The organism is Erythrobacter sp. EC-HK427 (assembly GCF_902498745.1).
In the GTDB taxonomy this organism is placed as follows: Bacteria; Pseudomonadota; Alphaproteobacteria; order Sphingomonadales; family Sphingomonadaceae; genus Alteraurantiacibacter.
The window spans coordinates 2,927,847-3,042,314 of the sequence record NZ_LR701479.1 but is presented as its reverse complement, the minus strand read 5'-3'; the positions used below and the strand labels follow the sequence as shown (position 1 = coordinate 3,042,314).

General features: G+C 63.7%; 107 protein-coding genes and 1 other RNA gene (2 of these 108 running past the window's edge). 46 read left to right on the top strand and 62 right to left on the bottom strand.

The window, feature by feature from the left end:
- On the bottom strand, positions 1 to 1,470 hold the 5' portion of the coding sequence (locus GC121_RS14840; RefSeq protein WP_370513756.1) for an MFS transporter. Its footprint begins 75 nt before the window's first position; 1,470 of the gene's 1,545 nt are visible here — the first part of the coding sequence; it begins with the start codon at positions 1,468 to 1,470; the stop codon falls past the left edge of the window.
- A 128-nt stretch (positions 1,471 to 1,598) separates the two neighbouring features.
- Entirely contained in the window at positions 1,599 to 2,684 is a 1,086-nt protein-coding gene (locus GC121_RS14835; protein WP_151975454.1) for a LacI family DNA-binding transcriptional regulator, read from the bottom strand.
- Between the two features lie 345 nt (positions 2,685 to 3,029).
- On the opposite strand from GC121_RS14835, the gene GC121_RS14830 reads away from it, so the two are divergent.
- The 7 genes from GC121_RS14830 to GC121_RS14800 all read left to right on the top strand — a co-directional run bounded on the left by GC121_RS14830 (position 3,030) and on the right by GC121_RS14800 (position 15,307).
- Positions 3,030 to 5,762, top strand: a complete 2,733-nt coding sequence (locus tag GC121_RS14830; protein WP_151975453.1) for a TonB-dependent receptor — start codon at positions 3,030 to 3,032, stop codon at positions 5,760 to 5,762.
- A gap of 112 nt (positions 5,763 to 5,874) precedes the next feature.
- Positions 5,875 to 7,383 carry a tryptophan halogenase family protein gene (locus tag GC121_RS14825; RefSeq protein WP_151975452.1) on the top strand — a complete coding sequence of 503 codons (1,509 nt, stop codon included), beginning with the start codon at positions 5,875 to 5,877 and terminating at the stop codon, positions 7,381 to 7,383.
- Complete coding sequence (locus tag GC121_RS14820) at positions 7,380 to 9,260, top strand: alpha-amylase family glycosyl hydrolase (protein WP_151975451.1); 1,881 nt, start codon at positions 7,380 to 7,382, stop codon at positions 9,258 to 9,260. Before GC121_RS14825 ends, GC121_RS14820 begins: the two co-directional genes overlap by 4 nt.
- Positions 9,257 to 10,879 carry an alpha-amylase family glycosyl hydrolase gene (locus tag GC121_RS14815; RefSeq protein WP_151975450.1) on the top strand — a complete coding sequence of 541 codons (1,623 nt, stop codon included), beginning with the start codon at positions 9,257 to 9,259 and terminating at the stop codon, positions 10,877 to 10,879. Before GC121_RS14820 ends, GC121_RS14815 begins: the two co-directional genes overlap by 4 nt.
- The gene (locus tag GC121_RS14810) at positions 10,876 to 12,909 is read left to right on the top strand and encodes a glycoside hydrolase family 97 protein (RefSeq protein WP_151975449.1); all 2,034 of its coding nucleotides are present in this window, start codon (positions 10,876 to 10,878) and stop codon (positions 12,907 to 12,909) included. The genes GC121_RS14815 and GC121_RS14810 overlap by 4 nt, the downstream gene beginning before the upstream one ends.
- Positions 12,906 to 13,820, top strand: a complete 915-nt coding sequence (locus tag GC121_RS14805; RefSeq protein ID WP_151975448.1) for an alpha/beta hydrolase — start codon at positions 12,906 to 12,908, stop codon at positions 13,818 to 13,820. The genes GC121_RS14810 and GC121_RS14805 overlap by 4 nt, the downstream gene beginning before the upstream one ends.
- Positions 13,817 to 15,307 (top strand): tryptophan halogenase family protein, encoded by a 1,491-nt coding sequence (locus tag GC121_RS14800; RefSeq protein WP_151975447.1) that lies wholly within the window; start codon positions 13,817 to 13,819, stop codon positions 15,305 to 15,307. The genes GC121_RS14805 and GC121_RS14800 overlap by 4 nt, the downstream gene beginning before the upstream one ends.
- A 155-nt stretch (positions 15,308 to 15,462) precedes the next feature.
- Here GC121_RS14800 and GC121_RS14795 read toward each other — a convergent pair whose 3' ends face one another.
- The 7 genes from GC121_RS14795 to GC121_RS14770 all read right to left on the bottom strand — a co-directional run bounded on the left by GC121_RS14795 (position 15,463) and on the right by GC121_RS14770 (position 22,714).
- Positions 15,463 to 16,476 carry an aromatic ring-hydroxylating dioxygenase subunit alpha gene (locus GC121_RS14795; protein ID WP_151975446.1) on the bottom strand — a complete coding sequence of 338 codons (1,014 nt, stop codon included), beginning with the start codon at positions 16,474 to 16,476 and terminating at the stop codon, positions 15,463 to 15,465.
- Positions 16,473 to 17,633 (bottom strand): ATP-grasp domain-containing protein, encoded by a 1,161-nt coding sequence (locus GC121_RS14790; RefSeq protein ID WP_199857895.1) that lies wholly within the window; start codon positions 17,631 to 17,633, stop codon positions 16,473 to 16,475. Before GC121_RS14790 ends, GC121_RS14795 begins: the two co-directional genes overlap by 4 nt.
- The gene (locus tag GC121_RS15560) at positions 17,626 to 18,864 is read right to left on the bottom strand and encodes a hypothetical protein (RefSeq protein ID WP_199857894.1); all 1,239 of its coding nucleotides are present in this window, start codon (positions 18,862 to 18,864) and stop codon (positions 17,626 to 17,628) included. Before GC121_RS15560 ends, GC121_RS14790 begins: the two co-directional genes overlap by 8 nt.
- Complete coding sequence (locus GC121_RS14785) at positions 18,854 to 19,702, bottom strand: MBL fold metallo-hydrolase (RefSeq protein ID WP_151975444.1); 849 nt, start codon at positions 19,700 to 19,702, stop codon at positions 18,854 to 18,856. Before GC121_RS14785 ends, GC121_RS15560 begins: the two co-directional genes overlap by 11 nt.
- Positions 19,699 to 20,676, bottom strand: coding sequence for an NAD-dependent epimerase/dehydratase family protein (locus GC121_RS14780; protein WP_199857893.1), 978 nt, complete (start codon positions 20,674 to 20,676; stop codon positions 19,699 to 19,701). Before GC121_RS14780 ends, GC121_RS14785 begins: the two co-directional genes overlap by 4 nt.
- The gene (locus GC121_RS14775) at positions 20,673 to 21,611 is read right to left on the bottom strand and encodes a 3-oxoacyl-[acyl-carrier-protein] synthase III C-terminal domain-containing protein (RefSeq protein ID WP_199857892.1); all 939 of its coding nucleotides are present in this window, start codon (positions 21,609 to 21,611) and stop codon (positions 20,673 to 20,675) included. The genes GC121_RS14780 and GC121_RS14775 overlap by 4 nt, the downstream gene beginning before the upstream one ends.
- 254 nt (positions 21,612 to 21,865) lie before the next feature.
- On the bottom strand, positions 21,866 to 22,714 hold the full coding sequence (locus GC121_RS14770) for an SUMF1/EgtB/PvdO family nonheme iron enzyme (RefSeq protein WP_199857891.1): 849 nt from the start codon (positions 22,712 to 22,714) through the stop codon (positions 21,866 to 21,868).
- Between the two features lie 238 nt (positions 22,715 to 22,952).
- Between GC121_RS14770 and GC121_RS14765 the strand changes: the two genes are divergently transcribed.
- From GC121_RS14765 to GC121_RS14745, 5 genes are all read left to right on the top strand, one after another.
- The gene (locus tag GC121_RS14765; protein ID WP_151975441.1) at positions 22,953 to 26,177 is read left to right on the top strand and encodes an amidohydrolase family protein; all 3,225 of its coding nucleotides are present in this window, start codon (positions 22,953 to 22,955) and stop codon (positions 26,175 to 26,177) included.
- 30 nt (positions 26,178 to 26,207) lie between these two features.
- Positions 26,208 to 27,257: a nucleotidyltransferase family protein gene (locus GC121_RS14760; protein WP_151975440.1), complete on the top strand. Its 1,050-nt coding sequence runs from the start codon at positions 26,208 to 26,210 to the stop codon at positions 27,255 to 27,257.
- 20 nt (positions 27,258 to 27,277) lie between these two features.
- Positions 27,278 to 27,715 carry a lasso peptide biosynthesis B2 protein gene (locus GC121_RS14755; protein ID WP_199857890.1) on the top strand — a complete coding sequence of 146 codons (438 nt, stop codon included), beginning with the start codon at positions 27,278 to 27,280 and terminating at the stop codon, positions 27,713 to 27,715.
- A complete protein-coding gene (locus tag GC121_RS14750) occupies positions 27,702 to 29,477 on the top strand; it encodes an ABC transporter ATP-binding protein (protein ID WP_151975438.1) in 1,776 nt (591 codons plus the stop codon). The genes GC121_RS14755 and GC121_RS14750 overlap by 14 nt, the downstream gene beginning before the upstream one ends.
- A 102-nt stretch (positions 29,478 to 29,579) precedes the next feature.
- Positions 29,580 to 30,200 (top strand): helix-turn-helix transcriptional regulator, encoded by a 621-nt coding sequence (locus GC121_RS14745; RefSeq protein WP_234421287.1) that lies wholly within the window; start codon positions 29,580 to 29,582, stop codon positions 30,198 to 30,200.
- 170 nt (positions 30,201 to 30,370) lie between these two features.
- Here GC121_RS14745 and GC121_RS14740 read toward each other — a convergent pair whose 3' ends face one another.
- The 6 genes from GC121_RS14740 to GC121_RS14715 are packed head-to-tail and all read right to left on the bottom strand — an operon-like array spanning position 30,371 to position 34,493.
- On the bottom strand, positions 30,371 to 31,216 hold the full coding sequence (locus GC121_RS14740; RefSeq protein WP_151975437.1) for a kinase: 846 nt from the start codon (positions 31,214 to 31,216) through the stop codon (positions 30,371 to 30,373).
- 6 nt (positions 31,217 to 31,222) lie between these two features.
- Complete coding sequence (locus GC121_RS14735; RefSeq protein WP_151975436.1) at positions 31,223 to 31,765, bottom strand: NUDIX hydrolase; 543 nt, start codon at positions 31,763 to 31,765, stop codon at positions 31,223 to 31,225.
- A gap of 22 nt (positions 31,766 to 31,787) precedes the next feature.
- Positions 31,788 to 32,462: a TPM domain-containing protein gene (locus GC121_RS14730; RefSeq protein ID WP_151975435.1), complete on the bottom strand. Its 675-nt coding sequence runs from the start codon at positions 32,460 to 32,462 to the stop codon at positions 31,788 to 31,790.
- Positions 32,462 to 33,319: a YgcG family protein gene (locus tag GC121_RS14725; RefSeq protein ID WP_151975434.1), complete on the bottom strand. Its 858-nt coding sequence runs from the start codon at positions 33,317 to 33,319 to the stop codon at positions 32,462 to 32,464. The genes GC121_RS14730 and GC121_RS14725 overlap by 1 nt, the downstream gene beginning before the upstream one ends.
- Entirely contained in the window at positions 33,316 to 33,855 is a 540-nt protein-coding gene (locus tag GC121_RS14720) for a YgcG family protein (RefSeq protein ID WP_151975433.1), read from the bottom strand. Before GC121_RS14720 ends, GC121_RS14725 begins: the two co-directional genes overlap by 4 nt.
- A gap of 26 nt (positions 33,856 to 33,881) precedes the next feature.
- A complete protein-coding gene (locus GC121_RS14715) occupies positions 33,882 to 34,493 on the bottom strand; it encodes a LemA family protein (RefSeq protein ID WP_151975432.1) in 612 nt (203 codons plus the stop codon).
- A gap of 146 nt (positions 34,494 to 34,639) precedes the next feature.
- On the opposite strand from GC121_RS14715, the gene mscL reads away from it, so the two are divergent.
- Positions 34,640 to 35,068, top strand: a complete 429-nt coding sequence (gene mscL / locus GC121_RS14710; RefSeq protein WP_151975431.1) for a large conductance mechanosensitive channel protein MscL — start codon at positions 34,640 to 34,642, stop codon at positions 35,066 to 35,068.
- Between the two features lie 98 nt (positions 35,069 to 35,166).
- Positions 35,167 to 35,511, top strand: a transfer-messenger RNA (tmRNA) gene (gene ssrA, locus GC121_RS14705).
- 428 nt (positions 35,512 to 35,939) lie between these two features.
- Here the strand turns inward: ssrA and GC121_RS14700 are convergent.
- The 4 genes from GC121_RS14700 to GC121_RS14685 form a co-directional block, all read right to left on the bottom strand.
- Positions 35,940 to 36,179, bottom strand: coding sequence for a hypothetical protein (locus GC121_RS14700; protein ID WP_151975430.1), 240 nt, complete (start codon positions 36,177 to 36,179; stop codon positions 35,940 to 35,942).
- 116 nt (positions 36,180 to 36,295) lie between these two features.
- Positions 36,296 to 37,546 (bottom strand): N-succinylarginine dihydrolase, encoded by a 1,251-nt coding sequence (locus GC121_RS14695; protein ID WP_151975429.1) that lies wholly within the window; start codon positions 37,544 to 37,546, stop codon positions 36,296 to 36,298.
- Complete coding sequence (locus tag GC121_RS14690; protein WP_151975428.1) at positions 37,543 to 38,556, bottom strand: arginine N-succinyltransferase; 1,014 nt, start codon at positions 38,554 to 38,556, stop codon at positions 37,543 to 37,545. Before GC121_RS14690 ends, GC121_RS14695 begins: the two co-directional genes overlap by 4 nt.
- Complete coding sequence (locus GC121_RS14685) at positions 38,553 to 39,764, bottom strand: hydrolase (RefSeq protein WP_151975427.1); 1,212 nt, start codon at positions 39,762 to 39,764, stop codon at positions 38,553 to 38,555. The genes GC121_RS14690 and GC121_RS14685 overlap by 4 nt, the downstream gene beginning before the upstream one ends.
- A 198-nt stretch (positions 39,765 to 39,962) precedes the next feature.
- Between GC121_RS14685 and GC121_RS14680 the strand changes: the two genes are divergently transcribed.
- On the top strand, positions 39,963 to 40,328 hold the full coding sequence (locus tag GC121_RS14680; protein ID WP_234421286.1) for a hypothetical protein: 366 nt from the start codon (positions 39,963 to 39,965) through the stop codon (positions 40,326 to 40,328).
- Here GC121_RS14680 and rsmA read toward each other — a convergent pair.
- The 4 genes from rsmA to GC121_RS14660 all read right to left on the bottom strand — a co-directional run bounded on the left by rsmA (position 40,313) and on the right by GC121_RS14660 (position 45,957).
- The gene (gene rsmA, locus GC121_RS14675) at positions 40,313 to 41,149 is read right to left on the bottom strand and encodes a 16S rRNA (adenine(1518)-N(6)/adenine(1519)-N(6))-dimethyltransferase RsmA (protein ID WP_151975425.1); all 837 of its coding nucleotides are present in this window, start codon (positions 41,147 to 41,149) and stop codon (positions 40,313 to 40,315) included. The two genes, GC121_RS14680 and rsmA, sit on opposite strands and share 16 nt — an antisense overlap.
- A gap of 91 nt (positions 41,150 to 41,240) precedes the next feature.
- Complete coding sequence (gene pdxA / locus GC121_RS14670) at positions 41,241 to 42,143, bottom strand: 4-hydroxythreonine-4-phosphate dehydrogenase PdxA (protein WP_151975424.1); 903 nt, start codon at positions 42,141 to 42,143, stop codon at positions 41,241 to 41,243.
- A gap of 4 nt (positions 42,144 to 42,147) precedes the next feature.
- The gene (locus GC121_RS14665; protein WP_151975423.1) at positions 42,148 to 43,512 is read right to left on the bottom strand and encodes a peptidylprolyl isomerase; all 1,365 of its coding nucleotides are present in this window, start codon (positions 43,510 to 43,512) and stop codon (positions 42,148 to 42,150) included.
- 135 nt (positions 43,513 to 43,647) lie between these two features.
- Complete coding sequence (locus GC121_RS14660; RefSeq protein WP_151975422.1) at positions 43,648 to 45,957, bottom strand: LPS-assembly protein LptD; 2,310 nt, start codon at positions 45,955 to 45,957, stop codon at positions 43,648 to 43,650.
- Between the two features lie 100 nt (positions 45,958 to 46,057).
- Here GC121_RS14660 and GC121_RS14655 point away from each other — a divergent pair, with 100 nt between their 5' ends.
- The 6 genes from GC121_RS14655 to ndk all read left to right on the top strand — a co-directional run bounded on the left by GC121_RS14655 (position 46,058) and on the right by ndk (position 49,660).
- A complete protein-coding gene (locus GC121_RS14655) occupies positions 46,058 to 47,518 on the top strand; it encodes a leucyl aminopeptidase (RefSeq protein ID WP_151975421.1) in 1,461 nt (486 codons plus the stop codon).
- A 14-nt stretch (positions 47,519 to 47,532) separates the two neighbouring features.
- Positions 47,533 to 47,679 (top strand): DUF2256 domain-containing protein, encoded by a 147-nt coding sequence (locus GC121_RS14650; protein WP_199857887.1) that lies wholly within the window; start codon positions 47,533 to 47,535, stop codon positions 47,677 to 47,679.
- Positions 47,680 to 47,681: 2 nt separating this feature from the next.
- On the top strand, positions 47,682 to 48,113 hold the full coding sequence (locus GC121_RS14645) for a DNA polymerase III subunit chi (protein ID WP_339390198.1): 432 nt from the start codon (positions 47,682 to 47,684) through the stop codon (positions 48,111 to 48,113).
- Between the two features lie 46 nt (positions 48,114 to 48,159).
- On the top strand, positions 48,160 to 48,567 hold the full coding sequence (locus GC121_RS14640) for a hypothetical protein (protein WP_151975418.1): 408 nt from the start codon (positions 48,160 to 48,162) through the stop codon (positions 48,565 to 48,567).
- A gap of 90 nt (positions 48,568 to 48,657) precedes the next feature.
- Positions 48,658 to 49,146, top strand: coding sequence for a hypothetical protein (locus GC121_RS14635; RefSeq protein ID WP_151975417.1), 489 nt, complete (start codon positions 48,658 to 48,660; stop codon positions 49,144 to 49,146).
- A 91-nt stretch (positions 49,147 to 49,237) separates the two neighbouring features.
- Positions 49,238 to 49,660 (top strand): nucleoside-diphosphate kinase, encoded by a 423-nt coding sequence (gene ndk / locus GC121_RS14630; RefSeq protein WP_151975416.1) that lies wholly within the window; start codon positions 49,238 to 49,240, stop codon positions 49,658 to 49,660.
- Positions 49,661 to 49,756: 96 nt separating this feature from the next.
- Here the strand turns inward: ndk and GC121_RS14625 are convergent, their stop codons facing one another.
- Genes GC121_RS14625 through purM form a run of 3 tightly spaced genes read right to left on the bottom strand, consistent with a single transcriptional unit; the run spans position 49,757 to position 53,031 of the window.
- Positions 49,757 to 50,926: a sulfotransferase gene (locus tag GC121_RS14625; RefSeq protein ID WP_199857886.1), complete on the bottom strand. Its 1,170-nt coding sequence runs from the start codon at positions 50,924 to 50,926 to the stop codon at positions 49,757 to 49,759.
- Between the two features lie 40 nt (positions 50,927 to 50,966).
- Positions 50,967 to 51,941, bottom strand: a complete 975-nt coding sequence (gene purN / locus GC121_RS14620; protein WP_151975414.1) for a phosphoribosylglycinamide formyltransferase — start codon at positions 51,939 to 51,941, stop codon at positions 50,967 to 50,969.
- Complete coding sequence (gene purM, locus GC121_RS14615) at positions 51,934 to 53,031, bottom strand: phosphoribosylformylglycinamidine cyclo-ligase (protein ID WP_151975413.1); 1,098 nt, start codon at positions 53,029 to 53,031, stop codon at positions 51,934 to 51,936. The genes purN and purM overlap by 8 nt, the downstream gene beginning before the upstream one ends.
- Positions 53,032 to 53,100: 69 nt before the next feature.
- On the opposite strand from purM, the gene GC121_RS14610 reads away from it, so the two are divergent.
- Genes GC121_RS14610 through GC121_RS14595 form a run of 4 tightly spaced genes read left to right on the top strand, consistent with a single transcriptional unit; the run spans position 53,101 to position 56,118 of the window.
- Entirely contained in the window at positions 53,101 to 54,384 is a 1,284-nt protein-coding gene (locus GC121_RS14610) for a heavy-metal-associated domain-containing protein (protein ID WP_151975412.1), read from the top strand.
- A gap of 13 nt (positions 54,385 to 54,397) precedes the next feature.
- Entirely contained in the window at positions 54,398 to 55,003 is a 606-nt protein-coding gene (locus GC121_RS14605) for an ATPase (protein WP_151975411.1), read from the top strand.
- A 30-nt stretch (positions 55,004 to 55,033) separates the two neighbouring features.
- Positions 55,034 to 55,759 carry a serine O-acetyltransferase EpsC gene (epsC, locus tag GC121_RS14600; RefSeq protein ID WP_151975410.1) on the top strand — a complete coding sequence of 242 codons (726 nt, stop codon included), beginning with the start codon at positions 55,034 to 55,036 and terminating at the stop codon, positions 55,757 to 55,759.
- The gene (locus GC121_RS14595; protein WP_151975409.1) at positions 55,759 to 56,118 is read left to right on the top strand and encodes a DUF2794 domain-containing protein; all 360 of its coding nucleotides are present in this window, start codon (positions 55,759 to 55,761) and stop codon (positions 56,116 to 56,118) included. The genes epsC and GC121_RS14595 overlap by 1 nt, the downstream gene beginning before the upstream one ends.
- Here the strand turns inward: GC121_RS14595 and GC121_RS14590 are convergent.
- From GC121_RS14590 to GC121_RS14580, 3 genes are all read right to left on the bottom strand, one after another.
- Positions 56,115 to 57,281, bottom strand: a complete 1,167-nt coding sequence (locus GC121_RS14590) for a hypothetical protein (protein WP_151975408.1) — start codon at positions 57,279 to 57,281, stop codon at positions 56,115 to 56,117. The genes GC121_RS14595 and GC121_RS14590 overlap by 4 nt on opposite strands.
- An 82-nt stretch (positions 57,282 to 57,363) precedes the next feature.
- A complete protein-coding gene (locus GC121_RS14585) occupies positions 57,364 to 57,981 on the bottom strand; it encodes a DUF4328 domain-containing protein (protein WP_234421285.1) in 618 nt (205 codons plus the stop codon).
- A 127-nt stretch (positions 57,982 to 58,108) separates the two neighbouring features.
- Entirely contained in the window at positions 58,109 to 58,783 is a 675-nt protein-coding gene (locus GC121_RS14580; RefSeq protein ID WP_151975406.1) for an HAD-IA family hydrolase, read from the bottom strand.
- A gap of 61 nt (positions 58,784 to 58,844) precedes the next feature.
- Between GC121_RS14580 and glmU the strand changes: the two genes are divergently transcribed.
- From glmU to GC121_RS14550, 6 genes are all read left to right on the top strand, one after another.
- Positions 58,845 to 60,203, top strand: coding sequence for a bifunctional UDP-N-acetylglucosamine diphosphorylase/glucosamine-1-phosphate N-acetyltransferase GlmU (glmU, locus tag GC121_RS14575; RefSeq protein ID WP_151975405.1), 1,359 nt, complete (start codon positions 58,845 to 58,847; stop codon positions 60,201 to 60,203).
- Positions 60,200 to 60,511 carry a hypothetical protein gene (locus GC121_RS14570; protein WP_151975404.1) on the top strand — a complete coding sequence of 104 codons (312 nt, stop codon included), beginning with the start codon at positions 60,200 to 60,202 and terminating at the stop codon, positions 60,509 to 60,511. Before glmU ends, GC121_RS14570 begins: the two co-directional genes overlap by 4 nt.
- 40 nt (positions 60,512 to 60,551) lie before the next feature.
- Entirely contained in the window at positions 60,552 to 60,926 is a 375-nt protein-coding gene (locus GC121_RS14565; protein ID WP_151975403.1) for a ribbon-helix-helix domain-containing protein, read from the top strand.
- Complete coding sequence (locus GC121_RS14560) at positions 60,923 to 61,303, top strand: PIN domain-containing protein (RefSeq protein ID WP_151975402.1); 381 nt, start codon at positions 60,923 to 60,925, stop codon at positions 61,301 to 61,303. The genes GC121_RS14565 and GC121_RS14560 overlap by 4 nt, the downstream gene beginning before the upstream one ends.
- A 16-nt stretch (positions 61,304 to 61,319) precedes the next feature.
- Entirely contained in the window at positions 61,320 to 63,143 is a 1,824-nt protein-coding gene (gene glmS / locus GC121_RS14555) for a glutamine--fructose-6-phosphate transaminase (isomerizing) (RefSeq protein ID WP_151975401.1), read from the top strand.
- A gap of 73 nt (positions 63,144 to 63,216) precedes the next feature.
- A complete protein-coding gene (locus GC121_RS14550) occupies positions 63,217 to 65,565 on the top strand; it encodes a bifunctional diguanylate cyclase/phosphodiesterase (protein WP_199857885.1) in 2,349 nt (782 codons plus the stop codon).
- 248 nt (positions 65,566 to 65,813) lie between these two features.
- On the opposite strand, the gene purQ is transcribed toward GC121_RS14550, so the two are convergent.
- A complete protein-coding gene (purQ, locus tag GC121_RS14545) occupies positions 65,814 to 66,485 on the bottom strand; it encodes a phosphoribosylformylglycinamidine synthase subunit PurQ (RefSeq protein WP_151975400.1) in 672 nt (223 codons plus the stop codon).
- Complete coding sequence (purS, locus tag GC121_RS14540) at positions 66,485 to 66,718, bottom strand: phosphoribosylformylglycinamidine synthase subunit PurS (RefSeq protein WP_151975399.1); 234 nt, start codon at positions 66,716 to 66,718, stop codon at positions 66,485 to 66,487. Before purS ends, purQ begins: the two co-directional genes overlap by 1 nt.
- Before the next feature lie 272 nt (positions 66,719 to 66,990).
- On the opposite strand from purS, the gene GC121_RS14535 reads away from it, so the two are divergent.
- Positions 66,991 to 68,205: an alpha/beta fold hydrolase gene (locus tag GC121_RS14535; RefSeq protein WP_151975398.1), complete on the top strand. Its 1,215-nt coding sequence runs from the start codon at positions 66,991 to 66,993 to the stop codon at positions 68,203 to 68,205.
- Positions 68,206 to 68,328: 123 nt separating this feature from the next.
- Here GC121_RS14535 and GC121_RS14530 read toward each other — a convergent pair whose 3' ends face one another.
- Positions 68,329 to 71,178: a pitrilysin family protein gene (locus GC121_RS14530; protein ID WP_151975397.1), complete on the bottom strand. Its 2,850-nt coding sequence runs from the start codon at positions 71,176 to 71,178 to the stop codon at positions 68,329 to 68,331.
- 211 nt (positions 71,179 to 71,389) lie between these two features.
- On the opposite strand from GC121_RS14530, the gene GC121_RS14525 reads away from it, so the two are divergent.
- Positions 71,390 to 72,385: a hypothetical protein gene (locus GC121_RS14525; RefSeq protein WP_151975396.1), complete on the top strand. Its 996-nt coding sequence runs from the start codon at positions 71,390 to 71,392 to the stop codon at positions 72,383 to 72,385.
- 2 nt (positions 72,386 to 72,387) lie between these two features.
- On the opposite strand, the gene purC is transcribed toward GC121_RS14525, so the two are convergent.
- The 7 genes from purC to GC121_RS14490 form a co-directional block, all read right to left on the bottom strand.
- Positions 72,388 to 73,197 carry a phosphoribosylaminoimidazolesuccinocarboxamide synthase gene (purC, locus tag GC121_RS14520; RefSeq protein ID WP_151975395.1) on the bottom strand — a complete coding sequence of 270 codons (810 nt, stop codon included), beginning with the start codon at positions 73,195 to 73,197 and terminating at the stop codon, positions 72,388 to 72,390.
- A 147-nt stretch (positions 73,198 to 73,344) separates the two neighbouring features.
- Entirely contained in the window at positions 73,345 to 73,992 is a 648-nt protein-coding gene (locus GC121_RS14515; protein ID WP_151975394.1) for a hypothetical protein, read from the bottom strand.
- Between the two features lie 128 nt (positions 73,993 to 74,120).
- Positions 74,121 to 74,642, bottom strand: coding sequence for a hypothetical protein (locus GC121_RS14510; protein WP_151975393.1), 522 nt, complete (start codon positions 74,640 to 74,642; stop codon positions 74,121 to 74,123).
- A 124-nt stretch (positions 74,643 to 74,766) separates the two neighbouring features.
- Positions 74,767 to 77,385 (bottom strand): DEAD/DEAH box helicase family protein, encoded by a 2,619-nt coding sequence (locus tag GC121_RS14505; RefSeq protein ID WP_151975392.1) that lies wholly within the window; start codon positions 77,383 to 77,385, stop codon positions 74,767 to 74,769.
- A gap of 25 nt (positions 77,386 to 77,410) precedes the next feature.
- Positions 77,411 to 78,613 (bottom strand): NAD(P)/FAD-dependent oxidoreductase, encoded by a 1,203-nt coding sequence (locus GC121_RS14500; protein ID WP_151975391.1) that lies wholly within the window; start codon positions 78,611 to 78,613, stop codon positions 77,411 to 77,413.
- Positions 78,614 to 78,654: 41 nt separating this feature from the next.
- A complete protein-coding gene (locus tag GC121_RS14495) occupies positions 78,655 to 79,788 on the bottom strand; it encodes a diguanylate cyclase (RefSeq protein ID WP_151975390.1) in 1,134 nt (377 codons plus the stop codon).
- Positions 79,789 to 79,837: 49 nt separating this feature from the next.
- Entirely contained in the window at positions 79,838 to 81,154 is a 1,317-nt protein-coding gene (locus tag GC121_RS14490) for an APC family permease (protein WP_151975389.1), read from the bottom strand.
- Between the two features lie 77 nt (positions 81,155 to 81,231).
- Between GC121_RS14490 and uvrC the strand changes: the two genes are divergently transcribed.
- Positions 81,232 to 83,217 (top strand): excinuclease ABC subunit UvrC, encoded by a 1,986-nt coding sequence (gene uvrC, locus GC121_RS14485; protein ID WP_151975388.1) that lies wholly within the window; start codon positions 81,232 to 81,234, stop codon positions 83,215 to 83,217.
- Entirely contained in the window at positions 83,192 to 83,698 is a 507-nt protein-coding gene (locus GC121_RS14480) for an energy transducer TonB (protein ID WP_151975387.1), read from the top strand. Before uvrC ends, GC121_RS14480 begins: the two co-directional genes overlap by 26 nt.
- 11 nt (positions 83,699 to 83,709) lie before the next feature.
- Here the strand turns inward: GC121_RS14480 and GC121_RS14475 are convergent, their stop codons facing one another.
- The 8 genes from GC121_RS14475 to hisG form a co-directional block, all read right to left on the bottom strand.
- Positions 83,710 to 84,606: an acyl-CoA thioesterase II gene (locus GC121_RS14475; protein WP_151975386.1), complete on the bottom strand. Its 897-nt coding sequence runs from the start codon at positions 84,604 to 84,606 to the stop codon at positions 83,710 to 83,712.
- Positions 84,607 to 84,639: 33 nt separating this feature from the next.
- Positions 84,640 to 85,524: a cupin-like domain-containing protein gene (locus GC121_RS14470; RefSeq protein ID WP_151975385.1), complete on the bottom strand. Its 885-nt coding sequence runs from the start codon at positions 85,522 to 85,524 to the stop codon at positions 84,640 to 84,642.
- Positions 85,521 to 86,741 (bottom strand): GNAT family N-acetyltransferase, encoded by a 1,221-nt coding sequence (locus GC121_RS14465; protein WP_234421284.1) that lies wholly within the window; start codon positions 86,739 to 86,741, stop codon positions 85,521 to 85,523. Before GC121_RS14465 ends, GC121_RS14470 begins: the two co-directional genes overlap by 4 nt.
- Positions 86,742 to 86,870: 129 nt before the next feature.
- Entirely contained in the window at positions 86,871 to 88,994 is a 2,124-nt protein-coding gene (locus tag GC121_RS14460; protein ID WP_151975384.1) for a sodium-translocating pyrophosphatase, read from the bottom strand.
- 142 nt (positions 88,995 to 89,136) lie between these two features.
- Positions 89,137 to 90,012: a thiamine-phosphate kinase gene (gene thiL / locus GC121_RS14455; protein WP_151975383.1), complete on the bottom strand. Its 876-nt coding sequence runs from the start codon at positions 90,010 to 90,012 to the stop codon at positions 89,137 to 89,139.
- A 139-nt stretch (positions 90,013 to 90,151) separates the two neighbouring features.
- Positions 90,152 to 90,607, bottom strand: coding sequence for a transcription antitermination factor NusB (nusB, locus tag GC121_RS14450; RefSeq protein WP_151975382.1), 456 nt, complete (start codon positions 90,605 to 90,607; stop codon positions 90,152 to 90,154).
- A complete protein-coding gene (gene hisD / locus GC121_RS14445; RefSeq protein ID WP_151975381.1) occupies positions 90,604 to 91,899 on the bottom strand; it encodes a histidinol dehydrogenase in 1,296 nt (431 codons plus the stop codon). The genes nusB and hisD overlap by 4 nt, the downstream gene beginning before the upstream one ends.
- Positions 91,900 to 91,901: 2 nt before the next feature.
- Positions 91,902 to 92,570: an ATP phosphoribosyltransferase gene (gene hisG / locus GC121_RS14440; protein ID WP_151975380.1), complete on the bottom strand. Its 669-nt coding sequence runs from the start codon at positions 92,568 to 92,570 to the stop codon at positions 91,902 to 91,904.
- 60 nt (positions 92,571 to 92,630) lie between these two features.
- Between hisG and GC121_RS14435 the strand changes: the two genes are divergently transcribed.
- A complete protein-coding gene (locus tag GC121_RS14435) occupies positions 92,631 to 93,680 on the top strand; it encodes a DUF2332 domain-containing protein (protein ID WP_234421283.1) in 1,050 nt (349 codons plus the stop codon).
- A gap of 3 nt (positions 93,681 to 93,683) precedes the next feature.
- On the opposite strand, the gene GC121_RS14430 is transcribed toward GC121_RS14435, so the two are convergent.
- The 6 genes from GC121_RS14430 to GC121_RS14405 all read right to left on the bottom strand — a co-directional run bounded on the left by GC121_RS14430 (position 93,684) and on the right by GC121_RS14405 (position 97,380).
- Positions 93,684 to 93,905, bottom strand: a complete 222-nt coding sequence (locus tag GC121_RS14430; RefSeq protein ID WP_234421282.1) for an amphi-Trp domain-containing protein — start codon at positions 93,903 to 93,905, stop codon at positions 93,684 to 93,686.
- Between the two features lie 67 nt (positions 93,906 to 93,972).
- Complete coding sequence (locus GC121_RS14425) at positions 93,973 to 94,872, bottom strand: alpha/beta fold hydrolase (RefSeq protein ID WP_151975377.1); 900 nt, start codon at positions 94,870 to 94,872, stop codon at positions 93,973 to 93,975.
- 2 nt (positions 94,873 to 94,874) lie between these two features.
- Positions 94,875 to 95,375, bottom strand: a complete 501-nt coding sequence (locus GC121_RS14420) for an FKBP-type peptidyl-prolyl cis-trans isomerase (RefSeq protein ID WP_151975376.1) — start codon at positions 95,373 to 95,375, stop codon at positions 94,875 to 94,877.
- A 126-nt stretch (positions 95,376 to 95,501) separates the two neighbouring features.
- Positions 95,502 to 96,401, bottom strand: a complete 900-nt coding sequence (locus GC121_RS14415) for a pirin family protein (protein WP_151975375.1) — start codon at positions 96,399 to 96,401, stop codon at positions 95,502 to 95,504.
- Positions 96,398 to 97,105, bottom strand: a complete 708-nt coding sequence (locus tag GC121_RS14410; protein WP_151975374.1) for a glutathione S-transferase — start codon at positions 97,103 to 97,105, stop codon at positions 96,398 to 96,400. The genes GC121_RS14415 and GC121_RS14410 overlap by 4 nt, the downstream gene beginning before the upstream one ends.
- On the bottom strand, positions 97,102 to 97,380 hold the full coding sequence (locus GC121_RS14405; protein ID WP_151975373.1) for a BolA family transcriptional regulator: 279 nt from the start codon (positions 97,378 to 97,380) through the stop codon (positions 97,102 to 97,104). Before GC121_RS14405 ends, GC121_RS14410 begins: the two co-directional genes overlap by 4 nt.
- A gap of 55 nt (positions 97,381 to 97,435) precedes the next feature.
- Here GC121_RS14405 and GC121_RS14400 point away from each other — a divergent pair, with 55 nt between their 5' ends.
- Positions 97,436 to 98,026 carry a J domain-containing protein gene (locus GC121_RS14400; protein ID WP_151975372.1) on the top strand — a complete coding sequence of 197 codons (591 nt, stop codon included), beginning with the start codon at positions 97,436 to 97,438 and terminating at the stop codon, positions 98,024 to 98,026.
- Here the strand turns inward: GC121_RS14400 and GC121_RS14395 are convergent.
- The 6 genes from GC121_RS14395 to GC121_RS14370 form a co-directional block, all read right to left on the bottom strand.
- On the bottom strand, positions 98,023 to 98,871 hold the full coding sequence (locus GC121_RS14395; protein ID WP_151975371.1) for an oxygenase MpaB family protein: 849 nt from the start codon (positions 98,869 to 98,871) through the stop codon (positions 98,023 to 98,025). The genes GC121_RS14400 and GC121_RS14395 overlap by 4 nt on opposite strands.
- 38 nt (positions 98,872 to 98,909) lie before the next feature.
- The gene (locus GC121_RS14390) at positions 98,910 to 99,515 is read right to left on the bottom strand and encodes a glutathione S-transferase family protein (RefSeq protein ID WP_151975370.1); all 606 of its coding nucleotides are present in this window, start codon (positions 99,513 to 99,515) and stop codon (positions 98,910 to 98,912) included.
- Positions 99,512 to 99,958, bottom strand: a complete 447-nt coding sequence (locus GC121_RS14385) for an SRPBCC domain-containing protein (protein ID WP_151975369.1) — start codon at positions 99,956 to 99,958, stop codon at positions 99,512 to 99,514. The genes GC121_RS14390 and GC121_RS14385 overlap by 4 nt, the downstream gene beginning before the upstream one ends.
- A gap of 1 nt (position 99,959) precedes the next feature.
- Positions 99,960 to 100,442, bottom strand: coding sequence for a VOC family protein (locus GC121_RS14380; protein WP_151975368.1), 483 nt, complete (start codon positions 100,440 to 100,442; stop codon positions 99,960 to 99,962).
- A 1-nt stretch (position 100,443) separates the two neighbouring features.
- Positions 100,444 to 101,235, bottom strand: coding sequence for a VOC family protein (locus tag GC121_RS14375; protein ID WP_151975367.1), 792 nt, complete (start codon positions 101,233 to 101,235; stop codon positions 100,444 to 100,446).
- Between the two features lie 70 nt (positions 101,236 to 101,305).
- Positions 101,306 to 101,659, bottom strand: coding sequence for a DUF1428 domain-containing protein (locus GC121_RS14370; RefSeq protein ID WP_151975366.1), 354 nt, complete (start codon positions 101,657 to 101,659; stop codon positions 101,306 to 101,308).
- 67 nt (positions 101,660 to 101,726) lie between these two features.
- Between GC121_RS14370 and GC121_RS14365 the strand changes: the two genes are divergently transcribed.
- From GC121_RS14365 to GC121_RS14340, 6 genes are all read left to right on the top strand, one after another.
- Positions 101,727 to 102,404 (top strand): helix-turn-helix domain-containing protein, encoded by a 678-nt coding sequence (locus GC121_RS14365; RefSeq protein ID WP_151975365.1) that lies wholly within the window; start codon positions 101,727 to 101,729, stop codon positions 102,402 to 102,404.
- A gap of 66 nt (positions 102,405 to 102,470) precedes the next feature.
- Positions 102,471 to 103,451, top strand: coding sequence for a cobaltochelatase subunit CobS (gene cobS / locus GC121_RS14360; RefSeq protein ID WP_151975364.1), 981 nt, complete (start codon positions 102,471 to 102,473; stop codon positions 103,449 to 103,451).
- A 50-nt stretch (positions 103,452 to 103,501) separates the two neighbouring features.
- The gene (locus GC121_RS14355) at positions 103,502 to 104,350 is read left to right on the top strand and encodes a hypothetical protein (RefSeq protein ID WP_151975363.1); all 849 of its coding nucleotides are present in this window, start codon (positions 103,502 to 103,504) and stop codon (positions 104,348 to 104,350) included.
- Positions 104,351 to 104,445: 95 nt separating this feature from the next.
- A complete protein-coding gene (locus GC121_RS14350) occupies positions 104,446 to 106,101 on the top strand; it encodes a M28 family peptidase (protein ID WP_151975362.1) in 1,656 nt (551 codons plus the stop codon).
- Between the two features lie 193 nt (positions 106,102 to 106,294).
- On the top strand, positions 106,295 to 107,209 hold the full coding sequence (locus tag GC121_RS14345) for a hypothetical protein (RefSeq protein WP_151975361.1): 915 nt from the start codon (positions 106,295 to 106,297) through the stop codon (positions 107,207 to 107,209).
- Positions 107,210 to 107,643: 434 nt separating this feature from the next.
- Positions 107,644 to 109,653 carry a transglycosylase domain-containing protein gene (locus tag GC121_RS14340; RefSeq protein WP_370513770.1) on the top strand — a complete coding sequence of 670 codons (2,010 nt, stop codon included), beginning with the start codon at positions 107,644 to 107,646 and terminating at the stop codon, positions 109,651 to 109,653.
- A gap of 7 nt (positions 109,654 to 109,660) precedes the next feature.
- Here the strand turns inward: GC121_RS14340 and GC121_RS14335 are convergent, their stop codons facing one another.
- From GC121_RS14335 to fmt, 3 genes are all read right to left on the bottom strand, one after another.
- The gene (locus GC121_RS14335; protein ID WP_151975360.1) at positions 109,661 to 110,773 is read right to left on the bottom strand and encodes an alcohol dehydrogenase catalytic domain-containing protein; all 1,113 of its coding nucleotides are present in this window, start codon (positions 110,771 to 110,773) and stop codon (positions 109,661 to 109,663) included.
- 104 nt (positions 110,774 to 110,877) lie between these two features.
- A complete protein-coding gene (gene truA, locus GC121_RS14330; protein ID WP_151975359.1) occupies positions 110,878 to 111,627 on the bottom strand; it encodes a tRNA pseudouridine(38-40) synthase TruA in 750 nt (249 codons plus the stop codon).
- Positions 111,624 to 112,529, bottom strand: a complete 906-nt coding sequence (gene fmt / locus GC121_RS14325; RefSeq protein ID WP_151975358.1) for a methionyl-tRNA formyltransferase — start codon at positions 112,527 to 112,529, stop codon at positions 111,624 to 111,626. The genes truA and fmt overlap by 4 nt, the downstream gene beginning before the upstream one ends.
- 148 nt (positions 112,530 to 112,677) lie before the next feature.
- On the opposite strand from fmt, the gene recR reads away from it, so the two are divergent.
- The 3 genes from recR to rmuC form a co-directional block, all read left to right on the top strand.
- Positions 112,678 to 113,274, top strand: coding sequence for a recombination mediator RecR (recR, locus tag GC121_RS14320; protein WP_151975357.1), 597 nt, complete (start codon positions 112,678 to 112,680; stop codon positions 113,272 to 113,274).
- Between the two features lie 132 nt (positions 113,275 to 113,406).
- On the top strand, positions 113,407 to 113,973 hold the full coding sequence (def, locus tag GC121_RS14315; RefSeq protein ID WP_151975356.1) for a peptide deformylase: 567 nt from the start codon (positions 113,407 to 113,409) through the stop codon (positions 113,971 to 113,973).
- A 150-nt stretch (positions 113,974 to 114,123) separates the two neighbouring features.
- Positions 114,124 to 114,468, top strand: partial view of a DNA recombination protein RmuC gene (gene rmuC, locus GC121_RS14310; protein ID WP_151975355.1) — the 5' end (the start) only. The gene runs 1,140 nt beyond the window's last position; only the first 345 of its 1,485 coding nucleotides appear in the window; its start codon is at positions 114,124 to 114,126; its stop codon lies off the right edge, out of view.

The following is a 114,468-nucleotide window of genomic DNA, read 5'->3' as shown; positions in this document are numbered from 1 at the left end:
CATCGTCCAGACCGGCTCACCGGGGAAGAAGGCGAGCATGACGCTGCCCATAACAGTCGCGACCAGCAGTTGCGGGATCACGATAAAGACGTTGAACAGGCCCATATAAATGCCGAGCTTTTTCTGCGGCAGGCTGCTTGCCAGAATAGCGTAGGGCATGGCGAGAATGCTGGCCCAGGCGATGCCTTTCAGCACTTCGCAAATGATCAGCAGGTTCGGGTCGCGCAGCACGAAATAGCCGAGGAAACCCAGTGCGCCGAGCAGCAGGCAGGTCATATGTGTGCGCGCCTTGCCGATCTTGCGGGCAAGCGCGGGCAGGACAAGCAGCGCGGCGACCGCGGCTACGCCGTTCTGCACGGTGTAGATCAGGTTCCACCAGTTCGCGCCTTCATTATAGGCGGCCGTGGTCGGATCGGCGCTGCCGAAGAAATATTGCGAGACGATGGGGCCGGAATAGATCCACATGATGAAGAGCGCCGACCAGCTGAAAAATTGCACGACGGCGAGCCGCTTCATCGTGTCGGGCATACCCGAAAAGTCGCCCACGATGCTGGCCAGCATATTCGCCGATTTGCCTTGCTTCGCCATCGAAATGCCGATGGCGGAGAGCACGCCATAGGTCGCCAGCAGCCCGCCGAGCAGATAGATTTCCTTCTGCAATCCCAGCGGGTTGACCGACAACGCCACGGCAGCGCCCGCCACAATCCAGATCAGCGGCGTGGTGTAGCTTTTGGCGGCCAGCGCGCTGACCGTTTCGCCCAGTTCGACGTCGCGTTCGGCTTCGAACGCCGCCATCTGTTCGGGCGAATATTCCTTGGTGGTGAACACCGTCCACATGATCGCGCTGAACAAGGCGATGCCGCCAGCCCAGAAGCTCCAGCGCACGGTGTCGGGGATCTGCCCGTCAGGCGCGACATTGCTGACGCCGAACTGGTCGAGCAACCACGGGAAAATCGCTGCTGCCACCGCGCCCGCGCCGATAAAGGCGGTCTGCACCGCATAACCGGTGGCGTGCTGCGATTTGTCGAGCATATCGCCCACGAAAGCGCGAAACGGCTCCATCGAGATATTCAGGCTGGCATCAAGGATCCACAGCAGCGTTGCGGCAAAGATCAGCGGCGCGGCAAAGGTCGGCGCGAGCGGCATCAGAAACAGGGCAATCGCGGCCAGCAGTGCGCCGGTGACGAAATAGGGGCGGCGGCGGCCAAAGCTGTTCCAGGTCTTGTCTGACAGGTGGCCGACTATCGGCTGCACGATCAGCCCGGTCAGCGGCGCGGCCACCCACAAGGCGGGAAGCTCTTCCATGCTCGCGCCCAGCGTTTGGAAGATGCGGCTCATATTGCCGTTTTGCAGCACGAAACCGATCTGGATGCCGAAGAAGCCGAAGCTCATATTGGCGAGGCTGCCCCAGCCCATATGCGGCTTGCGCGCGGACGTTGTTACGGGCGCAGTGCCCCCGACTATTGCCATGAAATGTCCCTCTACCCGTCAATTCTGGTGCGGACAGTCTTTGCGCTGTCTCGCTTAGGGCAACAGGGCTGGCACGTTTATCCGGTGCCGACAACATGCATACGAATACGTCCGGAGCGATTGCGCTCTCAGATAGCGTGCGGCGCGGGCGCGCGGGGTGCGGCGGGGGCTGCGGGCGCGAGGTGTGCGGTGCTGGCGCGCTCGATCAGGCGGGCGGGCAGGCGGTTATCGGGCTTTTCGCGGCCTTCAAGCTGCGCGATCAGCGTTTCAACCAGTCGCTCGCCCGCGCCCTTGATGTCCTGCATCACGGTGGTGAGCGGCGGGTTGGTGAGGCTGGCGGCAGGGATATCGTCAAATCCGATCACCGCCACATCGCCCGGCACGCTGCGCCCGGCTTCGGCCAGCGCGCGCAAGGCGCCGATGGCGATGAGATCGCTGGCGGCAAAAATTGCATCGAAATCCGCGCCGCTATCCATAAGCAGCCGCGCGGCGGCATAGCCTGCCTCTTCGGTGGTGATCGCATCGAATTGCAGATCGGGGTCGGGCTCCAGCCCTGCTTGCAGCATGGCGGCGTAAAGCCCCTGATAACGGCTTTCGAATTCGGGATAATGCTCGTCCGCATGGCCGAGGAAGGCAATCCGCTTGCGGCCCCGCGCAATCAGATGCTCGCCCGCCAGCTTGCCCGCGCCGAAATTGTCCGATCCCACGGTGGTGCCGTTGAGGTCGCTCGAAACCGAGCCCCAGCGGGCGAAATGCGTGCCCTGTTCCTCCAGCTGCTCCAGCCGCTGTTTGTAGAGCGTGAAATCGCCGTATCCGAGCAGGATCAGCCCGTCCGCGCGGTGGCTGTCCTGATATTGCATGTGCCAGTCATCCTCCATCCGCTGGAAGGAAATCAGCAGATCCAGCCCGCGATTGGCGCAGGCGCGGGTGATCGAGCCGAGCATGGCGAGGAAGAACGGATTGATCATGCTTTCGTCGGGTGTCGGGTCTTCGAAGAACAGCAGGGCAATCGTGTTCGACCGTTGCGAGCGTAGCGAGGAGGCGTTCTTGTCGACCGTGTAATTGAGATCGCGGGCAATCGCCTTGATCTTCTCGCGCGTCGCCTCGCTCACCGATTTGTCCCCGCGCAGCGCACGGCTGACGGTCGGCTGCGACACCCCCGCCGCATAGGCGATATCAAAACTGGTCGGACGACCGGTAGGCGGACGGCCCATGGAACCTCCTGCGGGTGACTTCTCCCAATTCACCCCACGCGAGGGCGAGCCTAGGCTGCCTGCGACATATTTGCAAATACGCCCGTAGGGCGGGGCGGGAAAACGCGCAAAAACGGCAGAAATGCTGCGATGCAGCACGGTTTTGCAAAATGTGACAATCGAGCCACTATCCGCCGACCCGCATGGATTGCGTATACGTATGCTATCTTCCGCAAGCGCCCCGCACAACAGATACGGGCATCACAAGCACGGCGGGACTCCGTTTTCGACCGTGCGTGTTTTGGACGAGGACTATGCCGGAAAGGGCCGATTTATCGGTTTGCCGGCGCTTGATCGGGGACTGATATGAATTTCCGCAATACCCTTCGCATTGGTGCAAGCAGCACCGCTTTCGCTATCGCCGCCTTCGCCCTTCCGGGTGTTGCCATGGCGCAGGATGCCGGCGCCCAGGCTGAGGCCGATCCCGAAGATGACGAGATGATCATCGTCACCGGCTTCCGCGCCGCGCTCGATTCGGCTGTCGGCGAAAAGCGCGACACCGATCTGATCGTTGAATCGGTGACCGCCGAAGACATCGGCCGTCTGCCCGACGCTTCGATCGGTGAATCGATTGCCCGCCTGCCGGGTGTCACCTCGCAGCGCCTCAATGGCCGCGCCAACGTGATCTCGATCCGCGGTTTCGGCCCCGACTTCTCGCAGACCACGCTGAATGGCCGCGAGCAGACCTCGACCAGCGACAGCCGCGCGGTGGAATTTGACCAATATCCTTCCGAAGTCGTCAGCCGCGTCAACGTGTTCAAATCGCCTTCGGCGAGCATGATCGGGCAGGGCCTTGTCGGCACGATTGATATCCAGACGATCCGCCCGCTCGAAGTGTCGGAGCAGATCCTCGCTGTCGGCGTTCGCGGTTCGTATGCCGATCTCGGCGCGCTGAATGCCGGTTCGGACGAATTCGGCTACCGCGCCAACGCCACTTATGTTGACCAGTTCGCCGATGACCGTATCGGCCTCGCGCTGGCTGTGGCCTACACCAATGAGCCTTACCAGCTGCAGGAATTCAACGCCTGGGGTTATGCCGGTGGCGGTTCGCCTGCCAGTCCGTTTGTAATCGGCGGCAATAAGAGCTTCGTCACCTCGACCAGCCTTGAGCGTATCGGCTTCAACGGCACATTCCAGGCGGAGCTTTCGCCTGAGCTGATGCTGACGGTCGACGGGTTCTATTCGAACTTCAACGATGAAAGCATCAAGCGCGGCATTGAACTGCCGCTCGGCTTCGGTGCTTTCGGCACCACCTTCAATCCGGCCACGGCGACGATCATTGACACGCCGACAGGCTCGTTCGCTTCGGCCGGCACGTTCAACAATGTTGAAGGTGTGGTGCGCAACGACATCTTCCAGCGCGAAGCTGACCTCTATTCGGGCGGCATCAATCTGGCGTGGGAAGGCAATAATGGCTGGAGCGCGTTTGCAGACTTCGGTTATTCGCGCACCGACCGCAACGAGCTGAGCCTCGAAAGCTATTCGGGCACGGGCTACAATGCCGGTGTCGGCGCGACCGATACTATCGGCTTCGTTTCCAATGAGAACGGCACCAGCTTCTCGCCGACGCTCAACTATGCCGATCCGAACCTGATCGTCCTGACCGACCCGCTGGGTTGGGGTGGCAGCCGCGTTCAGGCCGGTTATTACAACAACCGCATCGTCGAAGACGAGCTGTTCCAGTATCGCGTTGGTATTTCGCGTGAAATCGACGGCTTCTTCTCGGCGATCAATGTTGGTGCCGGTTACACTGACCGCACCAAGACGCTGACGCCGGACGAATTCTTCATCACGCCGCCCACCGGTGTGACCGAAGTTGCGATCCCCACCAGCGCCCTGCTCGAACCGACCGATCTCGGCTATCTCGGCCTTGGCCCGATTGTCAGCTATGACGCGCGCGACCTCATTGCAGATGGCACGCTGATCCTGACGCCCAACACCTCGAACGATATTCCGGCCAAGGCCTACAATATCAGCGAGGAACTGCTGACCGGCTATGTCCAGCTAGATATCGATCAGGATCTGCCCAACGGCGTGCTGACCGGCAACATCGGCGTGCAGGCCATTCGCACCGATCAGAACTCGACCGGTATTGCTTTTGCCGCTGGCCAGCAGGTCAATATCTCGCTGGGTGACGAATATTGGGACGTGCTGCCCAGCATGAACCTCGCTTTCCGTTTCGACAGCGACTGGGTTGTGCGTCTTGCGGCCTCGCGCCAGATCCAGCGTGCGCGGCTTGATGCGCTGCGTTCGGCCATCGGTTACGGCATCAACAACAATGTGCAGGACAGCCCGACCGGCCTCGCGCCGTTCATCAGCGGTGGTGGCGGCAACCCGCTGCTGCGTCCGTATCGTGCCAATGCGATGGACTTCAACATCGAGCGTTACTTCGCCGGTGGTTCGGGCGTGGTTGCGGCGCAGTTCTTCTACAAGGACATCGTCAGCTATATCGACGGTTCGCGCACGGTCTTCGATTACAGCGCCTTCCCGCTGCCTGCGGGCCAGGCCCCGGCAACGCTGATCGGTACGCTCGACTCCGAAGTTAACACCGGTGGTGGGGACTTCTTCGGCGCCGAAGTGTCGCTTACGCTGCCCTTCGACATCTTCACCGAGGCGCTGGACGGCTTCGGCTTCACCGGTGGTGCAGGCTACACCGAAACCCGGATCGAGAACGCCAATGGCGATATCGATGTGATCCCGGGCTATTCGGAATGGGTCGCCAACGGTACGGTGTATTACGATCTCGGCGGCTTCAATGCACGTACGAGCGTGCGCTATCGCAGCGGCTTCCTGGGTGACTTCACCGGCTTCGGTGGTTCGCCGACGCGCCGTCTGGCCCGTTCGGAAACGATTGTGGACGCGCAGATCGGTTACACCTTCGAAGGTGGCTCCCTCGATGGCCTGTCGCTCTTCCTCAACGGATCGAACCTGACCAACGCGCCGTTCGTGGCGCAGGCCAATGCCGAGAACGAGTTCCTCGTGCTCGACTATCAGGAATATGGCCGCCGCTTCCAGGTCGGCGCCACCTTCCGCTTCTAAGGGTCGCACTCCGGCGGGGAGCGTTCTCCCCGCGACCCGCCGGTTCCCTGTCCCCACGCGCTGTGGCACCATAGCGCGTGGGTGACATGAAGCGCGATGACGGGCAGGCGTTATGAACGAAGAGGCTCCATACGATTACGTAATCGCCGGTGGCGGGACTGCCGGATGGATGGCCGCAGCAGGGCTTGCCCGCTTTGCTCCTCCCGGAACACGTATTGCTCTGGTCGAAAGCGACGCCATCGGCACCGTCGGTGTGGGCGAAGCGACGATCCCGCAAATCCACCTCTGGCTAAACGCGCTGGGCCTCGATGAGCGCGAATTCCTCATCAAAACCAAGGCCAGCTTCAAGCTCGGCATCGCCTTTGACGGCTGGCTGCGCGAAGGCCATTCCTATATGCATGCCTTCGGGCAAGTGGGCCGCGCGCATGGTCTGCTGCCCTTCCAGCATTATTGGCTGCGCGCGAAGGCGGCGGGCTTTGCGAAGCCGCTTGCCGCCTATTCGCTGAACGAAGTGGCAGCGCGCAATTTGCGGATGGCGAAGGGCCAGCCGGGGGCCTTGCCCTATGCCTATCATTTCGATGCCGGACTCTACGCGCAGCACCTGCGCGCCTTTGCCGAAATGCGCGGGGTGGTGCGGATTGAGGGCACCATCGGTGATGTGGTTTGCGATGGCGAAAGCGGGGATATTGCCGCGCTTCTGCTCGACGGTGGACGCCGTGTTGCAGGCAAATTCTTCATGGATTGCAGCGGCTTCCGCGCGTTGCTTATCGAAGGCGCGCTGGGTGCGGGGTTTGACGACTGGTCACACTATCTGCCCTGCGATCGCGCGATGGCGGTGGCCTGCGATAGTGGCGGCGAGTTTACCCCTTATACCCGTTCGATTGCCCGCAAGGCGGGGTGGCAGTGGCGCATTCCCTTGCAGCATCGCATTGGCAACGGGATGGTTTTTTCCTCCGCCCATCTGTCCGAGGACGAGGCGGCGGCCACTCTACTCGCCAATCTCGACGGCGCGCCGCAGGGCGATCCGCGCCCTATCCGCTTCACCACGGGCAAGCGCAAAGAACACTGGAAAAACAACTGTCTGGCACTTGGACTTGCCGCCGGTTTTATGGAGCCGCTGGAGTCCACCAGCATCCATCTGGTGCAAAGCGCGGTCAGCCGCTTTCTCTCGGTTCTGCCCGGCACAACGGGCACACAAGCCACACGCAATTGGTTCAACAGCCAAGCCGACTTCGAATGGCAGCGCATCCGTGATTTTCTGGTGCTGCATTACCATGCCAACCAGCGCGAGGGCGAACCGTTCTGGGATGATGTCCGCCACATGGCGCTGCCCGACACGCTTGTCGCCAAGCTCGACCTGTGGCGCGCCACCGGCTTTATCCACCGCGAGCATGAGGAGCTGTTCACCGAGGTCGGCTGGTTCCAGGTGCTCGCGGGGCAGGGGGTCGCGGCAGAAAGTTACAATCCGATGGCGGACAGCCTGTCCGAAGCCGAGCTGCGCCTGATGCTCGACCAGACCGAGGCCGCTATCGCCAACCAAACCCGCCCGATGCAAGGGCATATCCAGTTTCTGCAAAACTATGCGAGCGGGCCAAGTCCCCGCGTGGAGGTACCAGCATGACACACCGTAGACGCCCGCAAACCGCGCTCGCTCTGGCGCTCGCCGCGCTGGCTCTGCCCGCCTGTGCCACCGCGCAGCAGCATGAGGGCATGGATCATACCGCGCACGCCGAGCACGCTGCGGAAACGCCCGACTATCTCGACCGACTGCCTTCCGATGAAGTTATCTACTTCGTCCTGCCCGACCGTTTCGAGAACGGTGATACCAGCAACGATACCGGCGGTTTCGAAGGAACCCGCCTCGATCACGGTTTCGACCCCACCCATCGCGGTTTCTTCCAGGGCGGCGATCTGGCGGGCCTGACCAGCCGCCTCGATTATCTCGAAGGGATGGGCATCACCGCGATCTGGTTCGCGCCGATTTTCCAGAACAAGCCGGTACAGGGGCCGCCGGGTGACGAGAGCGCGGGCTATCACGGCTATTGGGTCACCGATTTCACGCGGCCCGACAGCCATTTCGGCACGCGCGAGGAATTCGCCGCTTTCGTGGACGCGGCCCATGCGCGTGGCATGAAGGTCTACATGGATATCATCACCAACCACACGGCGGACGTGATCCGGTATGAAGAAGGGGACGATACCGACTATACCTATCGCAGCTTGGCAGACTTCCCCTATTCGCGGCGTGGCGGCGTGGATGGCGAGCCGATCAATGAAGGCTTTGCCGGGCACGAGGATTCGAGCGAGGAAAACTTCGCCCGCCTGACCGATCCCAGCTACGCCTACACGCCCTATGTGCCGGAGGCCGAGCGCGAGGTGAAAGTCCCCGCCTGGCTCAACAATCCGATCTATTACCACAATCGCGGCGACACGACCTTTACCGGCGAAAGCAGCCGTCAGGGCGATTTCGTGGGGCTGGACGATCTGTTCACCGAACACCCCTTCGTGCGGCAGGGCATGATCGATATCTATTGCGACTGGGTGGTTAACACCCGCATTGACGGGTTCCGCATCGATACCGCGCGCCATGTCGATCCCGGCTTCTGGCAGGCGTTCGTGCCCGCCGTGGAAGAATGCTCCGAAGCGGCAGGCATCCCCAATTTCCATATGTTCGGCGAAGTCTATTCGGACGATACGACCGCCGGATATATCGCCGAATATACCCGCCGCGACCAATTGCCTGCCGTGCTCGATTTCGCCTTTGCCGCCGCTATGCGCGAAGTGCTGGGCAGCGGAGAGGGCACCTATGTGCTCAACCGCCTGTTCGATGGTGATGCGCTGTATGAAGGCGGGGAGGAAGCCGCGCTCAACCTGCCGACCTTCCTCGGCAATCACGATATGGGCCGTTTCAGCACGCTGATCCGCGAACGCCGGCCCGATATTTCGCCCGAAGAGCTGTTGCAGCGCGTGATGCTCGGCCATGCGATGATGCTGACCCTGCGCGGTTCGCCCACGATCTATTACGGGGACGAGCAGGGCTTTGTGGGCGACGGGAACGACCAGCGCGCGCGCGAACCGATGTTCCCCAGCCTGACGGCGGAATATAACGACAATGATCTGATCGGCACCGATGCCACGACGGCAGAGGCGAATTTCGACACCGCGCATCCGCTGTATCGGCTGATTGCCGACTTTTCTGCCATCCGCCTCGCGCATCCGGCCTTCACCCGGGGCCGCCAGCAGGTGCGCCATTACGAGCAGGAGCCGGGCATTTTCGCCGCCTCGCGCTTTGATCCGGACAGCGGGCAGGAGTATCTCTCGGTCTTCAACACCAGCGGGGAAGCGCGCAGCGTGAATATCTGGGTCAATTACGATGCCACGCGGCTGGAAACGCTGGCGGGCGCTTGCCCCGCCGAAGTGACCGCGCCGGGCACTGCCGCCTTCACCGTTCCGGCCTTTGGCTGGGCCGTGTGCCGCCTGCACGAGGATGCCGAATGATCGCCGAAGCAGCTCTTGATACGCGGCCGGAAACCGTTGCCGCTTTGCCGTGGTGGAAGGGCGCGACGATCTACCAGATCTATCCGCGCAGCTTCATGGATTCCAACGGGGACGGGATCGGCGATTTGCCGGGCATTACCGCGCGGCTCGATCACGTGGCCAGCCTTGGCGTCGATGCGATCTGGATCAGCCCCTTCTTCCGCTCGCCGATGAAGGATTTCGGCTATGACGTGTCGGACTATCGCGATGTCGATCCGATTTTCGGCACGCTTGCGGATTTCGATGCGCTGGTGGCGCGGGCGCACGCGCTGGGGCTGAAAGTCCTGATCGATCAGGTCTATTCGCACAGTTCGGACGAGCACGAATGGTTCGCCGAAAGCCGCGCCAGCCGCGATAATCGGAAGGCCGACTGGTATGTCTGGGCCGATGCCAAGCCCGATGGCTCGCCGCCCTCCAACTGGCAAAGCGTGTTTGGCGGCCCCGCCTGGACGTGGGACGCGCGGCGAGGGCAGTATTACCTGCACAATTTCCTCAGCTCGCAGCCGCAACTCAATATGCACAACCCGCAGGTGCAGGATGCGGCGCTGGGCGTGATGCGCTTCTGGCTGGAGCGGGGAGTGGACGGGTTCCGTATCGATGCGCTCAATTTCGCGATGCACGACCCGGAACTGAAGGACAATCCGCCCGCGCCCGCCACCAACAAGCAGCGCACGCGGCCGTTCGATTTCCAATTGAAGGTCAACAACCAGTCGCACCCCGACATTCCCAAATTCATCGAGCGCATCCGCGCGCTGACCGATGAATTCGATGCGGTGTTCACCGTGGCCGAAGTGGGCGGGGATGATGCCGATGTGGAGATGAAGGCCTTTACGCAAGGCGATGCCCATCTCAATTCGGCCTACGGCTTCGATTTCCTCTATGCCGAGAAACTGACGCCGGGCCTTGTGTGCGGCGCGCTGGCACAGTGGCCCGATGCAGACGGCGTGGGCTGGCCGAGCTGGGCGTTCGAGAACCACGATGCCCCGCGCGCGCTGGGCCGATGGTGCGCTCCCGATGAGCGCGATGCCTTTGCGCGGATGAAGGTGCTGCTGCTGGCGTGTCTGCGCGGTAATATCATCCTGTATCAGGGCGAGGAACTCGGCCTCACTCAGGTGGATATTCCCTTCGAGCAGCTGCACGATCCGGAAGCGATTGCGAACTGGCCGCTGACGCTCAGCCGCGATGGCGCGCGCACGCCGATGCCGTGGGAACACAGCGCGTGCGGCGGGTTCGGTTCGGCCGAGCCGTGGCTGCCGCTGGGGGAGGAGAACCGCGCGCGCGCGGTCGCCTTGCAGGAACGCGACGAAGGCTCGCTTCTGAACCACACCCGCGCCATGCTCGCTCTGCGCAATGCCCACCCTGCGCTGCATCACGGGGCGGTAACGCGCTGCGATGCGGCGGGCGATCTGCTGGTGATGGAACGCCATGCCGATGGCGAAAGCGTGCGTATCTTCGCCAATCTGGGGCGCGGCGAGCAGCCGCTCAGCCCCGCCCAAACCGCCGGAACGCAGCTCGCCGCCGTCAATGGCGCAAACTCCTCCGCCCTTCCTCCCTTTGCAGCTCTTGTGGTGAAATTATGAACCTTGCCCGCTTTGCCCTGACTCTCACCGCCGCTTTGCTGTCGACCAGCGCGCTGGCGCAGGAAGTGACTTCGCCCGATGGCCGGATCGTCGCCACGCTCACCGCCAATGGCGAAGGTGTGCCGATCTATTCGGTCAGCTTTGACGGGCAGCCGGTGATCGAGGAATCGACGATCGGTTTCACTTTCACCGATGCCAATCCGATGCGCCGCGGCTTCGAAGTGGTGAGCGAGGTAGAAAGCTCCAGCGACACCACATGGGAGCAACCCTGGGGCGAGCGGCGCTATGTGGTTGACCGGCACAACGAACTCGCCGTGACTTTCCGCCAGAATGACGTGGAAGCGCGGCAGATGACCGTGCGGATGCGCGTGTTCGACGATGGCGTTGGCTTCCGCATGGAATTTCCCGAACAGGCGAGCCTGCCTGTTGCCAATATCGCCGAGGAGCTGACCGAATTCCGCATCGCCAGCGATGGCGAGGCTTGGTCGATCCCCGCAGGCGACTGGAACCGCTACGAATATCTCTACGAACGCACCCCGATCAGCGCGCTCTCCACTGTGCACACGCCGGTGACGATGATTTTGGAGAACGGCACGCACCTCTCCTTCCACGAGGCGGCTTTGGTCGATTATTCGGGGATGTGGCTGCGGCGGATGGAAGGCACGCGGCTGCGCGCGCAGCTTTCGCCCAGCCCGCGTGGGCCGAAAGTTGTGCGCGAAGGCGCCTTCCACACGCCGTGGCGCACGATCCAGATCGGTGACGGGCCGGATGATCTGTTCAATTCCAGCCTGATCCTCAATCTGAACGAGCCCAATGTGCTGGGCGATGTCAGCTGGTTCGAACCGCACACCTATATCGGCATCTGGTGGGAAATGCATCTCGACGAGAGCAGCTGGGCGAGCGGGCCTAACCACGGCGCGACGACCGAGAACGCCTTTCGCCACATCGATTTCGCCGCCGAACACGGCTTTCGCGGCGTGCTGATCGAAGGCTGGAATGTCGGCTGGGACGGGACATGGTTCGGCAATGGCCGCGAGTTCGATTTTACGCAGGCCTATCCCGATTTCGATATCGAAGCGATCGCCGCCTATGCGCGCGAGCGCGGCGTGCGGATCATCGGCCACCACGAAACCGGCGGCAATATCGACGTGTATGAACGCCAACTCGAAGACGCGATGGCGTTTTACGAGCGGCTGGGCATCGATGCAGTCAAGACCGGCTATGTCGCCGATGCGGGGGGCGTGATTGCCTCTGATGGCGAAGGTGGTGAGACCTTCGTGTGGCATGACGGGCAGGAGCAGGTGAACCACCACTTGCGCGTCGTTCAGGTGGCAGCCGAGCACCGGATCGCGGTGAACCCGCACGAGCCGATCAAGGATACCGGCCTCCGCCGCACCTATCCGAACTGGGTCAGCCGTGAAGGCGCGCGCGGGGCGGAGTATGACGCATGGGGCGTGCCGAAGAACGGGCCCGATCACGTGCCCGAGCTGATCTTTACCCGAATGCTGTCCGGCCCGATGGATTACACGTCAGGCGTCTTCTCATTGGAAGGGCGCGGGGCGACTGCGCCGGATATTCCCTCCACCCTGGCGCGCCAGCTCGCCTTCTACATCGCGATTTACTCGCCGATCCAGATGGTTGCCGATACGCCCGAGAACCTGGAGGCGCACCCCGAGGCGCTCGATTTCGCACGGCGCGTGGGCGTCGATTGGCACGAATCCATGCTGCTCGAAGGCGCGGTTGGCGAGTATGCGGTGATCGCGCGGCAAGTGCGCGAGGGCGAAACGTGGTTCGTAGGCGGCGTCACTGACGACCAGCCGCGCGATGTTACGATCGACCTCGGTTTCCTCTACACCGACACCGAATATGTCGCCACGATCTGGGAAGACGGCGAAGGCGCGGACGGGCTGGGCGATAACCGCCACGCGATGAATGTGCGCACCGTCACCGTGCGGCAGGGCGACACGCTGGACGTGCACATGGCGCGCGCGGGCGGCTTCGCTATCGAAATCGCGCTTTCAGGCGAATGATCGGACGGCTCCTCGCGGCGCTGGGTGCGCTTCTGCTCGCGGCCTGCGCCACGGTGCAGCCCGCCAGCGAAGCGCGGTTGATCGAGCGCGGGCCTTTCGCGGTGGAAGGCCTGCCCGACCAGCGCCTCTCGATCTGGCTGCCGCCCGGCTATGACAGCTCGGCGCGCCGCTATCCGGTGCTGTATATGCATGACGGGCACAATCTGTTCGATCTGGCGAATTCCAACTTCAACAAGATCTGGGCCGCCGATCAGGCGATGCTGGAAGCGATGGCGAGCGGCGCAGTGGAGCCGCATATCATTGTCGGCATCTGGGCACCGGGGCCGGATCGTTACCGCCAATATCTCCCCGCTTTCGCTACCGAAGAAGCCGAGGGCGCGCTCGCGCAAAGCATCACCGGTTACGCCAATGGCGAGGTGCTTTCGCAGCGTTACCTCGACTGGATGGCAGACGAATTGCGCACGCAAATCGACGCAGAGTTCCGCACGCAGACCGGCCCTTCCAACACCGCCATTGCCGGATCGAGCATGGGCGGGATCAATTCCTGCTGGGCGATTGCCGAGCGGCCCGATGTCTATGGCCGCGCTGCCTGCGTATCGTCGCACTGGCCGCTGGCCGACCCGACGCTGCCGCCGGTCGAGGGCGATCAGGCGCGCGAGCTATGGAGCGCCTATTTCGCCGCCAATCTTGGTGCGCCCGCAGGTCGCCGCATCTGGATGGACCACGGCACCGCCACGCTCGACCAGTATTACGCGCCCTATCAAGCCAGCGTCGGTGCAGACTTCCGCGCCGCGGGCTGGGTGGAAGGCGAGGACTTCCGTTCGGAAGCCTATGAAGGCGCCGAGCATGAGGAAAACGCCTGGGCCGCACGCTTGCCCGAAATCTTCATCTGGCTATTAGCGGGCGAATGAGCGCGCCAACTCCGCCCCACATCGTCGTCCTTGGCGGCGGCAGCGCGGGCTGGATCACCGCCTGCCTGCTGCACCACCGCTGGGGCGCAAGGGGCGGGCGGGTGACGGTGGTCGAGAGCCCCGATATCGGCATTATCGGCGTGGGCGAGGGATCGACTCCGCAACTGAAAGCCATGTTCGATCATCTCGGCATTACCGAAGCCGAATGGATGGCCGCCTGTGATGCGACCTATAAGCTCGGTATCCGCTTTTCCGGCTGGAGCGAGCGCGCCGGTTTTGAAAGCTATTTCCACCCGTTCCCCGGCCCGGTCGATCTGCACACCGAACCGGCCTTCACCCACAATGTGATGCTGGCACGGCGCGGCGCGGATGTTCCCGCGCATCCCGATGACTGGTTCCTCGCCAGCGTGCTGGCCGAAGCGGGGAAGGGGTCGCAGGCGGCGGAGAGTTTCCCCTTCGCGCCCTCTTACGGCTACCATTTTGACGCTTACAAGCTGGGCGCTTTTCTGCGCGATTGGGCGGTGGCGCGCGGGGTGGTGCATCGCCCGCTGACGGTCGAGCAAGTCGAGGTTGGCGAGGATGGCGAGGTCGCAGCGCTGCTGTGCGAAGGCGGGGAGCGTGTCACTGGCGACCTGTTCGTCGATTGCTCGGGCTTCCGCGCGGTGATCGCGGGCGATGCTTTGGGCGGCGAGTTCCTCCCCTTCGCCGACAACCTGTTCAACGACCGCGCCGTGGTGGTGCCGACCGCGCGGGTCACGGACTTCAAGCCGCAGACCGGCGCGGTGGCGATGCAGGCGGGCTGGCGTTGGCACATCCCGCTCACCACCCGCACCGGCAATGGCTATGTCTATTCCTCCAAATACATTTCGGACGAGGATGCGGCGGCGGAATTGCTTGGCTCTGTCGGCCTGAGCGAAGACGACGCAGAGCCGCGCTTCCTCCGCATGAAGGTCGGGCGGATGCGCGAAAGCTGGCGTGGCAATTGCCTTGCGGCGGGCCTCAGCCAAGGCTTTATCGAGCCGCTGGAAGCGACCGCGCTGCACATCGTCATCGCCACCGCGCTGGAATTTGCCGAGGCCTATGAAGCGGGCGGGTTCACCGCCCAGCACCGCGACACCTTCAACGCCAATATCGGCGCGCGCTATGATGCGATCTGCGATTACATCGTGGCGCATTACCGGATGAACCAGCGGTCGGACACGCAATATTGGCGCGACAATGCGGCGAACCAGCACCTCACTGACGGGCTGAAAGCGATGCTGACCGCGTGGTTCACGCATCAGGACATCGCGGCAGCCAACGCGCAGCAATACCGCATCCCGGCCTATGCCCCGATGAGCTGGCACGTGCTGTTTGCCGGATACGGGACGTTTCCTCCGGCGGACCGGATGCAGGCTCTGCCGCAAGGCGTTCAGGCGGCGGATTTGGACGGGGTGCGCGAATTGCTTGCGAAGAGTGCGGGGAATTTTGCGGCGGTGGATTGGTAGGCTGCTTCTGTTCGAAAGCACTTAAAAACCCTTCCCTTGGGGGAGTCGCAGACGGCGCGAAGCGCCTACGGTTGGGATGGGGGTTCGGCATCAAATTGGCGTGGAACCCCCACCCCCAGCCCCTCCCCACGGGGAAGGGAGATTTCGTTCAAGCCCTAAAGCTCCCCCCGCACAGTCTCATCCTGCCCCGGCTCCAGCCGCTCGCCCTTCCACAACCGGTGCAGGCGCCCCCCCAGAATATCTCCCGGCCCCGAAACAAATTGCGGGTTCCCAAACGCCTCCATCACCGCATATTGCTTCGCCAAAGCCCGCCTGTCCTGCGCCACCACGGGTCGCAGGAACAGCCGGATGGCGGCTTGCTTGAGCCAGCCGGGTGCGAGGCCTTTGGGAGTGGAAAAGCGCGCGAAGGGAGTGAACGTCCCCTCGGTGGCGGGGGTGAAGATCGCGGTGACGCACAGGGTGAGTTTCTCAGTCCCCTCCCACCGCGCTTGCACAGTAGTCGGTGGGTAATAGCGGGTGATGCTCCGCTCGCGGTCTTTCTCCAGAAAGCGCGACATCAGGCCGAGATCGGGCTGCGTCTGCGCGATGGCCATATCGATTCCGTCAGCATGCGTGGTCACCACCAGATCTACCGGAAGGCGCTTGTCGCGCCGCCGGATGAAACCGTGATGCAAATGGTTGGTGTGGAACGGGTCCATCACATTCTCGATGGCGTCATAGGCGCGCCCGCGCCACGTGCCTTGCTGCCACCAGAAATGGTCGAGATCGGGATTGCCGAAATCAGGGGGGAGGGGCGGTTCGGCGGGTGCGTCGTCAGACAGCGCGACGAAGATCGCGCCATGCCGCTCGGCGAGTCTGACTGGTTGGGCGTCGAGCTTTTTGTCCGGCCCGTCCAACACGCACCCCGGCACCGCGACGCAGCGTCCCGCGCCGTCAAACCGCCAGCCGTGATAGCCGCACTCGATCGCGCCATCGATCACGCGCCCCTCGGACAAGGGGTAATTGCGATGCGGGCAGCGGTCGATCAGCGCGGCGGGGCCATCTGGTGTGCCCCAAAGGACTACGGGTGTGCCGCAGACGTAAACTTGACGTATACTAGCTGCGCCGATGTCGCGCGACAGGGCGACCATGTGCCAGGCATTGCGGACGGCGTCGGGGAAGGCGCTCATGGCAATTGCTCCCCGTTCCATTCGATGTCGCTTGTGGTGGCAGAGGTCGTTGAAATTCCGTGCTTTACGCCGCTCAAAGCAAAGCCCGCCGCATCGGCAAGCGCGCCTATGATCGGCATCCGGTCGCCCGGGCGGGAAATGGCATCGTGTCCGTTTCGCATCGTCGCGCGCCACTTTGCCACACGACCCGAACGCATGGCCAGTGGCAACCCGAACACGGCTATAGCGGGGCCGAGATATGTCTCGGATTGCGGCGTGTCCGGACAAGGCTCGGCATCGGCAATCGCGCGGGCGAGGGCACCCCTGCCTGCAAGCTGGTGAACGCCGCTGGTGGCACGCGGGTTGCATTCGATCAGCCAAGGTGTGCCGCTATCGTCAATTATGGCATCGCAGGCGAATTGTCCGGTCAGGTCAGCGTTTTGGGCGATCTCGCTTGCAATGGCTTTCAATTGTGCTTGCAACGTATTGGAAACGGGCGAGAAGGCGAAGCTCGCCCCGCCACCCAATCGCCATGCCGAGCGATAGGCGGCGAAGGCCGTTAGGGCGCCCGCTTGCGCTACGGCGTAGAAGCAGACCTCCTCCCCATGCACCCGGCGCTGCGACATAAGAGGCAAACCTCCATCAAGGTTGAGGTTAAGAATATCCTGTGACGTCAGACCAATACGTGTGCTTTCGCCAAAGCGGCTGAAGACCGGTTTGAACACCCATGCGCCGGGCTGCGCGGCAAATTCGGGCATTTGCTCGCGCCGCGTGAGCAGATGACTCTCCGGCGCGGCGATGCCCCAATCTTGGCAAGCTGCGGCAAAAGCGTGCTTGTCGTGCAGCATCCGCAGCGTGGCGAGCGGCGGGGCGAACAGGCGGCCCGCCAGCGCCTCTGCCAGACCGGGCGAGGCGAGGTGGAACACCTCCTCGCAAGTGGGCAGCACCAGATCGGGCGCGAGTTGCTCCAGCAACGCCTTCACATCGCGCTGGAAGCCGGGCGGATCGGCAACGGGTGAGGCGTAGCGGTGTACCTTAGTCGCCGCCCGCGACCAGCGCATGATCCGCGCCGGGCTGCAATCGGCGGCATGGACGTCCCATCCGGCGGCGGCAAAATCGCGCGCCAGATCGAGCGCGGCGGCTGCCCGCGCGCCGGTAATGAACACGCGCCTAGCCATCGTGCCACGCAACCTTGCGCCGCTTGGGGCCGTCCTGCGCAACCGGCTCCCGCAGCAGTTCGACAGCGACCGGAACCAGCTCCGCAAGCCGGTCACGCGCGGTTGCCGACGCCTTGTCGGGCGCGGCGGGATCGACAGTGAGCACAACGCCCTGCGGCCACCCGACTGCCCGCCACGCGTGCTTGCCTCCCAGCGGGCCCTCGACTGCTTTGACCACCCGGCCGGGCGCAACCGGCGATAGGTGCGGATAATGCCAGATATCCTGCACGCGCCCCTGCGGCGGCTTGATCGCGAGGCCATGCATTCCGCACAGGCAGCGCCAGCGTTGCCGCGCGATTTCGATCACATCATCGAGCAAGACCCGCACAATGGGCTGGCTGTGGCGGTGCAGGTCGGTCACCACGCATTGATGGCAGCCCGCCGCTTCGTTGAAAACCAGCTCGAATGCGATCGCGTGATGGTTCGGGTGCAGCAGGCCATGCGCGCATTCCGCGCCAAGGAACCCCTCGGTCGCCTGATAGATCGCGCGCGGGGAAACACCGAAATGTGTGCCGACAAAGGCCTGCTCTTTGGGACTCATCGGCTCGCTGCCGAAAAGCAGGTGGCGTAGCTGCGGCAGCTTCGCTCCGGCCTTGGCGAGCGCCAGCAAGCGATGCGGCGGGGCGATCAGGATGGTGGGCGCGAAGGCGTCAAGCGCCGCCGCCGTCTCCGCAATACCAGCCTCCAGCGGGAAATGCCGGAAGGCCATCCGCCCGCCCGACACATCGGCATAGAGCGCGCTGTTCGCCCGCAAATGCAGCGCGATGCGCTGGCGTTGCAGCAGGGCCTTGGCAGGCAGCAAGCGGGCGAGGCTTTGCCCGACATAGTCGGCGCGTTCCGCTGGCGAGGCAACAAACAGGCCGCGCGCGCCGCCGCCCGTGCCGGTTGACCAGCCTGCGGTCAGCCCCCCGGCAGGTTCACCCGGTTCGGCAGCATCGGCCATCGCGGTGAGTTCCTCATGCGAAAGGCCCAGCGCATTCCACCGCCCGTAATCGGCGCGGATCTGCGCGGGTTCGACCACCGGAAACTCGGCGAGGGGCCGTCCCGCATACGCCGCCAGAGCGGGCGTCGCTGCAATCACCGGTTGGAGCGCCGCCCATTTTTTCGCGCGCAGTTGCACAAGGTCATACTCGAACAGCCGCATCGCCCGCTTGGTGCGCCACCAAGAGGCAAGGATCGCGCTACGCGTCATCCCCGCCCCGGAAAGCAGCGGCGGCGATGGGGCAGTGCGAGGGGAGGATCGCCAGCTCCGCATTGCCCGCCCGCGCCAGCACCAGCTGCGCCAGCGTTTGCCGATAGGTCGCCGTATCGCCCAGCATTCCCGTCACATAGCGCGGCGGCGGCGTGTTTTCGGTGATCGCGCGCGAGGTGTAGACTGCGTCGCCCGCCAGCAGCACCGCCTGCCCCTCCCCGGTCACAAACGCCAGCCCCCAGTGGCCCGCGCAATGGCCCGGAAGCTCCACCATCAGCAGGCTGCCATCGCCCAGAATATCGCGCCCTCGCGTGAAAGGCGCAAAGGCAGAAGGCAGCGGGACTTCTGGCGCATCCTCGAAGAAGCACGCCTGCCCCTCCATCGTCTGCGGCACCAAAGCGGAGAGCAGCCCCTTGCGCACCCGCGCCAACCGGCTGCCGCTGCGCAGCGCCGTAAGGCCAACGCGTGCGCAATACATTGGCAGGCCCGCGAGATGGCGCGCGCCCGCCACATGGTCGCCGTGGAAATGCGAGACGATCAGGCCCGCGATCTCGTCTTCGGCAATATCATGCGCCGCCAGCCACGCCCGCCATTCCTCGCCCGCGCCGATGCTGGCGGGGGTCGTCCAGCGGTAGATGCGTTCGGGGAAGGGCCCGGTCGCTTCGATAAAGGCCGGGTCATAGCCGGTGTCGAACAGGAACAACCCGCGTTCCGGATGCGCGATCACGCCCACCAGCGCGGGGAAATCCACCGGGCAGAGGCTGCCGCCCTGGATCATCCCGAATTCGGGATGGCGGCACGATCCGCGCTCCAGCCAGCGGAAGCCCACGCGCTTCACAGCGTCTTCCTGACTTCGGCGAGCAGCGTTTCGAGCGCGTCATAGCGGGGTTCGTAACCCAGCATCGCCTTTGCGCCTGCAAGGTCAAAGGTCTGCGAATAGGCCATGGTGGAAAGCGTGTAGCGGGTGATCGGTGGCTCCTTGCCGGAGCGAAAAGCGCGCGCGCCAAATTCGAGGACGGTTGCCAGAGCGGTCGCCACCGGCACGGGCAAATCGACCAGCTTGGGCGAGGTGCCAATCGCGTCCGCCACCGCCTGCGCCACCTGCGCCACAGGCATGGGCTTGCCCCCGCTGATATTCACCGCCTTGCCGCTGGTCGCCGCGCACCGTTCCGCCGCCTCGCACACCGCCCAGGCGACATCGCGCAAATCTGTCATTTCGATGAGCGCGCGGCCACCGCGAGGGAAGGGCACGCGCGGGCGCTGCGCGATTTCGATGAGGCGCGGCATGATAACGCGGTCGCCTTCGCCCACCAAAGCGCGCGGGCGGATGGCGCAGGTGGCAAAGCCATCGCTGGCGGCGGCGAGCACCATGCGCTCCGCCGCCAGCTTGGTGCGGGCGTAATGGTTCAATGCAGGCTCGGCGGGCGGGGTCGCCTCGGTGATGCCCACTTGGTCGCGCAGACGAGCGAAGATGGAGGGCGAAGAGACGAAGGTGAACCGTGCCACACCTGCAGCCTGAGCCGCGGCAAGCAGGCGCTGCGTCGCCAGCACATTGGCCCGCTCGAACGCCTCCGCACTGCCCCAGCTTGCCGAGAGCGCGGCGGCGTGAATGACGGTGTCGCAGCCTTCCACCAGCGGGGCGAGGTCGGCAGCGGGCGCGGCGAGATCGGCGGGGATGAACTCCACGCTTGCGTCATGCAAGGCGCTCCGCCCCGTCGCCTTGATACTCCATCCGCGCGCGCCAGCCTCGCGCAGCAGCGCCCCTCCAAGCCCGCCGGTCGCGCCGGTGATGAGGACTTTGGAGACGCTCACAATTGCACCACCATCGCGCCCGCGCTGATGCCTGCGGCGGTGCCGAGCAGCATGATCCGATCGCCCGCCTTCGCCGCGCCGCTCTCCAGCGCATGGGCAAGGCAGGTGGGGATCGAGGCGGCGATCTGGTTGCCGTGGGTGGCGAAGATATTGACGACGCGGTCTTCCGCAGGCGCGAACAGGCGGCGGACGTGCTCGACGCCGGGCGCGCTCGCCTGGTGGCAGATGACGCAGGCGAGATCGTCGCGGGACATTCCTGCATCCGCCAGCGCCCCGTTAATCACGCCGGGCAAGGCCTTGGCCGCCGCCTTGAAAATGCCGAAGGCGTCCATCTCGAAATAGGAGCCTGCCAGCAGCGCATCATACCCCTCGCTCACGCGCAATTTCGTGCCGCCGGAACGCAGCTGCGCCAGCGCATGATGCTGGCCGAAGGTCGCAAACCGGCTGGCCAGCAATCCGGCTGGCCCGTCACCCGCCTCAATCGCCACCGCCGCCGCGCCGTCGCCGAAAATCGAGCGGGTTTTGGCATTGGCCGGATCGAGGCCCGCGGTCGCGATGTCGGCGGAGAACACAAGCGCGCGTTTCCAGCGACCGCTTGTCAGACCCATCGCCGCGATATCGAGCGCGGTCATGAAGGAGAGGCACGTCTGGTTCACATCGAACGCCGCAATGCCCGAAGCGCCAAGCCCGAGCCTGCCCTGCACCAGCGCGGAAGTGGAGGGGATGGGCTGCTCCATCACCCCGCACCCGCCAATCAGCACATCGAACGCGCCTTCGTCCCAGCCAGCGCGTTCGAGCGCGGTTCGGCACGCCGCCGCGCCCATCATGCTGCTGGTTTCTTGCGGAGAGGAAACCCCGCGCTCGGCAATGCCGAATTGCGCCTGTGTCCAGCCAGCCGCCTGCCCGCCCGCCACATCGAGCGCGGTCGAGGGCACTGTGTTAGCAGGGCGGTAGGCGCCCCAACCGGCAAGAGTGAACTGGGCAAGCAAACGCAAGTCTCCGGGTTATTCGCGTCATATAGGAACAATGCGGTGAAGCGCGAGATAATGGCGGAACTTGTCGACGGGGGAATGCGCATGTTCGGAGATGGGGTTGGTTCACTGCCAACGCCGCTGATGCTAGGCCCGTCGAAGCGCATAATAGGAGCGATTACCTGTCAGCTCCTAAGGACGCTCGACGAAGATCCTGGCTATTGGCGTTCACCTACAATCACCAGCCTAATGCCTACAGGCGCGCTGAAACCGTATGAGTATATCGACACCCGCGACGTACGCTCGATGCCGTCTTGCCATACCGGGCTACTCCATTGCCCGATCTGATAGCCTTTCATTAAGGCTTCTTCGAGCTGCGGAGGATTGTTCGAAAAGTCGAATTGGTCTTCATAAGCTGATCGATTTTGCGCGGTGATCCGCTCTTCGGTCAATTCAGTCACATTGCCCAAAACATCGTATAATCCCCACTCGCTTGGTGGGAATGAACCCACTCGCTTTCCTTGGACGTGAGGGAAAATGTCGGCACTTGGACGGCCTCCTGACCAAGGAGAAGCAAATGGAATTCCGACCAAATCCCTTGTACTTAACGCCTCGCGGGTAGGATCGATATCGTCTCCCCATGGAAACCTTCGGGATGGATTGCCGGAACTCGCAAACCATTCCCATTCTTGGACTGTCGGAAGCGCCAAATCCGCGCCTGACACCGACTCAAGCCAAGCAACATAACATTCAATTTCAGCATCATTGAGCTCAGCTATCGGCCAGTCCAACCGTAACTGTGCAACCAATTCTGACCGCTCGTTTAGATCGATTGCTCTTCCGAAGTTCTCGCCGAGGATTGGTGCCGGGCAGGCACCAGCATCCACCGCCTGCCAGTAATTGTTCCATGTAAGCTCGAACTTTGAGACGAAGGTAATCGGGCGAAGGTCTGCGGGTGACTGCGGAACTCTGATGAAAGCTGGGCATCCATCGCAGGGGGCAAACTCTTCCCCAATTTCAACGGTATTTCCATGGAACCCCTGCTCCGTTTCGGCCCCGCCGCTCACGGCTGAGCACGAAAGCAGCGCAGTGAGGAAGGCAGATGATGCGAACAGCGTCCATCCCGACATTGCATTTCCCCATTGCTTACAGCGATTTCGCGGCGACATCTAACCCACTAAAAGCAACCACTGCAAGGATGAGCATCGGACAGACGCATTGAATGCTGCGATGCGCTCACACATTGCACCGCGCCCCCTGTGCGGTATGAAGGCGTTTCAGTTGTAACGAATACAGGACACGCCCATGCGCCGCATTGCTTCGCTCCTCGCCGCCACCAGTCTCTTCGCCGCCAGCGCGGCGTTTGCGCAGGAGGAGGCGGCAAGCGAGGCGGAGAGCACGGAGTGGGATGTGAACAATCCGCCCGGTGTCGAAATCACGCAGGTGCCCATCGCCACCGATGAAGGCACATGGATGGACGTGGATGTTGCGCCCGACGGGCAGACCATCGCTTTTTCTATGCTCGGCGATATCTACACCATGCCGATCAGCGGCGGCACGCCCACGCGCATTGCCGAGGGGCTGGCGTGGGAAGTGCAGCCGCGCTTTTCGCCCGATGGCAGCCGAATTGCTTTCACCTCTGATCGCGGCGGGGGGGACAATATCTGGGTGATGAATGCCGATGGCACCGACGCGCGGCAGCTGACCAATGAGGATTTCCGCCTGATGCACCAGCCCAGCTGGTCGCCCGACGGGCAGTTTATCGTTGCGAAGAAGCACTTCACCACCGGGCGCAGCCTCGGCACAGGGGAGGTGTGGATGTACCATATTTCCGGCGGCGCGGGCGTGCAATTGGTCGCGCGGCCCAATGAACAGCATCAGAAGGAACTGGGCGAACCGATCTTCGCGCCCGATGGCAGCGCGGTCTACTACACCCGCAACGTCACCCCCGGCAGCACGTTTATCTACGCGCAGGATTCGAACACCGACCTGTTCAATATCGAACGCTATGACATGGCGACGGGCGAGGTGACCACTGCGGTATCGGGCCTTGGCGGCGCGGTGCGGCCCACGCCTTCGCCCGACGGCACGATGCTGGCTTTCGTGCGGCGCGAGGATATGCAGACGGGTCTCTATATCCGCAATCTGGCGAGCGGGGAGACTACCCGCATCTATGACGATCTCGACCGTGATGTGATGGAGACCTGGGCCGTTACTGGCGTCTATCCGAACATGGACTGGACGCCTGACAGCCGCTCGATCGTGTTCTGGTCGGGCGGACATATCAACCGGATCAATGCCGATGGCACCGGCCTCGCGCAAATACCCTTCAGCATCAATGACACGCGCGGCGTGTTGCCCGCGCCGCGCCCGCAAATTGCCGTGGCGGTCGATCAGGTGGAGGTGACGATGGCGCGCTTCCCCGCCGTATCGCCCGATGGCCGCACCGTGGTGTTTGAAAGCCTCGGGCGGCTTTACACCATGCCGGCCAGCGGCGGCACCCCGCGCAGGCTGACCAGCGGCGGCGGCGACGCGCGCGAGCTGTTCCCCAGCTGGAGCCGCGACGGTTCGCGCATTGTCTATGTCCATTGGACCGATGCCGGCCTTGGCGAAATCCGCACGATCGCGCCCAATGGTTCGGGCAGCCGCACGGTCACCTCGCAACCCGGCCACTATTCGCGCCCGCATTTCTCGCCCGACGGGCAGACCATCGTGTTCGAACGCGGCGAGGGCGGCGGGCTGACCGCGCCCGAATATAGCGACAATCCCGGCGTCTACCGGATGCCCGCCAGGGGCGGCGCGATGGTGCTGGTGAGCCGCGAACACAGCCTCCCGCATTTCGGTGCGGAGAATGACCGCATCTTTATGACGGGCTCCTCCGGCGGCAACCAGGTGCTCGTCTCCACCGATCTGAACGGAGAGGCCGAGCGCACCCATGCCACGGGCGAAATGGTGACGAGCTATCACGTCGCCCCCAATGGCCGCTATGTCGCCTTTACCGAGAATTACGACGCCTATGCCGTTCCGCTGATGCCGGGCGGGCAGACGGTGACCCTGTCGGGCAGCGCGCGGGCTCTGCCGGTCGTCGAAGTCTCGGATAGCGGCGCGGCCTATGTCCACTGGGCGAGCGGCGGGGAACGGCTGCACTGGTCTTTGGGGCCGACGCTGTTCACTGCGGAGGTGAGCGAGCTCTTCCCCTCCGCCCCGCCTGCCGAGGGCGAGGATCGCAGCTACACCCAGCCCGAAACCGGCGTGTCGCTGCTGCGCACCGTGGCGGCGGACCGGGCTGATGGCAGGCTCGCCATAACCGGCGCGCGAATTGTTACCATGGCGGATGAAAATGGCGGGGTGATTGAAAACGGCACGATCCTGATCGAAGGCGATATGATCGCCGCCATCGGCGCGGCAGGCGAGGTCAGCATTCCGGCGGGCACGCCCACCATTGATGCGAGCGGTCGCACGATCATCCCCGGCATTATCGATGCCCACGCGCACGGCACTGTCGCCACCAATGAACTGGTGCCGCAGCAGAACTGGGCGCTGCAACAGGCGCTGGCGCTGGGCACCACGACGATCCACAACCCCTCCACCGAAAGCGCGTTCTTCGTGGCCGAGGATATGCAGCGCACCGGCGAACTGCTCGCCCCGCGGATGTTCAGCACCGGGCGCATAATCTACGGCGCGCGCAGCCCCTATGCCTATGCGCAGATCGACAGTCTGGAGGACGCGCTCGACCATGTGCGCCGCCTGCGGGCCGAGGGCGCGCCGAGCGTGAAGAACTACAACCAGCCCCGCCGCGAGCAGCGGCAGATGGTGGTCGAGGCCGCACGGCGCGAGAATATGCTGGTGGTGGCCGAAGGCGGCTCGCTGTTCGGCATGGATCTGAACCTGATCGCCGACGGCAATTCGACGCTGGAGCACAATATTCCGGTCGAACACTTCTACGAGGACGTGCTGCAATTCATGGCCGGGGCGGACACCAATTACACCCCCACGCTGGTGGTCGGTTATGGCGGCCTGGCGGGCGATCCCTATTGGCGGCAGGCGACCAATGCGTTCGAGCAGCCGCTGCTGCAAGCGCATACGCCGCCCGCTATCCTGCGCGCCGAAACTTCGCGCCGCACGACCGCGCCCGAAAGCAATTTCGTCGACGACGATATCGCCCGCGAAGCCGCGCGCGTGGCCGAGCGCGGAGTGGAAGTCGCCGCCGGGGGCCACGGCCAGCAGGCGGGGATCGACATCCACTGGGAAATCTGGAGCTTCGCGCGCGGCGGGATGAGCGAAGTCGATGCGCTGGAGACAGCGACCATCGGCGCGGCCCGCTCGCTCGGCATGGACAGCGAAATCGGCTCGCTGGAGGTTGGCAAGCTGGCGGATCTGGTGATCCTGACAGGCAATCCGCTGGAGAACATCCGCAACACCGAAACGGTGGAAACGGTCGTGATCGGCGGGCGCGCCTATGATGCGGCAACGCTCAACGAAGTGGCGAGTGGTGACAGCACCCGCGCACCCTATTGGTGGGAAGACTGAGCGCCTGAGGGTCAAACGGGCGGGGGAGAGATGACGGCAATCGCGCCCGAAATCCGACTGCTCGCCGCGCATTTGCGTCCTGCGCTCGGGTTGGCATCTGAGGAGGCACCACCGCTCACGCTGGCGCAGGCCGAATGGGCGATGCGCCGCCACCGTGTCGGCCCCTTGCTCCACCATGCGCTGGCTGGGAGGGCCGATGGTGATGCGGCGGTCGGTGCGCTGCTGCGCGGGTCTTATGAGCGCAATGTTCGCCGCCAACTGCGCCACCGTGCGGCGACGCAAAGGTTCACCGGTTGGCTGGCAGAGCGCGGGCACAATGCGCTGGTGGTCAAAGGCTGGGAACTCGGCGCGGCGCTCTATGGCGATGCGGGTTTGCGCTATTCCAAGGATATCGACCTGCTGATCGGCGCGGCGGCGATGCAGGACGCGCTGGGCATCGCGGCGGCGAACGGCTTTCTCGTCTCCGGCAAACCCGCGCACCAGGGGATGCGCAAGGCGCGGCTGCTCATCGGGCGGTTCAAGGAAATCGGCGTGGGTGATCCGGATTATGGCGTGCAGCTCGAACTGCATTCGCGTCTGCTAGTGCACCCGCCCCCCTGTTGGAGCGACCCCGAACCCGGAGACAACAACTGGCCGAGCCTGAGCAATCCCGAATATGTGCTCTACCTGCTGATCCACGGCGCATGGACATATTGGGACAGGCTCAAATGGCTCGCCGATGGCGCGATGCTGGCGCAACGGGTGGAGCGGGAGCTCATCCCCGTGGTTCTCGCCAATGCGCGTCTCCTTCACTGCGAAGAGGCTATCGTGGCGGGCCTGCGCATGGTCGGCGATCTGTGGGGGGAGGCGCTGGTGGCGGACTGGCTCGCCCACAGCAATGTCCCCGCAGACGATGCACTGATGCAGCGGCACTGCGCGATGATTGCCGAGCGGCTGGGTTACGATGCCCGCACCCCGTTCCCGCAGCGGCTGCTCCGCGCCACCGGAATCCGGCGCAATCCCCCCGTTTTCGGCACCCATCCGCCGCGCCTGCGCAGCACGATCGACAACGCGCTGTTTTGGATGGCGTCAAAGCTCTGATAGGCGGTTGGCGGATGCAAGTGACCCGATTCCTCCGGCGGCGCGCGCTGTATGTCGAGATCTGGCTCGGCCTTGCCGCGGCGCGCTTTCTCACCCGCTTTGTCCGGCTGGGGCGGTGGAAGCATTTGCTGGGCGACATGGACACGCACGCGGCGGAAGACCTTCCGGCAGCGCGGATCGAACAGGCGCAAGGCGTCGGGCGGATTGTCGCCCATGTCGCGCGCGGTGTGCGGCTGTTCGACGCGGTGTGCCTGCCGCAGGCGATGGCGGCGCGCTGGGTGTTGGCACGGCGCGGTATCCCCTCGCGCATCGTGATCGGCTCCCGCCGCGAGGACGGCGCGGGGACGATGCATTTCCACGCTTGGCTGCTGGCGGGCGGTGAAGTGGTGACCGGCGCGCGCGAACAGGCAGCGCATCAGGAAATGGTGCAGGCGGGGCCAAACGATGCAGCCACCTGAGCTAGAGCCACCGCTGGCGAGCTTGCGCGCCCTGCTCCGGGCGATCTTCGCCTTTGCGCGCGGCAGCATCGCCTCGACGCTGGCGATCATCCTGCTCGCGGCCTTGCTCGAAGGGGCGGGGCTGGTGCTGCTCTTGCCGGTGGCCGAGACCCTGTTCGCGCAGGAGACCGGCACGCAATCGGGGCTGACCGGCACTTTGCGCGCGATGCTGGAAGGGTGGAACGTTACCTCGGTAACCGCGCAACTGGCGGTGATGGGTGCGGGCTTCCTGCTGCTTGTGGCTTTGCGCGCGGCGGTGTTGCTGAAGCGCGACGTACTGATGATGCGCCTCTCGCAAGGCTTTGTCGACCACACCCGCCGCAGCTTCTTCACCCTGCTGGCACAGGCGGACTGGCCGGTGATCAAGCGATTCCGCAAGGCGCAATTGCTCAACGCGATGACGACCAATATCGCCCGCCTCGCCGCCACTATGAGCGCCCTCTCGCGCGGGCTTATCACCGTGGCGATGGCGCTGGCCTATCTGGTGGCCGCGTTCTTTGTCAGCGCGCTGCTGGGTGCGGTGCTGCTTGGCCTGACCGCCTTCGGGCTGGTGTCGGCGATCATCTGGACACGGCGCAGCCACCGTTTGGGCACGCAGCTGACCAGCGCCAATCGCGGCGTGATGCAGGAAACGACGCGCTTTCTGGACGGGATGAAGGCCGCCAAGGCAGCCCGCGCCGAGGCCGCGCTAACGCAGCGTTTCGACGCGCGGATTGCCGAGAGCCGCGCGCTGGCGGTGGAATTTGTCGAGCAGCAGGGGCGGCTGCGCAATGCGGTGCAACTGGGCGCGTCGGTCGCGGCGTTGCTGACCTTGCTGGTCGGCTATGGCTTGGTCGGCCTCAGCGGCGGAGAGCTGCTGGTGATGGCGGCGATTGTGCTGCGCCTCTCGCCCAATCTTATCGCCACATTCGGCGGTTTGCAGACCATCGCCCATGCGCTGCCCGCCTTCACGTCGATCCGCGAAACCGAAGCCGCTCTGCGCGCCGCGCAGGGAGAGGCAGAGCGTGACACGCCGGTAACTCTCGCTCATATCCCGTCGCCCGATGCGCCGCTGATCCTGCGCGAGGCGAGCGTCAGCGTGCCGGGCGAGGATGGCGGCGAGACGGTGCTGGTGCACTGCGCGCAGATTGCGTTTGCGCCGGGCACGCTGACGCATATTTCCGGCCCCTCCGGCGCGGGCAAATCGACGTTGGTGGAACTGGTCGCCGGACTGCATCTGCCCGCCAGCGGCAGCGTATCGCGCGGGGCCGTGGAGCTGACCGCGCAGACCCGCAGGGGTTGGCAACAGGCGGTCTCCTTCGCGCCGCAGGAGCCGTTCCTGTTCGATGACAGCGTACGCGCCAACATGCTCTGGCCCGATCTGGCGGTGGACGATGCCGCGATCTGGCAGGTGCTGGAGCAGTGCGAGGCGGCCGAGCTGGTGCGCGGTCTGCCCAAAGGCTTGGACCACGAATTGCTCGATGGCGGCGCGCGGCTTTCGGGCGGGGAGCGCCAGCGTCTGTGCCTTGCCCGCGCGCTGCTGCGGCCAGCCAGCCTTCTCGTGCTGGACGAGGCGACATCGGCTATGGATCCGGAGCTGGAGCGGCGGATTATCAGCGGTTTGCGCGAGAGCATCGGCCAGCGGATCGTGCTGCTCGTCTCGCATTCGCTCAATGCGGCAGGCTGCGCTGATCAGGCAATCCGGGTGAGCGGCGGGGTGGTCGAGACTGCTCGTCCCGCCTGAGCCACGCCTCGTCGCCACAACAGGGCACAAAATCGGGGAACAAAGCGCCGCAGCTTATGTTTCCTTTTTGCGTAACTTTGGCAGCTTGGTTAAAAACACCCCGTGGAAAACGATCACGTCTTCACAGCAGACCCCGTCGCCGGGGAATTGATCGCGAGCTCGCCGATTGCATCGGTGGTGAGCGATCCGAGGCTGCCCGACAACCCGCTTATCGCGTGCAATCAGGCGTTTATTGACCTGACGGGGTATAGCGAGGCCGAGATTTTGGGCCGCAATTGCCGCTTCCTCGCTGGTCCCGGCACTGAACCCTGGCTTACCGACGCGATCCGCGGCGGTGTGCGCGAACGCAAGGCGGTGCTGGTCGAAATCCTGAATTACAAGAAGGACGGCACCCCGTTCCGCAACGCCGTGGTGGTGGCACCGATTTTCGACGACGCGGGCGAGCTGGCCTATTTCCACGGTTCGCAGGTCGAGCTGGAGGAAGGCGCGGATACGCCCATGGTCACCCGCCGGGCGCGCGCGGCCGAAAAGGTCAAGGCGCTGTCAAAGCGGCAGCTTGAAGTGCTGAAAATGGTCGCGGGTGGCCTGCGCAATAAGCAGATTGCTTACGAGCTGGGCCTGTCGGAAAAGACCATCAAGATGCATCGCGGGCTGGCGATGGAAAAGCTGGGCGCGCAGAGCAGCGCGGATATGATCCGGCTGGCGGTGGAAGCGGGTATCTGATTTACATTGGGCAACTGGCCCAAAGCCCATATTTCGCATTGCGCAGTTTGCGGTAGACGTAATATTGCATCGTAGTCGGGATTTCGAGGTATTCCCCTCCCACCTCGTTTCCTCCCTCCATCCCACCCTTCCGGCTGCGATGCCCCCACACAGCCAGAACAATAGCGGTTTTACGCCCCGCAAGGCCGCTGGTTGCGGTCGATCGGGATTACCATATCGGCGCGTGCGGGCATTTCCTCCAGCATATGCCGGGTCAGCCGCTCGTAATGCGACACGAAGCGGTGCAGCGCGTCCTCATCCAACACGCCGGGGCCGAGCGGATTGAGCGCGGCGAGTTTCTCCTCCTGCCGCCGCCGGTTGGCGATCACCGCATCAAAACTGTCTACCTTCAGCATCACCAGCACATCGACGAGCTTGAACAGCCGCGCGTAATCCTCGCCCAGCCAGTGATTGACGAGCGTGCGCCACACCGCATCGCGGTCTTCCTCGGCTTCGAGCACGTTGACGGGGCGCGTCAGCTTGTCCGGCGCTTGCGGCGCCGCTCCGACGCACCAGCCTTCGAACAGCAGCACATCAACCGGGCCGCTGATCCGCGTGACTTCATTGCTGCGATCATCGAACGCCTTGTCGAAACGCGGCACTTCGAACGCGCGACCTGCCAGCACATCCTCGATAATGCCGAACGCCATGCTCACCGCATGGGTGCCCGGGACACCGCGCGTGGCGAACAGCGGGTGCACCTCGGCAGCGAGTTGCAGCCGCTCGGCATGGGTGAGGTAGAGATCGTCGAGCGAGAGAGTGACCGCGCGCAATCCGCGCCGTTGCAGAAGCAGTTCGAGGAAGCGGCACACGGTCGTCTTTCCCGATCCCTGCGCGCCATTGATCCCCACGATCAGTGGCGTCCGGCTGGCGGCGCGACGGGCGATTTGCGTGGCGAGTGGCTTCCAGTGCCCCTCCACAATCGCGGCATAATCATCGGGCAGGCGTTCGGCGGCGATCAGCTCTTCGATGGTCATGGCGGCTTATGTAGTGTGCAAAAGTTCCGGGCCAAGCGCGATCAGCATCCGCGTGTCGATCCCGACCCCGCCCTTGCGGAAATCCCGGATGGTGGCGGCGAAATCCGCGAGTTTGACGCGGTGGACGGTGATGTTCTCGCCTTCTACCCCGCCGCCCGGCGCGGTCTTGGTGAGGCCTGTAGCTTTGAGCAGCGTAAAGCTCTCGCTCACCATGCCGGGGGAGGAGAAGAAGTCGCCGACCACTTCCCAATGCGCCGCCTCGTAGCCGGTCTCTTCGAGCAATTCGCGCTTGGCCGCCGCCAGCGGATCTTCGCCTGGCGCGCTGTCATCGTCGCCGATCAGCCCGGCGGGCAGTTCAAGGCAAGGCTGGCCCAGCGGCACGCGATATTGCTCGACCAGGATGATGTGCTCGCCATCCAGCGCCAGAATAACCGCCGCACGGATATCCCGCGCCCGCGCCACATATTCCCAGCGCCCGCGCTTTTTCGCAGTGATCCAGTCGCCTTGCCAGACGATTTCTTCCGGCGCATCGTGATCGGGTGTGCTCATGGTGAGCGGCGCTAGCGGCGGCTCACACTTCGATCAAGCGGTCAGGAAGTTCGTTGTCGTCATCCTCGCCGCGCGGGAAGTGTTCGGCGAGCACTTTGCCCACATCGCGTACACCGGCGGCGATCCCTTCCGCGACGCAGCCCTTGCGGATTTCGGCGAGCATATCCGCCATCGCTTCTCCCCAAACCTCGGCAGGCACCAGCGAGGCGATGGAATTGTCGGCGACGATTTCCGCACGGTGTTCGCGCATGGAGAGATAGAGCATAATCCCCGTCTTGCCCTTGGTTCGCCCCTCTGCGCCGACCTTGAAATGCCGCACCGCCCGCATCCGCACCCGCTGCGCCTTGATCGGCGAGGGGACACAAACGAACCGCAGCGCATCCCAGCTCAGCAGCGCCCACACGGCGACGAATGTCACGAGGCCAATGCCCACCGCCCAGGCGATGACTTCCCCATAGGTCCATTCATGCGTCCATCCGCCCAGCAGCCAGTCGACCATGGACAGGAAGACATCGGGGAAGGCGGCGAAAATGCTCATCGCGGTGAAGGCCGCTGCAATCGCCCAGACGAGGATCACGTCGGTATAGCCATCCGAGCGGTCGGCGATGACCGGCACAATCTCGCCGCTGGTGGACAGCTCTGCCTCGGCTACGGCTGCGGAGACAAGCTGGTGCTGTGCTTCGTTCAGATACCCCATCACCAGCCTCCGCTCGCGCCGCCGCCGCCGGACATACCGCCGCCGAAGCCGCCAAATCCGCCGCCTCCACCGCCGCCGCCAAAGCCGCCGCCGAAGCCGCCACCGCCCCAGTCGTCATTATCGGTGATCCCGCGCGCAATCGCCTTGCCCGCCTCCCACAGGATAATGTCGCCGACAACGCCGCCCACGCCGCTGCGATAGCGCCGCCTTCTGCCCCTGCCGCCCAGCAGGGGAAGGATGAAGAAGAAGAACAGGAAGCCGAGCCAGATCAGCGTGCCGATAGGGAAACCGCCTTCGCTGCGTTCCTGCGCGGCTGCTGCCTGTGCAGCCTCTTCGATGGCGATCGCATCTTCCGGGCTGGTGGCGAGGTGGGCGAGAATGGCATCGACGCCCGAAGTTACGCCCCCGTCAAAATCCCCCGCCTTGAAACGCGGGGAGATCACATCGTTGATTATCCGCCCGGCCATGATACCGCCGAACCACGGATGCAGGCCGTATCCGACTTCTATCCGCATCCGGCGGTCATCGCGCGAAATGAGCAGCAACAGGCCCATATCCCGCTCCGCCCCGCCAATGCCCCATTCGGCAAAGAGCGCGGTGGCGTATGGCTCGATCTCCACCGACCGGCCGCTGGTATCCTGCAGCACCGGCACTGTGGCGACAATGATCGCGCGGCCGGTTTCCCGGTTGTAATCGCGCAGCCGCTGATCGAGCGCGGCCTCCGCCTGCGGCGAAAGCATATCCGCGCTGTCGAGCACCGGACCGCTTGGCGCGGGCGGGAAGGTGTAGGTCTGCGCGGACACAGGGCTCGCCAGCGCGGCGAACAGGGCTGCCAGCAGGAGAAAAATCCGCCTCATGCGGCGGCCTCCAGACAAGCAGGCGAGGTGGGTCGCGGTGTGGCGACGCTCTCGTCCAGCGTTGTCATAATGGCATCGACGCCTGCCTCGATCCCGCCGGGAAAATCACCATTCCTGAATTCGGGCACCATCGCATCCTCGATAATCTCGCCCGCGACCTCATTGGTTAGCACGCTTTCCAGACCGCAACCCACTTCGATGCGTAAGCGGCGATCATCGCGCGCCACCACGATCAGCACTCCACGATCCGTCTCGGCAGCGCCAATTCCCCAACGGTTGAACGTGGTGAAGGCATAATCCTCAATGGATTGTCCGGCGAGGCTTGGAATGGTGTTCACGACAATGGCGGTTTGTTCAGTATTCCAATATTCGGTCAGCCGTTGTGCCAGCTCCGCCTCGATCCCGGGCGGGATGATCTCGCCCTCATCGATAACCGGAGAGCTTGGCCGATCGGCCGCAGCAACGTCAGGCTCGCTTTGCGCATCGGCGCGGCACGCAGCCAGCGGCAGCAGGACTGCCGCCAGCACTATGCGCATCACACGCGACACCCGCCGCGCCGGCCTTAGCCTTCGTCACCCGTGATGTTGTTGAACTCGACATCCGGATTTTCCCGCGCGCCCTCGGCAGCCTCGAAATATTCGAGCGGTTCGGAACCGTGGATCACGTTCGCGCCGATGGAGGAGGGGAAGGTGCGGATTTCGGTGTTATAGTCGCGCGCGGCCTCGTTGTAGCGGCCGATTTCGGTGTTGATCATGTTGTTCGACTGCTCGATCTCCACCATCAGATCGGCGAAGCGGGCGTTGCTCTGCAATTGCGGATAGGCTTCCACAATCGTGCGCAGCTGGCCGAGCGCCTGCGTCAACTGGTTCTGCGATTCGTTGAACCGCTGGAACTCCTCCGGGTTGGAGAGATCATCGGTGGTGATGTTGATCGAAGTGGCGCGCGAGCGGGCTTCGATCACACCGGTCAGGATGTTTTCTTCCGATACAGCAGCGGCTTCCACAACCGATACGAGGTTGGGGATAATGTCTGACCGGCGTTGCAGCGCGGCTTCGACATTGGCCCATTGTGCCTTGGCGGCTTCTTCCTTGGTGGGCACCGAATTGATGCCGCAACCCGCGAGCGCGAGGCTCCCGAAAACGAGGGCGAACAGGGTGCTCAGACGCTTCAGCATTTTGGATAATCCTCCCAACCGGAAAAGGTGTGTTGCCGATATAGCACGGCAGCGGCGTTGTTCAAGGAAACCGCGTGTTACTTGCAGGCGATTTCGCGCCGTGGCAGAGGGTTACTACCACTTTAACGCAGGGGAGTAACGGGTCCATGTTCGCAGAATTCAAAGAATTTATCGCCAAGGGTAATGTGATGGAACTGGCGGTCGCGGTGATTATCGCGGGCGCTTTCGGCACGATTGTCACCTCGCTGACGGGCGACGTTATCATGCCGATTGTCGGCTTTGTCTTCGGCGGGGCGGATTTCTCCAGCTACTTCATCCTGCTGTCCACGCCCGAAGGCTACACCGGCAGCACCACCGATTATGCGGCGCTGAAAGAAGCGGGCGCGGCGATGATCGGTTATGGCGCACTGATTACGACGATCATCAACTTCGTGATCCTCGCCTTCGTCATCTTCCTGCTGGTGCGCTACGCCAACAAGGTGAAAGCCCGCATGGAAGAGTCCAAGGCCGAGGAGGTGGCAGGCCCGACCGAGATCGAGCTGCTGACCGAGATTCGGGATGCATTGAAGAAGTAACGCTAGCTAGCTCGTCATTGCGAGGAGCCGAAGGCGACGTGGCAATCCATTCCAGCCGTTGGAACTGGATTGCTTCGCCTCCGGCTCGCAATGACGGGACACTTTCAATTAATGTTGATGCGCCTATATAGGAGGTGCCGGTTTCGACCGGCTATGGCGATAAATGGCGCCGTGTAATAGGTACAGCGGACCCGGGGGCAGTACCCGGCGGCTCCACCAAAACCAGCAGTTTACTGCTGCTTCTGACGGGGCCGAACCAGGATCGACGTGTGCTGAAAGACGGTGTTTTTGCCCGGGCTGAGTAACCCGCAAAACTGTTCAAAACCTATAAGTGCCAACGATAACGAAGCACTCGCAATCGCTGCGTAATCTGACGTCCTAACGGACTGATCTTACAAGGCTAAAGCGCGGTTGGACCCACCGGGCAACAGAAGCGGATTCCGGGGCTCCGGGGGTAGCTAGCAACAGAAACCCCCACCCAATTCACCACAGGACGAAGCCATACCGGCCTGCGAATGCACGTTCGCTGCGCTTCCGGTGCTCACGACCTGAAAGGTCGCTGCGCGCCGGTTCTCGCGCCCGCACATTCTCGGCGCGGTCTGGCTCCGCCCTGAGGCGAATTTGGCGTCCTGCTAGCTGTGTCGCTTGGCGAACCGCATGAAGGCAAAGAACATCGCTCCCCATATCAGCCATCCGACGAGCAGGGGGAGCTCGCTTTCCAGTTGTTCACCAACGAAATTGCCAACGAAAACAGGAACTAACGATATTAGTATGAACACTGCCCAGCAGCCGCAGCCTTCATTGTTGGCGGGGCCGTAACCCAGACCTCCGGCCAAACGGTCAAACAGTTTGTGGGGGCGTTTTGCCAAGCCTATTCAGCCTTAGCAGCTTCACGCTCCGCCGCTTCGTATTTCAGGCAATCCAGAATCTTCGCCCCGCCCAAGAAAACCGCTCCGCTGCACGCGGCGAAGAGCAGCCAGCCGCCCCAGCCGGGATATTGCGCCAGATAGTGGCTGCCACGATCCATCGCGCCCAGCGCCAGTGCGTAAATGATCAGGAACGCTTCCCAGCGGGTCTTGATGACAAACAGTCTGCCGATCTTGCGAAGCATTCGTAACCTTTCTTAACGCGTTACACAGCAAGGGCCGTGCCAGACGCGCTATTGTGCGGGATACGATGGTTAAGCGATTGGCGGATGTAAAACAATCCGACAAGGCACTCGCGGCATCAAAGCAGTTCGGAAAGGCCCAGAGTTTCCAGCAGTTTCGCCCGCACGGCTCGCACCGCTTCGGCAAGCGCCGGATCGCCGATTTGCGCCGCATTGATGCTCTCGGGCCAATATTCGGCGATCACGCTTTCGATCAGCGTCGCCTTGGCATCGTCCAGCATAAAGCGCGGATCGACCGTCGCCGGATCGGCCACCACGCGCAGCCGCAAGCAGGCGGGGCCGCCGCCATTGGCCATGCTCTGGCGCACGTCGACGACATGGACGTGGCGGATCGGGCCATTGCCCGCGAGCATATCCTGCAACCAGTTCCAGACCGCGCCGTTGTCGCGGCATTCCTCCGGCACCACGAGCGTCATTTCCCCGGAGGGCGGCGTGAGGAGCTGCGCATTGAACAGGTAAGAGCTTATCGCGTCGGCAAGGCTCACCGCGCTGGCGGGCACTTCGACCACCTGCGCGCCGGGGCATTTCGCATGGATCGCGGCATAGGTGCCCGCCGGATCGGCGAAGGCCTGTTCGTGCGTGAACAGGACATTCTCATTCGCCACCGCCACCACATCATTGTGGAACGCGCCTGCCGCAATAGCCTCCGGGGCCTGTTCGACGAACAGGCAGCGTTCGGGATCGAGGCCGTGCTTGCGCGCAATCAGGCGGCTCGCCTGTTCGTGCTGGCGGGCGGGGAAGCGGCCACCGGGGCGGCCATAGACGAAGACTTCGAGGCCCGGCTCCCCATGGCTCGGCGCAAAGCGCATATGGTTCGCCGCGCCTTCATCGCCGAAACAGGGCGGGGCGGGTTCGTGTACCGCGAAATGCGCAGAATCGGCAAAGGCGAGGCGCAATTGCGCCAGCGTGTCGGGCCATTCCTGGCTGCGATGCGGCATGGTGACGAGATTGGCGACGGTCAGATGGCACTTGCCGTCCGAGGTATCGGGGGCGGGGCTGACCGTGGCCGCATTGGCCGTCCACATCGAACTGGCCGACCAAGCGCCCGCCACCAGCGCGGGATCGGTGCTGTCATCGGCGGCGAGCGTCTCCAGCCAGCCTGCATTGGGGCGCGGGAGCGGCAGGAAGAAGCCCTGCGCCAGCCCCATCGCCATATTCCCGCGCATCTTGGCAACGCCCTGCAACGCCGCCGCGCGCGGATAGGCGGTCTCGCCCGCATTCTTCGTCGCGGCGAGATTGCCGAGGCTGAGGCCTGCATAATTGTGGCTGGGGCCGATAATGCCGTCGAAGTTGATTTCTTGCAGGTTCACCGCGCGATACTCCACACCGTATCACCTTCACCCGCGCCGAGCATATCAGCCGCCCGCGCATCGATCGCGATACCGTCGCCGCGCAGCTCGCGCGCGCCGTAGCAGCAGCGGAAGTCCGCCATCTGTCCGGTCGCGAGCAGCGCCTTCTCGCCCTTTTCCAGCGTGGTGGAGACAATCGTGCCGTGATGCGCATCGGCGATGGCGCGCACGCGGTCGGTCTGCGCTAGCATGGTCGGCCCGCCATCGAAAATGTCGACATATCCCTGATAGGCGAAGCCTTCATTCTCCAGCATCCGCATCGCCGCGCGGCCCGAAGGGTGGGGCAGGCCTATCACCTTGCGCGCCGCCTCGTCCAGCATGGCGATATAGACCGGGTGCTTGGGCATAAGATCGGCGATAAACTGGTTGCCATGCACGGCGTTGAATTCGTCCGCTTCCTGAAAGCTCATCCCAAAAAATTTGCCGCCAATTGCATCCCAGAAGGGCGAGCCGCCGCGTTCGTCGATAATGCCGCGTAATTCGGCCAGAATCCGGTCGCCAAAGCGGTGGCGGTGGGAGGCGATGAAGAGGTAGCGGCTGCGTGCCAGCAGCATCCCCAATCCGCCCGCGCGCTCGCCCGGATGCAGGAACAGCCCGCCCACTTCGCTGCATCCGCCCAGATCATTGGTTAGGCTGAGCATTTCGGCAGTCACCGTGCGCTCCAGCTCCGCCGAATGCTGGGTCAGCGTGGTGATGCGGTAGGAGTAGAACGGCCATTGCTGGCCCACCGCGCTGAACAGCTGGCAGGTGCCGCGCACATCGCCCGTCTCGGTGTTTTCGAGCACCAGCACAAAGGTTTCGGCGCGGATGTCGTCCCCCTTGCGCGCAAACGCTGCGTCCGAGCCTTCCAGCTTGGCGCGCAGCGAATTGCGGTCGGGCGGCAGATTGGTGAAACCGCCGCCGGTCAGCTTCGCCATTTCATACAGGTGCTGCAAATCGTCCGCCGTGGCGGCGCGCATGATGTGGCTCACAAATGCTCTCCGGTGGCGAGGCGATGCAGGACGATGGCGGACAATTGCGCGCGCTCGGTCAGGCTGGGGACGATCATATATTCGTCCGGCGAATGGATCTTGCCGCCGCGCACGCCCATCGTATCGACCACGGGGACGTGATTGGCGGCGATATTGTTGCCATCGCAAACCCCGCCGCTCGGCTGCCAGCCAATCGTCTGGCCCAGCGCCGCGCCGCTCGCCTGCACCAGATCGAACAGCTTCTGCGCCTTGGCATCGACGGGCTTGGGCGGGCGCGAAATGCCGCCGTGGAGGTGGATCGAGACTTCGTGCCGCACTTCCAGTTCGGCCAGCATCAGCTTGAGATCGCGTGCAAATTGCTCGCCCGCTTCCGGCGTCTTTGGGCGGATGTTGAAGCGCAGCACCGCGTGATCGGGGACGACATTGTTCGCCGCGCCGCCATCAATTTTGGCCGGATTGATCGGCAGATCGCCATGCTGCATTTGCTTCAGCCGCAACACGCAATCCGCTGCCGCGACAATCGCGTTGCGCCCGTCTTGTGGATTGCGCCCGGCATGGGCGGAGCGGCCGGTGAAGGTGACCGAATAATTCCCGCTCCCGCCCCGCGCATGGGCCAGCGTGCCATCGGGCAGGGCGGACGGCTCGTACGTCAGCGCGGCGAATTTCCCGCGCGCCAATGCGTCGATCAGGGCGGCGGAGGCGAGCGAGCCCGTCTCCTCGTCTGAATTGATCATCACATCATAGCCGACATGAGCCGCCGCCGCGCTCGTCTCGAATGCCCTGAGCGCCTCCAGAATGATCGACAATCCCGCCTTCATATCGGCGGTGCCCGGCCCGTTGAGCGTCTCTTCATCGAGCCAGGTCAGCGTCTGGAACGGGTGATCGGCGGGGAACACGGTGTCCATATGGCCGGTGAGCAGCAAGCGCCGCTCCGCCTGCGGGCGCACAGTGCAGACTAGGTGCCGGCCATGCGGCTTTTCCACCTCGCGCCCGGCAGCATCCACCACGGTTACCGGAGCGGGATCGCGCAAAGTCACGTCGCCCGGCAGAGCGGAGAAAGCATCGGCCAGCAGGGCCGCGACCTTGGCCAGACCATCAAGATTTCCGGTGCCCGAATTGATCGCCGCCCAACTTTGCGTCCGCTCCAGCATGGCGGCCTGGTCTATGCCGGCAAGCAGGGCAGTCTCGGTGGCGGAAAGCTGTTGCATATGAAATCGCACTGGCGAGGCGACGCGCCTATGTCAAATCCCCTCTGGCGCCTTGGCTGGCCTCCCGTGGCCTTAACCCGGAGATAAGACCTTTGCGCTAGGCCTGCCCCGTCTAGGTCTTTGTGGGGAAATGAAATGCTCGCCGGTGGTGAGAGATCGCGTGTTGATAATCGAACGACAGCCATGCTGCGCGGCAAGATGCGCGACCGCCGTGGCACGCGCGATATCCGCATCGGTGATCTGTCCCCGCGCGGCCTGCTGGTGGTGTGCGAACACCCGCCCGAGCGCGGCGAGATTGTCGATATCACGATCAACGGCCACCACATCGTCGGCGAAGCACGGTGGAGCAGTGGCCGCCGCTGCGGAATGCGCGCAGACCGGCGGATCAATGTGCAGGCGGTGCTGGACGGTCGCGGGCCGGAACAGCGGTTCAAGGCGCAGAAGATCGAGACCCCCAACGATCCGTCAGCATGGTCGCCCAAAACGCAGATTGCTGCCTACACCCTGCTGGCGCTGACGGCGCTGAGCACGGCCTATCTGATCGCCAATTACCTTATTCTCTGATCCAGCGCGCGGGCCAGCGCGAGGAAATCGGCGACGGTGAGCGTTTCGGCGCGGCGCGTGGGATCGATGCCCACCGAATCAAGCGCCGCCAGCCCGCCGGGCAGACCTTTCAGACTTTGCCGCAACATCTTGCGCCGCTGGCCGAACGCGGCGGCGGTCAGGCGTTCCAGCACGGCGCCATCGACGCCTTCGGGCGCGGTTGCGGGGGTGACATGGACAATCGCACTCATCACCTTGGGCGGCGGGGTGAAGGCGCTGCGATGCACTTTCATCGCCAGTTTCGCGGTGGAGCGCCACTGGGCGAGCACGGCCAGCCGCCCGTATTCGCTATTGTCCGGCGCGGCGACGATGCGGCGGGCGACTTCCTGTTGGAACATCAGCGTCAGGCTTGTCCATTGCGGCGGCCATTCCTTGGCGGACAGCCAGTTGGTGAACAGCTGCGTGCCGATATTGTACGGCAGATTGGCGACGATGGCGAAGGGTTCGCCCATCAGCGCGGCGTGATCGAGTGCGAGCGCATCGTCCTCCACCACGCGCAGCCTGCCGGGGAAGGCGGCCTGCAATTCTGCTAGCGCGGGGATGCAGCGCGCGTCGCGCTCGATCGCGGTGACGCGGGCTCCGGCGCGCAGCAGGGCGCGGGTGAGGCCTCCGGGGCCGGGGCCGATTTCGAGCACCGCCTTGTCCGCAAGGTCGCCCGGAATGGCGGCGATGCGGTCGAGCAATTGCTCGTCGAACAGGAAGTTCTGCCCCAAGGCCTTGGAGGCGGAGAGACCATGCGCGGCGATCACTTCGCGTAGGGGAGGGAGTTTAGGTGTGTCCATGTCTCCCCTTTTCCGACTGCCCTGAGCTTGTCGAAGGGCTGTCCTTCGACTTCTTTGCCTCGCTAGAAGAAAAAGCAGTCCTTCGACAAGCTCAGGACGCGCGGGTTTTAGGGACAAGACGCCGCGCCGCAATGTCCCCCGCCATGCGGATCGCGGCAATCATCGCATCGGGCCGCGCGATGCCTTTGCCCGCGATATCGAACGCGGTGCCGTGATCGGGCGAGGTGCGGACAATCGGTAGCCCCAAGGTCACATTCACGCCCTCGTCAAAATCGAGCGTTTTCAACGGGACGAGCGCTTGATCGTGATACATCGCGATGGCGACATCGTAGCTGGCGCGCTTGTGCGCGGCGAACAGCGTGTCGGCGGGGTGCGGGCCGGTGGCGTCAATGCCCTCGGCGCGGAGCTGCGCGATGGCGGGGGCGATAATGTCGATCTCCTCGCGCCCCATCCGTCCGTCCTCGCCCGCGTGCGGATTAAGCCCGCACAGCGCGAGGCGCGGGTTTTCGATGCCGAAATCGCGCTGCAAGGCGCGCGCGACGATGCGGCTACGGTTGACGATCAGCTCTTGCGAAAGCCGACCCGGCACATCGGCCAGCGCGCAATGCACCGTCATCGGCACAGTGCGCAGCGATGGCCCGGCGAGCATCATCACAGACGCGGTATGCGGCAGGCCGCAGGCATCCGCGAACAATTCGGTCTGGCCGATGAAACCGGGCGCGACCTGCGCGATTTGCGCTTTGGAAACAGGGCCGGTCACCACTCCCGAGCATTCGCCACGCCGGACGAGCGCAATCGCCTCTGTTAGCGCCTCATAGGCGGTTTGCGCCGAGGCGCGGGTGGGTTCGCCCGGCACCGCGCCGCCGGGCTCGCCAATCACGCGGAAGGGCGGCAGGCCCAGTTCCTCGCGCCGCGCCGAGGCTGTGGCGATGACTTCCGGCCCGATCCCCGCCGGATCGCCGAGGCTGACCGCGAGCGGGGGAATGTCGGGCACGGCGTCAGTTATATTCGATCACGGCATCGGTGCGCAGATCGCGCAAATAGCTTTGCGAGCGGCGGTTGATCCGCTCTTCTTCTAGCTGCTCCATCAGATCTTCCACCGAAGGGCCGGCGGTATCGGCGGGCATTTGCCGTCCGCAGACCATAATCATCCGCACGCTGTCCGCCAGATCGCCGAAGGGCGGCGTCATTTGACCGGCTTGGAGGGTGAGCAGGATTTGCTGGAAGGCTGGCGGCAGATCGCGCAGCGCAACGCGCGGATTGTCCACCGTGGCCGCGCCGAGCGATTCGGCGACGATATCGGCCTGCTCGCACGATGTGACTGCCTGCATCTGCTCGATAAAGCTGCCTGCAAGCGCTTCGCGCGCAGCTTCGCTGGCATCTTGCGGCATAGCGAGCGACAGCTCTTTGAGGCTGAGCGTGGCATCGCGCGGATCGGGCATCCCGACCTGCCGCTGGTCAATCATCAAGAGGATCGAGAAACCGCCGGGGATTTCCAGCGGGCCGACCAGCTGCCCCGGTTGCATCTGCGCAGCGGCGGCTTCCAGTTGCGGCTGCTGCAATTGCGGCAGGAACAGCCAACCAAGGTCACCCCCGGTCACGCGGCTGCTGGCTTCCGAATATTGCCGCGCATAGGCAACAAAGCTGCCGCCCTGCTGCAATTGCTCGACAATCTGCGTAGCGTTGGCCAGCACCTGTTCGCGGTTATTGGCGTTGGCTGAGAGGAAAATCTCGCCCAGCCGGTATTCCGTATCACCGCGGGTTGCCTGCAGGCGTTCCCACAATTCGGTCACTTCGGCTTCGGAGACGTTGACGAAGGGCACGATATTGCGGCGCAGCAGCCGGTCCCATGCCAGCTCGCCCAGAATCTGCCGCTTCACCGAGCGGCCCGAGGAACCGAGCGATTCCAGATAAGCGTCCATTTCCGAAGGCCCGCGCCCTTGGCTGGCGGCGTATTCGGCATAGGCTTGGTTCACTTCGTCAGTAGTGACTTCCATTTCCAGCGCGGCCGCTTCCTGCGCCTGGATCGTCTCGTCCACCAGATTGAAGAACACCTGCAAGCGCAAGCGGGCGACTTCTTCGGGCGGCAGTTCAACGGTCTGCGCGGCAAGGATCAGCGCCAGCCGGTGGTCGATATCAGTCGAGGTGATGACGGTGCCGTTCACCCGCGCCACCGCGCGCCGGTCCATCGGATTGCCCGATTCAATGATGAAGGCGATATCTTCGGGAAGGTTGAACGCCTCCATCCCCGCAGACTGCGCCGCAGCACTTGTCGAAGCGAGAGGAGAGGCCAGCACGAGCGCACCCGCCATGGCGAGCGCGGCACGCGAAACTTTGTGCACGATGGAATTCACTGTTGTCATAATCCTGTATGCAGCGCGCAACCGGCGCGGTCTGTCATCTGTCACCTGAAATGATGCGCATTACACTGTCGGGCTTAACCCTAGCTGAGCCGATGGCTCAAGCCAAGGCCAGCTCTGCGTCGGGGAAGGGTGCGATCAAAAGCCAAGATTGCGCAGGTTGAAGTAGAGCCGGAAGCTGTCGCCGCTTTGCGCATCGGCGAGCTCGATAAAGTCGCGCCGCCAGGTGATGCCGAATTCCAAGCAGTCATCGGCATAGGCAATTCCCAATCGCGTGCGCAGCGGTTCAAAGCCGTCGGCGGTGAAGGATGGGTCTTCCTCGCGGTCGGTCAGGTTGATGACGGCGGACCCGAAGATCGACCAGTGCTGGTCAAACTCCCAGCGTCCCGCGACGCGCAGTTCCTCGCGGTCCTGCAAATCCTCCAGGCTGAAATCGATATCGCGGTTGAGCCGCAGATAGCCGATTTCGGCATAGGTGCGGTTGTTGCCGACCGTCGCGTCAATCTCGTTCCGGCGCACCGCCAGATTGTCCTTGTCCAGCCGGAAGCGGTGGGTGAATTTGATAAAGTCCTGATAGCGCACCTGCGTCCGGCCCACGATATCGGAGAATTCATCGGTCAGCCCGGTGCCGTTGGGGAACAGGCTGGGTGCATCGGACAGGCGGTAGGACTGGCCCAGCGTGGTGCTGATCCGCCAGCCGGGGAAATTCGCCTCCCAGTCAAAGCCATAGGTGAGACGCACCCCGTCTTCCACCCGGTCATAGCCGGGGAAGCGGTTGAGCGCGAAAAGGTTCGAATCCTCCAGATCGATGGCGCGGGCATCTTCGTTGGGAATATCGAGATTGCGGATTTGCGGCGCGGCAACCACTTGCACACGCGGGTTAAGCACCTGCGTGCCGCCCATGAACCCGCCGATAAAGGGCCATTGCACATCCACCGCCGCAATCGCCACGCCGCGCGTTTGCCAGCCTTCCTGCCCGCGATAGCTTGCAACGCTGGTGAGCAAATTATCGTCCGAATGGTAGACATCGCCGCGCACGAGGGCGGTCAGCGTCACTTCCTGCCCCAGCGGGGTAATCATCCGCCTGTCCCACTGCGCGCGGGCGAAGGCACGTTGCGTATCCTGCCCTTCCGAGCGGGTGATGGCGAGCGTGTTGGCTTGCACTTCGACCTGTCCGCCCAGCAACGGGTCTTCGAGGCGATAGCGCGCATCGATCAGTGGCAACGCCAGCGGCACTTGCCCCTGATCGCTGCTGACCAGCAGTGCCTGCGTCGCCCAGCCAGCCACCGAGATATAGGAATTGTCGTCAATCCGCTGTAATTCGACCACCGAGCGGATGCGGTCTTCGCGGCTGATATCGTAGCGGCGCAGGAAAGTGCGGTCGCTCGCCAGCCGGATTGATCCGGTGGCTGTCCAGTTTTCGTCAAGCTGGAAACGGCCATTGGCGTAGATATAGCCGCGCAGCCGGTTTTCGCTTGTTGGCGTGGTGGAATTCAAGGGAATGCGCGAGCTGTAGGTGCCGTATGCGGTCACCTGAAACGCGCCATTGTCGGTCAATTGCCGGTATTGTGCCGACGCCATCGGAGCAGCCGCCGTATAGAGATAGCCGGTCACCGTCAGATCGCGATTATCGGCAATTCGCCAGTAATAGCTGTCGCTGATCTCGATCCCGTTTGACGCGGTGAGCGCGATATTGGGGATGAAAAATCCGGTTTCCGCACTGCCATCGGCGCGCACTGACAACCCCGGCAGCGGCAGAATGCGTGATCCGAACAGTTCCAGATAGGCCCCGCGAAAGCGGATGCGCTGGGTTTCATTGTCGAAAAAAACGCGCTCGGCGGTGATGCGCCAGCTGGGGCTGCGGTCGCAGCCACCGGCATCGATCACGGCGCAGGAGGAATAGACCGCCCGCTCGGCCATGATGTCGCCATCCTCGGTACGCGTGGCTTGTTCCGCCGCGATGCGCCCGCCTTGCCGGAAGGCGATCAGCAGGTTCTGCAACGCGCCCGCTTCCAGCTCGTCGGTCAGCACCACGCGGTCGGTAAACAGCTGGTTGCCGTCAGGATCGACCACGCGCACCATGCCACTGGCGACGATTTCTCCGGTCAGGCGGTTCCAAGTTACCCGGTCCGCGCGCAGCGACTGGTCGCCCGACCGCAGGATGACATCACCTTCGGCTGTGACTGTATCGGTGCCTTGATCATAAGCGAGCGTATCGGCTTCGAACCCGATCTGGCGCTGGCCATCCTCGTTGAATTCGGCGACGGTGGTGACGTCCGCCGGGAAGGTGCCGTTGACCCGCTCGGGCAATTCGGCAGGGGGGGGATCGGTTTCTTGCGCCCAAGCAGGCGCGGCACAGGTCAGCCATGCCAGCGCTCCGGCGGCGGTTGTGTGGCGTAAAGTGGCAAGCGAAGGCATCAATCGCAATTGTGGCGACCCGGGCAGCATGGCTTGCCTATCGCACCACCCGCTCCTAACTGCAACGACAGCTTTGCGCGGCATCGCATTGCCGCCAGACCATAAGACAAACCGTTTTTCGGGAGACTTCATGAACATCCTTTTCCGTGACAGCCATGATACCAACACCACCCGCCTGATCGCGCGGATCGTTGCGCAGGACAGCCTGCCTGCCGATCTGCCACGCGCGGTGAAGGAAGGCGCGGAAAGCTCGCGCTTCAGCGGCAAGGCCGGGCAGCTGTTCGAAGGGTTTTACGAAGCCGATGGCGCAGTGGTGCGGCTGGCGCTGGCCGGAGCCGGGAAGGCCGACGCGGCAGACCGCAGCGCGGCGCTGGAGAAAGCGGGCGCGGCGCTGAGCGCGAAGTATCTCACCAGCGGCGAAACCGCGCTGGCGCTCGATGCTGCGGCAAGCGGGCTGTCGGCAGAGGAAACCGCGTCGGTTCTGCTCGGTGCGCGGCTGCGCGGTTGGCGCTGGGACGAATATCGTACGAAATTGCGTGACGAACAGAAGAAGTCGCTGGCCGAGATCGTTGTGGTCGGCGCGCCTTCAGGCACCGATACCGCCTGGGCCGATTCGGAAGCGGTTGCCAAGGGCGTCGAACTCACCCGCGAGCTGGTATCTGAGCCGCCGAACATCATCTATCCCGAAAGCTTCGTCGCACGGTGCCGCGAACGCTACGAAGGCACCGGCCTGACCGTCCGCGTGCTGGACGAGGCGGAGATGGCATCGCTCGGCATGGGCGCGCTGCTCGGCGTCAGCCAGGGCTCGGTGCGCGAAGGGCAGTTGCTGGTGGTCGAATGGAAAGGCGGCGGCAATGAAGCGCCGACCGTGTTCGTCGGCAAGGGCGTCACCTTCGACACCGGCGGTATTTCGCTGAAGCCCCCTGCGGGCATGGAAGACATGAAGTGGGACATGGGCGGCGCGGGCGCTGTGGCGGGCGCGATGCTCGCCATCGCGGGGCGCAAGGCGAAGGCCAACATCGTCGGCGTGTGCGGGCTCGTTGAAAATATGCCCGACGGCAATGCCCAGCGCCCCGGCGATATCGTCACCACGATGAGCGGGCAGACGGTGGAAGTCATCAACACCGATGCCGAAGGGCGGCTGGTGCTGTGCGACGCGCTGACCTGGGTGCAGCAGGAATTCAGCCCCAAGACCGTGGTCGATTTCGCCACGCTGACCGGCGCGATGATCATCTCGCTCGGCAATGAACATGGCGGCGTCTTTGCCAATGACGATGCGCTGGCCGAGAAGCTGCTGAGTGCGGGCAAGGCGAGCGGCGACAAGCTGTGGCGTTTCCCGCTCTCGCCCGAATACGACAAGCTGATCGACAGCCCGATTGCCGATATGAAGAATGTCGGCCCGCGCGGCGCAGGCTCGATCACCGCGGCGCAGTTCCTGCAACGCTATATCGAAGACGGCGTCGCGTGGGCGCATTGTGATATTGCGGGCATGGTGTGGGCAGACAAGCCGGGCGCAACCTGGGACAAGGGCGCGACCGGATACGGCACGCGCCTGATCGATAGCTTTGTGCGCGATAGCGTGGAGGGCTGATTCCCGTGGGGCGGATGAGGAAAAAGTCCGATCTGCCCAGCAAGATCTGCGATACCTGCGGCTTGCCTTTCACATGGCGCAAGAAGTGGGAGCGGGATTGGGACAATGTCCGCTATTGTTCCGACCGCTGTCGGCGCGGCAAGGGGACGGGTAACCAGTGAGAGTGGACTTTTATCTCTTGTCTGCCGACCCCGCACCCGCCGCCATCGCGTTGCTGGCCCGCAAGACGCGCGAGGCGGGGGAGCGGTTGCTGGTTGTCGCCGCCGATCTCGACCTGCTCGAAACCGTCTCACAAACCCTCTGGGAAAGCGCGCCGGAAGCCTTTCTCGCCAATGGCATCGCGGGCGACGAACACGATGCGCGCCAGCCGATCCTGCTGTCCAACGAAGTCGATGCCGTGAATGGCGCGCGCTTCCTGCTGATCGCCGATGGCCTCTGGCGCGAGCCGGGCGAGGGCTTTTCCCGCGTGCTGTTCCTGTTCGATGACACCACCCGCGACCACGCCCGCCAGACATGGAAAGCGCTGCAAGACCGCGAGGGGATGGAGCGCAAATTCTGGAAGCAGCAAAGCGGGCGCTGGGTCGAAGGGCCGTAATTTCTGCGGGGAATATTCCCCCGGCCGGATGCAAGGGAGTTTGTGAATGCGAGCAGTTTTGTGCCTTTTTGCCCCCCTGCTCTTGGCCGGATGCGGCGATGATCCTGTCGCAGCGCCGCCGCCAGCCGATGCGGCTGCGCAAGCGCCGCTGCCCGAAGGCTTCACTCTGCCCGCCGACACGCAAATCGCCTCGATGGAAGAGGTCAGCACCGACGCGGGCGCCGGAACGGTCGTCTTGCTGGAAAGCACGGCAACACCCGAAACGCTAGAGGCGCATTTCCGCGAGCAGGCCGAAGGCAAGGGCTTTATCCTGACCGTGGCCGAGAATGCGGGCGGTGTCTCGCAACTTCATGGTGAGCGCGAAGATGCGCTGCAATTCGATTTCGCCGCCTCGGCATACGAGGACGGCTCAACCCGCGCGAGCCTGGCGATCGGGCGGGTTGCCGGCGAATAGGGCGGACAGCGCAGTTGCTCCCGAGGCGCGGGGCTTGACCACCAGCGCGGAACGTGATGCTTTGCCAGCACAACCATTCGAGGGGGAATCATGCGCAATCTTGTCATTGTAACGCTCGGCCTGACGCTTGCCGCCTGCGGAGGCAGCGATAGCGGTACGATCGAAACCGAAGACGGCACTGTCGAATACGAAACCGAGCGCAGCGGGGGCAATTCCGAAATGCGCATTACCGATAACGAGGGCAATGAAGTCGTCGTCAATTCGGGCGAAGGCGTCGCCGCCAGCTTGCCTGACGGCTTTACTGTCTATCCCGGAGCCGAAGTCGTCTCCAGCACGGTGATGAACGGCACCGAGGGACAAGGCAGCATGACGATGATGACCAGCAGCGACACGCCCGAACAAATGGTCGCCCATGTCCGGCGCGAGGCGGAAGCTGCAGGCTTTTCCATCGAAATGGAAATGACCAGCAACGAAACCATGATGATCGGTGGCGAGGGGCCGGACGGCACCGCCTTCAGCTTCAATGTGAGCCGATCCGGTGACGAATCGAGCGGTATGCTGATTGTCGGGCGCGAGTAGTTGCCGCAACCAGCGGGCTTGCCCGCACCGCCGGGGAAGGCTAGGGGCGCGCGCAACACGCAACCCCTCGTTACATCCAAAGGAAACTCCCATGGCGGTTACCCGCACCTTTTCGATCATCAAGCCCGATGCCACCAAGCGCAACCTGACTGGCGCGGTCACCAAGAAGCTGGAAGACGCTGGCCTGCGCGTCGTTGCGTCGAAGCGCATCCGCATGAGCCAGGAACAGGCCGAAGGCTTCTACGCCGTGCACAAGGAACGCCCCTTCTTCGGTGAACTCGTCGAATTCATGATGAGCGAGCCGGTGGTGGTGCAGGTGCTCGAAGGCGAAGACGCTGTTGCCAAGAACCGCGAAGTCATGGGCGCGACCAACCCCGCCGAAGCCGCCGAAGGCACGATCCGCAAGGAATTCGCGCTGTCGATCGGCGAAAACTCGGTGCACGGTTCGGACAGCGAGGAAAACGCCGCCATCGAAATCGCTTACTTCTTCAGCAACGACGAAATCGTCGGCTAATTCGGCCACTTAACTGCCGTTCTTCACAAGGCGGCGCGAACCCGGGCGGTTTTCGGCAAAGCCGGAACGCCTGCGGATCGCGCCGCTTTTTGTGGCCTAGTCCGCGTCGAAACAGGCGACCTGTGCCGCGTGTTCCGTGTGCGGTGAATGGCAGGCGCGCCTTTGTTCGGCCTGCATTGCCGCCAAGGCTTTGGGCGAGAGCGTCAGGCCGAGATCGGCATAGATGCGCGCCACTGCCGCTTCCCAATCCTTGTCCAGATCGCGGAAATCGACATCCGCCACCGGCCCGGTAAAGGCGGCGCGTGCTTCTGCCATCCGTTCCTGCCGCAGCGCGATCTTGCGCTGCACTTCGCTGCGGATCCAGTCGATGCAGGGCGTGTCCGACTGGATCGTCATCTGGTTCGCCACCAGCGAAGCGGAGCTTGCGGCGAGATCGTCCTGGCAACGCTTGGTCATCACCAGCCGCGCTTCGGGGAATTGCTCCAGCAGCGCGGGCAAATCCTCGGCGAATTGCGGCACTTTGAGCACGCGCGGCTGCATCGCATTGCCGTGGAAATGCGCATCGGTGCGCAGGATGCGGGCAAATTCGCGGTAAACGGGCGCGGGATCGCGCGCTTCCGACCATGCCGAGAAGGACGGAATGCGCCACTGCGCTTCATAGGCGCAATGATCGAGCGCGCAGGCGAGCCAGCCCAATTCCTCGTCCGCTCGCGTCACCCCGAACGGGTGGATCGAATCGAGCCACGGATCGAGCGTGCGCGCCGCCAGCAGCGACAGCGCCGACCATGCAGGGCGCGTATCGGGCCTGCGCGGCACCGGCAGCCAGCTATCGCAAAAGCGGGTGGCGGCGTGCGCCGGATCGGCGGCGAGCAGGCGGTGCACCCGCGTCGTCCCGCTGCGCATCTGGCCGACCACAATGATCGGCGGAGCCATGGGATGAGCGAGCACGTCGGGCGTGCTCGCCCACAATGCGCCCAGTTCCAGGCGCTGGCGGATGACCCGCACAAGCTGACCATGGGCAATGGTGAGGCCAAGCGAATTGAGCCGCGCTTCGGCTTGCAGCGCGTGGGTGAGAGCGATCAACCGTTCGCGGAAATCGGCGACATCCTGCGCGCTGCGCCCGCCCGCTTCGCCTGCCGCAGGCGAATCCTTGAGCGCCTTCTCCCACAACACAGCCGGATCGAGCGACGGCTTGTTCGCAAAGCCGCGCTCCCACAGGCTTTCCAGCCAGCGATTGGCGCGCTCCACGTGTGGCGAGCGCGCCAAGGGGTGCGGGCGCGCCGGTGGCTTGGTGAATGGCATTGGGCTAAAATTCGTCCGCAATATCGAGCATCCGGGTCAGCCGCTTGGGTGCCACGCTGCGCCAACTGCGCTGCAGCCACTCGGCGACATTCTCCCAATCAACGCCCGGACGGTTCAGAATGATCCCGACCCACCCGCTCGCTCCGTAATAGGCGGGCTTGAAATAGGTGTCCGGCGCGGTTTCGGTCAGGCCGACCACTTCGTCTACGCCGCTGGTTTTGACAAGCACAGCGATATGGCGGCTTCCGTGATGCTGATCGTTAAAATGGGCGAAGAACTTGCCGCTGTTGCCGCCGGTGCGGAAGCCGGGGGAGCCGTGGCTTTCGCGTTCCTCCGCTTCGGGCAGCGCCAGCGACAGCGCGCGCACCTTCTCGAACAGCCAGTCGGCGCGGTATGCGCGCCCGACATAATCGGCGAGGCAGCGCGGATAGAGCTGGTATTCGGCCAGAATCACCCGCCGGGCGAGGCTGTCTGCCCTGTCATCGGGCAGAATCGCTACCGGCATCTGCCCCAACACCGGCCCGCTATCCAACTCCGGCGTTACCAGATGGACGGTGCATCCGCCAAAGGGATCACCTGCATCAATTGCGCGCTGATGTGTGTCGAGACCCTTGTATTTGGGCAGCAGCGAGGGGTGGGTGTTGACCATGCGGCCTTCCCATCGCTGCACGAAATCCCCGGTCAGAATGCGCATATAGCCGCAAAAGGCGAGATATTCCGCGCCGCTTTCCCGCAAGGCGGCGTCCATGATCGCCTCATGCTCTTCACGCTCCAGCCCCTTATGCGAATGGGCGAAGGTGGCGATCCCTTCGGATGCGGCGATGGCGAGGCCCGGCGCGTCGGGATTGTTCGAGGCGACGAGCACGATTTCGTAGGGGCAGTCCTCCAGCCGCGACTGGAACAACAGCGCGGACATGGTGGTGCCATTGCCGGAAAGCAGGCACGCGACCTTGGCTTTCCGCACTGGCGTGTCAGACATTGTGTGTGGCCGCCCAATCGGCCTTCGCCGCCCAAGTGCCACGGCAGCCGCGCACGGTGCAGCCACGCAGGCCTTCGACGACACGACCGACTTGGCCGAAGCTGTATTCGTCCTGCGGCAACCGGTCTATCACGGCGGCGAAATTGTCTTCCGAGACAGCGAGCACCATGCCCACATCGCAATTGAAGGTGCGCGCCATTTCCTCCGGCTCGATATTGCCCTGCGCCTGCAGGAACGCCATGAGACCGGACTGGTCCCAAACGTCGGCGTCGATTTCGGCATGGGCGCCTTCGGGCAGAATGCGGGGAATGTTCTCCAGCAATCCGCCGCCGGTGATATGCGCCAAGCCGTTGATCAGCCCGGCGCGAATGATCGGGAGGAGGCTGGCGACATAAATCCGCGTCGGCTCCATCAGCGCGTCGATCAGCAGGCGTTCCTGATCGAACAGGGCCGGGCGATCGAGCTTCCAGCCTTTGTCCGCCGCCAGCCGCCGTACGAGCGAATAGCCGTTCGAATGCACGCCTGAACTGGCGAGGCCGATCAGCACGTCGCCCGGGCGCACCCGCTCTCCCGTCAACTGCTCGCCGCGCTCCACCGCGCCGACGCAGAAACCGGCAAGGTCGTAATCGCCATCGGCATACATTCCGGGCATTTCCGCCGTCTCGCCGCCGATTAGCGCGCATCCGGCCTGCTTGCAGCCCTCCGCTATGCCCGCGATCACCCGCTCGGCGACGCCATTGTCGAGCTTGCCGGTGGCGAAATAGTCGAGGAAGAACAGCGGCTCTGCACCCTGCACGATCAGATCGTTGACGCACATGGCGACCAGATCGATGCCCACCGTATCGTGCCGGCCGCTATCGATGGCCAGCTTCAGCTTGGTGCCAACGCCATCATTGCCTGCCACCAGCAGCGGGTCTTTGTACCCCGCCGCCTTGGGATCGAAGAAACCGCCAAAGCCGCCGATCTCGCCATCCGCGCCGGGGCGCATCGTGGCTTTGACCAGCGGGCCGATGGCTTTTACCAGCCGGTTGCCCGCCGCGATGGAAACACCCGCCTGTTCGTAGGTGTAGGAGGTATCGTTTGCGCTCATACGCACCGCCATACGCATTCGCGCTTGGATTTCCACTCGGCTTTGGGCAAAAGGCCTTCGATTTCCCCCATGAGCACACTTTCTCTCCCCTTCCGCCCGCTTGCTAAGCCTTCGCCCGCCCTGATCGGGGGGATCGGCTTTGCTGTTCTGTTGCTGGTCGCGATTGCTTCGTTGATGGCGCAGGTCTCGGGTGAACGCGGGATCGCGCCGGTGGCGAGCAGCACCGATATCCAGGTCAACGGCATTGAAGTGAACGTGACCGGAGACAGTCCGGAAGATGCGCGCTCGAACGGCTGGCGGCAGGCGCAGCGCATGGCGTGGGAGCAGCTGGGCGGGCCTTCCATCGATGATTCCCGGCTCGAATCGCTGGTGTCGGCCATCGTGGTCGAGCGCGAGGCCATCGGGCCGCGCCGTTATGTCGCCACGCTGGGCGTGATTTTTGACCGGCAGCGGGCAGGGGCCTTGCTTGGTTCGTCAGGCGCGCGAGCGCGCTCTGCACCGATGCTTACTCTGCCGGTGCTGGTTGCGGGCGGCACGCAGACGATGTTTGAAGTGCGCAATCCGTGGCAGCGGGCTTGGGCGGAATACCAGTTCGGCAGCAGCGCGATCGATTACGTGCGGCCTTCGGGCGCGGGCGAAGAATCGCTGCTGCTTACCTTTGGGCAGACCCAGCGCCGTAGCCGCGCATGGTGGAACACTGTGCTCGACCGGTTTAGCGCCGCCGATGTGATCGTGCCGATTGCCAATCTCAGCTGGGATTATCCCGGCGGCCCTGTCACCGGGCGCTTCACTGCGCGTTACGGCCCCGACAATATCTACCTCGACAGCTTCACCCTGCGCGCGCCCAATGCAGAAGCCTTGCCCGCCATGCTGACCGAGGCGGTGGAGCGGTTTGACGGGATTTATACCGATGCACTCGCTTCCGGTCGCCTGCGCCCAGATCCGACGCTTTCGCTCGGCAATGTCGAGCTGAGCCCCGAAATCCGTGCGCTGCTGGAACAGGCGCGGCGCGGGGAAGATGCGGCGGCAGCGCCTGCCAGCGGTGGTGACGAAGCTGGTGCGGCGACAGATACGCCCACGGATGAGGCAACCGCAACCGAGCAACCGGCTGCAACGGCCGCCACCTATGTGGTGCAGGTCGCAACGCCCGACCCGGCATCGTTCGATACGGCGCTTTCCAACCTGCGGGGCACGCCGGGTGTCAGCGGGGTGTCGGTCACGTCGACCGCCATTGGCGGTGCTTCGGTTCTGCGTGTGACCTATACCGGCGACATCTCTGCATTGGCAGCGGCATTGCGCTCGCGCGGCTGGGCGGTGAATGAAGGGGCGAATGCGCTCGGCATTTCGCGCTAGGGTGCGGTGCGCCATGGAGCAGATTGCCCTTCCTCTCACCACCGCGAGCGGCCCCGCGCAAATCGTGCTGGGGAACGCCAATGCGCATGTCGCAGAGGCGCTGCTGGCCCCGGAAAGCTGGCCGTTCCGCACCGCCGTGCTCACCGGCCCACCGCGTTCGGGCAAATCCTTGTTCGCGCGCTGGTTTGCGGAAAGCGGCAAGGGCGCAGCGCTGGACGATGCACAGGCTATGGACGAGGATGCCGTGTTCCACCGCTGGAACCGCGCGCAGGAAGAAGGCACGCCGCTGCTCATCATCGGGGGCGAGCCGCCGTGGACTATCCGCCTGCCCGATTTGAAGTCACGCCTTGGCGGGTCGCTCCAACTCGATATCGGCCTGCCCGATGACGAGATGGCGCGCGACTTGCTGTTCTCGCTGGCGGCGGAGTGCGGCCTGCCGCTGCCGCACGATGCTGCCGATTATCTGATCCCGCGCGCCACCCGCTCGCAGGCCGATCTGGAAAAGCTGGTGGCGACAATCGACCGCTTGTCTCTGGAAAGAAAGGCCCCACCTCATCAGGGAATCTGGCGCGCCGCGCTGGAAGCGGTCCACGGGCCGGACGAGCCGACCTTGCTTTGAGCGGGTTTTGATGGAAAACCGGAGTTTGCCATGTTTGATCGGCTGATCAGCTATCTGGACTCGATCCACGCCCGCGATCCCGCGCCGCGCTCGCGCTGGGAAATTCTGTTCTATCCCGGCGTGCTGGCACTTGGCCTGCATAGGGTGGCGCACTGGCTATTCGAGGCGGAGATGTTTTTCCTCGCCCGTATGGTCAACCATTTCAGCCGTTTCCTCACCGCCATCGACATCCACCCTGGCGCGAAGATCGGGAAGAACTTCTTTATCGATCACGGCTTTACGGTGATCGGGGAAACGGCGGAGATTGGCGACAATGTCACCATTTACCAATGTGTGACATTGGGCGGCACCAATCCCACCAACGGCGTGGGCGGCAAGCGCCATCCGACGCTGATGGACAATGTGATTATCGGTTCCGGCGCGCAGATTATCGGCCCGATCACCGTGGGTGAACGCGCGCGCGTGGGGGCCAATGCGGTGGTGACCGACAATGTGCCCGATGGCGCGACGATGATCGGCCTCAAGGCCCGCTCCACGCTGGTGCCCGCCGACGAATGGCTGCGCGAATTTATTCCCTACGGCACGCCCTGCGATGATCCGTGCGAGGAGGGTCCCGGGCGTGACTGCATCGAGAAGCTGGAACGCGACCTCGCTGACCTGCGCGCCGAGATGGCGGCGTTGCGCAACAACTTGCCTACTCCTGACACAGCCGCGCCGGTTCCGGTGGCGAAGCGCAAGACGGGTACCAAGGCATAATGGGGCTGCCGCCGACAGGGCCCAATATCGTCAGCTTTCCCGGCCTGCGCCCGCCCGCCCAGATCGGGTTTGACCGGCACGAGCTGACGCGCATTCTCGATCTGTATGGCCGCATGGTCGCCGCTGGCGAGTGGCGCGATTACGCGATGGATTTCGACAAGGACTGCGCCACCTTCGCCGCCTTTCGCCGCACCGCCGAGGTTCCGCAAATGCGGCTGGAAAAACGCCCTGCACTGCGGGGTAGGCAGGGGATGTGGACGCTGTTTGGCGAGCAAGGGCAAGTGCTGAAACGCGGCCACGAACTGGCAGGCGTGCTCGCCCCGCTGGAACGGCGGCTGGTCAAGGTGGTGGACGCTTAGGCCGAAACCGCAACCACCGATGTCGCCGGAAGGTGTGCGGCCAGGTCTTCTGGCAGCTTCTCCACCACCGCCTTTCGGATCGTGCTCCAGAACGCGCTCAGCGTCAGCAGTGCCGATCCGATCACCAAGGCCGTTAGCGCGAAAGTCAGCTCCACCGCGCCAAAACGATCGAACAGGAATGTCAGCGCGATCAGCACATAGGCGAGGGCGGAGACGAGCAGTGCCCGCCGGTCGATGGTGAGCGCTACGAGGCCAAACACCACATACACTGCCAGCACGCCCAAGGCTGCGCCGACGCCCAGCGCCTCATTCTCCGTCACACCGAGCAGGTGGAAGACCGGATGCGCAATCATCGGTGCGGCGAGCAAATGCAGCCAGAAGGCAACATCGCTGCGGCGCGTGGAGCGCGACGGATCGCTCATGTCCCAGCGCATGGCGAAAGCGAAGACTGCGAGGCCTGCGACGAAGACGAGCGAGAGCATGATCGTCTCCATATTCTCGCGGTTCGGCCCGATAGCAGCCGCTATCAGCGCGACCAGCGTTCCGGCAATCGCCGCCGCTCCCGCCGCCACGGTGATCGGCACCATAAAGCGCTTCCAATGCAGCCAAGCGCCGCCTGCGCTGAGCAATGCTCCCCCGGCGATTACAAGAGGCGCCAGACGGTCATTTCCGTTGACCACGGCCGCTATCCCGAAGCCGACCGCACAGGCAAAAATGCCGCCGACGAAAGCCAAGAGCAGGATAATACTCGGCAGCGCCATCCGCCGTTTACGGGTGAAAAACTCTGCCAGCGGCCAAGCTGTCGCCGCGACCAAAGCTCCGCCAAGAGCGACCGAAAGTCCGTCTCGCAAGTTGGAGTAAACGGCAAACTCTTCCGCCATCTCGCCTTCGAGATCCCAGAAGCTCAGGCCCACCATGTCGGGGTAGAAGCCGCCCGCAACCGCTCCTGCAATCGCCTGCCCTATAGCGCCCATCGCCACCAGCATGATCACCACGCCGATCGCGACGAAAATATCGTTGAAACCGTTGATGAGACGGAAATTTTCCTCGTCCCCCAGCGGCACCTGCCGTGCATTCGCCACATAGGCGCGCAGCGCGTCGGCGGACTCCGATGTGATCGCCCCGCCCGCAACCGCGTCGCGCAGATCCTGCTCGCTATACATTGCTCTTCCCTTTTATACCCTTGGGCAAAAGGTAGCGAGCTGTATTACATTGTCAATACAGTGAGGTGCGATGTCGCTGCAATCAGGCGAAGACGTCGCTCTGGCTCTGATGCGCGCCATTGACCTGCGCATAGGTGACCTTGGTAACGATTTGCGCAAGATACCACGCCGATCCGGCAAGGAAGGTGTAGAGCAGTATGCTTAGCCCCAGCCATCCCCAGATCGGCATAATGACATGGACGAACTGGATCGAGTCCACAAAGACATAGCCGACAATCACCGAGAACATCAGCAACGCCGCCCAATTGCACGCCGCCCAGCTGGTGACATCGCCCGCGGGGATCGCGGCGTGCCAGTCGCTCTCGCCGTGGCTGCGATTATACAGCTCTCGTGTCGAGGCGAAGGGCACGTAGAGATTGATGAAGGGGATGAAGAAGGAAGCGGTCGCCCAGCCGGGTTGGTAATTCAGCCCTTGCACGCGGCTGTCATGCAGGTGCGAATGCGCCGCGTGAACCCACAGCGCGACCAGCACGATGGCGGCGAGGAAGACGAGCAGCTGGATAATCCCCAGGCCCCATGCGGCAAAGCCGATGATCGCCGCGCTGCTGCTCAGCATCAGATCGGGGACGGCCAGAGCGGTCAGCTGCATCAGGATCAGCATCGCGCAGGTGCCGACAAAGATCAAAAGGACAATGCGCAACAACGCGCCTAGCGACGCCAATCCGTGCGAGGACATACTCACGACGCGAATCCCCTGATTACAGCCCTGTTTTTGGTAGACTGCCGCGAATGTGGGCCGGTGCCAAGGTGTAAAACATGCTGTTTCCTCAGCTTAGCTTTCTGAGCGCATCGGGCAGTTCGCCTAGATGGTCGATCACCGCGTCCGCGCCCAATTCGGCCAGCGGCACATCGTGATAGCCGAAGGAGCACGCCACCACCGGCACCCCCGCCGCGCGTCCGGCGCGCATATCGTAGGTCGAATCGCCTACCATCGCCGCGCGGCCGGCGCCGCAATCCCGTGTGGCTGCGTGGAGCATATCGGGCGCGGGCTTGGCGTTTTCCCGCCCCAGCGTGTCCCCGCCATAGATCGCGGTGAAGCGCCGCGTCATATCGAGCGCATCGAGCAATTGCCGCGCGGGCTTTTCCGACTTGTTGGTACAGATCGCCAGCTTCACGCCTTCTTCAATCAGCGCGTCGAGCATTTCGAGGCAGCCTTCAAACGGCACCGTATTGGTGGTGATATTCGCCCAGTAATGCGCCAGCAGCGCCTCCATGAGGCGGGCGTAGTCGGCCTGCGCCACCATGCCGCCGGTCGCCTCCAGCGCGCGGGTGAGCATCATATCGGTGCCGCCGCCGATCATGTTGCGCGTCGCATCCTCGCTCACCGGGCCGCGCCCGATCACGCTGAGGGCGTGATTGACCGCAGGGCACAGGTCGCGCGCGGAATCGACCAGCGTGCCATCAAGGTCGAACAGGACGATATCGAAGGGAAAATTGCTCATCGCGCCGGGGCAATAGAGAGCGATATGGAAACCGCAACAAATTGCTGGCAAAGCGCACGCCATGAGTGAAAAACGCCCCATCGCCGCCATCATCCTCGCCGCCGGAAAAGGCACGCGGATGCAGAGTTCCCGCCACAAAGTGCTGCACGAAGTGGGCGGGCGCGCGATGATCGAACACCTGCTGGCCAATGTCGAGGCGCTGGAGCCTGCGCATCTGGTCACCATTGTCGGCGAATCGCGCGAGCAATTGCACGATGCGCTGGGGGATCGCTGCGCCTTTGCCGTGCAGGAGCCGCAACTGGGCACCGGCCACGCGGTGCAGCAGGCACAGGCGGCTCTGGCAAGGTTCGATGGCGATGTGCTGGTGCTCTATGGCGATGTGCCCTTCGTTAGCACCGCGACCATGCAGGCGATGATCGAACGGCTCAACGCAGCCGATGCGCCCGCCGCTGTGGTGCTGGGCTTCGAACCCGAAGACCCGCTGCGCTACGGCCGCGTGATCGCGGAGGCAGGGCAGATCGTCAAAATGGTCGAGTGGAAGGATGCCAGCGAGGGCGAGCGCGCCTGCACCTTGTGCAATTCGGGCCTGCTGGCGGCGCGGTCGGACAATCTCTTCGCGCTGCTGGGCCGCGTGTCGAACAGCAATGCGCAGGCCGAATATTATCTCCCCGATATCGTCAATATCGCCATCACCGACGGGCATAGTTGTGCAGTGGTTGTCACCCCTTCGCCTGACGAAGTCACCGGCATTAACTCACGTGCTGAACTGGCGGCGGCAGAAGCGCAATGGCAGGCGCTGAAACGGCGGGAGGCGATGGAGGCTGGCGTCACCCTGCGCGCGCCCGAAACCGTGTTCTTTAGCTGGGACACCGAAATCGCGCCCGATGTGACGGTTGATCCGCATGTCGTGTTCGGCCCCGGCGTCACGGTGGCCAGCGGCGCGCATATCAAGGCGTTCAGCCATCTCGAAGGCGCGCGCGTGGGCGAGGACTGCGAGGTCGGCCCCTATGCCCGCCTGCGCCCCGGCGCGGTGATGGAAAAGGGCAGCAAGGTCGGCAATTTCGTCGAGATGAAAAAGGCCGTGCTGGGCGAAGGCGCAAAGGCCAACCACCTCACCTATATCGGCGATGCGACCGTGGGCGCAGGCGCGAATATCGGTGCTGGCACGATCACCTGCAATTATGATGGCTATTTCAAATACCAAACCGTGATCGGCGAGCGGGCCTTTATCGGCTCCAACTCCTCGCTGATTGCGCCAGTGAAGATCGGCGCGGATGCGATTGTTGCGGCGGGCAGCGCGGTCAGCCGCGATGTCGATGCGGGCGAACTGCGGATGGTGCGCGCCGAACAGCTGGTGAAACCGGGCTGGGCCGACCGCTTCCACGATGCGATGAAGAAGAAGAAAGCGGCGGGCAAGTGAGCGACCGCTACGACGGCAAGCCGTTCCTGCGGCTGCTCGATTCCTACGTGCTCGACGCTATCGGTGCGCTGGATGATGCCAATGCGGCTTGGCTGACCGCGTCGGAACCGCATTTGCGCGCCACCTATGGCGGGGAGGGGAGCTGGCAGGCGATTGTCGCCGCGCAGATGCAGTTTCCGGCGGGAATGCAGGATGCGATCCGGCAATTGTGGGAAAGCGGCAGAGCGCGTTTCGCGGCGGCGGGGCAGGGGGAGCCTGATCCGGTGATGTTTGCGATCACCTTCGTCGATCAGAAATTCCCCCATTAGGCCTTGCAATGATATCATGATATGATATCAGTATATCACTATGGCACGCGTACTCGCAGATCTTCCCGATGACGACATCGAATGGCTCGACAAGCTCGCCAAGGAGCAGGGGAAGAGCCGTGCCTCGCTGCTGCGCGAAGCGGTGAGCGCTTACCGGGCGGAGCAGCCTTCTGCCGACACTGACTGGATCGATGCGGCCTTCGGGCTTTGGACGCGCGATGGCACCGCTTTTGACGCGAAGGAATACGAGCGCAAGCGAAGGGCCGAATGGACGCGCTATTGGGACGATGATTACGAAGAGGTTCGCGCCGAATCGCCCGATATGTTCGACGAGGAGGATGACCGGCAGCGCCAGATCTACCTCGATATGCTCGCCGGAAAACATCCCGAACCGAAGTCTGGCAAGCTGAAGTGAGCGGTTTCAGCTTCGACGCCAATATCCTGATCGACGCGCTGGCGGGGCATCCGCTGGCGCGCGCCGAGCTGAAGCGCGCGGTCTCACAAGGTGCCCGGCCATGGATCAGCCGCATGGCATGGGTCGAAGTGCTCTCGAAAGGTGACGAGACAATTGTGCGGGAAACGCAAAACTTCCTGATGCGCTTCGGCGTCGACGAAATTGACGAGGAAATCGCGGCGCGCGCTGCCGCCCTTCGCCGCGAACGGCCGCGGCTCAAATCGCCCGATGCCATCATCCTGGCCACCGCGCTTACCCGCGGCCGGGTTCTGGTTACACGAAATACCAAGGATTTTCCGGCAAATATGCCGGGTATCCGAGTCCCCTATACTCTCTGACAGGAACCCCTCCCCAATGTGCGGAATCATCGGAATAGTCGGCAAGGAAGCAGTCGCAGCGCGCTTGGTCGAAGGGCTGCGGCGGATGGAATATCGCGGCTATGACAGCGCGGGCGTCTGCACCGTGCATGAAGGCGCGCTGGTGCGCCGCCGGGCGGAGGGCAAGCTGTTCAACCTGGCGACCGAGCTGGAGCGCAACCCTGCGCCGGGCACAATCGGCATCGCGCACACCCGCTGGGCCACCCACGGCGCGCCCACGGCAAAGAACGCCCACCCGCACGCTACCGGCGAGATCGCGCTTGTCCACAATGGCATTATCGAGAATTTCCGCACGCTGCGTGCCGAGCTGGAAGGCCGGGGCCGCGTGTTCGAAAGCGAGACCGACACCGAAGTGGTGGCGCATCTGGTGTCGGAAGAAGTGGAGCAGGGCGCATCGCCGCAAGAGGCGGTGAAAGCTGTGCTGCCGCGCCTGCGCGGTGCCTTTGCGCTTGCCATCGCGTTTCGCCAGCACCCCGATATGCTGATCGGCGCACGGCTCGGTTCGCCGCTCGTGGTCGGCTATGGCGAGGGGGAAACCTATCTGGGCTCGGACGCGCTGGCGCTTGCGCCGCTCACCCAGAAGATCGCCTATCTCGAAGAAGGCGACTGGGTGGTCATCACCAAGGATGGCGCGCAGATTTTTGACCGCGATAACAACGCGGTGGAGCGCGAAGTTACGACATCGGGCGCGTCTGCCGCCGCCATCGAGAAGGGGCCGTACCGCCACTTCATGCAGAAGGAGATTTTCGAGCAGCCGACCGTCGTCGCGCAGACGCTTGCCTCGTATATCCGGCGCGAGGATAACACGGTGGCGCTGCCGCAGATCGACTTCGATCTGGCGGGGATCAACCGCGTCACCATTGTGGCGTGCGGAACATCCTTTTACGCGGGGATGGTCGCCAAATACTGGTTCGAGCAATTTGCCCGCTTGCCGGTCGATATCGATGTGGCGAGCGAGTTCCGCTACCGCGATCCGGTGCTGGAGGCAGGCGGGCTCGCGCTGTTTATCAGCCAGAGCGGCGAGACGGCAGACACGCTGGCAGCTTTGCGCCATTGCAAGGAGCACGGGCAGACCATCGCGGTCGTCGTCAACGTCCCCACCAGTTCGATGGCGCGCGAGGCGGATCTGCTGCTGCCGACCCATGCCGGACCGGAAATCGGCGTCGCCTCCACCAAGGCCTTCACCTGCCAGCTGGCCGTGCTGGCGGCGCTGGCGGCGCATATGGCGGTGAAGCGCGGGCGGATCGACAAGGCGGAGGAGGCGGATATCGTCCGCCATCTGATCGAAGCGCCCGCGGCGCTCAACGCCGCGCTGGCGCATGACCAGGACATTGCCGGTATGGCGCATCTGATCGCTCCTGCGCGCGATGTGCTGTATCTGGGGCGCGGAGCGGACTTCCCGTTGGCCTTGGAAGGTGCGCTGAAATTGAAGGAAATCAGCTATATCCACGCCGAAGGCTATGCCTCGGGCGAAATGAAGCACGGCCCCATCGCGCTGATCGACGAAGCGGTGCCGGTGATCGTCCTCGCACCGTCCGGCCCGCTGTTCGAAAAGACCGTGTCCAATATGGAAGAGGTGCGCGCGCGTGGCGGCAAGGTGGTGCTGATTTCGGATGCTGCTGGCATTGCCGAGGCGGGCGAGGGCTGCATGGCGACTATCGAGATGCCGCAAGTCCACCCGCTGATCGCCCCGCTGGTTTACGCCGTGCCGGTGCAATTGCTCGCCTATCATGTCGCTGTGGCCAAGGGCACCGATGTCGACCAGCCGCGCAATCTCGCCAAATCGGTGACGGTGGAGTAGTTATACTTGTAAAATCTGGCGGTTCTTTACAGCCTTTACCCGGTAGCAACCATTCCCTGCTTAATGCAGAGGCGTGAACAAGAACCCGACCGGCCTCCCGAAACTTCCGCTGCGTTTGACTGCGGCGCAAGTTATCGGCTTGCGTGACCCCGCCGAGGGGGATTGGGCGCGCCTGCGCACCTTGCAATATTGCGAACTCCATAAGGCCAGCCGTGTTCGGCTGGCCGCGCATGGCATCGCCGGGATCATGGCGGTGACGCTGTATCTGGGCACTCTGCCCGCTTGGCTGCTCGCGGGCTGGCTGCTGTTGACGGTCGGCACGATTTTCAACGTTGGCCGGTTGAACCGGCGCTTCGCCGATATCGAACGGCGTTCGATCACCAAGCTGGAGTTCCGCCAGCACGCGGGCGCAGTTGCCCTATGCGCGGTGCCGTGGGTGGTGGCGCTGCTGTTCTTTGTGCCGCAGGGTAGCGCGGCGCAGCATTTCGGGCTGTGGACGCTGGCCGCCATGCTGATCGCGGGGAGCGCGGCCACCAACGCCTCGCCGCCAGTCGCCACCGTGGTGTTCGACCTTGTGGTGGGCGTTGCCGGGGCCGCTTCCTTTATCATCACCGGCGAATATCTGTTCGCGGTTGCCAGTCTCGCCTTTGTGGCGACGATTGTGGCGGGCGCGCTGGGATCGGCGCGGATGAACCTTTCTGCGCGCATTGCCGAAGCAGGGGTTGCCGAGAAGGACGAGGTCGTCTCGCTGCTGCTGCGCGAATTCGAGGAAAAGGAATCCGATTGGCTATGGCAGGTCGATAATAACCGCCGCCTGCGCTCGGTCAGCCCGCGCTTCGCCTTTGCGCTGGGCCGCGAGCCGGGCGATGTCGAGGGCGAACGCTTTATCCGCCTGATCGCCGGGCACACATTCGACAACGGCGAAGTGCCGCGCAGTCTGCACGATCTGGCCGAACGGCTGAAGCGCCGCGAGAGCTTCTCCAACCTGCTGGTGCAAGTGCATATCGGCGAGGACATGCGCTGGTGGGAGCTTTCGGGCACGCCGATGCGCGATGCCTCGGGCAATTATATCGGCTTCCGCGGGGTCGGTTCGGATGTGACCGAACAGCGCGAAAGCGACGAAAAGATCGCCTACCTCGCGCGCTATGACACCCTGACGGGCCTGCCCAACCGCCTGATGCTCACCGAAGCGCTCGCCGAAGCGATGCGCTATTCGGAGCAGTGGCGCACGCGCTGCGCCTTCCTGATGATCGACCTCGACCGGTTCAAGCAGGTGAACGATTCGCTCGGCCATCTGGTGGGCGACCGCTTGCTCGAACGCGTCGCCGAACGCCTGCAACAGGTCTGCACCGATAACGAGCAATGCGGGCGACTGGGCGGCGACGAGTTTGCGGTGGTGATCCGCGAGGCGAGCGACCACACCCGCGTTGACCGCGTGGCCGAGACGATTATCGAACACCTCTCGCATCCCTACGTCGTCGATAACCACACGCTCTATATCGGCGCGAGTGTCGGCTCGGCAGTCGGCCCGCGTGACGGGCAGAGTGTCGAAATGCTGATGCGCAATGCCGATCTGGCGCTCTACCGTTCGAAGGACGAGGGCGGGGGTGTGCACCGCACATACCAGCCCTCGCTCCACGCCGATGCGGAAGAGCGCCGCACGCTCGAATTGTCGCTGCGCAATGCCATCGCGCAGGGCGAGTTGGAAGTGCACTACCAGCCGGTGGTGAATGCCAAGACCGAGCAAGCAGTGAGCTTTGAAGCCCTACTGCGCTGGAACAGTGCGGATCATGGCCCGGTCAGCCCCGCCAAGTTCATTCCGCTTGCCGAAGAAACGCGGCTGATCGTGCCCATAGGGCGCTGGGTGCTGCACGAGGCGTGCAAGCAGGCGATGCGCTGGCCGCAGGATATCAAGGTTGCGGTCAACGTTTCGGGCGAACAGCTGCTCGAACCCGATTTCCCCAGAACCATCGTGGAGGCGCTGACGGCCACCGGTCTGCCGCCGCACCGCTTGGAAGTCGAAGTGACCGAAAGCGTCTTCCTGCGCGATGCGCGGATTGCCAACCAGACGCTGGAAGCGATCATGGCGCTGGGCTGTTCGATCGCGCTCGACGACTTCGGGACGGGCTACTCCTCGCTCGGTTACCTGCGCGATCTGCGCTTCTCGACGATCAAGGTTGACCGCAGCTTTGTGCAGGGCGCGGTGAAGGACAGTCCGGAAAGCCTTGCGATTATCCGCGCGGTGGTGGCGATGGCGCAGTCGCTGGAAATGTCGACCACCGCCGAGGGCGTGGAGACGGCTGACCAGGCGGATCTGATCCGCGAACTGGGCTGCACCAAGATCCAGGGCTACTATTTCGGTCGCCCGATGAACGCCACCGAAGCCCATTCGCTGGTGGTGAAACGGCGGCACGCGGCGTAGTTGGCTTTGCGAAGCGGCATCCGTCGCTTCGTCCTCGCTAGACGCGCTCCGCTCTGCTGCGCGCCCGCTGCGGGCGGGCGGTCGCCCTTGTGGCCCTTCGGGCCGTTGCCGCCAATCGCAATTCTCGGGCGCGCAGCGACCGACCGAGCGCACGCGCGCGACCCGCAGGTGCCGCGTAGCGGGAGCGAAGCCCCCGCGAAGCGAATTGCACCGAGGACGAACCCGCGGATGCGGGTTCGAAACGACAACTAACCGCTAGCGAGAACTCCCAAAACACTCTCGAACAATCGCCGTCCGTCGCTGCCGCCCTGCGCATCCTCGATCGCGCGTTCGGGGTGGGGCATCATGCCGAGCACATTGCCGGCCGCGTTCAGCACGCCCGCGATACGCCGCTGCGAGCCATTGACGTCCTCGCCATAGCGGAACGCCACGCGGCCTTCGCCTTCCAGCCGGTCCAGCGTCGCGTCATCGGCGAAGTAATTGCCATCGTGATGCGCCACCGGAATGCGGATCGTCTCGCCCGCCGCATAGGCGCTCGTGAACACGCTATCGGCATTCTCCACAACCAGCGGCACGGTGCGGCAGATGAAGGTCTGCCCGGCATTGCGCATCAGCGCGCCCGGCAGCAGCCGCGCCTCGGTCAACACCTGGAAGCCGTTGCATACGCCCAGCACCGGCACGCCGCGCTCTGCCGCCGCGATCACGCTGCGCATGATCGGCGAATTGGCCGCCATCGCGCCGCTGCGCAGATAGTCGCCATAGGAGAAGCCGCCAGGCAGCGCGATGAAGTCCAGCCCCTCGGGCAAATCGGCATCGCCATGCCATACCTTAACCGGATCGCGCCCCGAGACATCGCGCAGCGCAACCCACATATCGCGGTCGCAATTGGAGCCGGGGAAGGTGACGACGGCGGTTTTCATTACGCGACCTTCTCGATCGCGTAATTCTCGATCACGGTGTTCGCGAGCAGCTTCTCGCACATCTCGGCGAGCGCCGCATCGGTCGTGTCATCCGCCACTTCAAGTTCGATCAGCCGCCCGATCCGCACATCGGCGACGCCTGCAAAACCGAGGCCCTCCAGCGCGTGATGCACCGCGCGGCCCTGCGGATCGAGAACGCCGGGTTTGAGCGAGACGTGGATGCGGACTTTCATGCGGGCGGCCTTTCGCGGCTGGGGCTTGCGGACTGCGCGCAGCCTATGGCGAAAGCGCCCGCGAACGGCAAGAGGGAGCGCGGGCGAATACCCAGCACGATGGCTTGGCGACACTGTTGCAAAGCGCGCAACCTGATACACCTGTTACACAGTCCTAGGGCAAAGATTCCGCGCTGCATTGGGCGAGAGGCGAAACCGTGGGAGAAGAGGGAGCGAATGGTCTGCATGAGACGCGGCTTGCTCCATCGGGCAGCCTGTAGGAAAGCGAACAGATGATCGGAACCGAGACATTCACTTTCACCGGCGCGGACGGGCAGAGGCTTGACGGGCGGCTGGAAAAGCCGCTCTACACGCAGCCGCGCGGTGCGGCGATTTTCGCGCATTGCTTCACCTGCACCAAGCAGAGCCGGGCGGCGACTTTGGTCGCATCGGCGCTGGCGGCGAAGGGCATCGCGGTGCTGCGCTTCGATTTCACGGGGCTGGGCGGGAGCGAGGGCGACTTCGCCGAGGCAGGTTTCGCCAGCAATATCGACGATTTGGTCGCCGCAGCGGAAGCGCTCGACGCGGCGGGTCTGCCGCCCGTCCTGCTGGTCGGCCATTCGCTGGGCGGCGCGGCGGTGATCGCGGCGGCGGAGCGCATTCCCTCTGCCTGCGCGGTGGCGACCATCGGTGCGCCGTTCGATGCCGCGCATGTGTTCCACCATTTCGGCGAGGCGGTGGAGGAAATCGAACGCGCAGGGCGCGCTGCCGTCTCCATCGCCGGGCGCGAATTCACCATCAGCCGCGACTTTCTGGAACAGGGGCGCGGGCAGCCGCAGGCCGAGCGATTGGCGCGGCTGGGCAAGGCGCTGCTGGTGCTCCACGCGCCGGGTGACGAGACCGTGGGCATCGAAAACGCCAGCGCGATTTTCAGCGCCGCCAAACATCCCAAGAGCTTCGTCTCGCTCGACCATGCCGACCATCTGCTGACCGATCCCGAACGCGCGCGCTTTGCCGCAGACATGATCGCCGCTTGGGCGGGGCCGCATCTCTCCGAACTGGCGCAGCCGCAGGGCGAGTTGGCGGGGACGGTCGAAGTGAGCACGGCTGGCGGCAAATTCGCACAATGGGTGCGCACCCCCCACCACGCCTTTATCGCCGACGAGCCGGTGCGCGTTGGCGGGCGTGACGACGGGCCGACGCCCTACGATCTGCTGCTCGGCGCGCTGGGAGCCTGCACGGCGATGACGCTGCAAATGTACGCAGAGCGCAAGGGCATCCCGCTGACGAGCGTGCGGGTCGATCTCGAACATTGGCGCGACCACCACACCGATTGCATGGACTGCGAACGCGGCGGGGAGCCTTTGCAAGTGATCGACCGTGCGATTGAATTGACCGGCGATCTCACTCCCGAACAGCGCGCACGGTTGATGGAAATTGCCGACAAATGTCCTGTTCACAGGACGATAGAGGGCGATTTGCATATCCATTCTACGCTGGTGGGGTAAGCGGAAACTTAAAGGAACCGACCGTCCTGAGCCTGTCGAAGGACTGCTTTTTCTTCTGACCTCGTGAGAGGTTTCAAAGTAAGTGCAGTCCTTCGACAAGCTCAGGACAAGCGGTAGAGATTCTTACTCCCCGCTTTCCCCCGCATCTTCCACCAGCACCCGCGCATCGGCGCGGCGCTCGGGCACCAGATAGCGTTGCGCCATCGCCTGGATTTCTTCCGGCGTGATGCTCATCAGCACATCGAGCTGGGTGCGCACCCGGTCGAGCCGGTCGGCCTCGCTCTGCGCGTCGCTGACCACGCCCATCCAGTAGCCGTTGTTCTCCCGCGCCTGCCGGATGTTCTCGATCACCGGCTGGCGCGCGCGCAGCAAGAAGTCTTCGCTCACCGGTTCATCGCGCAACTCGCCCGCGAGGCGGTGGATCAGGGCGAGCACATCACCCGCCAGCGCGGGGTCGATCACGGCCGCCATGCTGATCGTGCCGAAATCGTCAAACGTGCTGCTGGTCGATCCGCTGACGAGCGGGCTGTACGTGGCGGCGACTTCCTCGCGCAGGGTTTCGATACCCTTCAGCCGCAGCACGCCGACCAGCAGGCTGTGCGTCACCGCCTCGCGGTAATCGCCATCATCGGTGGTGCGCCAGATGCTGCCGACCAGCGCCTGGTCGGCCTGCCCGGTATGCGTAAAGTCGGCCACCGTATCATCGGACAGATCGTTGAAGGCAAGCACACGCTGTTCGGCGCGCTCGGCAAATTCGGCGTTGCGGGCGGGCAGGGCGCCAAAGCTCTGCGCCACCGCCGCAATCGCCGCATCGGGATCGATATCGCCGACAATGCCGATTTCAATCGCGCCGCTTTCCGCCGCTGCCTGTACGGCTGCCAGCAGCGCCTCGCGATCCACCGCGTCCAATTCCTCGCGGGTGGGGAAGGCGGTGTAGGGGCTGTCGGCGATCATCGCATCCGAGTTAAAGCCAAAGATCGAGGCGGGCTGCGAGAGGAGCGAGTTCCATACCTGCTCGATCACCGCGTTGAAGCGCGCATCGGCTTCGGGGCGCAGGCCCAGATCGGTGAGGAAGGCCGCGCTCACCTTCATCTGCAATTCGAGGTCGTCAGGCGTGGTGACGCCGCCGGTGCTGAACCGGTCGCTGCCCGCGCCGATACCGGTCGAAATCTGCCGCCCGGCAGTCACTTCCTGCAAATCATCCGCGCTATGCGCCTGCGTGCCGCCGACATCGGAGGCGATTTGCAGATAGATGCCCGCAGCGGTAGCGTTGGTGTCGCCCAGCGCGAAGCTGCCGCCATCCATATTGACGCTGAAGCGCACGCGGCCGGGTTCGAAATCGGTCTGCTTGATGTTCAGGCGGACATTGTTGGCGAACACCACTGTGCGGATGCCCAGATCCTCGATAAACGTGTCTGACACCACCGCGCCCGGCGTGCCCCAATCGTCATAGGCGAAGATCACCGCGTCGGCGTCTTCCGGCGGAGCGACCGCAACCTGCGTACTTTCGTTGAAGACCGCGGCGACCGCCTCGTTGCCGCCGAACTCCTGCTTCGCGGTGACGCGCACCAGCGGCGCGCCTTCGCTCCACGCTTCGCGGAAGGTCGCGTTGACCGCGTCCAGCGTCAATTGCGGGCGCATTTGGCGGAACAGCTCCAGCCGGTAGGCGGGGGTGGTGATGAAATCATTCTCGGTGGCCGCGCCCACCAGCGCCATCGCCAGCTGCGCATTTTGCCGCGCATCGGCCTGATCGGCGGCGCGTTCATAGCCCGCTTCGGTTTGCGTCAGCGCATAATCGAGCTCGGCCTGGGTGAAGCCGTGTTCCAGCGCGCGGCGCAGTTCCTGCTCGCCAATGGCAAGGCCTTGCTGCCATGCCCCGTCGCGCGTGCTGATGCTGAGCGAGGTGTAATCGGCCACGCCTTCATCGCTGCCCACGCCGAAGCCGCCGCCCGAAATCGGGCTGTCGGGCTGGTTGGCGATGCGCTGGATGCGACGGTTAAACATGATGCCCGCCAGCCCGCGCAGCTGGCCTTCGGTGCGTTCTGCCACAGTGTCCGCCGGATCGGTGTAGGGGCGCAGCTGGAAAATCGCGATGCCTTCGCCGATGGCCGGATCGACAAAGGTGTCGAACTGCGTTGCGCGGTCGAAATCGACATCGCCAAGCGGCGGCGTGGTGCCCGCTTCGCCAACGCCCTGCCAATCGGAAAAGCGCGCGATAATATCCGCTTCGATGGCAGCCACATCAACGTCACCGACCACGACCAGCGTCGCGTTTTCGGGGCGGTAGAAGCGCTGGTAGAGGCTGCGGAACATTTCCGGCGTGGCGGCGCGCACGGTTTCGTCGGTGCCGATGGGGAAGCGGCTGACATAGCGGGTGCCGGGGATGCGGAAATCGAACAGGTCGCGGAAGTTGCGCAGGCCCGCGCTGTCGCGCACGCGGCGTTCGCTTACGATAATCTCGCGCTCGCGCTCCACCGCTTCGGGGGTGAAGAGCATTTCGCTCGCCGTCTCGCGCATCAGGAACAGCGCGGTATCGACGCCTTCCTCATTCGCATTGGGAATGTCGAGCATATACACCGTCTCTTCGAAGCTGGTGTAGGCATTGGTGTCCGCCCCGAAGGCCGCGCCGAGGCGTTCGAGCAGCGGGATCATCTCGCCTTCGGGCACATTGGTGGTGCCGTTGAAGGCCATGTGTTCGATAAAGTGCGCAAGCCCCTGTTCCGCCTCGCTTTCGGCGAGCGAGCCGAAGTCGAAATGCATCCGGAACGAGGCCGCGCCATCGGGCACGTCATTCGCGCGGATGGCATAGCGCATACCGTTTTCCAGCACGCCATAGGTGATGGTGTCATCCTCCACCACATCGGTTGCTTCGGTGCCCCATTCCTGCTGCGCGAGCGCGGGGCTGGCGAGCCCAAGCGTCAAGGCAAGCGCGGCGGTGGAAATGCTGGCACGAAGCGCGCGGCGGATGGTCATGGGGGAAAGTCCTCTCGAATGGCGGTCACGGCTGCGGCGCGCGTGGATGCACGACGCCTTTGTTGCGCAGGACTATGCAGACCCGAACCCTGCCATGCAACAGCACAAAGGTCGGCATTCGGTGCCAGAGTGGCTGTTTTTCCGGTCTTTCCCATCCGGTAGCGGGAATGCCGCTTGGCGTTCATCGGGGAGCAAGGTTAGGAGGCGTGAGATGACACCTGTGATACGTCCCGCACTCCTTGCTGCAGCCGTTCTGGCGCTCCCCGCTCCGGCGATGGCGGAGGAAATGTGTACGATGGCGATCTCGACAGAGATTTTCCTCGAACATGGGGATCCCTATGAGCGCGGCATAGACGAGGCCGAGCGGGCGCGCCGCATGGTGCATTACCGCGAATGGCTGCGCGCCTATCCGGCGCAGGAAAGGGCCAGATGGGCAGAGAATGCAGCCGAATGGCGCGGTTATGAGCCGTTCCGGCAGGCGCAATTGCTCGTCAGCAGCCTGATGCCCAATCCGGCGCCTGTGAGTTACCACGTATGCAGCTATACCGGCCCCTATCCCTTGGGTTCGGACAGGCTGTATCAACAGTTGCAGCAGCATATCGACAACGCTCCGCCCCTTACGCCCCCACCCGTCGCGGATTACAGCGAAGGGGTCATCGTGGTGTCTGCGTCCCCCATTTTGCGCGACACCTTTGCGCAGGACTACGCCACCGTCGCAGGCCGGTGCGATGCGGAGACGCGCGATTTCGTGGCAGCAGAGCTGTTGCGAAACGCGGGCATTGGCGCGGTTAGCGAGGTGCTGGGTGGCATAGTCGAGCGTGGCTATATCCCGCATGGCGCGTTCCAGCTCTCCCGCAGTTCATTGCTTCTGTTCGATGCCTCTGGCGAATACCGGCTGGCCTTGGGCGGATCGCGCGATCCCGACCTCATCTGGCCACCGCAACAGCACGACCTTTTGCGCGAGGCGCAGGAGCAATTGGCGGCGGAGCAATGGCGGAGTCTGGAGGCGTTGCTGCAAAGCGATGGACTGGCCACAAGCGTCATCGCGGAAATCGAAAACGCCCTGGCCACTCGTTATGACGCGGGCGCGCCGTTTGACGGATATTGCCCGAATACCGCAGCGGAGATGCGCGCTTTGGTGGAAGAAGCGCTCGCTGATCGCCGCCTGCAATCAGGCCCGTGGGTCGTGGAATTGCTGGGCGGCTAACCCTACTTCTTCGGCTTCGGCGGGGCTGAGCGTAGGCGGGAGCGGTGTGCGCTCATATCCAGCACGTCGCCGGGGCCGCTTTCGTCTTCCTTTTGCAGCAGGCCGAGGCGCCGGGCGACTTCTTGGTACGCCTCTTCTTCCCCGCCCAGATCGCGGCGGAAGCGGTCTTTGTCGAGCTTTTCGCCGGTGTTGAAGTCCCACAGGCGGCAATTGTCGGGGCTGATTTCGTCGGCGAGGATCACGCGGCTGTAATCGCCATCGTAGATGCGCCCGAATTCCAGCTTGAAATCGACCAGACGGATATCGATCGCGGCGAACATTCCGCACATGAAATCATTGATGCGGATCGCCATCGCGGCGATATCCTGCATCTCTTCATGGCTCGCCCAGTTGAAGGCGGCGATGTGCTCCTCGGCCACGAGCGGATCGCCCAGCTCATCCGACTTCAGGTAATATTCGATCAGCGTGTGCGGCAGCATCTCGCCCTCGGCAATTCCGAGCCGCTTCGAAATCGAGCCCGCCGCGACATTGCGCACCACCACTTCCAAAGGAATGATTTCCACCTGCCGCACCAATTGCTCGCGCATATTCAGGCGGCGGATGAAATGGGTGGGGATGCCGATGTGGGAGAGGCGGGTGAAAACGTGCTCGCTAATGCGGTTGTTGATCACGCCCTTGCCGTTGATCGTGCCGCGCTTTTCGGCGTTGAAAGCGGTCGCATCGTCCTTGAAATACTGGATGATCGTGCCCGGTTCCGGCCCTTCATACAGGATTTTGGCCTTGCCTTCATAGATTTGGCGACGGCGGGACATGGGCGAAACCTTTCAAGCGGATGGGAAGCACGCTTCCCGAAAAATACGGCGCCCCGGCGGAGCGGAGCGTGAAGCTGCGCACGGGCCGGGGCGTGTTCTGATGGCTATACAGCAGGCGGCGGGGAAGGGCAATTGCGGGCGGAACGCCTACGGCAAGTTCACCTCGACCCAATTGTACCACATTTCACCATCCCATTGCCGCTTGTGAATTGCCGTCACTTCTTTGTCGAATGCATCTAGCTTCTTGGCGAATTGCGTTCCTGACGCATCTCCCGAAATCTCCGAATAGAGCATCAGATAACCCTGCGCTGCGGTCGAAGCGAGTTCAAAGGTTGACGGCACGACGCTCGTCACGCTTCGGAGTATAGCGGCACCACCGAGCATCACCGTGCGCGAATACTTCTCCGTATCGGCGATGTTCGAATTCATGACACGTTCTATGCGGCCCATTTCCTTGCCGACCTCGATCAATGCTCCCGCGAAGGCAAGTTTTCCGCTGTGCTTTTCAAAACCGTCGCGCAACGGCTTGGTTACATTGAAGACTGTGCGCATCCGCTTGTTGACGACCATGCCGCGAAGGTTGCCTGATCGGTTCATCACAGGCTCGAACGCCGCCCAGTTGAATCGCCGGAAAGCGCGGGATGCGCTGGAATTGGCGACAAAACTGCCGGTTTTCCCAACGTAATCGACAACCTTGTGGGCGGTCTCGGCCCTTTCGGCCAATTCAACGATCATCAACTGCTCCCCCTTGGGAGAGGGCGGCTGGGCGACGCACATATTCGGAACACTGGCCATTTTCGCGGTATCCCCCCGTTGCGAAAGCTGCGCGGGGAATAGAACGCATTCGCAGGCCGTTGGCAAGAAAAAGGGCGCGGCGGTTGCCCGTCGCGCCCCTCTTGGACAATGCCTGATGGCCGGTTGGCTCAGTCAGCCGGCGGAACGTCTTCGACGGTGGCATAGAGGCCCTGGCCGACCAGACCTTCGCGCACGTCTTCAGCGACTTCGGCGTTAAATTCCGAAACGGTGGAGATCACTTCGCCTTCTTCGTCCAGCAGCAGCGCGGGTTCGCCCGAACCGGCGCGCGCCATGCGGATGTAGACCGGGCGCGGAGCGAGGAAGTTCGATGCGCCGTTGCTGGCATCCACCACACCGCCGATAATGCCGCCTGCAATCAGGTTACCGGCCGCGCTGCCGCCGGTGCGGCTTTGCATATAAATCGTCACCGGTTCATATCCGGCGGCTGTGAAGGTCACCATGGTATCATTGCCACGGCGCATTTCGAATGTGCACGGAGCGGTACAGGTGCGGCCGTCAAGGATTTCGACCCCGGCACCTTCCGGCTCGGACACGAATTCGACGGGCATATTCACGCCGTTGAGAACAGTTGCGCAGCCCGACAGGCTGACAGAAGCGATAGCAATCGCGGTTGCGACCTTGAAATTCATTTTGGTTGACCCCTGCAAAGTTGGTTCGCGGTGTATCTGATACAATTCGCGACCGGGCAATCCGGAAAATGCACGGTCACACAAAATGTCGCTGTGATACAATTTCCGCAGCGTTCCGCCCGAGTTACAACCACATACTGCGCCGCTCGACCGGGCGGCGCAGGCCTGCCGCCAGCGATTTGGCGCGGGCGCGCAGCAGCACGCGCCGGCCGTGTTTGGAGCGCACGAAAACCAGCCGCGCAGCGCCGATGCGGTGCGTCCATAGCGCCAGAAAGTCCTCCGCATCCTCCTTCCGCTTGGCCAGCGCCTGCGGCACGGTGTGGTAATCGATACGGTGGAAGCCCAATGCCTTGTCCTCGCGCTTCAAGATGTAGCGCGGGTTCTCCACCGGCCCGAGCAGTTCGGCAAAGGCCCCGACAAAGGCGTGCCCATCAGCGCGGGTGCCGCCTTCGATAGTGACCGCGCGCTTGCCCTTCAGGCTCTCCTCGACGCGGATCGTGTAGGCGCTCGCCGGACGCGACAGCGCGCCCACCCGCGCCAGCCCTTCCACCAGCACTTCGGCCACTTGCCGCAGCCGCCGCTCCAGCGTGCCGTTGCGCAGCCAGAGCCGTGCCGAATTCCACAGGCCGGGCAGGGCGTAGAGCATTCCCGCCCCGCCGCCGATGGCCGCGACTGTGCCGAGGTCGGTAAGCCCGCGCACGCTCAGCCCCGCCGTCATCACCGCGCCGCCAACGCTGGCGAGGACGGTGGATTGGAGCGTGCCGCGCAGATACACGCTGGCGCTGCCGGTATCGCCGCTCACCTCGGCGACCTCGCGCGTTTGCGCCCGCGCAGTGCCTGCACCCAGGGATCGCCGCCAGCTCTCCGCGGTGATGCGCCGGACATAGGCGCGGCGCAGCGTGTCTTCGTTGAGCGTGGCGGCGGGCTGCGCCAGATCGAGCCCGATCCTCGCAATCCCATTCTCGATCACCGCGCTGCCATCCTCGGCAATCCCGTCAAACATCGAGAACCGCCGCTCCAGCCGCGTCACATCGCCGCCATGGCCTTCCAGCGCGGTGGGATCACGGGTGGCAAGGTGCCAGATATTCGCCACCTTGTCGGGCCGCGCAGGATCGGTGCGGATCGCCCGCCCGCGCATCTGGTTGGACAGCATAAAGCTCGCCGCATTGCTCGCCAGCACCAGCGCGTTCAAGGCGGGCGCATCCCAGCCTTCGCCGAGCAGCGCCTGCGTGCCGATAAGGATGCGGATATGCCCCTGCTCGACCAGCCGGGTGATAAGCGCGACGCGGCCCCGGTCTGCCGCCGACGCGAAGTCGAGTTTGCAATATCCCGGTGCGCCTTTGAGCGGGGTGAAGGTAAGATCATCGCACGGAATGCGCAGCGCCTGCGCCGCCTCCGCGCACACGCCCCGCGCGCTGTCAGGCACGATCACCAGCGTTCCGGTGAGCACACCCAGCGGCGCATCGATGCCTGCCCGGCGCAGCGTCTCGAAGATCGGCACCACGCCCAGCTTGGCAGGCGCGAAGGGCGCATCGGGTGAAGCGGGCAATTCGGCAGCGCGCACATGGTCGGACAGCACCGCCATCCGCAGCACGTCTCCTAACGCCGCGCTCTCGCAGCGGGCAATCGCGGTGATCGAGGCGAGCTTGCCCGTGCTGCCCGCCAGCACCCGCGCCAGATCGACGCTTTCGGAAAAATCCACCCGCTTGTTGCTGACCAGCCCGCCCGCCGAGAGCGCGCGCTTCCACGCTTCCTTGCGCGCATCCTCCAGCCGCCATGGGCCGATATTGCGGTGGAGCAGACATTCGAGCATCGGTTCCAGCCAGAAATGGTTGAACTCGGGCACCGGCTCCCCCTTCACGCCGAGCAGCACCAGCGGCTCTTCGGGCAGCGCCTCGGCGCCCTCGCGCGCGGCGAGATAGAAGAGCATGGCGGAGAGGTGCTCGGGCGCTTCGAGGATGGCTTCCTCGTGCCGGAACGGTTCGGCGATAAAGGGGTGGCTGCGGATGATCGCGGGCAGCGCCGCGTCGGCCATCACCTCGTCCATCAGCGCAAACACCGCCGCGCGCCGCCGCATCAGCACCGGCACCAGATCGCCCTCGGCATCGGAGACGTGGACGAAATCCTGATGCGGGGCGAGATCGCCATTGCGCACCAATTCGGGCACGCCGATTTCGGTGTCGATCGGGCCGCACAATTGCTCGTACCGCGCCCATTCGCCGCCGCTCGCATCATAGGGCGGGGTGGCGGTGAGCGCGACGATGACGAGATCGGGCAGCACATCGCGCAAGGCGAACAGCGCGTTCCACCACTCGCGCCGCAAATGGTGGCACTCGTCAAGAATGAGCGTGGCGGGGCCAAGTGCAGCCAGCTCCGCAAAGGGCGCGTTGCGGCTCCATGCGGCGTGGAGCGCCTGATAGGTGCCCAGCGTCATGCTGCCTGGCGCGGTGAGATCGCGCGAGATTTCCGCCCGGTGGTCGCCCAGCTTGGGGAGGAAGAGCGGCACCAGCCGGTCCTGCCACTGGTTGCGGATCGTCAGGCTGGGGGAGAGCACGATGGCGGGTCGCCCCAACCGCCGCATCGCCTCCAGCCCCAGCACCGTCTTCCCGCTGCCCGGCGCGGCGACGATATGCAGGCGGCCATCATCGAGCAGCCCGTCCATCTCCGCCAGCACCCGCGCCTGATAATCGCGCCACGTTCCCGAAAAAAGCATGGCGGCAAGGAGCGGGGGCGGGGTGGTCATAGGGGAGGAGTGCTAGCGGGTTGTGTCAGAATTCCAAGCCCTTGCTGCGCGCCCCCAAAGCTTCCCCGCAGGCAAAGCCGCTCGCCCAGGCCCATTGGAAGTTGTAGCCGCCGAGCCAGCCGGTCACGTCCACCGCCTCGCCGATGGCGTAGAGGCCGGGGACGTTCTTTGCCTCCATCGTTTGCGAGCTGAGTTCGGCGGTCGAAATCCCGCCCGCGGTGACTTCGGCCTTGGCGAAACCCTCGCTGCCATTGGGGTGGAAGCGCCAGCTGCGCAGCCGTTCCTCCGCCGCGCGCAAGGCCTTGTCGGGCACGTTTCCGAGATCACCGCTAATGCCAAGCTGGTCGGCAAGGACAGCCGCCAGACGATCGGGCAAGTGGCGGGCAAGGATCGTGCGAAGATGCAGCGAAGGCTCGGCGCGCTTCACATCGGTCAGCCAGCCTTGCGGGGCATCGGGCAGGAAGCGGATATTGACCGGCTCGCCATGCCGCCAATAGCTAGATGCCTGCAGAATAGCGGGGCCGGAGAGACCTTTGTGCGTGAACAGCGCCGCCTCGCGGAAGGTGGTCTTGCTGGCGGTCGCTTCGACTTCGGCGGAGACGCCGGAAAGCTCGCGGAACAGAACCTCCTCGCCGCCGAGGGTCAGCGGGACAAGCGCGGGGCGCGGTTCGACGACTTTGAGCCCGAACTGGCGGGCGAGGCGGTAAGCAAAATCGCTCGCGCCCATTTTGGGGATGCTCGGCCCGCCAGTGGCGATCACCAGTGCGGGCGCGGTGAAGTGGTCATATTGCGTGGTGACGGTGAACTGGCCGTTGTCATGGCCAATGCCCGATACTTCCTCGTTACAGCGGATGGTGACGGTGCCGGGGCCGGTGGCGCATTCCTCCAGCAGCATATCGACGATCTGCCGCGCGGAACCGTCGCAGAACAATTGGCCGAGCGTCTTTTCATGCCAAGCGATGTCATGCTTCTCCACCAAGGCAATGAAATCACGCGGTTTGTAGCGGCTCAACGCGCTCTTGGCGAAATGCGGATTGGCGGAAAGATAATTGGCTGGCCCTGCGCCCAGATTGGTGAAATTGCACCGTCCGCCGCCCGAAATCAGGATCTTTTTGCCAACCTTCTCAGCGGCTTCGAGCACCAGCACATTGGCCCCGCGCTGGCCCGCAATCGCCGCACAAAACAGGCCCGCCGCGCCGCCGCCGAGGATGATCGCATCATATTGCATGGCCCAGCGCGTTAGGCGGAATCCGCCCCTGCGTCCAAGCCTTAAGCAGCCTGCACCTTGTCCGCCGGTTCGGCCAGCAGCACGCGGTTGCGGCCCGCCTCCTTGGCGCGGTAGAGCGCATCATCCGCCGCCGCCAGCGCGGTGCGGGGGTCGGCAAAGGCGAAGACATCGGCCAATCCGCCCGAAAAGGTCACTTGCCCGAACGGCTGTTTGGTACGGCGGTTGACGAGCTTGCGCGCGGCCATCTTTTCGCGCGCCGAGTCGAGGATATTCAATGCCTTGCCAGCTGTTGCACCGCGCAGCAGTAGCACGAATTCCTCGCCCCCGTGGCGCGCAACATGGCATTTCTCGCCGGAGATTTCCGCCAGCAAATCGGCCACCGCGCAAATCACCCGGTCACCCGCATCATGGCCATGCGTGTCGTTCACGACCTTGAAGTGGTCGATATCGCAGAAGGCGACGCAAAGCGGTTCGATCGCTGCCTGCGCCGCGCGATATTCCTCTTCCAGCACAGCTTCAAAGGCGCGGCGATTGGGCAGGCCGGTGAGGAAATCGACCTCCGCATCGCGGCGCGCGCGGGCGAGGTTGTGGCGCAGCGTATCCGCCTCCTCCTCCGCCGCGCGCAGCTCCTGCTCCGCCTTGCGCGAGCGTTCGAGCATGGCGCGGGCATAGTCGGCGAGGCTGACGATAACGTCGTCGGTATCGGGCGCGGCGGCCAGCGCATCGACGTGCTCGGCCAGCGCTTGGCCATAGCTGGTGGTCGCGCTGCGGGCGTTTTGCGTGCTGCGGGAGAACTGGTCGATGCCCTGTTCGAGCTGCTCGGTCAGGCGCGAGATCGCTTCGTCATCCACCACTCCGTCGCTGGCGGTGGCTTGGTCGAGCCAGTCCTGCGTGATCGCTTCCCCGCTTTCGATACGCCGGAAGATGCGCCGTTCGAGCCCCGGATTGAAACCGGCAAAAGCGCTATGCGCGGCGGCGAGGTTTTGGGCGGAAATCTCCAACCCGTTATCGAGCAGGAAGGCGCAGATCCGGTCTAGCAGGAAGGCCCGCGCATGGCGCACCGGGTCGCTATAGCGGCGACCCGTCACCGGCCCGGCATCGTCGCGCCCGAAGCCGAGCCATTTGAGCAAGCCTCCGTGGGCTGCGTGCGCCGATGCTGGGTGTTCCTGTGTCATGCGGCAAAGGACGACCGCAAGGGCGGGGAATTCAGATAGGGGCGAGTGCCTAGGTCGCCGGTTCCTTTTGTGCGGCGAGGAAGTAGAGCACCGTGCCGAGTGCAATGATCGCCAAGAAGATCAAGACCGGGTCTGCGATGAACTCGCCGGTGTTTTGCATTTGTTGGATATTCTCGATTGATTGCGGGAAAAAGGGCCATGCGACGAAGACGCACAGGGCAATTGCGAGTGCCGCGACGACAGCATGAATTGGGCTACGCTCATTCTCGCGCCATTCAAGAATTGGTAAGGCAGCAGCGGAAATGATGTAAGTGACCAGCCGGATGAGCGTTCCAGCGACCGCAAGAACAGTGAAATCTTCCCACATTCCGAACAGGATCGAGGCGACGCCGGTGAACAAAATCGCGTTGCCCGGCGTCCCGTATTTCTCCGACACGCCGAGGAACCACTTGGGCAGCATCCCGCGCTGCGCCATGCCGTAAACGAGGCGCGGCTGGGTAGTGGAGCCGTTGAAATTGTTCGCCGCAATGCTGACGGCGGCGGCAACCACAATGGCAATCGCGCCGATATCGCCCATGGTTTCCAGCGCCGCTCCGGCGAGCGCATTGTCTTCATTGGGCACATCGGGTGCGATGGCGAGATAGGCCCAGATCACCGCCATATAGAGCGCGGTCACAGCCGCCACCATGGTGACAATGGCGAGCGGAATATCGCGGCGCGGTTCCTTCATTTCGCCTGCGGGTTCGGTCACCGCTTCAAACCCCATAAAGGCGTAGAAGGTGAGCAGCACCACCGTCTCCACATCGCTGAATTCGGGAATGGCAAAGCCGATGCCCGGATTGCCCGCGAACAGCGCGGAGAACACCAGCAGCACCAACGGCAGCACCTTGATGACGGTCATCACCCCGAGCATCCCGACTGCGCGGCGCATCCCGATGTAATTGACATAAGTGATGATCGCCAGAATGGTGGCAATCGCGCCCATTTCGACCACCGGATCGGAAAGGATCGGGAACAGCGCGGCGAGATAGGCGACCATCACGCTCGTATTCGCCGCCGCCGTCACAATCGCGCTGGCATAGCGCGCCCAGCCTGCCTGAAAGCCGACGAAACGCCCGAAGGCCGCCTCGCCATACAGCACCGGCCCGCCGCTATTGTCGAACCGGCGCGCCAGCCAGGCGTAGCACAGCGCGAGCGGCATAAAGGCGATCCCGCCCGCCAGCATCAGCCACGGGGCGAAGCTGCCCACTCCGGCGGCCAGAACGGCGGGCAGGGCGAAAATGCCTGCACCGATCATGCCGTTGACGGGGAAAAGCGCAGTGCCCCAAAAGCCCACCGTGCGCTGCGGTGCTACCAGTTTGTCCATGGGCGGCAGAGGTGCCCGTCTTTTCACACGCTTGCAAGCGATTGAGAAACGCGGCGCACCCGCCTATCTCTGCGCCCATGTCGCGCACGCCAGCAGGTTCTCCGCCCGATCCCCGGGGCAAGGAGCGGTTCAACGAGGAACGCGCGGCCTACACGGTGAAAGGCAGCGCAGAGAAGGGCGCGCAGCCCGATCTGGAAGCGGGCGTGAATGCGATCCGCAACGTCGTCGCCACGCTGAAGCCCAAGCCCGGCGTGTACCGGATGCTCGATGCGCGGGGCGATGTGCTCTACGTCGGCAAGGCCCGCAGCCTGAAGGCGCGGGTGGCGAACTACACGCAGATCAAGGGGCTGACCAACCGCTTGCAGCGCATGGTTTCGCAGACCCGCGCGATGGAGATCGTCACCACCAATTCGGAGGCCGAGGCGCTGCTGCTCGAAGCGCAGTTCATCAAGCGGTTCCGCCCGCCTTACAACGTGCTGCTGCGCGACGATAAGAGCTTCCCCTTCATCCTGCTACGCGAAGGGCATGACTATCCGCGCATCATGAAGCATCGCGGGGCGCGGAAGGCGAAAGGCGCCTATTACGGGCCGTTTGCCAGCGCGGGCAGCGTCAACACGACGATCAATGCGCTGCAGAAGCTGTTCCTGCTCCGATCCTGTACTGACACGTTTTTCGAACGGCGCGACCGGCCCTGCCTGCTGTATCAAATCAAACGCTGTTCCGCGCCCTGTGTCGGGCGGATCGACAAGCAGGGCTATGACGCGCTGATCCGCGAAGCGAAGGATTTTCTTGGCGGCAAATCGGGGGCGGTGCAGGCGCGGATCGAGGCGCAGATGCTGGAGGCGGCAGAGACGCTCGATTTCGAAACGGCGGCGCTGCTGCGCGACCGTTTGCGCGCGGCGACCTTTATCCAAGGCTCGCAGGCTGTGAATGCCAGCGGTGTCGGCGACGCGGATGTTTTCGCGCTGGCGGCGAAGGGCGGGCAGATCGCGATACAGGGCTTTTTCGTGCGCGGCGGGCAGAATTGGGGGCACCGCGCCTTCTTTCCCACGCGCACGCAAGATGTGGAGAAGGAGGAAGTCTTCGCCCGCGTCCTCGCGCAGTTTTACGAGGAAGTCCCGCCACCACCGGTCATTCTGGTCGACCGCGAACTGCCCGAGGCGGCTTTGCTGGAGGAGGCGTTCGGTGCGCTAGCGGAGCGCAAGGTCAGCCTCTCCGTCCCCCAGCGCGGCGAGCGGCGCAGGCTGATGCAGCAGGCAGCGCGCAACGCGGTTGAGGCGCTTGACCGGCGGCTCGCCGAAAGCGGGACGCAGGCGAAGATCATGCGCGAGATGGCGGAGTTTCTGGAACTGCCCGAAGTGCCCGCGCGGATCGAGGTCTACGACAACTCGCATATCCAGGGCGCGAAGGCGGTGGGCGCGATGGTAGTGGCAGGGCCGGAAGGCTTCGTGAAGAACCAGTATCGCAAATTCAACATCAAGACCGCGCAGACCAATGACGATTTCGGCATGATGCGCGAAGTGATGGAACGCCGGTTCCGGGCTTTGGCGGAGTCCGGGCGCGAGGATTTGGGTGAGGGCGCTCAGGCTGGCAAGGGCCACGAAGCGATCTGGCCCGATCTCGTGCTGATCGATGGCGGCAAGGGGCAAATGTCCGCTGTGCGCGATACGCTGGCGGAGATGGGGATCGAAGATGTGCCGCTGATCGCCATCGCCAAAGGCCCGCATCACGGGCGCGAGGGGCGCGAAGTGTTCCACTTCCCCGACGGGCGCGAGAAGACGCTGCCGGTCAATTCGCCCGTGCTGTTCTACCTCCAGCGCCTGCGCGATGAAGTCCACCGCTACGTTATCGGCGCGCACAGGGCGAAGCGCAGCAAGTCAATTACCGCTTCGCCTCTGGACGAGATACCCGGCATCGGCCCGGCGCGTAAACGTGCGTTATTGCTGCATTTCGGCACAGCGAGTAAAGTGCGCGCGGCGGCGCTTGACGATCTGAAGCGCGTGCCCGGCGTCAGCGAAAGCGTGGCGCAGACGGTTTATGACTTTTACCATGCGGGAGGGTGATGTGTTGCGTGCAGTCTGGATCGCTAAGGGATTCTTATCCGCCGCAGCGGGCTTGCTCGCCCCAGCAATAATCGCGTCGCCTGCGCTGGCTCAGGAAGAAAAGGATCGGGTAGCGCCTACAGAGGCGCGGGAGCCTGCTCCAACCTATACAACTATCGAGCCGATTCCGTCATCTCAAGCCGATGAGTCGACCATGGCATCGCCGCTGGATACGCAGAGTCTGGCGACGCGGATTATCGGTAGCTACCCCTCCCAAGCGATGAGGGCTGGCCAAGAGGGAACGGTGGGTGTGCAAGTGACCATCTCGACGACCGGGAGCGTAACGCGGTGCGTTGTGACGAGCAGCAGTGGCTACCCGATTCTCGACGCTGCAGCCTGTGATGTCATGGAACGCCATGCCGTGTTTGCACCGGCACGAAACAGAGCCGGCGACCCGGTCGAAGGTCTATTTTCTACATCGGTGACTTACGCGTTAGACTGAGCAATAGGCGCTCACCCCACGTGGCGCACCATGCCTTCTTGCGTCACGCTGGCCACCAGTCGCCCGTCCTGCGTGAAGACCTGACCACGGGCAAAGCCGCGTGCGCCGCCGCTCCACGGGGCTTCGGTGGCGAAGAGCAGCCATTCGTCCACGCGGAACGGCTCGTGGAACCACACCGCGTGATCGAGGCTCGCGGCCTTGATCTGGCCGCCGTGAATGCTCTTTCCATGCGGTTGCAGCACGGTGGCGAGGATCTGGAAATCGGAGATATAGGCCAGCACCGCGCGGTGTAGCGCGGCATCATCGGGCAGCGGCGCAATTGTGCGGAACCACACATGGCTGATCGGCGCGCGCTTCTGCGGCGCGATCCAGTCGCGCTCCTCCACCGAGCGGAAGTCGACCGGAAAATCGCGCAGTAGCAGGCGCTTGAGCCCGCCTTCGGGCATGATTTCAGCGATCTGGCGGCGAATGACCGAATCCGGCGTCAAATCTTCCGGCCCGGCCACATCGGGCATCGCCGGATGCTGGTGACCGGGGCCATCAACGGGCACCTGAAAGCTGGCGGTGAGGTTAAGGATCGGCTTGCCGTCCTGGCTCGCCACCACGCGGCGGTTGGAAAAGCTGCGCCCGTCCAGATCGCGCTTCACGCGGAAATCGATCGGCAAATCGTCGCTGCCGGGGCGTAGGAAATAGGCGTGGAGCGAATGCACATCGCGCCCGTCTTCCACCGTCCGGCTGGCCGCGCCCAAAGCCTGCGCAATAGCCTGTCCGCCGAACACGCGACCGGTGCCATCGGGGCGGCGACGGCCGACAAAATGGTCTGCGCCCTTGGCTTCCAGCTCCAGCAGGAAGACCAGATCGGCGACCACGCGTTCGGGCGTCGGCGGGGTTTCGGGCACGGTGCTCATCGCCGCTCCCTCTGCGCGGGGAGCGTGACGAGGTCAAGTCAGGCCGGGTATCCGGCGCGCCACGCGCATGGCATTGGCCTTGAAGCTGTTGCTCGAAGGCCACCGGCCCGGCGCGGCGGGCGACACGCCGAAGCGGCGCAGCAGGTGGTTGAAAGCACGGGCATCGGCCTCGTTGAAGCTCCACTCGCTGCGCCAGGTGATCGAGAGCGAGATTGACACGTCCTTGCCATTGCGCACGAAATGCGGCGCCATCACAGGGACATAGACCGCATCGCCGGGCCGCAGATTGAAATTCACGCCATGCGGTAGGAATTCATCCCGCCAGCGCAATTCGCGCGGGCCGCCGGTGTGATAGGCTTCGTGCGCGGCATCGGGCGCGAACATCGGATCGCCCGCCGGGAACACCGTCATTGTCTTCTTGCCGGTCAATTGCAGAAGAATATTGTGTTCCGGATCGAAGTGGTAGGGCGTCACCGCGCCGGGGCTGGAGATGAAGATGAAGGCCTGCAACTTCAGCATCTTGCCCGTCCGCTCTTCGATCACCGGACGCAGCTCGTCGAGCAGTTCTTCCAGCAAGGCGGCGTAGGGCTTTTTCTGCTCGATATTCTTGAGCACCGCCCAGCTGTTATTGTCGTGGATGCCGCGAATGGTCTGTTCGATGGTCAGGCCATTGCCTTCGGGCTTGCCGGTGACACCCAGAGGCAGATCGCCGCGATTATACTCCACGCTGCTTGCGGGCAGGGCACTGCCGAGCAGCGCCAGCGCGTCGAGTTCGAGCAGCGGGTTCGACACCATTTCGTGTTCCAACCGGTGCGCGCCTTCGGGGTAGGACGATTTGAAGAAGCTGCGCGCCCTTTCGGAAAAGGCGCGTTTGCCGCCAATGGCGCGGCCATGCAGCGAACGGCGGATGCGGCTCATGCGATGCCTCCCGGTGCAGCGCCGGTTTCCTGCCGGATCAGCGCGGCAAAGGCGCGGCGGCGCAAGGCCCCTCCGATGGCGATGGAATAGCGGTCGATTGCGCGGCGTTCGCGCCAGATGTGGTCGATCATCGGGTGGTCCTCGGCGGCGCAGCTGTCGCACCATTGGATGCGGTCGCGCGCGAGCAGGTCGAGATTGTCGAGCTGCAACAGGACGCCGGGGGAAAAGCGGGAATAGTCCTCGTCAAACGCGGTCTTGAAAGAGAACGCGCCGGGCGGGGCGAGGAAGGATGCGAGCATGGCGATAGGTGCGCCGTCGAGCGTGATCGCAAGCCGCTCCAGCCGCCCGCGATGCGCGGCACCGGTCAGCGCCTGCCGGAACGCGGTGGCGGTCAACGGATCGCTGGCAAGCGCGGAGCCCGCCGCGCCTTTCCAGCTGCGCAGTTCGAGCGCGAGGAAGCTGTCGATCCAGCTTTCCAGATCCTCCTCGCCAAGCTGGCGTACGGTTTCCAGCGTGCCCAGTTCGGTGAGGCGGCGGTGCTGGCGGCGCAGTTCCTTGCGCTTCTTGGCAGAGAGCGAGGCGGCAGCGTAGCTTTCCGCATCGCCATCGCCCGCCAGCATGGCGCGCTGTTCGTGCTGCACCGTCGCGGCAGGGCGTTTGCTGCTGGCGAGAACCTCCGCCAATGCGCGCACCAGCGGGGTGTCGGCGGGCATATGCGCACAGTGGAGGAAGGCGGCGATCCCGGCATGGCGGTCTACCCAGCCGAGCAGGTGCTGCCAGAACACATGCTCGAATCCGCGTGCAACCAGCGGGGCGCAGAGGAACAAATTGTGATGCGTCCAGATCCGCCAATGCGGGATCGGATGGCCGTAATAGCGGCGATCGAGCCGGAGCGGCACGAGGCCCACCAGTCTGCCATCGGCCTCCAGCGTCAGCAGCCGGACATTCTGGTCAGGATCGAAAGCGGCGAGGGCGGGCAGCAGGCTCCAGCTTTCGAAGAAGGGATTGGGCTCGCTCGCCTGCCGCGCCAGCGCGTCCCAGCGGGCGATGTTGTCGGCGCTGTCCATCACCCGCCAGCCTTGCGCGACGAGCACCGGGTCGGGCTTGGCCACGGCGCTCTCCGCAATCACTCGCGCGTCGGCCTTGGTCACAATCGCCAGGCCGTCAAAGTTGAGATCATGCTGCACCGGAAAATTGTTAACCCTTGCCAAAGCCACGCCCTGCGTTCCCCGTCTCTGGATTAGAGGCGCGGCGGAAAGGATTGCCTAAGGCAAAGGGTTAAAAAAGCCCTGCCCGGACATTGTCCGGACAGGGCACAGGTTTTTCCAACAGGTTACCGCCTGGATTTAGGCGACGCCGTGTCCGGCCAATGCGGCGAGCAGAAGTAGCGCCACAATGTTGGTGATCTTGATCATCGGGTTCACGGCGGGGCCGGCGGTATCCTTGTAAGGATCGCCCACCGTGTCGCCCGTCACCGCGGCCTTGTGGGCTTCGGAGCCCTTGCCGCCGTGATTGCCGTCTTCGATGTACTTCTTTGCATTGTCCCACGCACCGCCACCAGCGGTCATAGAAAGCGCGACGAACAGACCACCCACGATCACGCCGAGCAGCAAGGCACCGAGCGCGGCGAAGCCGTTTTCCTGACCGGCAATCGCGGTAATCACGAAATAGACCACAATCGGGGCAAGCACCGGCAGCAGCGACGGGATAATCATTTCCTTGATCGCCGCCTTGGTGACGAGATCCACCGTGCGGGCATAGTTGGGACGGCTGGTGCCGGCCATAATGCCCGGATCATTGGCGAACTGGTCTCGCACGTCGATCACCACGTCACCCGCAGCACGGCCGACCGCAGTCATGCCCATGGCTCCGAAGAGGTAGGGTAGCAGCGCGCCGAGCAGCAGGCCGACGATAACATACGGATTTTCAAGGCTGAAATCGACCGTCAGTTCGGGGAAGAAAATCCCCAGATCGGTGGTGTAGGCGGCAAACAGCACCAGCGCGGCGAGGCCCGCCGAACCGATGGCATAGCCCTTGGTCACCGCCTTGGTGGTGTTGCCGACGGCATCGAGCAGATCAGTCTTTTCCCGCACACTGTCGTCCAGCCCTGCCATCTCGGCGATGCCGCCGGCATTGTCCGTCACCGGGCCGTAGGCATCGAGCGCCACGACCATGCCGGCCAGCGCCAGCATCGCGGTCGCGCCGAAGGCGAGGCCGATCAGTCCCGCAATCTGGTAACAGCCGATGATCGCCGCGATGATCGCGAGCGTCGGCAGTGCGGTCGATTCAAGGCTGATTGCCAGACCCTGGATGACGTTCGTGCCGTGGCCGGTTTCCGAAGCCTTGGCGATCGAGCGCACCGGACGGTAAGCCGTGCCGGTGTAATACTCGGTGATCCAAATGATGACACCGGTCAGCAGCAGGCCGATCAGCGAGCAATAGAACAGGTCGCGTCCGGTGAACGGAACCATGTCCGTGCCAGGGTTGAGGACGGTGTTCATATCGATGTTGACCGTGCCCAGCGCGTGGGCGGTGGCAAACCAGATCAGCGGAATGGCGAGCACGGCGGAGACAAGGAAGCCCTTGTACATCGCGCCCATCACATTCGTGCCGCCACCAAGGCGCACGAAATAGGTGCCGATGATGCTGGTGACGATGCAGGCACCTCCGATCAGCAGCGGCAGCGCCATCAACGGCAGCAGCAGATCGCCCACGGCGGTCAGCAGCAGCGCGGTCAGCACCATGGTCGCACCCACGGTGACGACATAGGTTTCGAACAGGTCAGCCGCCATGCCCGCGCAATCGCCGACATTGTCGCCGACATTGTCCGCGATCACAGCGGGGTTGCGTGGATCGTCTTCCGGAATGCCCGCTTCGACCTTGCCGACAAGGTCAGCGCCGACGTCTGCCGCTTTGGTGAAGATACCGCCGCCAAGACGCGCGAAGATCGAAATCAGCGAGGCACCGAAGGCCAGCGCGACCAGCGCGTCCACCACGGTGCGGCTGGCAGGTTCAAGTTGCATCGGGCCGATCAACACATAGAAGAACACCGCGATGGCCAGCAGCGCAAGCCCTGCCACCAGCATCCCGGTGATCGCACCGGCGCGGAAGGCCATCGTCAGGCCCTGTTGCAGTCCTTCCGAAGCGGCCTGCGCGGTGCGCACATTGGCTTTCACCGAAATGTTCATGCCGATGAAACCGGCGACGCCGGACAAAACTGCGCCGATCAGAAAGCCGACTGCCGAAATCCAGCCGAGGAACACCCCGACCAGCACTGCTACAACAGCGCCGACCACGGCAATGGTTGAATATTGGCGGTTCAGATAGGCTTTCGCGCCTTCCTGGATGGCACCGGCGATTTCCTGCATTTTCGCGTTGCCGGCAGATGCGCCGAGCACCTGGCGGCTGGTGACGAAGCCGTACAAAACGGCAAGTGCACCAAGGCCTATAGCAATGAGTACGAGTTCCATGACCCGAAATTCCCCTCTTCCGAAATGAAAACGACCCGGTTTGCCGGGTTCGTGTGGCGCTATCGCTAGGCAAGCCGTGCGTTCAGGACAAGCCTAAAGCGCGCATTTTCGGATGCAGACGGGGATAAAGCGGAAAACCGCCCTATTCGTGGACATATCCAAGGCCGTCGGCATTCACCAGCGGCTCGCCATCGAGCACCAATGGGGCGAATCCCTTGGGCCGCACTTCGCCGATCCTTGTTGCCGGAACGGGTGGGAAGGTGCCAGTGGGCAGGGTGAACAGCAGTTCGTAATCATCGCCCCATGTCAGGCAATCCATCACCCGCGCAGGCGCAGCGAGTGGAGCGGCTGCGCTGTCGATAGCAAAGGTGGCCTCGCTCGCCTCGGCCATCCGGAAGGCATCGAGCAGCAGGCCGTCGGACACGTCCATCATCGCCGTGGCGAGCGGCGCAAGGTCGCGCCCCTCGGCCAGCCGCGCCATCGGGCGGGTGTAAGGTGTGGGATCGCCATCAGTGCCATCGCGCAAGGCCTCGAAACCGAGCATCGCCGCGCCCAGCGTGCCGGTGACATAAATCGCATCGCCAATCCTCGCGCCGCTGCGGCGTGGAACCGGCGTATGGCTGGCATGGCCGATGGCGGTGAGGCCGAAGGCGCGCGCGCTGCCGTGCACCCCGCTCACCGTGTCGCCGCCCAGCAGCGGGACACCGTAATGGGTCAGCACTTCATCCAGACCGTCGATAAAGTCCGCATCCCCGTCACCCAGCATGTAGCCCAGCACCACGCCAAGCGGATCGGTGCCCTTGGCGGCGAGATCGGAAAGGTTGGTCGCCACCAGTTTCCAGGCGACATCGGCCATGTGCTGGCCGGGCAGGAAATGGCGGCCCTCGACCAGCATATCATGGGTGATAACGAACACATCGCTGCCAAGCGCGATGACGGCGGCGTCATCGGCCAGATCAACTGCGCCCTTGTGGAGCGGCAGGTTGCGCAAGGCGGTGATGAATTGGGATTCGTTCATTTAATGCGATTCCCCCGATCCGATTGCCCTGAGCCTGTCGAAGGGCTGCACTTTTTCAAAACGCCACGCCACGCCACGCCACGCAAAAGGAAAAGCAGTCCTTCGACAAGCTCAGGACAGTCGGTTTCCACTTTTTCGATTAGCCGGAACGCACATCCTTTGCCACGGCATCCAACACACCGTTCACGAATTTCGCCTCGCGCTCATCAAAAAAGGCGTGCGCCACGTCGACATATTCGCTGATCGCGGTGCCGACCGGAATATCCGCCCGCGCGAGCAATTCATAGGCGCCGCAGCGCAGGATTTGCAGCATCGTCTTGTCGAGCCGCAGCAGTGTCCAGCCCTCGGCCAGCCGTGCCGTCAGTGCCTCGTCGATCTCCGCCTGCCGCGCGACCACGCCGGAGACGACATCGTCGAAGAAGTCGACTTCGGCGTCCGCATAGTGCGCGTCCTCGATTTCCTTGCCCAGCCGGTGCTGGTGGAATTCATCGAGCAGACGGGTGAGTGCGGTTCGCTCCATCTGCCATTGGTAGAGCGCCTGCACAGCGGCAAGGCGGGCGGCGGAGCGCGATCTGGAGCGGTTGGACTGGGTCATTTCAGGCGCACCCTTACGCTGGCAGCATGGGCGGGCAAACCCTCAATATCGGCCAATGCCGCAGCGGCAGGGCCGATGGCTTGCAGCGCGCTCTCGTCAAGCGCGATAAAGCTGGTGCGCTTCATGAAATCGAGCACCGACAATCCGCTGGCAAAGCGCGCGCGCCGACCGGTGGGCAGCACATGGTTCGGCCCGGCGACATAGTCCCCCACCGCTTCGGGCGTGAGGCGCCCCAGAAACACGCTGCCCGCGTGCTTGATCAGCGCGAACATGGCATCGGGATCGTCCACCGCCAGTTCGACGTGTTCGGCGGCGAGCGCGTTGGCGAGGGCGGGGGCCTCTGCCAGCAAATCATCGACCACGATCACCGCGCCGTAATCGTCCCAGCTTTTGCGCGCGACATCCTTGGTGGCAAGCTGCGCGCATAGCACATCGACGGCATCCTCCACCAGTTCGGCAAAGGCGGCATCATCGGTAATCAGGATGCTCTGGCTGGTGGGATCGTGTTCGGCCTGGCTCAGCAGGTCGGCGGCAATCCAGTCGGGATCGTTCTTGCCATCGGCGATGACGAGGATTTCGCTCGGCCCTGCGACCATGTCGATGCCGACCACGCCGTAAAGCTGGCGCTTCGCTTCCGCCACCCACGCATTGCCGGGGCCGGTGATGACATCCACCGGCCTGATCCGCTCGGTGCCATAGGCCATCGCGCCCACCGCCTGCGCGCCGCCGACGCGCCAGATCTCGTCAATGCCGCACAGATGCGCAGCGGCCAGCACCAGATCGTTGATCGCGCCCTTGGGCGTCGGCGTGCAGACGACGAGGCGTTCCACCCCCGCTACCTTGGCCGGAATCGCGTTCATCAGCAGGCTGGAGGGATAGGCGGCGCGCCCGCCGGGCACATACAGGCCCGCCGCATCGACCGGAAACCACTTCGCCCCCAACCGGACATTGGCCGCATCGCGGTAGTCGCGATCCTGCGGCAATTGCCCTTCGTGATAGGCGCGGATACGGTCGGCCGCGAGGTTCAGTGCGTCCTTCGCTTCGGCGGGCAGGAAATCGTACGCCGCCTTGCACTGGTCGGCGGTGATACGCCAGCTGGAGGTGTCTGCGGTGAGCGCGTGGTGGTCAAACCGCATCGTGTAGTTGCGCAGCGCCTCGTCACCCGTGCGCTTAACCTCGGCGAGGATTTCCGCGACATCGCGGCTGACATTCTCGTCGCTTTCGCGGCGATCATTAACGATGCGCGCGAAATGCGTGGCGAAATCTTTGGCGGAACTGTGGAGGCGGCGCATCGTCAGGCTCCTTCCGCCATGGCATTGCGGAACCGTTCGACCAAAGCGGCAACCCGCGGATCGGTCTTCAGCGCGGCGCGGTTGACGATCAGGCGGCTGGTCACTTGCATGATCGTGTCTTTCTCAACGAGGCCGTTCGATTTCAAGGTCTGGCCGGTCGAAACAAGGTCAACGATCCGGCTCGCCAGCCCGCTCGACGGTGCGAGTTCCATCGCCCCGTTAAGCTTGATGCACTCGGCCTGAATCCCTTCCTTTTCAAAGTGTCGGCTGGTGATGTTCGGATACTTTGTCGCGACGCGCAGGTGGCTCGCATTGCCATAGGCATAGTCGATCGGCACTTCGGGTTCGGCGACCGACAGGCGGCACGCGCCGATGCCCAGATCAACCGGCGCATACAGCTCCGAGTAGTCGAATTCCTCGATCACGTCGGAGCCGACAATGCCCATCTGCGCCGCACCGAACGCCACGAAGGTCGCCACATCGAAGGCGCGCACGCGAAAAATGCGCATTTCGCCGCTCTCGTCGGCAAAGCTGAGCGAACGGTCAGCCTTGTCGTGGAAAGCCGCTTCGGGCACCACACCCGCACGCTCCATCACCGGCACCGCTTCTTCGAGAATGCGGCCCTTGGGAACGGCGAAAATCAGCGGTTGGTTGGCAGGAACGTCGGTCATCGCCGCGCGATGTAGGGGCGAAGGCAGCAAAGGGCAACGGATATGGCAGCGGGTGGCGTAATGGCGATTAGGAGTGTGGCGGAGGCGATTGCATGGCAGGCCGAACACGCCGAGAACTCCGGTGCGCCAGGCACAGCGCGTGTGGTGCGCGCGCTGCTAGCGGTGATGGAGAGCGATACCGCTACGGGTCGACGGATAGCGGGATGGCAGGGGCTGACGCTGGAAGACGCCATGCCGCTGCGCATTGCGGGCGGGCTTCACGCGCTGCATCTCGCGGGTGAAAAGCGGCGGCTGGGCGATGTCTATAGCGGCCGCATCACCGATCAGGCGCAGGTCGATGCGATTGTGGTGGAGGCAGTGCAGACGTTCGATTGCAAATTGCTGCCGTGGCTCGATCACCCGCCGCAGACCAACGAGGCGGGTCGCTCGGCCAATATCATGGCGGCGCTCTTGTGGTTATCGGCGCAAGGCGCGGGGCCGACATTCGTGCTCAATGAAATCGGCGCCAGTGCAGGGATCAACACCATGCTGGGGCGCTTCTCGTTCGATCTGGGCGGTGTGAGCGCGGGTGCGGCGACATCCTCCATCCATATCGTCCCCGAATGGCGCGGAGCACCGCCGCCTGACGCTGCCGTCACAATTGTCTCCGCCAAAGGCAGCGACATTGCCCCCATCGACCTGCGTGACCCGGTAAGGGCTACGATGTTGCGCGCCTATATCTGGCCTGAAGCGAAGGCGCGGATGGCGCGGTTAGACGCGGCGATTGCGATGGCCCGGGAGGCCCCGCCCGATCTGGTGCAGCAGGATGCCGGAGCCTTTGTCGAAGCCATGCTGGCAGAGCCTGCCCACAACGGTGTGACGCGGGTGCTGTTCCATACAGTTATGTGGCAGTATCTGCCCGAGACCACCCGCGCGGCCATTACGTCGGCGATGGAGGCGGCCGGCGCTGCGGCAACCCGCGACGCGCCGCTGGCATGGATCATGTCCGAGACCAATCGCGAGACCTTCCGGCAGGAATGCCGCGTGCGCCATTGGCCGGATGGAGAAGACTGGGTGAAGCTGACCGAAAGCCACCCGCATGGAACCTGGGTGGAGTGGGTTGCTGACTGAGGTTTAATCCTTGTCCCGCCAGCGGAACTGGAATTCCAGCTCGTGCTCGCCGTCCGCCACGTCATGCTCAATCGAAAACCCGGTCGTCGCCGGAATGCGGAGCCGTTCCCCCGCAATCTGGATCGTGAATGCCTTGCCTTCTTTCAGGCTCTCGACCAGCCGTTCCAGCTTCTGGATGGTGTGCTTGCGGCTGTAGGTTTTGGTTACGTCGCGATCTGTGGTCACGGCAAATCTCCCTTCGATGCTAAGGGTTTGCCAGCCGAACATGACAGGGGTGTTTAAGCCGCCGTGTTTAGGCGGAGCCGGCAAGAAACGCATCCATCGCCGCATTCACCGCATCGGGCGCTTCCCACGGGATGAAGTGGCCGGCACCGGGCACTTGCTCGACCGTCAGATCCTCCACCCAGTCACCCAAGCCGTCGAGATTGGCGGGTAGCAGCGCCTCGTCACCCATGCCCCACACCACCAGCGTCGGGATGGTAAGCGCGGGGAAGGGCGGGTCGGTGTAGTCCTTGGGCAGGCCAATCGGCTCATCCATCGGCGGCACTTTGATCCCGCTCGCGCGGTACCAGTTGAGCATCGCGAAGGCGTTGCCGGGGCGCTTCCATTGCTCCATCAGCAGCGCGACTTCGGCGGGGTCGTAATTGGGGCGGCTGTCCCATGTGAGCGCGCTGGCGAGCAGGCCTGCCAGTCCGCTTGTCGCAATGAGCGCGTCATGCGCGGGATCGCGGAAGGTGCGCATATACTGGCTGGCGGCGCGCTGTGCTTCGTTTTCGAACAGCAGCCGCTGGAACACCGCCGGATGCGGCGCATTGGCGATGATCGCGCGATCAACCACGCCCATCGCCTGCCCGAAAGCCGCGACGCCCCATGCAAGCGCGCCGCCCCAATCATGCCCGACAATCGTAAACCGCTCGACGCCCAAGGTTTTGGCGAGCGCGAAAATATCGCCGATCAGCGCGGCAACCTCGTAATGCTCCGCGCCTTCGGGGGCGGAGGAATTGCCATAGCCGCGCTGGTCGGGCGCGATGCAGCGGAAGCGCGGGTTCAGATGCGCGATCTGGTGCCGCCACGTCCGGTGGTTTTCGGGAAAGCCGTGCAGGAAGATGAGCGCGGGCGCATCCTTCGGGCCGCTATCCCACACGTCCAGCGTAATGCCGTTGGGCAGGGTGACGGGCGTTAGCGCGCTCACGCTCACACGCCTTTGCTGGGAATGGCGAGCAGTTCGATGGTGAAAAACAGGGTCGCACCGCCCGGGATCGGGCCGCGTCCGGTGAGGCCATAGGCGCTTTCCGCGGGGATGCGGATTTCCGCCGTGTCGCCCACGCCCATATAGGGGATGGCGATCTGCCAGCCGCGGATCAGGCCGGACAGCGGGAAAGTGGCGGGTTCACCGCGCGCGACCGAACTGTCGAACACGCTGCCATCGAGAAAGGTGCCGGTGTAGTGGATGGTGATCTGGTCGCTGACTTCGGGTGCGGGGCCCGTGCCATCGCCCGCAGTGCGGCGGAACATGACGCCGCCATCGAGCCGGTACCAGCCATCGTCACGGCTGAGACCATGCAGCGCGGCCTGCTGCGCGTTGTGCCATTGGATCGATCCGGGCGCGCCGGCGGCGGGCTCGGCCGGGGCTTCCTGCGCGAGGGCGGGGGTGGCGAGGGTAAGGGCGGCGAGGGTGAGGAGTGTGTGTTTCATGGCGAGCGAGATAGCGCCGTCTCTCTCCTTAGTCACCTGTCATTGCGAGGAGCCGCAGGCGACGCGGCATTCCAGTTACGACGGGACTGGATTGCTTCGCTACGCTCGCAATGACGATAGTTATGCTCAAGGCTCGCTCACAGTCTTCGGCTTGCCTTCGGGAAGCGGAATAAACTCCTCCTCATCCCCCGGCACCTTCGCAAACCGGCCTTCGCGCCAGTCCTCCTTCGCTTGCTCGATCCGCTCGCGATCCGAGCTGACGAAGTTCCACCACACGTGGCGCTTGGTGGCAAAAGCCTCGCCGCCGAGGAGCATCGCGCGTGCACCCGTTTGGCTGGCAAGAGTCATCGCTTCGCCGGGTTTCAGCACGTTCAGATCATACAGCGCCAGCGGCTCGCCATCGAGGCTCGCTTCGCCGCCCACCAGCATCACCGCGCGCTCGTCCGCTTCGGCGTCGATCGGGATAGAGCCGCCCGGCTGAAGCAGGATTTCGGCATAGATCGTCTCGGCATGGCAGGTGGTCGCCGCCCGCGCGCCCCACAATTCGCCCATGATAACGCAAGCGCGCGCACCGTCGCCTTCGATCCATGGCAGGTCGCTAACGGCTTCGAACGCCGGGTCAATCTCCTCCTTGCCGTCGGGCAAAGCCAGCCACGTCTGCATCCCGTAGAGGCGCGGCCCCTTGGCGCGTTCGTCCTGCGGGCTCCGCTCCGAATGCACGATACCGCGTCCCGCCGTCATCAGATTCACCGTGCCGGGGCGGATCGTGCTGAACGTGCCGAGGCTGTCGCGATGCTCGATCGCGCCGGCATATTCGCCGTCGAACAGCCACGTCACAGTCGCCAGATTGATATGCGGGTGGGGACGCACATCCATGCCCTTGCCAAGATCAAGCTGCGCCGGGCCGAACTGGTCGACAAACACAAACGGCCCCACCATCCGCGCAGCCAGCGAAGGCACCGCGCGGCGCACGGTGAACTGGCCGAGATCATGGCTGACAGGGGTGACGGTGGTGAGAATGCTCATAGCTCGTCCAGCTCCTCGTAATGGCGGAATATCCCGTCTTCGTTGAATTCCATCCGCCGCTCGCTGGCGAGATAATCAGCCACCCCTTCCAGATCGGGCACCGCGCCCTGCAGACCTTCGAGATAGGCCCAGCTGCCTTGCATCGCGCGCATATAATTGGGGAACATATAGTCGAGCCCTTCCATCAGCTGGAACAGGCTGGTGTCGACATGGGTCGGCTGCTGTCCGAGCACGAACGGCCCGCCGCTGGCGGCAATCGCATTGTCGAAATGGATCAGATATTTGGGAATCCGCCGCGCGCGGAAATGGCCTGCCTTTTCAAAGGCGGCATCCATCTGGTCGGCGTAATACAGCTCGTTCGCCACCGGGTGATGGACGCCGTGCACTTCCTCCACGAGATCGGCGATATCGAGTTGCAGCTGGATCAATTGCAGATCAATTTCCAGCTCGCCCGAGCCAAGCCCTTCCTTGTCGGACAGATAGGCGAGGATATGCGCGGTATGCCCGATCACCACATCGCCATCGACGATATAGGGTGGGGCGAATGGGCGGATGCCTTGCAGGCCGTGCATATGCTCCACCAGCGCATCCGCGCCCTGCTCGCGCGCCATATCGGTGTAATCGATGCCAAAGGCCTCGCAGTAGAGCCGGACGAACTCGCCCCGGCCGGGGAAGTTTGGCCAGTACCACAGCTCTACGCTCATGCGGTCTCTCCGGGAGCAGAGCATTTCATCGCGAAGGCATGGACGCGGTTGCCGGGAATATCGCCCAGCGCGGCAAGCACCAGTCGTTGGCGCGCGAGGCGGTTCTTGCCCGCAAAAGCCGCGCTTTCGATCACCACGGTGAAGTGGCTTTCGCCGCTGCCGTCATCGCCCGAATGGCCCGCGTGCTGGGCGCTATCATTGATGACATCGAGACGCGTGGGCGCGAGCGCGGCGGTGAGCAGCGCGGTGATTTCTTGTGCGATATTTTGGGCCATACGGGCGAAATTGGGGGTTTCTTTGGCGCGGCGCAATCCCCATTCTGGTGCGCTCATGCGAAACGAGCGATTCCACGGGCGATATGAAAGCCAGGGGCGGATGTGCCAGCATCCGACCTGCCGCGAACCGGGCGAATTCCGCGCACCGGGCACGCGCGGCAATTCGTTTGACGGGCCGGGCGAGTGGCGCTGGTTCTGCCTTGACCATGTGCGCGAATTCAACGCGGGCTATGACTGGTTCGAAGGGATGAGCGCGGACGAGATTTACCGCGCGCAGTCTCCCGGCGCAGACTGGGCGAGTGAGAGCCCCGCCTTCTCCCCCACCGCAGGAATCGACGGGATGCCCCGCTGGGCGAATTTTGCCGATCCGCTCGATGCAATCGGCGCGCGGGCGAGCGAGATCAAACGCGCGGCGGCGGGGCGGGGGCGAGAGAATGAAAGCCGCTTTTCGCGGGAGGAGCGCGAGGCTTTGCAGGTCATGGGGCTGGGGCCAAAGGTCGAGCGCACCGAGCTGCGGCAGCGGTATTCCGAACTCGTGCGGCGCTACCATCCTGACCGCAACGGCGGCGACCGTGCCTATGAAGCGCGCCTGCAACGGGTGGTGGAGGCGTATCAGTTGCTGCGCAAGGCGGCGGCGTTTGCTTAGGGCCGCTGCTGGAACGCCCAGCGCATCGTGCTGCCCAGTGCATGGGTCACCAGCCGTGATGGCGTCGCGCGGGCGCCGGGGTTCTCCAGCGCCAGCATCGTGCGGGCAAAGGGCGGGAGCAGGCTGACCGCCGCATTGGCAAGGAAAGGCTGGATCGTGCCCGCTGGGCCGGGCGGCTTGTGGGTGAGCACAAGCTGCGCGACGTCGCGCGCTTCCTTAGTGGGGCGCAGATCGGTGCGCAGTTCGCGGAACACCGCTTGCGCCTCAGCTTTGCTTTCCGGCACCGGATCGGCCCCCAGCTTGCGGGCAATGAGAGCGAACTGGCGGAAATATTCGTCCTGCTCGGCCAGCGGCATTTGCGGTTTGACGTGGGTGAGCCAGGCTTCGAGGAACATCGTCGCCTCGGTCACGTGCACCCATGCCAGCGTGCGCGGATTGGTAGCGTGATAGGGTGTGCCATCGGGCAGTGTGCCTTGCACCGCCGCGTGAATGCGGTTCACCCGCGCAATCGCCGCCTCGGCATCGTCGCGGTGGCCATAGGTGGTGACGGCGATAAAGCGCGCGGTACGGCGCAGGCGGCCATGCATATCCTCCCGGAAATTGCTGAAATCGAGCACGCCTTGCAGCGCGTGCGGATGGAGCATTTGCAGCAAGAGCGCGGACATTCCGCCCACCATCATGCTGACAAGATCGGCGTGCACCATGCGGATGGGCGTGTCGGGCGCGAAAAAGGCCTCTTCCGAAGGCGGGATCGGCGTTTCGCCCTTGGACGAATCGTTGAACGCTGCGCGCACGCGCTCGACCAGTTTCAGCCGGGCAAATTCGATAGGATCAGGCCGCGCCATGCCCGCGATATGGGGCAGGGCGCGGCGCAATTCCAGCGTCAGTCTTCCGCCGGTCCCATGCCCTGCCGATAGGCTTCGCGAGCCTGCAATCGCGCCTGATATGCCCTGAAGCTGTCGCGCGGTTCGACCGTGCCGAAATTCAGCCCCCAGTCGAACTGGCTGCCGACATAGACATCGGCCATGGTGAACCGGTCTCCGCAGACATAGTCACGGCTCGAAAGCATGGCATCCATCGTATCCATCACGCGGGAATAGCTGCCAAAACCCGCCATGCCTTCCTGCCGCTCGCCTGCCGGATCCCAGCCCATCGCGTGGTTCATCACCGCGCTCTCCATTGGCCCGGCGGCGAACAACAACCAGCGGAAGTAATCCGCCTTCTCCTCGCTGCGCGGAAGCAGGTCGGGCGCTTCCATTTCGGCGAGGTAATGGCAGATCGCTGCTGCTTCGGTGATGACATGATCGTGCTCGCCGTGATGGTGGATCACCGTCGGCAGCTTGCCCATCGGGTTCGCATCGAGCAGCGATTGCGGTTTGTTCTCCCACTCGACCATCACCAGCTCCGGCTCGACGCCGGCTTCGGCAAAGGCCCATTTGGCGATCATCGCGCGGCTCATCGGATTGAAAAACAGGGTATAGCTGCTCACTGGGCCTCTCCTTCACACAGGGCTTTCAACTGTGCGGCACAGGCTTCCCAGCCTTGCACAAAGCCCATGTCCTCATGCGCCTTGCGATCCTCTTCGCGCCAGTGACGGGCGCGAGCGGTGTAGCGCGTGCCATCGCTTTCGGGCGCGATTTCCCAGATGCCGATCATAAACGGCCCGGCGGGTTGCAAGTCTGCCGTTACCGCATCGGTGGTGGCGAAAAGCCGCCCTTCGTCCCACGCCAGATAGAGCCCTTCATGCGGCATTTCCTCGCCATCGGGGCCGCGAAAAACCGAGGCAATGGCACCGCCCGCGCGCTTGTCATCACGCAAGATCTCGCACCGCCACGGGGAAGGACAGAACCACTCCTCCTGCCGGTGCGCCATGACATCCCAGACTTTCGCGGGAGGTGCGTGGATGAAGATTGTTACGCTGAGTTCCTGCATCTCACTCTCCCGCAATCGCCGCTTCAACGGCGGCGTGGTCGATCTTCACCATTTGCTGCATCGCTGTGAAAACCCGTCCGCGAACAGCCGCATCTTCGTGACCCAAACCCTGCATCAGGATGCGCGGGACGATCTGGAAGCGGACGCCGAACCTGTCCTTGATCCAGCTGCACGCCATCGGCGAACCGCCATTGCTCTCGATCGCGTTCCAGTAGCGGTCGGTTTCTTCCTGCGAGTCGGTGAAAACCTGAAATGAAACCGCGTCGGTGAAGGTATTCTCCGCCGCACCATTGAGGCCAAGCATTTCCTGCCCAAGCAAAGTGAACCCGACCGTCAGCGCATCGCCAGCCTTTCCGCCGGGATAGTCTGCGGGTGCGCGGTTCACTCCGCCCATCTCGCTATCTGGGAAAGTGTCGCAGTAGAAGCGCGCGGCTTCCTCTGCGGCACCACTAAACCACAGGCAGATCGCTAGCTTGCCGGCCATCTCAGCTCTCCCGCTTGCCGATCAGTGAGAACATCGCGCCGTGCGGATCAATGCCGTTGATGATGAATTCGCCGCCGGGAATTTCCATCGGGCCGTTGATAACCTGGCCGCCATTGGCGGTAACAAATTCGACCGCCGCATCGATCAGCGGCACGCGGAAGTAGAAGGCCCAGGCCGACACGGGCATTTCCGGCATCCGGCGCATCAGCCCGCCGAAGAGAAAATCGCGGTCTGCGCCGCATTTGAGCATGTCGTATTTGCCCATTTCGCCCATATCCATGCTGTCCGCGACAACCCAGCCGAACTGGCTGCCGTAGAAGGCCATCGCCGCCACCGGATCGGCCGCCATCAGCTCGTTCCAGGCGCAGGTGCCAGTCGCAGCTTCATGGGTGGAGAAAGCGTGGCTCTCTTCGCCCGAGCGGTCTTCGATCACGTAGAACGCTGCGCCTTCGGGGTCTTGCAGCATGGCGAAGGGGCCGACACCAGGCACTTCATTGCCTTCCATCAGCACATTCGCCCCCGCCGCGCGTGCGGAGGCGACTGCCGTTGCGGCATCGTCCACGCGGATATAGCCGACCCAGCCGGGATGCGCTCCGTGTTCGATCATTTCCGGCGTCAATTGCAGGGTTCCGCCCACCGGCTTTTCGTCCGCCGAAAACATCCGGTAATCGACGCCTTCCTGCCCCGAATCCGCAAAACTCCAGCCGAGCAGTCCAGCATAGAACGCCTGCGCGCTATCCGAGTCGGGGGTCATCAATTCGTACCAGACCCAGTCACCATGTTGATTTGCCATTACTTCCTCCCATCACCGGGCTCCCACACCCGTACCCCATAAAAGAACATTGCATGAACATATGCGCGCGTCAATCGCGGCCCATCGTCACAAGCGGAGTGAAGCCGCCCCACATCATCCGCACCCCGTCAAACGGCATCGCGTCCATATCCCAGAAGGGATCGCCCTCCATTTTCGCGTGTGCCGCTTCGGCAGTGGCCTTGTCGGGCCAGATCATCCAGCTGAAGACGATTTTCTCTCCCGCCTCGGCCTTGGTTGCCATGCGGAAATCGGTGACCTTGCCGTCCTGCACATCGTCTTCCCACGCTTCGACAATTTCGGTGACGCCGTATTCACGGAACTTGTGCCCCGCGCGCATGGCGACTTCGGCATAGGCGGCCTTTTTGTCCTCTGGAACGGCCAACAGGAAACCCTGAATATACATTGCAAACCTCCCTCGTCTGCGACTCGCGATTTGCACAGGCTGGCGTATTGAGTTACCAAAAGCAACTATGAAGTTACCAAAGGAAACCAAATCGGGGCACGGCAAGTGGTATGGCGATGCCTGTGGTACCGCTTTCGCCATGGAAGTCATCGGAGAGCGCTGGGCTCTTCTGATCGTACGCGAGCTTATGTTCGGTGCATTACGCTTTTCGGACTTGCGCGCCGGAATGCCCGGTATTTCGGCCAAGGTGCTGACCGAGCGGCTGGCCGGGCTCGAAGCGGCTGGCGTGCTCATCCGGCGCAAGCTCGCACCGCCTGCTGCTGGACAGGTGTATGAGCTTACCGCGTGGGGTTATGCGGCAGAAACGGCGATTATGGAAATGGGCCGCTGGGCAGCGATGTCTTGCGCGCATGATCCCACGCTGCCGTTGTCGCCCGCATCGCTGATGATGAGCTTTCGGACAATGTTCGATCCCGCGCTGGCAGACGGGCTGGAAGCGGATTTGGGTTTTGTGGTCGCAGGGCAGGCATTTCGCGCTACCGTCAGAACGGACAGCCTCAAGATCCGCCGGACACCGGCAGAGGGCGCTCAGGCCATTCTTCACGCTCCCGCAGCACCGCTTGTTGCGGCGCATGTTTATGGCGATGTGCCCTTGGCGGAATTGGCAGCCGTTCGTGTGGAAGGCGACGCTACTGTGCTTGCCCGTTTCGTAGCCAGCGTCAAGCTCCCGCCAAAAATCGGGTAAACCGGCAATGCTCGCCGATATCCCGTGTTGCAGCACACCGCTCCCCCGTCTAGGCAGCGCGGCGAGATGAATGATATGACCAAACCTTCCGAAACCGGCTCCACCATCCTTGCAGCGCCCGACACAGAGGTCAGCGTGCGCGAGGTGTTCGGTATCGATATCGACATGAAAGTTCCCGCCTTCTCCAAGGCGGATGAACGTGTGCCCGATACCGATGACAGCTATGTGTTCGATCCCGACACGACCCTCGCGATCCTCGCCGGATTTGCGCACAACCGCCGGGTGATGGTGCAGGGCTATCACGGCACGGGCAAATCGACTCACATCGAACAGGTCGCCGCGCGGCTCAACTGGCCGACCGTGCGCATCAATCTCGATGCGCATATCAGCCGGATCGACCTGATCGGGCGCGATGCGATCGTGCTGCGCGATGGCTTGCAGGTGACCGAGTTCCGTGAAGGCCTGCTGCCATGGGCGCTCCAGCATCCGGTGGCGCTGGTGTTCGACGAATATGATGCGGGCCGCCCCGATGTGATGTTCGTGATTCAGCGCGTGCTGGAACAGGCAGGCAAGCTGACCCTGCTCGACCAGAACCGCGTGATCCGCCCCGATCCGCATTTCCGCCTTTTCGCCACCGCCAACACGGTGGGCCTCGGCGATACGAGCGGGCTGTATCATGGCACGCAGGCGATCAACCAGGGACAGATGGACCGCTGGAACATCGTGGTCGGTCTCAACTATCTGCCCGCCGAAACCGAGCGCGCGATTGTCGGCGCAAAGACGACGCTGGGGGCCGATCTGGTGGCGGACATGATCCGCGTGGCAGACCTGTCGCGGCAGGGCTTTATGAATGGCGACATCTCGACCGTGATGAGCCCGCGCACGGTGATCACGTGGGCGCAGAACACCGAGATTTTCGGCGACCCCGGCTTCGCCTTCCGCCTCAGCTTCCTCAACAAGTGCGACGAGGCAGAACGGATGCTGGTGGCCGAGTATTACCAGCGTGTTTTCGGCAAGGAATTGCCCGAAAGCGTGGTGAAGGGGTAGTTTGCAAGTCGCCGGTGTCCGCTAGCACCGGCCTTTGGGGAGCAGGGTCGATGAAGTTTAGCTCGGTTTACGTCGCTGCATTCGTCTTGGGTGCGTCGGTAACTCCTGCCATGGCGCAGGAAGATGCACAGGCACCGGTGCGCTGGCAGCAATCGCCGATCATCATTCTGCCCGGTGCGACCGAGCGGCTGGAGCGCGAGTTTGTCGAGGGCGAGGCGGTGCTCGAACTGCCGCTGCGCTGGGCCTTCTCCACACGGCTCAGCCGCGATGTCGTGATCGAGCAGGACGGCGAGACTTTGACCCTTCCTGCGGGCGAATTGCTGCCCAAGGCGCTGCTTGACAATGGCGAGGTCGCCTATTGCACCCGCAGCCGTGTGGCAGAGGCGCAGGAGGGTTCCGGCTTCATGGGCGCGATGTTCGGCAGTATGCTGAATTCGTTGCAGGACAAGGTCGTTTGCCTGCAGGACAGCGACAAGGATCTGCTGCTCGATCGTGCGATTGTGCTGGGCGACGGGCCGGGAATCGTCGATCTGGGCGCGGTTGAACCTCTGGCGTTCGAAGACCTGATGGCCGAGCCGATGGGTACCGCCGACGACATCGCCCGCATCAGCATGATCCGGGTGGGGCGCAGCGTAGTGCAGTTGCAGCTTGATGTGATCCAGCGGGGCAGCACCCGCAGTTTCGACACTTGGCAAAGCGGCCGCTTTACCGCCCGCCGGTTCAACGATGTGCGTTTTGGCGAGGGCAATCGCGGCGGCTTCTATATGTTCGGCCTGCGGTTCGAGGTGATCGATGCGGTGCGGCAGGAAAACCGCGCCACCTTGCGCGTCACGCCGGAAATCAACCCGACCGAGTTTGTCGTGGTCCCCAGCGAGGTGCGCACCACCTATGGCTGGTAAGTTTTGCAGCGGCGGCTTGCGCACGCCACTTGCGGTTCATGCACGGGTGTGTAGCGTCCGCGCATATTGGACATTGAACGGGATCCTTTGATTACATGAAACACGTTTTGCTCATCGGCGCTGCGGCGCTCGCTTTCGTTGCGGTACCGGCTGCCGCGCAGGTTGCCGATCCGTCGGTTTCGACCAATCCGCTGACCGACCGCGCGACGCTGGAAAATGACGTGCGCACGCTGGCTGATGACGCGATGGAAGGCCGCGAGGCGGGCACCGATGGCTATGAACGCGCGGCGCAATATGTCGCGGGCCGCTATGCCGATATCGGCCTGCTGCCAGCGGGCGACGGAGACAGCTACTACCAGAGCTTCAATCTGGTGCGCCATAGTGCGGCGGCGGATACGCGGATGGGCATTATCGGCGCCGATGGCAGCCGCATGAAGGCCGAATACGGCACGGATTTTGTCGGCGGCGGCTTTGCCAGCGCGGGCGGTGAAGATGGCGCCGGAACGGTGGAAGCCGAACTGGTGTTTGTCGGCCACGGCCTGCAAATCCCCTCGCTCGGCTACAACGATCTCGAAGGTGTCGACCTCGAAGGCAAGATCGTCGTCTGGGTGTTTGACCTGCATGACGATCTCGATTCGCTGCTCTCCACCCACCTGTTGCAGGCGGGGGCGGAACGCTTTGCCGCATCGGGCGCGGTTGGTGCGATCATGGTGTGGCCCGAAGCGCAGAATATCCCGTATGAGCGCGCAGTCAGCTTCTTCGGCAATGTCGGCGGCCTGACCTGGGCGGGGCCGGACGGGGTCGCTTTTGACGGCGGCGGCGATCTGGAATTTGCGCTGGTTGCCTCGCCCGCTCTGTCGCGCGAGCTGCTCGCCGGAACCGCGTTCGATATGGACGCGCTCAACGCCGCGCTGCGCACGCCGGGCAGCGATATGCCGAGCTTTGAAATCGATCGCACCGTGCGCGTCAGCTACGCCAATGCATACGAGCACGAGCTGACCACCGGCAATGTGCTGGCGATGCTGCCGGGCACCGATCCTTCGGTGGCGGACGAATATGTCGTCATCACCGCGCATCTTGACCATGAAGGGCTGCAGGCTGGCCACGGGCCAGACAATGACCAGCTGTATAACGGCGCGATGGACAATGCGACGGGCGTTTCCGCGCTGCTCGAAATGGGGCGTCTGCTCGCCGCAGAGCCGCCGCGTCGGCCGGTCATCTTTGCCGCGCTGGGCGCTGAGGAGCTGGGCTTGCTCGGTTCGTCCTATCACGCCAACAATCAGGATCTGGACAACGGTTCCATCGTCGCCAACGTCAATGTCGATATGCCGGTGCTGACTTATCCCTTCGTGGATGTCGTGGCGTTCGGCTCGGATCGATCCAATCTGGGCGCGGCAGTCGATGCGGCAGTCGCGGCCTATGGCCTGACGCTGGTGCCCGATCCCAATCCGGGCGAGAATTTCTTCTTCCGTTCCGACCAGTACTCCTATGTCCGCGCCGGCATCCCTGCGGTCTATGTCGAAATCGGTTTCGGCAATGGCGGGCAGGAAGCGCAGACGTCTTTCCTTTCCACCCATTATCACGAACCGTCTGACGAGGCCGATCTGATCGCCTACGAACAGCTGGGCCGCTTTGCGGATATCGCCTATCTGGTGGTGCGCGATGTCGGCAATATGCCGGAAACGCCCGCGTGGAACTCCGGCGATTTCTTCGGCGATGTGTTCGGCGGCCCGGTGCAGGGCGGCGAGTAAAGATAACCAACTAACACAAGCAGATCGCCCGATCTTCGTCGGATTCTTGTAAAATCCGACGAAGCGGGCGTTTTTGCTGTCCGGTGAACAGGGGATTATCCAAATCCCTTATTGCCCCCGCAAGCAAAGCGGGTAACATTCGAGTCAGCAGCACAGGGGTGCTTGCGCAAAACAAGAATGTAAGGGGACGTTGATGTACAAATCCTTCACGAGCCAGATGGCAGAGGATGTTTCGCTGGGACTCGATTACCGCACGTTTGCCAAGGCCTTTGGCCGCAAGCAGCAAGTGGAAGACGTTAATCTGGTGCGCGAAATCGATGTCGAGCACTTTGGTGTCGATCTCGCCAATGCCAAGCCCGGTGGCACGCCCGGCGGCGGCGGCGGCGGTGGTGACGGCGGCGGTGGCACCACCTTCAGCCCCTACACCAGTGGTGCCGCAGGCGCGTTCAACATCACCATCGTGTTCGAAGGCACGTGGACGCAGGCGCTGTATGACATCTTTGTCGCAGCGGCGGATTTCTACTCCTCCCTTATCGTCGGTGACCTGCAGGACGTGACGATTACCAGTGGTCGCGGCAAGCGCGCCACCACGGAAACGATTGACGACCTCGTCATCACCGCCTCGCTCATCAATATCGACGGTTCGGGCGGCGTGCTCGGTCGCGCCGGTCCGAGCTCCATTCGCACCGATAGCCAGTTGACGGTGAAGGGCATCATGGAATTCGATATCGCCGATGCCGATGCGTTCAACGGGCTTGGCCTGTTCGACGATATCGTCGTGCACGAAATGGCGCACGTGCTGGGTCTGGGCACGCTGTGGGATCGTCTTGGCCTGTTGCTTCCCGACAACACTTTCGGCGGTGCGCTGGCTTCGGCGGAGCACGCTTTGCAGTTCAATGGCGACGATACGATCGCCATCGAAACCGATGGTGGCCAGGGCACGGCATTCGGCCACTGGGACGATGCAACCTACACCAATGAGCTGTTCACCGGCTTCATTTCGGACCCCAACTATATCAGCTATTGGAGCGCCGCTTCCTTTGCCGATCTGGGTTACGAGCTGAACTCGAACTATCGCCAGATTGTGGACGAGTACAATATCGCCTGATCGCGCTGGATCAGTCGATAGAAATGGGGCGGGCGCTGCGGCATCCGCCCCCTTTTTTATGGCCGGAAGGTTTCCATATTGGGGTTTCCATATTGGTAGGGCGGCGCATCACCTGATATTCAGGCAACACGCGTTAGCAGCGCTGCGCGTGACCATTGAGGGGAACCGGCGGAATTGGCCAAAATTCGCTCGCCATTGCTGTATTGCCTTGCTAACACACTGGCTAGTGGTTCAGTGTAGAGACAATGTGGCGTAACCTTTTCAGCAAGCGCGACAGGCGCGAGGCGGCGGGCGGCTGGAGCGAGCGCGACCTTGCGCTCGAAAATGCGCCATGGTCGCCCTTGCACGGGTTGGGTGATGATGACGAGGATTACCCTACGCATGCCTATCCTGGTGGCCACCCTGGCGGTATGCCGGGAGACTATCTGCCGCCTATGGCCGCACCGCAGGGCTGGCGGCGCTTTCTCCCCGCGCGGATGCGGGGCAAATCCTGGCTATGGTGGATCAGCCGCTGGATCGCAGGTATCCTGCTCGTCTTCTTCCTGCTGGTCGGCTATCTCGCGATTACCGCGCCGCTTTCCAAAAGCCTGCAGCCGATTGCGCCGCCGCAGCTGACCCTGCTGGCGGCTGACGGCACGCCGATTGCCCGCAACGGCGCGGTGGTGGACGAGCCGGTACAGATTGCCGACCTGCCTGATCACGTCTTCGAACCCTTCCTCGCCATCGAGGATAGACGCTTCTATTCGCACTGGGGTGTCGACCCGCGCGGCATTGCGCGTGCGGCGATTACCGGCGTGGGTGGCGGCTCGACCATTACCCAGCAGCTCGCCAAATTTACCTTCCTCACGCCCGAACAGACGCTGACGCGCAAGGCGCGCGAGGCGCTCATCGCGTTCTGGCTGGAGGCTTGGCTGACGAAGGATGAAATCCTCGAACGCTATCTCTCCAACGCCTATTTCGGCGACAATATGTACGGCATCCGTGCGGCGAGCTTGCATTATTTCTATCGCCAGCCGGAGAATCTGCGGCCCGAGCAGGCAGCGATGCTGGCCGGGCTGTTGCAGGCCCCCAGCCGCTTGGCCCCCACGCGCAATCCCGAAGCGGCAGCGGCGCGTTATGCGCTGGTCAAGAACGCGATGGTCGCCGCAGGATATATCACGCAGGAAGAGGCGGACGCGATGGCGGTGCCGGAGCTGGACGTGCGCACCCGCAACGATCTGCCAACCGGCACCTATTTCGCCGACTGGGCACTGCCCGAAGCGCGGCGGCTGACCGAGAACGGCTATTCCGAACAAACGCTCACCACCACGCTCGATTCCGAATTGCAGGGCATTGCCCGCCGCGTGGTCGAGCGCGCCCCTCTGGGGGAGGCGCAAGTGGCGCTGGTGGCCATGCGCACCAATGGCGAAGTTGTGGCGATGATCGGTGGCCGGGATTACTCGGACAGTCCCTTCAACCGCGCCACGCAGGCGCGCCGCCAGCCGGGCTCCACCTTCAAGCTGTTCGTTTACCTCGCCGCGCTGCGCAATGGCTGGGATTTGGACGACACCATCTCGGGCGCAGAGTTTACCACCGGCACCTATCGCCCCAGCAATTACAATGACGAGTATCAGGACGAGCTGACTCTGCGCGAGGCCTTTGCGCAGTCGTCCAACGTCGCCGCGGTGCGGCTGTTCAACGATGTCGGCAGCGCGGCGGTGATCGAGACCGCGCGCGATTTCGGTATCAGGAGCGAGCTGGCGGAAGGCGATCCCTCGCTGGCGCTGGGCACCAGCTCGGTCAGCCTGATCGAACTCACCGCCGCCTACGCCGGTGTCGCCGCCAATTCTTTCCCCGTCACCCCGCGCGCTTTCCCGCAAGAGGAAGAGGGCTGGTTTGACTGGCTGTGGGGCAATTCGGGCGATCTGAGCAGTCGCGATCATGCCGCAATCGAAGATATGCTGCGCAGCGCGATCAATGACGGGACGGGGCGCGCGGCGATGCTCGCCATTCCCAATTACGGCAAAACCGGCACCACGCAGGACAATCGCGACGCGCTGTTCGTCGGCTATGCGGGCGATCTGGTGGTGGGCGTGTGGATCGGCAATGACGACAACACGCCGCTTGATGGCGTCTCCGGCGGCGGCTTGCCCGCGCGCATCTGGCGCGATTTCATGCGCGGCGCATTGGGAGCCGGGGCAGCACCTGCGCCCACCGAGCCGGTGCCGACACCCAACCCCTCAGGCCCGGTCAAGCCGCTCGATGTGCCCGAACTCGGCGACATCCCGCTGGGCGATGGCCGCCGCCTGATTATCCGCGATGGCGAGGCGGTGTTCGAAACCGATTTCGATGGCGTGCCGGTCGGCGTCGGCGTGCGCGATGGCGGCGTTGCGCTCGACGTGGATGAAGAGGCGATCCGGCGCAAACTGGAGGAAGAGCTGGAAGCGCAGGGCGGGGGGCCGTAAGTTAAAGCTACCCCGCCGGCACCACCAGATATTTCTCGCCCGTCTTCATCTGCGCGTAGTCCATGATCGCATCCTTGGTGAGCATTTCCTCCAGCCCCACGCGCGCCTTGTAGCTGCTGGCGAAGGTGGTGGTGAGGCCGCTCACCACCCGCTGGCGAAGGCCCATCAGCGTCGGCACATCGCAACTGGCGAGGAAGGGCATCAGCAGCCAGCCCGACACCGTCCAGCCAAAACCATAGCTTGGCGTCAGGATCGTCGGCGAGAGATCGAGGCGGCCGTAGATATACATCTTCTTCGCCTGATCCGAGCCGTAGCGGCTGTATTCGGTCATTTGCGAGGCGGCCACCCGCTCCATCGCGCGCAGGCAGATGTCGGTCGTCTGCCCGCCGCCAATCGGATCGTAGCCGAGAAAGGCGCCCGTCTCGCCAATCGCCTTGGCCAGAGCCTTTTCGAAATCCTCGGCGGAGGAATTCACGATGTGCTGTTCGCCCTGTTCGCGCAGAATCGCGGCCTGTTCCTCGCGGCGGACGATATTGACCAGCGCCATGCCGTCCTCCTGACAAATGCGGCCGAGCATTTGCCCCAGGTTCGATGCGGCAGCGGCGTGGATAATCGCTTCGTGTCTCTCGCGCTTGGCAGTCTCGACAAAACCCAGTGCTGTCATCGGGTTGACGAAGGAACTTGCGCCCTGTTCTGACGTGTGCTCGCCCAGCGGAATGCACATCATCGCATCGGCAAGGGCGTATTCGCCGAACGCATTGCCGGGCACGCAGGCGACCCGCTGCCCCATCAGCGCCTGCGCCATTTCGCCTTCGCCCGCCGCGAAAACAGTGCCCGCGCCTTCATTGCCGACCGTCTGCGGCTTGCCATGCCGCGCGGCCTGCCCGGCAGCGACTTGCGGGTGCAATTGCATGGTGATTTTGCTGGGCTCGTAAGTGGCATTCGCAAGATCGGCGCCGGTCGTCATCAGGAACAGGTCGGACGGATTGATCGGCGCGGCCTCCATCCGCACGAGCACCTGGTTGCCGGTGGGGGCGGGGAAGGTCTTTTCCTCCAGCGCCAGCGTCATGGTGCCATCGGCGGTAAGGGTGGAGACGAGTTGGCGGCCTGTGGTGGTCATTTGAAAATCTCCCAATTGCCGTCATTGCGAGGAGCCGCAGGCGACGCGGCAATCCAGTAGCGACGGGACTGGATTGCTTCGCTACGCTCGCAATGACGGGATGGCTAGGCTTCGTCGGGATATTTCGCAGCGACGAAATACAAACCCTCTGGCGGGGCATTCAGCCCCAATGCGGCACGATCCTTCGCTGCGAGCGCCTCTGCCACTTGCTCGACGGCCCATGTCCCTTGCCCGACCAATGCGAGACAGCCGACCATCGAACGCACCTGATGATGCAGGAAACTGCGCGCGGCGGCGCGGATGATCACGCCTTCACCCTCGCGGCTGACGGTGAGCAGGTCGAGCGTTTTCACAGGGCTCGCCGACTGGCAATGCACGCTGCGGAAGGTCGTGAAATCATGCAAGCCCACCAGCGCCTGCGCCGCTTCGTGCATCGCCTCGTGTTCGAGCGGTTTGGCCACGTGCCAGGCGCGGCCTTTCTCCAGCGTTAGCGGCGCGCGGCGATTGCGGATGCGGTATTCGTAGCTGCGACCGGTGCAGGAGAAACGCGCGTGCCAGTCATCGGGTTTCACCTCGCAGGCGGTGATGGCGATGGGATCGGGCCGCAGGTGCGCGTTCAGCGCCTCCATCAGCCGGAAGGGCGCGATATCCTTGTCGGTGTCGAAATGGCTGCGCATCCCCAGCGCATGAACGCCGCTATCGGTGCGCCCCGCGCTGTGGAGCGTGATCGCCTCACCCGTAATGCGCGAAGCCGCTTCCTCGATGCATTGCTGCACCGAGGGGCCGTTGTCCTGCCGTTGCAGGCCGAAGAACGGGCCGCCGTTGAATTCGATGGTGAGGGCGAAGCGGGTCATGCGAGCGTGGTTCCCGCCGCCACCGGATTGCCGCGCAAGAAATCCTCCAGCGCCATCGCCGGCTTGCCCGCGCGCTGCAACTTAAGCGGGCGCAGCGCCATTTCACCGCAGGCGATGGTGAGGCGATCGTCGAGCACTTCACCCGGCGCGCCCGAGGCATCGACAACTTCGGCGAGCAGCAGTTTTATCCGCTCCTCACCCAGCATGAACCAGGCGCCGGGGAAGGGGGCAAAGGCGCGGATATCGCGTTCGAGTTCCGCAGCGGGACGGGTGAAGTCCAGACGCGCTTCTGCTTTGTCGATCTTGGGCGCATAGATGGCGAGGGCACAATCCTGCTCTTCAGCCACGATATTGCCGAGTTCGGCCAGCGTTTCGATAAGTAACCCGGCACCCAATTGCGCCAGTTCGTCGTGCAATTCGCCGGTGGTCTTGCGGTCAATTGGCGTCGCAGCTTTGAGCAACATCGGCCCTGTATCGAGCCCCGCTTCCATCTGCATGATCGTGATACCCGTCTCCGCATCGCCCGCTTGCACCGCACGGTGGATCGGCGCCGCCCCCCGCCAGCGCGGCAGCAGCGAGCCGTGGACATTGAGGCAGCCGTGCTTTGGCGCATCGAGAATAGGCTGCGGCAGCAGCAGACCATAGGCGGCGACCACCGCGACATCGGCTTGCAACGCGGCAAACGCCTCCTGCTCCTCTGCTCCCTTCAGGCTGAATGGATGGCGCACTGCGATCCCCAGCTCCTCCGCACGCGCTTGGACAGGCGAGGGCCGCTCCTGCTTCCCGCGCCCCGAACGGCTGGGCGGCTGCGAATACACCGCCACCACATCATGCCCCGCCGCCACCAATGCATCCAGCGTCGGCACAGCGAATTCGGGCGTTCCCATGAAGATTATGCGCATTCTATTCCTCTCCCCTCCCTTCAGGGAGGGGCTGGGGGTGGGTGTGCGGCGCTAATTATCATACGCCGTAAACCCCCACCCGACCTCCCCCTTGAGGGGGAGGAGTTTTGGGTTCTCTTTCACTTCGCTTCGCCCTATCTGCGGGGCCATGGCATCGCAAGAGATCGAAAACCTCGCCAGCGCATTGGCGCGCCTTCCCGGCCTTGGCCCGCGGTCGGCGCGGCGAGCGGTGTTGTGGCTGGTCAAGCATCGTGAGACCGCGCTGAAGCAGGTCTTGGATGCGCTCGGCGCGGTGCAGGACAAGCTGGTCGAATGCGAGACGTGCGGCAATGTCGATACGCAGAACCCGTGCAGCATTTGCGCCGATCCGCGCCGCGATGCGAAAAGCATTTGCGTGGTGGAGGACGTGGCCGACCTCTGGGCGCTCGACCGCGCGCGGCTGTTCACCGGGCGCTATCATGTGCTGGGCGGGCGACTCTCGGCGCTGGACGGCGTGCGGCCCGAAGATCTGGCGATCGACAGCCTGCTCGGCCGCGTAGCCGAGGGCGGGGTGGACGAGGTGGTGCTAGCGATGAACGCCACGCTGGAGGGCCAGACCACCGCCCATTATATCGCCGAGCGGCTGGAAGGCTTTCCCTTGCGCATCACGCAGCTGGCGCACGGCCTGCCCGTGGGCGGCGAGCTCGACTATCTCGATGAAGGCACGCTGGCGCAGGCACTCAGAGCGCGGCGGCCCTTGGGTTAGTTCCCCTCCCGCCTCCGGGAGGGGCTAGGGGAGGGCCTGTCACCGTGTCAGTTCGCTTACATTCCCTCCCCCAACCCCTCCCGAAACGGGAGGGGAGTTGAAGGACGCCCTTCGGGCGACTATTACTGTTCCATGGCCATCAGAGAAATCCTAGAAGCGCCGGATCCCCGGCTGAAAATCATCTCCTCGCCCGTCGAAACCTTCGACGGCGCGCTCAAGACGCTTGTCGATGATATGTTCGAGACGATGTATGCCGCGCATGGCATCGGGCTCGCCGCCATCCAGGTGGGCGAACCGCTGCGGCTACTGGTGATCGACTTGCAGGAAGAAGACCCCGATGCAGAGCCCGTGCCCTGCGATCATGACGGGCATTCGCACACGCATCAGCCGGTGAAGAAAGACCCGCGCGTGTTCGTGAATCCAGAGATTCTCGATCCCTCGCGCGATATGGGCGTGTATCAGGAAGGCTGCCTGTCGGTGCCGGATATTTACGCCGATGTGGAGCGCCCCGCGCGCTGCCGCGTGCGGTATCAGGATTTGGACGGCAATGTGCACGAGGAAGAAATGTCCGGAATGCTCGCCACCTGCATCCAGCACGAGATGGACCATCTGAACGGCATCCTGTTTATCGACCACCTCAGCCGCCTGAAGCGTTCGATGGCGCTCAAGAAGCTGAAGAAAATGCGCGAAGCTGCGTGACCCGGTCGCGCGTTTGCAACAAACAAAGGGCCGCCCCATCGGAGCGGCCCTTTTTTGTTGGACGGGCTTGAACGCGGCCGCCGGGGTAGGGCGGGGGATTACTGGTGAAAGCGGCTTGGCGTCGGCGTTCGTTCCAGCTATGTTCCGCGCATGGATTTACTAGCAATCGTCCTCGTTCTCGTTGCCCTCCTGTTCGCCGCTGCTCTCGGTTGGTTCGTAGGCGCGCGGCCCGTGGGCGAATTGCGCGAGCGGTTTGCTGCGCGCGATGCCGAGGCGCGGGAGCTGGACGAGAAGTTCCGCCGCGCGATTGTCGAGCTGGAAGGCGCGAGCGTGCGGGCGGAGAAGGCCGATGCTCTTGAGCAGGAGCTCCGTGAAATGCGCGAGCGAAATGAGCTAGCGCTTATCGCTCTCCGTGATGAAAAGGCATCGCTTTTTTCCGAGCTCAACAGTTTTAAAAGTACTTCGGCGGCTCGCGAAAAAGCCCTTGAGGAACGC

Coding starts and splice junctions, on each gene's coding strand:
- GC121_RS14835 (WP_151975454.1), bottom strand. CDS start 2,684: ATGGGCCGTCCGCCTACCGGTCGTCCGACCAGTTTTGATATCGCCTAT.
- GC121_RS14830 (WP_151975453.1), top strand. CDS start 3,030: ATGAATTTCCGCAATACCCTTCGCATTGGTGCAAGCAGCACCGCTTTC.
- GC121_RS14825 (WP_151975452.1), top strand. CDS start 5,875: ATGAACGAAGAGGCTCCATACGATTACGTAATCGCCGGTGGCGGGACT.
- GC121_RS14820 (WP_151975451.1), top strand. CDS start 7,380: ATGACACACCGTAGACGCCCGCAAACCGCGCTCGCTCTGGCGCTCGCC.
- GC121_RS14815 (WP_151975450.1), top strand. CDS start 9,257: ATGATCGCCGAAGCAGCTCTTGATACGCGGCCGGAAACCGTTGCCGCT.
- GC121_RS14810 (WP_151975449.1), top strand. CDS start 10,876: ATGAACCTTGCCCGCTTTGCCCTGACTCTCACCGCCGCTTTGCTGTCG.
- GC121_RS14805 (WP_151975448.1), top strand. CDS start 12,906: ATGATCGGACGGCTCCTCGCGGCGCTGGGTGCGCTTCTGCTCGCGGCC.
- GC121_RS14800 (WP_151975447.1), top strand. CDS start 13,817: ATGAGCGCGCCAACTCCGCCCCACATCGTCGTCCTTGGCGGCGGCAGC.
- GC121_RS14795 (WP_151975446.1), bottom strand. CDS start 16,476: ATGAGCGCCTTCCCCGACGCCGTCCGCAATGCCTGGCACATGGTCGCC.
- GC121_RS14790 (WP_199857895.1), bottom strand. CDS start 17,633: ATGGCTAGGCGCGTGTTCATTACCGGCGCGCGGGCAGCCGCCGCGCTC.
- GC121_RS15560 (WP_199857894.1), bottom strand. CDS start 18,864: ATGACGCGTAGCGCGATCCTTGCCTCTTGGTGGCGCACCAAGCGGGCG.
- GC121_RS14765 (WP_151975441.1), top strand. CDS start 22,953: ATGCGCCGCATTGCTTCGCTCCTCGCCGCCACCAGTCTCTTCGCCGCC.
- GC121_RS14760 (WP_151975440.1), top strand. CDS start 26,208: ATGACGGCAATCGCGCCCGAAATCCGACTGCTCGCCGCGCATTTGCGT.
- GC121_RS14750 (WP_151975438.1), top strand. CDS start 27,702: ATGCAGCCACCTGAGCTAGAGCCACCGCTGGCGAGCTTGCGCGCCCTG.
- GC121_RS14740 (WP_151975437.1), bottom strand. CDS start 31,216: ATGACCATCGAAGAGCTGATCGCCGCCGAACGCCTGCCCGATGATTAT.
- GC121_RS14735 (WP_151975436.1), bottom strand. CDS start 31,765: ATGAGCACACCCGATCACGATGCGCCGGAAGAAATCGTCTGGCAAGGC.
- GC121_RS14730 (WP_151975435.1), bottom strand. CDS start 32,462: ATGGGGTATCTGAACGAAGCACAGCACCAGCTTGTCTCCGCAGCCGTA.
- GC121_RS14725 (WP_151975434.1), bottom strand. CDS start 33,319: ATGAGGCGGATTTTTCTCCTGCTGGCAGCCCTGTTCGCCGCGCTGGCG.
- GC121_RS14720 (WP_151975433.1), bottom strand. CDS start 33,855: ATGCGCATAGTGCTGGCGGCAGTCCTGCTGCCGCTGGCTGCGTGCCGC.
- GC121_RS14715 (WP_151975432.1), bottom strand. CDS start 34,493: ATGCTGAAGCGTCTGAGCACCCTGTTCGCCCTCGTTTTCGGGAGCCTC.
- mscL (WP_151975431.1), top strand. CDS start 34,640: ATGTTCGCAGAATTCAAAGAATTTATCGCCAAGGGTAATGTGATGGAA.
- GC121_RS14700 (WP_151975430.1), bottom strand. CDS start 36,179: ATGCTTCGCAAGATCGGCAGACTGTTTGTCATCAAGACCCGCTGGGAA.
- GC121_RS14685 (WP_151975427.1), bottom strand. CDS start 39,764: ATGCAACAGCTTTCCGCCACCGAGACTGCCCTGCTTGCCGGCATAGAC.
- GC121_RS14680 (WP_234421286.1), top strand. CDS start 39,963: ATGCGCGACCGCCGTGGCACGCGCGATATCCGCATCGGTGATCTGTCC.
- rsmA (WP_151975425.1), bottom strand. CDS start 41,149: ATGGACACACCTAAACTCCCTCCCCTACGCGAAGTGATCGCCGCGCAT.
- GC121_RS14665 (WP_151975423.1), bottom strand. CDS start 43,512: ATGACAACAGTGAATTCCATCGTGCACAAAGTTTCGCGTGCCGCGCTC.
- GC121_RS14660 (WP_151975422.1), bottom strand. CDS start 45,957: ATGCTGCCCGGGTCGCCACAATTGCGATTGATGCCTTCGCTTGCCACT.
- GC121_RS14655 (WP_151975421.1), top strand. CDS start 46,058: ATGAACATCCTTTTCCGTGACAGCCATGATACCAACACCACCCGCCTG.
- GC121_RS14650 (WP_199857887.1), top strand. CDS start 47,533: ATGAGGAAAAAGTCCGATCTGCCCAGCAAGATCTGCGATACCTGCGGC.
- GC121_RS14640 (WP_151975418.1), top strand. CDS start 48,160: ATGCGAGCAGTTTTGTGCCTTTTTGCCCCCCTGCTCTTGGCCGGATGC.
- GC121_RS14635 (WP_151975417.1), top strand. CDS start 48,658: ATGCGCAATCTTGTCATTGTAACGCTCGGCCTGACGCTTGCCGCCTGC.
- ndk (WP_151975416.1), top strand. CDS start 49,238: ATGGCGGTTACCCGCACCTTTTCGATCATCAAGCCCGATGCCACCAAG.
- purN (WP_151975414.1), bottom strand. CDS start 51,941: ATGTCTGACACGCCAGTGCGGAAAGCCAAGGTCGCGTGCCTGCTTTCC.
- purM (WP_151975413.1), bottom strand. CDS start 53,031: ATGAGCGCAAACGATACCTCCTACACCTACGAACAGGCGGGTGTTTCC.
- GC121_RS14610 (WP_151975412.1), top strand. CDS start 53,101: ATGAGCACACTTTCTCTCCCCTTCCGCCCGCTTGCTAAGCCTTCGCCC.
- GC121_RS14605 (WP_151975411.1), top strand. CDS start 54,398: ATGGAGCAGATTGCCCTTCCTCTCACCACCGCGAGCGGCCCCGCGCAA.
- epsC (WP_151975410.1), top strand. CDS start 55,034: ATGTTTGATCGGCTGATCAGCTATCTGGACTCGATCCACGCCCGCGAT.
- GC121_RS14595 (WP_151975409.1), top strand. CDS start 55,759: ATGGGGCTGCCGCCGACAGGGCCCAATATCGTCAGCTTTCCCGGCCTG.
- GC121_RS14590 (WP_151975408.1), bottom strand. CDS start 57,281: ATGTATAGCGAGCAGGATCTGCGCGACGCGGTTGCGGGCGGGGCGATC.
- GC121_RS14580 (WP_151975406.1), bottom strand. CDS start 58,783: ATGAGCAATTTTCCCTTCGATATCGTCCTGTTCGACCTTGATGGCACG.
- glmU (WP_151975405.1), top strand. CDS start 58,845: ATGAGTGAAAAACGCCCCATCGCCGCCATCATCCTCGCCGCCGGAAAA.
- GC121_RS14565 (WP_151975403.1), top strand. CDS start 60,552: ATGGCACGCGTACTCGCAGATCTTCCCGATGACGACATCGAATGGCTC.
- glmS (WP_151975401.1), top strand. CDS start 61,320: ATGTGCGGAATCATCGGAATAGTCGGCAAGGAAGCAGTCGCAGCGCGC.
- purQ (WP_151975400.1), bottom strand. CDS start 66,485: ATGAAAACCGCCGTCGTCACCTTCCCCGGCTCCAATTGCGACCGCGAT.
- purS (WP_151975399.1), bottom strand. CDS start 66,718: ATGAAAGTCCGCATCCACGTCTCGCTCAAACCCGGCGTTCTCGATCCG.
- GC121_RS14535 (WP_151975398.1), top strand. CDS start 66,991: ATGATCGGAACCGAGACATTCACTTTCACCGGCGCGGACGGGCAGAGG.
- GC121_RS14530 (WP_151975397.1), bottom strand. CDS start 71,178: ATGACCATCCGCCGCGCGCTTCGTGCCAGCATTTCCACCGCCGCGCTT.
- GC121_RS14525 (WP_151975396.1), top strand. CDS start 71,390: ATGACACCTGTGATACGTCCCGCACTCCTTGCTGCAGCCGTTCTGGCG.
- purC (WP_151975395.1), bottom strand. CDS start 73,197: ATGTCCCGCCGTCGCCAAATCTATGAAGGCAAGGCCAAAATCCTGTAT.
- GC121_RS14515 (WP_151975394.1), bottom strand. CDS start 73,992: ATGGCCAGTGTTCCGAATATGTGCGTCGCCCAGCCGCCCTCTCCCAAG.
- GC121_RS14510 (WP_151975393.1), bottom strand. CDS start 74,642: ATGAATTTCAAGGTCGCAACCGCGATTGCTATCGCTTCTGTCAGCCTG.
- GC121_RS14505 (WP_151975392.1), bottom strand. CDS start 77,385: ATGACCACCCCGCCCCCGCTCCTTGCCGCCATGCTTTTTTCGGGAACG.
- GC121_RS14500 (WP_151975391.1), bottom strand. CDS start 78,613: ATGCAATATGATGCGATCATCCTCGGCGGCGGCGCGGCGGGCCTGTTT.
- GC121_RS14495 (WP_151975390.1), bottom strand. CDS start 79,788: ATGACACAGGAACACCCAGCATCGGCGCACGCAGCCCACGGAGGCTTG.
- GC121_RS14490 (WP_151975389.1), bottom strand. CDS start 81,154: ATGGACAAACTGGTAGCACCGCAGCGCACGGTGGGCTTTTGGGGCACT.
- uvrC (WP_151975388.1), top strand. CDS start 81,232: ATGTCGCGCACGCCAGCAGGTTCTCCGCCCGATCCCCGGGGCAAGGAG.
- GC121_RS14480 (WP_151975387.1), top strand. CDS start 83,192: ATGACTTTTACCATGCGGGAGGGTGATGTGTTGCGTGCAGTCTGGATC.
- GC121_RS14475 (WP_151975386.1), bottom strand. CDS start 84,606: ATGAGCACCGTGCCCGAAACCCCGCCGACGCCCGAACGCGTGGTCGCC.
- GC121_RS14470 (WP_151975385.1), bottom strand. CDS start 85,524: ATGAGCCGCATCCGCCGTTCGCTGCATGGCCGCGCCATTGGCGGCAAA.
- GC121_RS14460 (WP_151975384.1), bottom strand. CDS start 88,994: ATGGAACTCGTACTCATTGCTATAGGCCTTGGTGCACTTGCCGTTTTG.
- thiL (WP_151975383.1), bottom strand. CDS start 90,012: ATGAACGAATCCCAATTCATCACCGCCTTGCGCAACCTGCCGCTCCAC.
- nusB (WP_151975382.1), bottom strand. CDS start 90,607: ATGACCCAGTCCAACCGCTCCAGATCGCGCTCCGCCGCCCGCCTTGCC.
- hisD (WP_151975381.1), bottom strand. CDS start 91,899: ATGCGCCGCCTCCACAGTTCCGCCAAAGATTTCGCCACGCATTTCGCG.
- hisG (WP_151975380.1), bottom strand. CDS start 92,570: ATGACCGACGTTCCTGCCAACCAACCGCTGATTTTCGCCGTTCCCAAG.
- GC121_RS14435 (WP_234421283.1), top strand. CDS start 92,631: ATGGCGATTAGGAGTGTGGCGGAGGCGATTGCATGGCAGGCCGAACAC.
- GC121_RS14420 (WP_151975376.1), bottom strand. CDS start 95,375: ATGAAACACACACTCCTCACCCTCGCCGCCCTTACCCTCGCCACCCCC.
- GC121_RS14415 (WP_151975375.1), bottom strand. CDS start 96,401: ATGAGCATTCTCACCACCGTCACCCCTGTCAGCCATGATCTCGGCCAG.
- GC121_RS14410 (WP_151975374.1), bottom strand. CDS start 97,105: ATGAGCGTAGAGCTGTGGTACTGGCCAAACTTCCCCGGCCGGGGCGAG.
- GC121_RS14405 (WP_151975373.1), bottom strand. CDS start 97,380: ATGGCCCAAAATATCGCACAAGAAATCACCGCGCTGCTCACCGCCGCG.
- GC121_RS14400 (WP_151975372.1), top strand. CDS start 97,436: ATGCGAAACGAGCGATTCCACGGGCGATATGAAAGCCAGGGGCGGATG.
- GC121_RS14395 (WP_151975371.1), bottom strand. CDS start 98,871: ATGGCGCGGCCTGATCCTATCGAATTTGCCCGGCTGAAACTGGTCGAG.
- GC121_RS14385 (WP_151975369.1), bottom strand. CDS start 99,958: ATGCAGGAACTCAGCGTAACAATCTTCATCCACGCACCTCCCGCGAAA.
- GC121_RS14380 (WP_151975368.1), bottom strand. CDS start 100,442: ATGGCCGGCAAGCTAGCGATCTGCCTGTGGTTTAGTGGTGCCGCAGAG.
- GC121_RS14375 (WP_151975367.1), bottom strand. CDS start 101,235: ATGGCAAATCAACATGGTGACTGGGTCTGGTACGAATTGATGACCCCC.
- GC121_RS14370 (WP_151975366.1), bottom strand. CDS start 101,659: ATGTATATTCAGGGTTTCCTGTTGGCCGTTCCAGAGGACAAAAAGGCC.
- GC121_RS14365 (WP_151975365.1), top strand. CDS start 101,727: ATGAAGTTACCAAAGGAAACCAAATCGGGGCACGGCAAGTGGTATGGC.
- cobS (WP_151975364.1), top strand. CDS start 102,471: ATGAATGATATGACCAAACCTTCCGAAACCGGCTCCACCATCCTTGCA.
- GC121_RS14355 (WP_151975363.1), top strand. CDS start 103,502: ATGAAGTTTAGCTCGGTTTACGTCGCTGCATTCGTCTTGGGTGCGTCG.
- GC121_RS14350 (WP_151975362.1), top strand. CDS start 104,446: ATGAAACACGTTTTGCTCATCGGCGCTGCGGCGCTCGCTTTCGTTGCG.
- GC121_RS14345 (WP_151975361.1), top strand. CDS start 106,295: ATGTACAAATCCTTCACGAGCCAGATGGCAGAGGATGTTTCGCTGGGA.
- GC121_RS14340 (WP_370513770.1), top strand. CDS start 107,644: ATGGCCGCACCGCAGGGCTGGCGGCGCTTTCTCCCCGCGCGGATGCGG.
- GC121_RS14335 (WP_151975360.1), bottom strand. CDS start 110,773: ATGACCACCACAGGCCGCCAACTCGTCTCCACCCTTACCGCCGATGGC.
- truA (WP_151975359.1), bottom strand. CDS start 111,627: ATGACCCGCTTCGCCCTCACCATCGAATTCAACGGCGGCCCGTTCTTC.
- fmt (WP_151975358.1), bottom strand. CDS start 112,529: ATGCGCATAATCTTCATGGGAACGCCCGAATTCGCTGTGCCGACGCTG.
- recR (WP_151975357.1), top strand. CDS start 112,678: ATGGCATCGCAAGAGATCGAAAACCTCGCCAGCGCATTGGCGCGCCTT.
- def (WP_151975356.1), top strand. CDS start 113,407: ATGGCCATCAGAGAAATCCTAGAAGCGCCGGATCCCCGGCTGAAAATC.